This window comes from Candidatus Magnetaquiglobus chichijimensis, from assembly GCF_045865675.1.
Classification (GTDB): domain Bacteria; phylum Pseudomonadota; class Magnetococcia; order Magnetococcales; family Magnetaquicoccaceae; genus Magnetaquiglobus; species Magnetaquiglobus chichijimensis.
In genome coordinates this window covers 1,204,165-1,319,507 of the sequence record NZ_BAAFGK010000004.1, presented here as the reverse complement: position 1 = coordinate 1,319,507, position 115,343 = coordinate 1,204,165, and the positions used below count along the sequence as shown (strand labels likewise).

84 protein-coding genes, 1 tRNA gene and 1 pseudogene (2 of these 86 only partly in view) are annotated in these 115,343 nt (G+C 61.5%); 43 read left to right on the top strand and 43 right to left on the bottom strand.

The annotated features are described in order from the left end of the window. Both ACOY6C_RS09930 and ACOY6C_RS09925 read right to left on the bottom strand, forming a co-directional pair. Positions 1–574 carry the 5' end (the start) of an ATP-binding protein gene (locus ACOY6C_RS09930; RefSeq protein WP_420905315.1) on the bottom strand. Its footprint begins 2,105 nt before the window's first position, so 574 of the gene's 2,679 nt are visible here — the first part of the coding sequence; its start codon is at positions 572–574; its stop codon lies beyond the left edge, outside the window. Further along, positions 574–1,428, bottom strand: a complete 855-nt coding sequence (locus ACOY6C_RS09925) for a phosphate/phosphite/phosphonate ABC transporter substrate-binding protein (RefSeq protein WP_420905314.1) — start codon at positions 1,426–1,428, stop codon at positions 574–576. The genes ACOY6C_RS09930 and ACOY6C_RS09925 overlap by 1 nt, the downstream gene beginning before the upstream one ends. Positions 1,429–1,656: 228 nt before the next feature. On the opposite strand from ACOY6C_RS09925, the gene ACOY6C_RS09920 reads away from it, so the two are divergent. Further along, the gene (locus tag ACOY6C_RS09920) at positions 1,657–1,872 is read left to right on the top strand and encodes a hypothetical protein (protein ID WP_420905313.1); all 216 of its coding nucleotides are present in this window, start codon (positions 1,657–1,659) and stop codon (positions 1,870–1,872) included. A gap of 238 nt (positions 1,873–2,110) precedes the next feature. Here the strand turns inward: ACOY6C_RS09920 and ACOY6C_RS09915 are convergent, their stop codons facing one another. After that, positions 2,111–3,016, bottom strand: a complete 906-nt coding sequence (locus ACOY6C_RS09915; protein WP_420905312.1) for a hypothetical protein — start codon at positions 3,014–3,016, stop codon at positions 2,111–2,113. A gap of 201 nt (positions 3,017–3,217) precedes the next feature. On the opposite strand from ACOY6C_RS09915, the gene ACOY6C_RS09910 reads away from it, so the two are divergent. The 4 genes from ACOY6C_RS09910 (at position 3,218) to ACOY6C_RS09895 (ending at position 9,058) form a co-directional block, all read left to right on the top strand. Continuing rightward, positions 3,218–5,137, top strand: coding sequence for an HD domain-containing protein (locus ACOY6C_RS09910; RefSeq protein WP_420905311.1), 1,920 nt, complete (start codon positions 3,218–3,220; stop codon positions 5,135–5,137). A 23-nt stretch (positions 5,138–5,160) separates the two neighbouring features. Continuing rightward, positions 5,161–5,562 carry a response regulator gene (locus ACOY6C_RS09905; protein WP_420905310.1) on the top strand — a complete coding sequence of 134 codons (402 nt, stop codon included), beginning with the start codon at positions 5,161–5,163 and terminating at the stop codon, positions 5,560–5,562. A 147-nt stretch (positions 5,563–5,709) separates the two neighbouring features. Further along, positions 5,710–7,962: a response regulator gene (locus ACOY6C_RS09900; RefSeq protein ID WP_420905309.1), complete on the top strand. Its 2,253-nt coding sequence runs from the start codon at positions 5,710–5,712 to the stop codon at positions 7,960–7,962. Then, positions 7,952–9,058 carry a hybrid sensor histidine kinase/response regulator gene (locus ACOY6C_RS09895; RefSeq protein WP_420905308.1) on the top strand — a complete coding sequence of 369 codons (1,107 nt, stop codon included), beginning with the start codon at positions 7,952–7,954 and terminating at the stop codon, positions 9,056–9,058. Before ACOY6C_RS09900 ends, ACOY6C_RS09895 begins: the two co-directional genes overlap by 11 nt. Positions 9,059–9,241: 183 nt before the next feature. Here the strand turns inward: ACOY6C_RS09895 and ACOY6C_RS09890 are convergent, their stop codons facing one another. Together ACOY6C_RS09890 and ACOY6C_RS09885 are read right to left on the bottom strand one after the other, a co-directional pair. After that, positions 9,242–10,066, bottom strand: coding sequence for a L,D-transpeptidase family protein (locus ACOY6C_RS09890; RefSeq protein ID WP_420905307.1), 825 nt, complete (start codon positions 10,064–10,066; stop codon positions 9,242–9,244). A gap of 248 nt (positions 10,067–10,314) precedes the next feature. Continuing rightward, positions 10,315–10,797 (bottom strand): hypothetical protein, encoded by a 483-nt coding sequence (locus tag ACOY6C_RS09885; protein ID WP_420905306.1) that lies wholly within the window; start codon positions 10,795–10,797, stop codon positions 10,315–10,317. A 281-nt stretch (positions 10,798–11,078) separates the two neighbouring features. Between ACOY6C_RS09885 and ACOY6C_RS09880 the strand changes: the two genes are divergently transcribed. Continuing rightward, positions 11,079–11,396, top strand: a complete 318-nt coding sequence (locus ACOY6C_RS09880) for a copper-binding protein (RefSeq protein WP_420905305.1) — start codon at positions 11,079–11,081, stop codon at positions 11,394–11,396. 219 nt (positions 11,397–11,615) lie between these two features. On the opposite strand, the gene ACOY6C_RS09875 is transcribed toward ACOY6C_RS09880, so the two are convergent. From ACOY6C_RS09875 to ACOY6C_RS09850, 6 genes are all read right to left on the bottom strand, one after another. After that, a complete protein-coding gene (locus tag ACOY6C_RS09875; RefSeq protein WP_420905304.1) occupies positions 11,616–12,509 on the bottom strand; it encodes an SEL1-like repeat protein in 894 nt (297 codons plus the stop codon). Further along, on the bottom strand, positions 12,506–13,261 hold the full coding sequence (locus ACOY6C_RS09870) for an MBL fold metallo-hydrolase (RefSeq protein ID WP_420905303.1): 756 nt from the start codon (positions 13,259–13,261) through the stop codon (positions 12,506–12,508). The genes ACOY6C_RS09875 and ACOY6C_RS09870 overlap by 4 nt, the downstream gene beginning before the upstream one ends. 15 nt (positions 13,262–13,276) lie before the next feature. Next, positions 13,277–14,257, bottom strand: a complete 981-nt coding sequence (locus ACOY6C_RS09865) for an acetoin utilization protein AcuC (protein WP_420905302.1) — start codon at positions 14,255–14,257, stop codon at positions 13,277–13,279. Positions 14,258–14,304: 47 nt separating this feature from the next. Next, positions 14,305–15,075 (bottom strand): rhodoquinone biosynthesis methyltransferase RquA, encoded by a 771-nt coding sequence (gene rquA / locus ACOY6C_RS09860; protein ID WP_420905301.1) that lies wholly within the window; start codon positions 15,073–15,075, stop codon positions 14,305–14,307. Between the two features lie 128 nt (positions 15,076–15,203). Continuing rightward, positions 15,204–16,901, bottom strand: coding sequence for a hypothetical protein (locus tag ACOY6C_RS09855; protein WP_420905300.1), 1,698 nt, complete (start codon positions 16,899–16,901; stop codon positions 15,204–15,206). Then, positions 16,873–17,616 carry an ABC transporter ATP-binding protein gene (locus ACOY6C_RS09850; RefSeq protein ID WP_420905299.1) on the bottom strand — a complete coding sequence of 248 codons (744 nt, stop codon included), beginning with the start codon at positions 17,614–17,616 and terminating at the stop codon, positions 16,873–16,875. The genes ACOY6C_RS09855 and ACOY6C_RS09850 overlap by 29 nt, the downstream gene beginning before the upstream one ends. Before the next feature lie 241 nt (positions 17,617–17,857). On the opposite strand from ACOY6C_RS09850, the gene ACOY6C_RS09845 reads away from it, so the two are divergent. From ACOY6C_RS09845 to ACOY6C_RS09835, 3 genes are all read left to right on the top strand, one after another. Further along, positions 17,858–18,319 (top strand): FKBP-type peptidyl-prolyl cis-trans isomerase, encoded by a 462-nt coding sequence (locus ACOY6C_RS09845; protein WP_420905298.1) that lies wholly within the window; start codon positions 17,858–17,860, stop codon positions 18,317–18,319. Between the two features lie 275 nt (positions 18,320–18,594). Beyond that, positions 18,595–19,218 carry a molybdenum cofactor guanylyltransferase MobA gene (gene mobA, locus ACOY6C_RS09840; protein WP_420905297.1) on the top strand — a complete coding sequence of 208 codons (624 nt, stop codon included), beginning with the start codon at positions 18,595–18,597 and terminating at the stop codon, positions 19,216–19,218. Between the two features lie 20 nt (positions 19,219–19,238). Continuing rightward, positions 19,239–23,033, top strand: a complete 3,795-nt coding sequence (locus tag ACOY6C_RS09835) for a PAS domain S-box protein (RefSeq protein WP_420905296.1) — start codon at positions 19,239–19,241, stop codon at positions 23,031–23,033. Between the two features lie 202 nt (positions 23,034–23,235). Here ACOY6C_RS09835 and ACOY6C_RS09830 read toward each other — a convergent pair whose 3' ends face one another. From ACOY6C_RS09830 to ACOY6C_RS09785, 10 genes are all read right to left on the bottom strand, one after another. Then, positions 23,236–23,403, bottom strand: coding sequence for a hypothetical protein (locus tag ACOY6C_RS09830; RefSeq protein ID WP_420905295.1), 168 nt, complete (start codon positions 23,401–23,403; stop codon positions 23,236–23,238). Positions 23,404–23,536: 133 nt separating this feature from the next. Then, positions 23,537–25,414: a GNAT family N-acetyltransferase gene (locus tag ACOY6C_RS09825; protein ID WP_420905294.1), complete on the bottom strand. Its 1,878-nt coding sequence runs from the start codon at positions 25,412–25,414 to the stop codon at positions 23,537–23,539. Beyond that, on the bottom strand, positions 25,411–27,534 hold the full coding sequence (locus ACOY6C_RS09820; RefSeq protein ID WP_420905293.1) for an acetate--CoA ligase family protein: 2,124 nt from the start codon (positions 27,532–27,534) through the stop codon (positions 25,411–25,413). Before ACOY6C_RS09820 ends, ACOY6C_RS09825 begins: the two co-directional genes overlap by 4 nt. A gap of 119 nt (positions 27,535–27,653) precedes the next feature. Then, positions 27,654–28,541, bottom strand: a complete 888-nt coding sequence (locus tag ACOY6C_RS09815) for a CoB--CoM heterodisulfide reductase iron-sulfur subunit B family protein (RefSeq protein WP_420905292.1) — start codon at positions 28,539–28,541, stop codon at positions 27,654–27,656. A gap of 27 nt (positions 28,542–28,568) precedes the next feature. After that, positions 28,569–29,552: a succinate dehydrogenase/fumarate reductase iron-sulfur subunit gene (locus ACOY6C_RS09810; protein ID WP_420905291.1), complete on the bottom strand. Its 984-nt coding sequence runs from the start codon at positions 29,550–29,552 to the stop codon at positions 28,569–28,571. A 36-nt stretch (positions 29,553–29,588) separates the two neighbouring features. Beyond that, positions 29,589–31,280 carry an FAD-binding protein gene (locus ACOY6C_RS09805; protein ID WP_420905290.1) on the bottom strand — a complete coding sequence of 564 codons (1,692 nt, stop codon included), beginning with the start codon at positions 31,278–31,280 and terminating at the stop codon, positions 29,589–29,591. A gap of 87 nt (positions 31,281–31,367) precedes the next feature. Further along, a complete protein-coding gene (locus tag ACOY6C_RS09800) occupies positions 31,368–32,231 on the bottom strand; it encodes a thiamine pyrophosphate-dependent enzyme (RefSeq protein WP_420905289.1) in 864 nt (287 codons plus the stop codon). A 535-nt stretch (positions 32,232–32,766) separates the two neighbouring features. Continuing rightward, on the bottom strand, positions 32,767–34,545 hold the full coding sequence (locus ACOY6C_RS09795; RefSeq protein ID WP_420905288.1) for a 2-oxoacid:acceptor oxidoreductase subunit alpha: 1,779 nt from the start codon (positions 34,543–34,545) through the stop codon (positions 32,767–32,769). A 49-nt stretch (positions 34,546–34,594) separates the two neighbouring features. Beyond that, positions 34,595–35,656 carry an NAD(P)/FAD-dependent oxidoreductase gene (locus ACOY6C_RS09790; RefSeq protein ID WP_420905287.1) on the bottom strand — a complete coding sequence of 354 codons (1,062 nt, stop codon included), beginning with the start codon at positions 35,654–35,656 and terminating at the stop codon, positions 34,595–34,597. A 4-nt stretch (positions 35,657–35,660) separates the two neighbouring features. After that, positions 35,661–37,472 (bottom strand): FAD-dependent oxidoreductase, encoded by a 1,812-nt coding sequence (locus tag ACOY6C_RS09785; RefSeq protein WP_420905286.1) that lies wholly within the window; start codon positions 37,470–37,472, stop codon positions 35,661–35,663. Positions 37,473–38,071: 599 nt separating this feature from the next. Here ACOY6C_RS09785 and zapE point away from each other — a divergent pair. From zapE to ACOY6C_RS09710, 15 genes are all read left to right on the top strand, one after another. Continuing rightward, positions 38,072–39,097 carry a cell division protein ZapE gene (gene zapE, locus ACOY6C_RS09780; RefSeq protein WP_420905285.1) on the top strand — a complete coding sequence of 342 codons (1,026 nt, stop codon included), beginning with the start codon at positions 38,072–38,074 and terminating at the stop codon, positions 39,095–39,097. 148 nt (positions 39,098–39,245) lie between these two features. Beyond that, positions 39,246–40,544 (top strand): citrate synthase, encoded by a 1,299-nt coding sequence (gltA, locus tag ACOY6C_RS09775; RefSeq protein ID WP_420905284.1) that lies wholly within the window; start codon positions 39,246–39,248, stop codon positions 40,542–40,544. 381 nt (positions 40,545–40,925) lie between these two features. Further along, positions 40,926–41,387, top strand: coding sequence for a DUF3592 domain-containing protein (locus ACOY6C_RS09770; RefSeq protein ID WP_420905283.1), 462 nt, complete (start codon positions 40,926–40,928; stop codon positions 41,385–41,387). A 685-nt stretch (positions 41,388–42,072) separates the two neighbouring features. Continuing rightward, positions 42,073–44,013: an acetate--CoA ligase gene (gene acs / locus ACOY6C_RS09765; protein WP_420905282.1), complete on the top strand. Its 1,941-nt coding sequence runs from the start codon at positions 42,073–42,075 to the stop codon at positions 44,011–44,013. Between the two features lie 220 nt (positions 44,014–44,233). Further along, entirely contained in the window at positions 44,234–44,554 is a 321-nt protein-coding gene (locus ACOY6C_RS09760; protein ID WP_420905281.1) for a DUF485 domain-containing protein, read from the top strand. Continuing rightward, complete coding sequence (locus ACOY6C_RS09755) at positions 44,551–46,245, top strand: cation acetate symporter (RefSeq protein ID WP_420905280.1); 1,695 nt, start codon at positions 44,551–44,553, stop codon at positions 46,243–46,245. The genes ACOY6C_RS09760 and ACOY6C_RS09755 overlap by 4 nt, the downstream gene beginning before the upstream one ends. 284 nt (positions 46,246–46,529) lie before the next feature. Further along, positions 46,530–48,023 carry a putative nucleotidyltransferase substrate binding domain-containing protein gene (locus ACOY6C_RS09750; protein ID WP_420905279.1) on the top strand — a complete coding sequence of 498 codons (1,494 nt, stop codon included), beginning with the start codon at positions 46,530–46,532 and terminating at the stop codon, positions 48,021–48,023. 20 nt (positions 48,024–48,043) lie between these two features. Then, positions 48,044–48,421, top strand: coding sequence for a response regulator transcription factor (locus ACOY6C_RS09745; protein WP_420905278.1), 378 nt, complete (start codon positions 48,044–48,046; stop codon positions 48,419–48,421). A 6-nt stretch (positions 48,422–48,427) separates the two neighbouring features. Then, positions 48,428–50,551 carry an exonuclease domain-containing protein gene (locus ACOY6C_RS09740; protein ID WP_420905277.1) on the top strand — a complete coding sequence of 708 codons (2,124 nt, stop codon included), beginning with the start codon at positions 48,428–48,430 and terminating at the stop codon, positions 50,549–50,551. 1 nt (position 50,552) lies between these two features. Continuing rightward, positions 50,553–50,762 carry a hypothetical protein gene (locus ACOY6C_RS09735; protein ID WP_420905276.1) on the top strand — a complete coding sequence of 70 codons (210 nt, stop codon included), beginning with the start codon at positions 50,553–50,555 and terminating at the stop codon, positions 50,760–50,762. A gap of 30 nt (positions 50,763–50,792) precedes the next feature. Next, positions 50,793–53,504 (top strand): ATP-binding protein, encoded by a 2,712-nt coding sequence (locus tag ACOY6C_RS09730; protein ID WP_420905275.1) that lies wholly within the window; start codon positions 50,793–50,795, stop codon positions 53,502–53,504. Between the two features lie 179 nt (positions 53,505–53,683). Continuing rightward, complete coding sequence (locus ACOY6C_RS09725) at positions 53,684–54,130, top strand: bacteriohemerythrin (RefSeq protein WP_420905274.1); 447 nt, start codon at positions 53,684–53,686, stop codon at positions 54,128–54,130. Between the two features lie 380 nt (positions 54,131–54,510). Then, entirely contained in the window at positions 54,511–56,190 is a 1,680-nt protein-coding gene (locus tag ACOY6C_RS09720) for a GAF domain-containing protein (RefSeq protein WP_420905273.1), read from the top strand. Beyond that, positions 56,187–58,292 (top strand): PAS domain-containing protein, encoded by a 2,106-nt coding sequence (locus ACOY6C_RS09715; RefSeq protein WP_420905272.1) that lies wholly within the window; start codon positions 56,187–56,189, stop codon positions 58,290–58,292. Before ACOY6C_RS09720 ends, ACOY6C_RS09715 begins: the two co-directional genes overlap by 4 nt. Beyond that, positions 58,289–62,719 (top strand): PAS domain S-box protein, encoded by a 4,431-nt coding sequence (locus tag ACOY6C_RS09710; RefSeq protein ID WP_420905271.1) that lies wholly within the window; start codon positions 58,289–58,291, stop codon positions 62,717–62,719. The genes ACOY6C_RS09715 and ACOY6C_RS09710 overlap by 4 nt, the downstream gene beginning before the upstream one ends. A gap of 62 nt (positions 62,720–62,781) precedes the next feature. Here the strand turns inward: ACOY6C_RS09710 and ACOY6C_RS09705 are convergent, their stop codons facing one another. Both ACOY6C_RS09705 and ACOY6C_RS09700 read right to left on the bottom strand, forming a co-directional pair. Next, a complete protein-coding gene (locus tag ACOY6C_RS09705) occupies positions 62,782–64,320 on the bottom strand; it encodes a HAMP domain-containing sensor histidine kinase (RefSeq protein WP_420905270.1) in 1,539 nt (512 codons plus the stop codon). Next, positions 64,317–65,042, bottom strand: coding sequence for a response regulator (locus ACOY6C_RS09700; RefSeq protein ID WP_420905269.1), 726 nt, complete (start codon positions 65,040–65,042; stop codon positions 64,317–64,319). The genes ACOY6C_RS09705 and ACOY6C_RS09700 overlap by 4 nt, the downstream gene beginning before the upstream one ends. Positions 65,043–65,411: 369 nt before the next feature. Between ACOY6C_RS09700 and ACOY6C_RS09695 the strand changes: the two genes are divergently transcribed. Both ACOY6C_RS09695 and ACOY6C_RS09690 read left to right on the top strand, forming a co-directional pair. Further along, on the top strand, positions 65,412–66,008 hold the full coding sequence (locus ACOY6C_RS09695) for a Spy/CpxP family protein refolding chaperone (protein ID WP_420905268.1): 597 nt from the start codon (positions 65,412–65,414) through the stop codon (positions 66,006–66,008). A 132-nt stretch (positions 66,009–66,140) separates the two neighbouring features. After that, positions 66,141–66,473: a heavy-metal-associated domain-containing protein gene (locus ACOY6C_RS09690; RefSeq protein WP_420905267.1), complete on the top strand. Its 333-nt coding sequence runs from the start codon at positions 66,141–66,143 to the stop codon at positions 66,471–66,473. Between the two features lie 47 nt (positions 66,474–66,520). Here ACOY6C_RS09690 and ACOY6C_RS09685 read toward each other — a convergent pair whose 3' ends face one another. Then, positions 66,521–67,318, bottom strand: a complete 798-nt coding sequence (locus ACOY6C_RS09685; RefSeq protein WP_420905266.1) for a hypothetical protein — start codon at positions 67,316–67,318, stop codon at positions 66,521–66,523. 8 nt (positions 67,319–67,326) lie between these two features. Continuing rightward, positions 67,327–68,205, bottom strand: coding sequence for a hypothetical protein (locus ACOY6C_RS09680; protein WP_420905265.1), 879 nt, complete (start codon positions 68,203–68,205; stop codon positions 67,327–67,329). An 859-nt stretch (positions 68,206–69,064) separates the two neighbouring features. Here ACOY6C_RS09680 and ACOY6C_RS09675 point away from each other — a divergent pair. Further along, positions 69,065–70,210 carry a glycosyltransferase gene (locus ACOY6C_RS09675; protein ID WP_420905264.1) on the top strand — a complete coding sequence of 382 codons (1,146 nt, stop codon included), beginning with the start codon at positions 69,065–69,067 and terminating at the stop codon, positions 70,208–70,210. A 46-nt stretch (positions 70,211–70,256) separates the two neighbouring features. Here ACOY6C_RS09675 and ACOY6C_RS09670 read toward each other — a convergent pair whose 3' ends face one another. Continuing rightward, positions 70,257–73,784 carry a PAS domain S-box protein gene (locus ACOY6C_RS09670; protein ID WP_420905263.1) on the bottom strand — a complete coding sequence of 1,176 codons (3,528 nt, stop codon included), beginning with the start codon at positions 73,782–73,784 and terminating at the stop codon, positions 70,257–70,259. Positions 73,785–74,368: 584 nt separating this feature from the next. Between ACOY6C_RS09670 and ACOY6C_RS09665 the strand changes: the two genes are divergently transcribed. The 4 genes from ACOY6C_RS09665 to ACOY6C_RS09650 all read left to right on the top strand — a co-directional run bounded on the left by ACOY6C_RS09665 (position 74,369) and on the right by ACOY6C_RS09650 (position 78,719). Continuing rightward, positions 74,369–75,337: a UDP-glucose 4-epimerase family protein gene (locus tag ACOY6C_RS09665; protein WP_420905262.1), complete on the top strand. Its 969-nt coding sequence runs from the start codon at positions 74,369–74,371 to the stop codon at positions 75,335–75,337. Then, positions 75,334–75,894, top strand: a complete 561-nt coding sequence (locus ACOY6C_RS09660) for a sugar transferase (protein WP_420905261.1) — start codon at positions 75,334–75,336, stop codon at positions 75,892–75,894. The genes ACOY6C_RS09665 and ACOY6C_RS09660 overlap by 4 nt, the downstream gene beginning before the upstream one ends. A 10-nt stretch (positions 75,895–75,904) precedes the next feature. Next, on the top strand, positions 75,905–77,842 hold the full coding sequence (locus tag ACOY6C_RS09655; protein ID WP_420905260.1) for a polysaccharide biosynthesis protein: 1,938 nt from the start codon (positions 75,905–75,907) through the stop codon (positions 77,840–77,842). Between the two features lie 85 nt (positions 77,843–77,927). Then, positions 77,928–78,719, top strand: a complete 792-nt coding sequence (locus ACOY6C_RS09650; protein ID WP_420905259.1) for a competence/damage-inducible protein A — start codon at positions 77,928–77,930, stop codon at positions 78,717–78,719. 98 nt (positions 78,720–78,817) lie between these two features. On the opposite strand, the gene ACOY6C_RS09645 is transcribed toward ACOY6C_RS09650, so the two are convergent. The 8 genes from ACOY6C_RS09645 to ACOY6C_RS09610 form a co-directional block, all read right to left on the bottom strand. Further along, a complete protein-coding gene (locus tag ACOY6C_RS09645; RefSeq protein WP_420905258.1) occupies positions 78,818–80,254 on the bottom strand; it encodes a sigma-54-dependent transcriptional regulator in 1,437 nt (478 codons plus the stop codon). A 2-nt stretch (positions 80,255–80,256) separates the two neighbouring features. Beyond that, the gene (locus tag ACOY6C_RS09640) at positions 80,257–82,341 is read right to left on the bottom strand and encodes a sensor histidine kinase (protein ID WP_420905257.1); all 2,085 of its coding nucleotides are present in this window, start codon (positions 82,339–82,341) and stop codon (positions 80,257–80,259) included. A 255-nt stretch (positions 82,342–82,596) separates the two neighbouring features. After that, complete coding sequence (locus ACOY6C_RS09635; RefSeq protein ID WP_420905256.1) at positions 82,597–83,640, bottom strand: inorganic phosphate transporter; 1,044 nt, start codon at positions 83,638–83,640, stop codon at positions 82,597–82,599. A gap of 116 nt (positions 83,641–83,756) precedes the next feature. Further along, complete coding sequence (locus ACOY6C_RS09630) at positions 83,757–84,452, bottom strand: DUF47 domain-containing protein (RefSeq protein ID WP_420905255.1); 696 nt, start codon at positions 84,450–84,452, stop codon at positions 83,757–83,759. Positions 84,453–84,662: 210 nt separating this feature from the next. Next, a complete protein-coding gene (locus ACOY6C_RS09625; protein WP_420905254.1) occupies positions 84,663–86,924 on the bottom strand; it encodes a SulP family inorganic anion transporter in 2,262 nt (753 codons plus the stop codon). 104 nt (positions 86,925–87,028) lie between these two features. After that, a complete protein-coding gene (locus ACOY6C_RS09620; protein WP_420905253.1) occupies positions 87,029–87,373 on the bottom strand; it encodes an SEL1-like repeat protein in 345 nt (114 codons plus the stop codon). Positions 87,374–87,475: 102 nt separating this feature from the next. Beyond that, positions 87,476–88,522: an inorganic phosphate transporter gene (locus ACOY6C_RS09615; protein ID WP_420905252.1), complete on the bottom strand. Its 1,047-nt coding sequence runs from the start codon at positions 88,520–88,522 to the stop codon at positions 87,476–87,478. Positions 88,523–88,550: 28 nt separating this feature from the next. Then, a complete protein-coding gene (locus ACOY6C_RS09610) occupies positions 88,551–89,216 on the bottom strand; it encodes a hypothetical protein (RefSeq protein ID WP_420905251.1) in 666 nt (221 codons plus the stop codon). Positions 89,217–89,851: 635 nt separating this feature from the next. On the opposite strand from ACOY6C_RS09610, the pseudogene ACOY6C_RS09605 reads away from it, so the two are divergent. Both ACOY6C_RS09605 and ACOY6C_RS09600 read left to right on the top strand, forming a co-directional pair. Beyond that, positions 89,852–90,307, top strand: a pseudogene (locus tag ACOY6C_RS09605) (IS66 family transposase); the annotation flags it as partial. Continuing rightward, positions 90,290–90,421, top strand: coding sequence for a transposase domain-containing protein (locus ACOY6C_RS09600; protein WP_420906114.1), 132 nt, complete (start codon positions 90,290–90,292; stop codon positions 90,419–90,421). The pseudogene ACOY6C_RS09605 and the gene ACOY6C_RS09600, both read left to right, overlap by 18 nt. Positions 90,422–90,522: 101 nt before the next feature. Here the strand turns inward: ACOY6C_RS09600 and ACOY6C_RS09595 are convergent, their stop codons facing one another. From ACOY6C_RS09595 to ACOY6C_RS09580, 4 genes are all read right to left on the bottom strand, one after another. Beyond that, entirely contained in the window at positions 90,523–95,175 is a 4,653-nt protein-coding gene (locus tag ACOY6C_RS09595; RefSeq protein ID WP_420905250.1) for a hypothetical protein, read from the bottom strand. Between the two features lie 236 nt (positions 95,176–95,411). Then, positions 95,412–95,831, bottom strand: coding sequence for a CCDC90 family protein (locus ACOY6C_RS09590; RefSeq protein ID WP_420905249.1), 420 nt, complete (start codon positions 95,829–95,831; stop codon positions 95,412–95,414). 387 nt (positions 95,832–96,218) lie between these two features. Continuing rightward, positions 96,219–96,293 (bottom strand) — tRNA-Val (locus ACOY6C_RS09585). 218 nt (positions 96,294–96,511) lie between these two features. Beyond that, complete coding sequence (locus ACOY6C_RS09580) at positions 96,512–97,678, bottom strand: response regulator (RefSeq protein WP_420905248.1); 1,167 nt, start codon at positions 97,676–97,678, stop codon at positions 96,512–96,514. Between the two features lie 460 nt (positions 97,679–98,138). Here ACOY6C_RS09580 and ACOY6C_RS09575 point away from each other — a divergent pair, with 460 nt between their 5' ends. After that, positions 98,139–100,097: a TolC family protein gene (locus tag ACOY6C_RS09575; RefSeq protein WP_420905247.1), complete on the top strand. Its 1,959-nt coding sequence runs from the start codon at positions 98,139–98,141 to the stop codon at positions 100,095–100,097. Positions 100,098–100,150: 53 nt separating this feature from the next. On the opposite strand, the gene ACOY6C_RS09570 is transcribed toward ACOY6C_RS09575, so the two are convergent. From ACOY6C_RS09570 to ACOY6C_RS09555, 4 genes are read right to left on the bottom strand one after another with little or no spacing between them, the layout of a single operon-like run. Further along, positions 100,151–101,098, bottom strand: a complete 948-nt coding sequence (locus ACOY6C_RS09570) for an electron transfer flavoprotein subunit alpha/FixB family protein (protein ID WP_420905246.1) — start codon at positions 101,096–101,098, stop codon at positions 100,151–100,153. Next, positions 101,086–101,847 (bottom strand): electron transfer flavoprotein subunit beta/FixA family protein, encoded by a 762-nt coding sequence (locus ACOY6C_RS09565; RefSeq protein ID WP_420905245.1) that lies wholly within the window; start codon positions 101,845–101,847, stop codon positions 101,086–101,088. The genes ACOY6C_RS09570 and ACOY6C_RS09565 overlap by 13 nt, the downstream gene beginning before the upstream one ends. Positions 101,848–101,863: 16 nt before the next feature. Then, complete coding sequence (locus ACOY6C_RS09560; RefSeq protein WP_420905244.1) at positions 101,864–102,553, bottom strand: thiol:disulfide interchange protein DsbA/DsbL; 690 nt, start codon at positions 102,551–102,553, stop codon at positions 101,864–101,866. Beyond that, a complete protein-coding gene (locus tag ACOY6C_RS09555) occupies positions 102,553–102,972 on the bottom strand; it encodes an OsmC family protein (RefSeq protein WP_420906113.1) in 420 nt (139 codons plus the stop codon). The genes ACOY6C_RS09560 and ACOY6C_RS09555 overlap by 1 nt, the downstream gene beginning before the upstream one ends. A gap of 236 nt (positions 102,973–103,208) precedes the next feature. Here ACOY6C_RS09555 and ACOY6C_RS09550 point away from each other — a divergent pair, with 236 nt between their 5' ends. Then, the gene (locus tag ACOY6C_RS09550) at positions 103,209–104,303 is read left to right on the top strand and encodes a DHH family phosphoesterase (protein WP_420905243.1); all 1,095 of its coding nucleotides are present in this window, start codon (positions 103,209–103,211) and stop codon (positions 104,301–104,303) included. Beyond that, positions 104,303–105,244: a lipoyl synthase gene (lipA, locus tag ACOY6C_RS09545; protein ID WP_420905242.1), complete on the top strand. Its 942-nt coding sequence runs from the start codon at positions 104,303–104,305 to the stop codon at positions 105,242–105,244. Before ACOY6C_RS09550 ends, lipA begins: the two co-directional genes overlap by 1 nt. Positions 105,245–105,313: 69 nt before the next feature. Here lipA and ACOY6C_RS09540 read toward each other — a convergent pair whose 3' ends face one another. Continuing rightward, on the bottom strand, positions 105,314–108,025 hold the full coding sequence (locus ACOY6C_RS09540; RefSeq protein WP_420905241.1) for a [protein-PII] uridylyltransferase: 2,712 nt from the start codon (positions 108,023–108,025) through the stop codon (positions 105,314–105,316). A gap of 136 nt (positions 108,026–108,161) precedes the next feature. On the opposite strand from ACOY6C_RS09540, the gene ACOY6C_RS09535 reads away from it, so the two are divergent. From ACOY6C_RS09535 to ACOY6C_RS09505, 7 genes are all read left to right on the top strand, one after another. Then, positions 108,162–109,196, top strand: coding sequence for a rod shape-determining protein (locus ACOY6C_RS09535; RefSeq protein ID WP_420905240.1), 1,035 nt, complete (start codon positions 108,162–108,164; stop codon positions 109,194–109,196). 32 nt (positions 109,197–109,228) lie between these two features. Continuing rightward, positions 109,229–110,089 carry a rod shape-determining protein MreC gene (gene mreC / locus ACOY6C_RS09530; protein WP_420905239.1) on the top strand — a complete coding sequence of 287 codons (861 nt, stop codon included), beginning with the start codon at positions 109,229–109,231 and terminating at the stop codon, positions 110,087–110,089. 37 nt (positions 110,090–110,126) lie between these two features. After that, positions 110,127–110,633: a rod shape-determining protein MreD gene (gene mreD / locus ACOY6C_RS09525; RefSeq protein WP_420905238.1), complete on the top strand. Its 507-nt coding sequence runs from the start codon at positions 110,127–110,129 to the stop codon at positions 110,631–110,633. Beyond that, complete coding sequence (gene mrdA, locus ACOY6C_RS09520; protein ID WP_420905237.1) at positions 110,620–112,431, top strand: penicillin-binding protein 2; 1,812 nt, start codon at positions 110,620–110,622, stop codon at positions 112,429–112,431. The genes mreD and mrdA overlap by 14 nt, the downstream gene beginning before the upstream one ends. Before the next feature lie 37 nt (positions 112,432–112,468). Next, a complete protein-coding gene (gene rodA / locus ACOY6C_RS09515; protein WP_420905236.1) occupies positions 112,469–113,626 on the top strand; it encodes a rod shape-determining protein RodA in 1,158 nt (385 codons plus the stop codon). 140 nt (positions 113,627–113,766) lie between these two features. Next, positions 113,767–114,729 carry a UDP-3-O-(3-hydroxymyristoyl)glucosamine N-acyltransferase gene (locus tag ACOY6C_RS09510; protein ID WP_420905235.1) on the top strand — a complete coding sequence of 321 codons (963 nt, stop codon included), beginning with the start codon at positions 113,767–113,769 and terminating at the stop codon, positions 114,727–114,729. Beyond that, on the top strand, positions 114,726–115,343 hold the 5' portion of the coding sequence (locus tag ACOY6C_RS09505) for a TIGR04282 family arsenosugar biosynthesis glycosyltransferase (RefSeq protein ID WP_420905234.1). It continues 117 nt past the right edge of the window; the window shows 618 of its 735 coding nt (coding positions 1–618); the start codon lies at positions 114,726–114,728; its stop codon lies beyond the right edge, outside the window. The genes ACOY6C_RS09510 and ACOY6C_RS09505 overlap by 4 nt, the downstream gene beginning before the upstream one ends.

The following is a 115,343-nucleotide window of genomic DNA, read 5'->3' as shown; positions in this document are numbered from 1 at the left end:
TCGGGTGGGTAAACCGGGCGGAGAGTACGTAGGCGAGCAGCAGGCCGATCAGCACGCAGAGGCTCGCCACCAGGAGTTGCGAGCGCAGATGGGCCGCGAGTCGCTGGTGCAGCTCCTCCAGGGAGATCCCCAGGGCCAGCCATCCCAAGGGTTTGTTCGACTCCAGGGCGAGCACGCCGCCGATCCACAGGGTATCGGCATCGATGTGGACCGCGAGTCGATCCGAGAGCAGCAGGTTTTTCAGGAACGGATCCTTGGGGGGCAGGCCGAAGGAGCGGTTCTCCGGCGTGCCATCGACCAGGATCGATCCGGAAGGGTCCAGGAGCATGGTCTGCGCCACGTCGCGATGTTTGCGCATGGCGGACAGATGGTGACGCAAGGCCTGAAGGTCGAGGCGGTAGAGCGGATCGAGAAGGGATTCGGAGAGGGTGGCGAACAGTTGCCGGGCCTCGATGCGATGGCGCTCAAGCATCTGGTCGCGATGTTCGAGGATCGACAGGGAGGTCAGGGCCGCCGAGACCAGCAGGATGATCAGGGCGGTGAATCCGAGCAGTTTGAAGCGGATCCCGGACATCAGGGGATACCGAGGATCGAGAGGACCGCGGGACGGATCTGTTCCAACTGATGCAGGGTTTCCTCTGGAAGGGGATCGAAGCGGGTGGTGTTCTCGAAGGCTTTCAAGAGCGACTTCCCCGTCGGAGTCTGATCCATGCCGATCAGGGCGTCGATCAGGGCGTCGCGGGTTTCCGAAGCGAGTCCGGGCCGGAAATTGACCACATGGCGTGGCAGCGAGGGGGTTTGATGGATCACCCGCAGCCGCTCCTGTTCGGAAGGGGGACGGGAGAGCAGTTCATCCCAGGCAATGGCGCCGGCGGCGATCTTGCCGAAGAGCACCCAGACGATGGTGTTTTCGTTGGCGTTGGTGAACTGATAGCCGACCTGTCCGGGTTGGGTCTGGGCCTTGAGTCGGGAGGCGGGCACCATGTCGAGTCCGGATTCGGACAGGGCGATGCGCGGCAGCAGATAACCACTGGTTGAGTTGGGATCCTTGAAGCCGATGATCTCCCCCTCCAGATCGGTCAAGGATTGGATTTTGCTCTCGTTGCGCACGAAGATCAGGGATTCGTATTCCGGAATGTCGTGCTTCCAGCGTCGCAGGACCATCTCCGCGCCGCTCAGGCGGTTTACCCCCAGCGAGGAGAGGGGGCTGTCGATGTAGATGTCCACCTCGCCCAATCTGATCATCTCCGCCATGTGCCGGATGTCGCGGGCCACGATCACCCGTCCTTCGTCGAGACGGGGATAGCCGATGCGAGTTGCCAGGTATTGGGCGACCGGGGTGTATTGACGAATCTCCTTGACCGGTGTATTGCTGATGGTGCCGATGGTCAACGAGGCGGCCAGGACGGGGTGGGTCAGGGTCGTCATCAACCAGACCAGGATCCCCAGGACTGGGAGAACCTGCCTGGATGACAGGCCATGCATGCGGATGGGTTGGGAAATTTTATGCGTTCGTGGTGATGGGGTGAGGAGACAAACAGCCGGCTTGGCATGGCATGATGCATGCGTATCCTGGCCCCGTCGTATCATCCACTCTGTAAAGACCGTCAAAAGGGGTGTCTCCCTGGATGCCGGTCCCTTGGAATCGAGTGCTCAATGGACCGTTTTGCTCGTCTGTTCACATTGCAGTTCCAACTGGGAGAGCCGGCCAACCGGAATTCCCTCCCGATCCGGGAAGAGCAGTGGCGCGTCATCGATCGCACCATCGTCCTGTTCGGTCCTCCCGCCATCGTCAATCACACCTGGTCCCCAGGGATGATGGACCTGTTGTTCAACGGGGAGGAGGAGATCTGCGAGGCGTTGCTGGATTGATGCCAGCCGCTTCCGATCGGTTTCCGGTGTCATGCGCTCCTGGCTGGATGGAGACTTTGCGGTTTGTCTGATCAAATCGTGATGCACTCTCCTGTCCGCTCCAACAGGCCGGGATTCAGGCCGGGACGGATGCCACGCACTGGTCGCGCCTGAACGCGGATAACCTGGTTTGTGCGTTGCCCGTGCGCCACGCCTGGGCGGGGACACGGGCAAGGGTACGGAGCCCCCGGAACCGGGATTACCAGCCGGGCATCGGCATGCCGCCCGCCTTCGGGTCACAGGTCACGCCCTGATAGTGCCGTTCCAGTCCGCGATAGTAATCCTGGCAATTTTGACGCATGTAACCCGATTTCGGACACTGGTTCAACCCGTCCTCCACCATGCGCTTGCCCCAGGCGAGCCGTTCCAGACAGGCGCGGCGCCACTGTCCGGCGGGTGAATTGTCTGGAGGGATGGTGGATTTGGCCTGGGTGGCAGGGGCTGGAGCCGCGCTGGGAGCCGGAGCCGCCACGGGAGCCTGAGCCGCCACGGGAGCCTGAGTCGCCACGGGAGCTGGAGCCGCGACGGGCATTGGGGGCGTTGCCGCCTGAGCCGCCACGGGCATTGGGGGCGTTGCCGCCGGAGCCGCGACGGGCATTGGGGGCGTTGCCGCCGGAGCCGCGACGGGCATTGGGGGCGTTGCCGCCTGAGCCGCCACGGGCATTGGGGGCGTTGCCGCCGGAGCCGCGACGGGCATTGGGGGCGTTGCCGCCGGAGCCGCGCTGGGGACGATTTCTTGTTTCTGGCTCATGGCCGTCACCTCATGTCCGCTCGGTTCTTCGACCGGTGCCACGGTGAGGGAGGGATGCTGCGCGGGAGTCGGGGAGGTCGGAGCCGAAACGGCGGGAGTCGGGGAGGTCGGAGCCGGCGTGGGCGAGGGTTTGGCGGGCGCCGGTGTCTGGACTGGCGGTTTGGCCTGGCCATCGGACACGGGCTTTTCCGCGAGGGTGGCCTGGAGACGGTTCTGGAGCGCGGCGAGGCGCGCCTTGCCGTCAGGCAGCATGGGCGAAAAGTGGTTGAACAGGAAGAAGAAACCGATACCGAAGCCTATACCCAGGACAAACGGCGTGAATGTGCGGAAGATCCATTTGATAAATCTGAACAATGTTCTTCTCCTCGAATGGCAGGCCGATGATGGGTATCACTTTGGACACAGCATAACGGATCCATCCGGATGCTTCAATGATATGCAAGCTAAAAAAAATATATCAAACTCCCTTTGCCGCGGTGCGAGAAAGAAATATTGTAGACTGACCCGATCCGGGAGACTCACGGCTGGACAAGCGCACAGGGAACCATTTGCCCCATGGATCTCGCCAATCAGATTCAGGAAATGCTCGATCTTTCGCGGCTGCATCTCGGGATGGATGCGACCGCCAAGGTCTCCGAGGCCGTGGACATGGCCTGTCGGTTTCATCAGGGACAGGTGCGCAAGCTGGATCGCGCCCCTTATGTCACCCATTGCATCCAGGTGGCCAAGAGCTGTCTGGAGTGGGGGCTGACCGATACCCAGGGGGTATGCGCCGCGCTGCTGCACGACGCCCTCGAGGATGCCCCGCCGGCCATGGAGGCCGAACGACACATCCGCGCCTTCGACCCGGTGATTCTCAACCTGGTCGAGGCCCTCTCCAAGATCCGCAATCTCCAGACCGGCAGCGGGGATCTCCCCGCCACCTACCGGCGCATCCTCATAGCCGCCTCCCAGGATCTGCGCGTCCTGCTGGTCAAGACCTTCGACGTGCTCCACAACTCCTCCTCCTTGGAGGTGCATGGGGTCACCAAGGCCAAGAACAAGGCCAGCCTGGCCCTGATCTACGTCGGCGTGACCCGCCGTCTGGGGATCATGGAGCTGGCCGACTCCCTGATCGAACTGACCCTGCCGCATCTGATGCCGGTCCAGTACCGTCGCGCTGAAAAAACTTTGGAGGATTTGCGCGCCCGAGGCGCGGCAAGCATGCAGAAGCTCGCCCAGAACCTCGACGTGGTGGTGGGGACCGGTCTGGCCGAGGGGTTCGTGATCGAGCCGAAACGGATTTCCGATTTCTTTTATCTCACCGAAAAACCCGGCACCGGACGCCTGCTCCTGATCGGCTGGCCGGTTTTCCGGGTCCGGATGCTGGTCGAGGACGACGATACCGCCTGGCGCGTGCTGGGCAAGATGCATTCGCTTTTCGGTCCACTCCCGCGTCATGTGCGCGACTATCTCAACGCCCCCCGCGTTAACGGCTTCAAGGCCCTGACCACGCGCATCATTTGGGATGGCCATCCGCTCAACATCCACGTCGTGCGCAAGTGCGACGAAAAACCCAATCGCCTCGGCGTGCTCGCCAAGTGGGGCAGCAGCGGACCGGATCCGTCCCGCTACATGCGTCTGCTGGCCACCCTCGGGGATAGCGATCTGCGTATGTCCGAGGTGCATGCCCACGTATTGCCGGACATGCTCGATGTCTATACCCCCAAGGGGGATCGCTTCACGTTTCCGGTCGATTCGGTGGTGGTGGATTTCGCCTACATGGTTCATACCGAACTCGGCGAACGGTGCATCGGCGCCAAGATCAACGGCATCCCCCGGCCACCGGAATACCCCATGTCCGATGGCGACGTGGTGCGCATCCTCACCGCCAAGAACGCCAAGCCGCAACGCGCCTGGCTCGAACACGTCAAGACCGCCCGTGCCCGCACCCTCATCAAACAGGCCCTGAAAAATCAGGAGGCCACGGTGCGTGGCATCAACCGCAATTTGGTCAGCGGCACCTTCCAGCTCACCTCCCTGACCGGCAAGGATATCCTCTGGTCCACCTGCTGTCTGGCCGTGCCCGGCATGCCGATCGTGGGCCGGCTCTCCGAGGATGGTCGCTGGATCGTCCATTCCGCCGACTGCATCAAGATCCAGGGTGTCCAGTGGGAAAAGGGTCAGTGGGCCGTGCAGCCCGGCTCCGAGGCGCTGGTCATCACCTTCACCGTGCGACATCGCGCCGGCGCCTTGCTGGAGGTGCTGGAACTCCTGGCCAAGATGGGCATCAACGGTCAGACCATCCAGGGCAAGGGGCGGACCGCCGACATCTATGTGATCAGCATGGAGATGGATGGCAAGAAACCGGTGGTGTTGGGCAAGGTGCTCCACGAACTGCTGCGCGTCGATGCCGTTCAAGAGATCTTGAGCTATGGTTGGCGTCAACCGTATGATACCGGTTCATCCCACCCTTCCACGCGCTCCGACGATTGAACCTTCAGCGGATGAAAGACGACATGAAGATCTTGATTGCCGATGACGAGGCGCACAACCGCCTGTTGATGGAAAAGATCCTCTCTCCGTACGGACATTGCGATCTGGTGGTCAACGGCAAGGAGGCCATTGAGGCCTGCGAGATGGCTCTGCTCGATGGCGATCCTTACGATCTGGTCTGTCTGGACATCATGATGCCGGAGATGGATGGTCAGGAGGCGCTGCGGAGCATCCGCGAGCTGGAGCGGGCACGGAATTCCGAGGATGGCGAGGAGATGGTCATCTTCATGGTGAGCGCGTTGAACACCGAGGAGCAGGTGGTGCAGGCCTTTTTCCGTGGCGGCTGCACCGACTATCTGGGCAAGCCGGTGACCCGCGACAAGGTGCTCGAAAAAATGCGCCAGTACAACCTGATCGACGAATGATCCTCGCTCTGGAGCGACCGAAAGGCGGTGGTCACGGTCGGAGGGCGTTCCGGGCGCGCAAACCGCACGTCGCCGTTCCTGGATCGGGGGACGCCGTGCTCTCCGGGGCCTTCCGTGCCCGAAAAATTCGCTGGTCATCGATAATCCATGGAAAAACCCCGTCTGCTTATCGTTGATGACGTGCTCACCAACGTCAAGGTGCTCGCCGAGACCTTGCGTGGCGAATACACGGTGTCGGTGGCCAGCACGGGACGGCGCGCGCTGGAGCTGGCCGGTCAGGAGCCTCGTCCGGAGTTGATCCTTCTGGATGTGATGATGCCGGAGATGGACGGCTACGAGGTGTGCGTGCGCCTCAAGTCTCAGCCCGCCACCCGCGACATTCCGGTGATCTTCGTTTCCGCCAAGATGGATGCCGCCGACGAGGCGCGGGGGTTCTCCCTGGGCGCGGTGGATTACATCGTCAAGCCGTTCAGCAAGAGCGTGGTCCTGGCGCGGGTGCGCAGTCAGCTCGATTTCAAACGGCATCAGGATTCGATGCTCGGCATGATGGCCGATCTGCAACGGGCCAGGGATGCCGCCGAGGCGGCCAATCGCGCCAAGAGCGACTTTTTGGCCAACATGAGCCATGAGATCCGCACCCCGATGAACTCCATCATCGGCATGACCGAGCTGGTGCTCGAAACCGAGGAGGATCCCACCCGGCGCAAATATCTGAGCACGGCCTTGACCTCGGCCCGCGGCCTGTTGCGGCTGATCAACAACATTCTGGATCTCTCCAAGGTGGAGAGTGGTCAGTTGCACCTGGAGTCCGTGGTGTTCGATCTGCGCCAGGTGGTCGAGGAGTCGCTGGAGTCCATCGCCATTCTGGCGCGGGCCAAGTCCTTGGAGTTGACCTGGCAGGTGGATCCGACCCTGCCGAACTGTCACATCGGCGATCCCACCCGGTTGCGCCAGGTGTTGATGAATTTATTGGGCAACTCCGTGAAATTCACCGACCTGGGCCGGATCGGGATCCAGGTCGATGGGGTGTCCGACGGGGTACGGTTCGCGGTGCGGGATTCGGGCATCGGCATCCCGGAGGAGCGGCAGGCGCGCATCTTCGACCGTTTCACCCAGGGGGATCCCTCGGCGACGCGCAAGTATGGGGGAACCGGACTCGGCACCACCATCGCCAAGGAGATCGTCGATCGGATGGGTGGGCGGATCTGGGTGGAGAGCACGCCCGGAGAGGGGAGCTGTTTTTATTTCGTGTTGCCGATCGAGCGCGCTCCTGGCGTGCCGTGGTGTCGGGAGCGACGTTCGGGGCGGCGTCGTGGACCCCACAAGGTGCCGATGCGGGTGCCGCTGAACGTGCTGCTGGTCGAGGACGTGGAGGCCAACCGCATCCTGGCCATCACCCGACTCGAACAGCGCGGTCACCGGGTCACCGTGGCCCATGACGGCGTGGAGGCCCTGGAGGCCCATGCCGGTCACCGCTTCGATCTGATCCTGATGGATCTGCAAATGCCGCGCATGGACGGTTTGACCGCCACCCGCGCCATCCGGGCACGGGAGGAGGAGGCCGGAATGGCCGAACATCTGCCGATCATCGCCCTGACCGCCCATTCGATGGTCGAGGATCGCGATGCCTGCCTGGCCGTGGGCATGGACGAATACGTCTCCAAGCCCATCGATTTCTCCCGGCTGTTCGAGGTGATGGCGAGCCTCTTTCCCGCCAGCCCCACCTCGGTCGCGGATCTGTCGGTCTCGGACCGCGAAACCATGCTCAAGGCCTCCGGTCTGCCGGAGTTGATCGGGGTGGATCTGATGGCCGGTCTGGGCATCTGGCGGGATGCGACCAAGTACCGGCGCGCCCTGCTCGGTTTCGTCGGGCGGCATGCCGGGGATGGGGCGCGCATCCGTCAGGCGGTGGAACGGGGCGATCACCGGCTGGCCGAGGTGCTGACCCATGCCTTGAAGGGGGCGGCGGGCTCGTTGGCCGCCACCGAACTCGAGGAGGCGACCCTGGCCCTCGATGGGGGATTGCGTACCGGCGCCCGCCATCTGGATGCTCTGGTGTCTGGTGTCGAGGGGACTTTGGCCAGGGTGGTGGTCGGGTGTCGCGCCCTGACCGAATCGGGCCAGGGGGCGGACGAGGGGGTGGAAACCACGCTGGAACCCGGTCCTGCGGATGCCGGACGGGTGGAGATGTTGCGTCGCATTGATGCGGCGCTGGATCGTGGCGATGCGTTGCGGGCCGAGGGGTTCATGCCTGTTCTGATGGCCTGGCTGGGGGGGAGCCGTTTTGAGGATGTGGCGCGCGCGGTGGCCGTTCAGGTGGAGGAGATTGATTGCGTTCGGGCGCGGGAGATTCTGCTGGGCCTGATGCACGATTTGGGAATCGGAGAGCATGGAGACTGAAAAGAGTCGCTTCAAGATTTTGGTCGTGGATGATGAACCGACCAATCTCAAACTGTTGCGCGAGGTGTTGCGTCACGAGCATGATCTGATTTTCGCGCGTAACGCCGCCGAGATGTTGCGTTTTGTCGAGGACGGTCCGGATCTGATCCTGCTGGACATCATGATGCCGGACATGGATGGCTATACCGCCTGCGCCCGCTTGAAGGATAATCCGGCGACACGGGAGATTCCGGTGATCTTCGTGACCGCCCGCGGCGAGATCGAAGACGAAGTGCGCGGCCTGGAGGTCGGCGCGGTCGATTATTTGACCAAGCCGATCCAGGGCGGGATCGTGCGGGCGCGGGTGCGGATCCATCTTCAGTTGCGCGAGGCCCGGCGGATCATCGAACGGCAGAACGAGGAGTTGCGCACCGCAGCCCGGTTGCGGGATGATGTGGATCACATCATCCGTCACGACCTGAAGGCTCCGTTGAACGCGATCATTGGCATGCCCGGCGCGTTGATCGCTGACTGGGGTTTGACCGGGGAGCGGGCGGCAGCCTTGCAGGTGATCGAGGATGCGGGTTTTCGCATGCTCGAGATGATCAACCGCTCGTTGGATCTCTACAAGATGGAGCGTGGCTGTTACGAACTCAAGGCGCAGCCGGTGGATCTGGTGCGGGTGCTGCGGCGGATTCTGTCGGAGATGCATCGGTTGATGCTCGCCAAGGGGGTGGGGGTGCGGATCGTCTCCCAGGGGCGGGCGTTGGCGGGCGGGGATTTGTTTCTGGTGGCCGGCGAGGAGTTGTTGTGCCACTCCATGTTCGCCAACCTGATCAAGAACGGTCTGGAGGCTTCGCCCAGGGATGCGGTTCTGGAGGTGGGGATGGAGCGGGAGGGCGGGGAGGCGGTGATTCGGGTGTGCAATGCCGGCGCCGTGCCCGAGGAGATCCGTGAGCGTTTCTTCGAGAAGTTCGTCACCTCCGGCAAGCGTCAGGGGGTGGGTCTGGGCACCTATTCGGCCCGACTGATCGCCACCACCCTGGGGGGCTCGCTGTTTCTGGACACCTCCCGCGCGGGCGAAACCACCCTCGAGATCCGTCTGCCGGCGGGGTGAGGAGGATGCGGAGGAGAACGGAGAGGATCTTTCCAGGGATTTCCAGGGTGAGGGTCGCCCATCGCGACGCTCCTGGTTGACTTGGAGAGCTGGTTGTCCTCTCTGCCGTGAAACGTTCAGCATGGAGGCCGGATCGGCGCGCGTGCGGGCCAGCCTCGAGCTGGACGCTCCGTGGAGAGGGGATCACTCCCGGAAGCCGGCGAGGGAGTCCTGGAGCCGGGCGTAGAGTTCGCGGGTCCAGGGGATGTGATCCTGGGCGCGAATCTCCTTGTCTCGACGCAGATCATACGGGGCGACGATCACCTGGACGTTCTCCATGCCGGCCCAGGCGGTGAGCACGAACAGCTCTTCGATGGCCCGGTCCCCAAGGGCGATGCAGCCCACCGATTCGCTATCCCCGTGAATGAAGATATCTCCGCCGAGCTGTCCTCGGCGCTCCAGATCGGCCATGGCGCGATCGAAGGCGTTCGGATAGTCGAGTTTCATCGACAGATGATAGGCGCTGTTGGGATTCAGGAAGGTGATCCGATAGACCCCTTCCGGGATCTGCTTGTCCCCCTGGCGTCGCTTGGGCCCCAGATCCCCGCTGAAGGCGGTGAAGGGGTAGCGTTTGATGAGCTTCATCGGTCCATCCCCGTCCGCGCCCCACAGTTCCAGACGCCGCTCCTTCTTGAAACCCAGCAGGGCCAGGCGCGAGGAGGGGTAGGGGAGTCCGGCCAGCTTGAAATCCCGCATCAACCGCGTGCGCACCGATTCGTCGTAGCGCTCCACCACCTGTTGCACCTTGGGGGGATTTTTGTCCAGGGCCAGCTCCCGGCTCATGGCGCGTCGGGCGTTGCGGGTCTCCACGGGCAGATTCTCGTCGCGCTCGAAGGTGACGTCGTAGTATTGGCCCCCGCTCCACTTGGACTGGCCGAGATTGACGCACCCGGAGAGACCCAGGGCGAGGGCGAGCAGCAGAGGGATGGCGTGGTTGGGTTTCAAGATTCGTTGGATGGGCATGGTCATGTTGGGTACGCTCCATTCGTGGAGAAAGGGGCGCATCGTCAATCGATGGCCCGGCTCAGACGAATGGGAGCATTAAAGCAATAAACATACCATTTATTGGTATGAGTTTGAAAAATGAATGGCATCGGGTGCGCGGGGAGCAGGGAACGCGCCCTTCGTTCCCAGGCGCGTTCTTTGCTCCCCGCGTTCTTTGCTCCCCGCGTTCTTCGCTCCGCGTCGAGCATCCCTGTTCTCCGTCGCGCCGGAGGTTAATGGGGCAGGGGTTTCCAGCCTGGATGGTCGAAATGACGACCATAGAGATCCAGGGCGCGCACGATGATCGCCGCTCCCGAGGATTGACCCTGTTTGGCCTCGAGAACCTCGCTGCCGTGCAGGATTTCCATGAGGATCCGATGCAGTTGCAGATCCGCCTCGGGCTTGAGCTTGCAGTTGCGGGTGATATGATTCAGATGCGCGCGCATCTTCTTGGCCAGGGTGGTGTAATTCTTGGCCGTGTAGGTGCCGGCGTGGATGCGTGGCAAGGCATCGCGCATTTCGCGCTGAATCACCTCCATTCCCTTGCGCAACGGCGCGTCGGTCGGCCAGGGCTTGCCGTTGTTGAGCGAGACGCCGGCCTCGTTTTTCTGATTGGCCTGATGTTCGCCGTGATCGACCGCCGTCCAGCCGGGCACGGCGATGGTCAGGAGAAACAGGGCCAGTATGGTGCGGGTCAACCTGTGTTCGCGCGACATGTTTGCATGAACCTCGTCTGTTGCGGATGTGGCTCCATCGAGGACAAGAATCCCTTAACATGGAACCATAGAGGATATCCGCAATCCATGCAATCGACGATAAACGCTTCAGGCCAGCCAAAGCGATTTTATATCCCCTGATGTTTTCTTTAATCGATTCCTGCGCGGGAGGGTGGCCGATTCCGAGTGCTCGATGGGGTGATCGCATGGTTTGCCAGAGAGACCAGGATCGGGTATCATCTGAACCATTCCCATTTCGATCCACTGCAAGGAGATTGACGATGAAGAGAGTCGCGCGGGGCTGGATGGCCCTGTTGTTCGGGGTGAGTCTGTCGGGATTTGGAGCGGCGTGGGCGGCGCAACCGGCGGGTGAGGTGAGCGGCGAGGGTCGCCTGAACAAGGTCGATGCCGCCAAACGGGTGGTGAACATCGATCACGGTCCGATCGAGGCCCTGAAATGGCCAGCCATGACCATGGACTTCCAGGTGCTGCCGAACGTGGATCTCAAGGCGCTCAAAACCGGCAAGCCGGTCAAATTCACCCTCAAGCAGCAGCCGGACAAGAGCTACGGCATCCACGGCATCACGCAGACCCCATAGCCTGCGCCATCTTGATAAAGCGTCCTGTTTCGCGGGGCTTGTTGTGCAAGATGCGGGATAACTTGCCATGAGGGGATCTCACACCCCGGCTTGATGGACCTCCCTTCGGGAATTCCATCAAGCCGTGGACCTTTGATCCTCCATCCCCTGCAACCGTGGGATCCTGAAGCGTGACGATTTTTCAACGGTAAAAACGACACATTCCAGACCGGGTGCGGTTCAGAACTCCGAACTTCCCTTGGGCCTCCAGGTGTGCGCCAGCTCCTGGGCGCGGGTCAGTTCCTGGGGTGACATGATTCTGGCGAGCGAATCCCGTTCCCGCGTGGCCTGCTCGTCCCCCTGGGCCGCGGCCAGGTTCAACCATTTGTGCGCCTCCACGCTGTCCTGGCCCACCCCGTGCCCGTAGCGGAACAGCATGCCGAGATGGAACTGGGCGGCCACGAACCCTTGTTCCGCAGCCTGGCGGAACCACTTCTCCGCTTCCAGATAGTCCTGCCGCACGCCGTTGCCGTTTTTGTGCAACACGCCGAGATTGTTCTTGCCCACGGCACTGCCGGCCTCGGCGGCGCGTTGATACCAGCGCATCGCCTCCTCGACCGAACGGGACACCCCCTGTCCGCTCTCGTAAAGCACGCCCAGATTGTTCTGCGCGTCGATATCCCCCTGTTCCGCCGCCTTGCGATACCACTTGGCCGCCTCGGCGAAATCCTGAGGCACCCCCTGTCCCTTTTTGTAGATCAACGCCAGCGCGTGCTGGGACTTGACCATCCCGTGTTCGGCGGCATCGCGCAACCACTGCTCGGCCAGACGCGGTTCCGAGGCGAGGGCCTGCCCCTGTTCGTACATCAGCCCCAGGTTCTGGCGGGCGATCAGATTGCCCTGTTCGGCGGCCTTGCGAAACCATTGGGCCGCCTCGCGCACATCTCTGGGCACCCCCTGGCCCTCGTAGTACATCAGGCCCAGATTGTTCTGCGCCTCGGCGTTCCCCCTGGTGGCGGCCTGGAGATAGCGTTCCCGCAAGGTGTCCGGATCCTCGCAGCGGGCCACGACCGGCCAGAACAGCAGCGCGCCGGCCCACACAAGGGTCGAAAGGGTGCGGTTGGTTGTTTTCATGGGGCGATCTCCACGCTCAGGCGATCCTCGGCCAGTCCCAACTCTCCCGAGAACTGGGCGCGACACTGATCCAGAAACAGGGAATCCGGTCCGTCGATGGGATAGAAATGGGTCAATAGCAGCCGTCGGACCCTGGCCATGGCCGCCAGCCTGCCGCACAGTCCGGGGGTGAGATGACCCTCCACCTTGTCGTCGTCCAGGGTGGAGCACTCCAGGAGCGCCAGATCGGCTCCGGTCAGAAAACCCGCCAGCCCGTCATCCCAATCGGTATCCCCGGAGAAGACGATGGCGCGGCCCTGATGCTCGAAACGGTAGGCGCGGCTGGCGAAACGGTCGGAGTGCGGCGTGGGGTGACTCAGGATGGTCAGACCGTTCATGTTCCAGGCCAGGGGGGCATCCTGGACCAGAAACGGGAATCGGGTCGGGGGCGCGGCCACCGGCGCGATGATGCGGTTGAAGAAATCGGTGAAACCCGGCGGACCGTGCAGGGTGAAGGGTTTCTCCCGCGTCAGGCCGGGCAGGCGCATGGCGTGGACCATCGGGGTCAAATCGCCGATGTGGTCGGCATGCACATGGGTGATGAAGGCCCCGTCCAGATCGCGGAAGCTCGCGCCGATCCGTTCGAGTTGCAACAGGGTGCCGCTGCCGCAATCGATCAGGTATTGGCGGTCGTCCACGCCGAGCCAATAGGCCGGGGAGCCGCGTCGCAGCGAAGGGACACCGGTACCGCTGCCGAGAACGATGACCTTCATGGCGAGATCTTTGGGCTAGAAGATGTGGCCGTAGGGGGTATGCACCAGGGCGCGTACCACGGCGCACCAGCCCTTGCCGATGTTGATCGGATTGTACCCGCCACCGCCCACCGCCAGCATCCGGCCATGGCCGAGATCCTCGGCCAGACGCACCAGGCGGGAGGCGACCTGTCCGTGCAGGTTGGGGGAGAGACGCAGATGGGCCAGGGGATCCCCGGCGATGGAGTCCGCGCCGCACTGGAGGATCACGAACTCCGGACGCCCCTCTTCCAGGAAGCGGAGCGCCTGGGTCCAGCGCTGCATGAAGTGGACATCGCCGGAGCCGGGAGGCATGGGGATGTTGAGTTTGGTGTTTTCCGCCTCGCCCTTGCCGATCTCGGAGGCCTCGCCGGTGCCGGGATAGAGGTAGCGGCCATCCTCGTGGAAATCCAGGAAACGGACATGCGGATCGGATTCGAAGGCGTAGAACACCCCGTCGCCGTGATGGGCGTCGATATCGACGTAGGCGACGCGCTGAATGTCGTACTCCTCGCGCAGGGTGTGGATCACCACGCCGATGTCGTTGAAGACGCAGAACCCTCCCGCCTGTTCGCGGCGGGCATGGTGGAGTCCGGCGATCGGCACGAAGGCCCGACTGCATGCGCCGGCCATGATCTGACGCATGGCGTCGAGGGCGGAACCCACCACATACGAGGAGGCTTCATAGACCCCCGGAAAGGCCGGGGTGTCGCCGTAATCCAGATATCCCTCGCCGGTTTCGGACTGGCGTTGCACCCGTTCGACATACTCCGGGGTGTGGAAACGGGTCAACTCCTCGACCGTGGCCGGGAAGGGGTGGGCCACCTCCACCTGACGATCCAGTCCCTGAATTTGGGCTTCGTCCCAGAAGGCCTGCATTCGATGGGTGCCGAAGGGGTGTTCATCCGGAAAACCGTATGCGGCGATCTCGGGACCGATGGTGACGCGGACGATCTGGCGGGGCGCGTAGTCGGACATGGCGGAACATCCCTTCGGGATTGATGCAATGGGTCGATCCGGTTGACTCAACGGGTGATCACGACCTTCTGGTAGAGTCCGCCGAAAAAGGTTTCTTTATGGAGCGACGCGGGCGTCAGACCTTCGGGCAGCCAGGCGGTGATCTCCTGGTTCCAGGTATCCAGGGCGAACGGTTCCAGGGTCTTCAAGATGGGAATCATGATGTACCGGAACGGATTGGTCCAGGCCGGACGATGATAATCGACAAAAATCACCCGTCCACCTGGTTTGACCACCCGCAGGGCCTCGGCGATGGTCTGTTCGCGGATGCCGGCGGGTTGTTCGTGGAGCAGGAAAAAGAGCAGAACCTGATCGAACTGCCCCTCCTCGAAGGAGAGTCGGGTGGAGTCCTGATGGTGCAGGCAGACGTTGGGGCGTCGTCCCAGTTTGGATTGGAGATTTTTCAGTTGCACCGGGGCGATGTCGATGACGTGCAGTCGTGCTCCGGGGGCCAGCCGGTCGGCGAGCCTGGGGGTGAGATTGCCGTAGACGCAGGCGACTTGCAGGATTTCGCCGGAGATCGGGATGCCCATTTCCGCCAGGGCGGCGTCGCGCAGACGGGAAAAGTTTCCCCACAGAATGGCGTTGACCAGCCATTGCCGTTCGAAAAAGCGTACCCCGGAGGGGTGGATGTAGGCCCACCAGTAGGTTTGCTGCAGATAATCCGGAATGGCCAGATCGGGGGAGATGATCGAGGTGGAGCGTTGGGGCGAAGCGGCACGGCTGTCCATTCGGGGAATGGAGGCGCATGGTGCCACCATGGCCGGGGATTTTTTCATGGGTGTTCCATTGAGTTGGAGAGAACAACGACTGGCACCGTGAGGGAGAGGTTAACCAGCAGTTCAGGTTCTTGTCAATGCAACGTGCCGACCGGATTGGAGCGGAAATGGTGGGTATTTATGGTAATTCATTGTTTCTTAATATAAAGTCGATACAGTCCAAAGTGCTGTTTTTCGGCTTCGAAGTCAACGATCCGTTCCAGATCGTACCGTTGGCGCACCAGGTGGCAGTAGCGGTTCTGGGTGGGTTCCGGAACCTGGCACCAGAAATTGTCGTGGAAATAGATCCCGCCCCGATGTCGGGCAAAGAGAATCCGGTTGACGTAATCGGGTTGGTGATCGATCAGGAAGAGCTGTCCGGCCTGTTTGCCCCAGATCTGAAACAGGTTGGGGTTGTGGGTGAGGACGAAGGCGTCGTCCGGGAGTCGGTTGGCCATCTGGCGGGCGAAGGCCACGTCGGCGCGGGCGGCGCTCGCCTCGAAGGTGGTGGCGCGGGCGTGGGGCAGAAAGGGGAGATGGGCGGCGACGAGCAGGGTGACGAGCAGGGTGGTGGCGGTGGTTGGGTCGATGGCGAACCGTTGACGGAGTTGTTCGAGGCCCCATTCGGCCCCGAAGCCGGCCAGCAGCGCCAGCGGCAGGGCGGAGAGCAGGGAGAAGCGGATGTCGGCGCCGTAGCCGTAGCTGCCGGCGTAGAAGAAGAGGAACACCCCCCAGAACAACAGGAACCAGACGAGCAGCAGCAGGCGGTGCCGGGTCGGGATTCGCGTGGCGAACAGGCCGGTCAGGGCCAGCAGCGTGACCGGCAGAGGGAAGAGTCGGTTGTCCAGGTAGTGGAGGCCGTTGCCGGTCAGGTTGGACAGGAAGTTCTGGAAGCCAAGCGTCTGTCCGGAGCTTCCCCACGGGTGGTTGCGGAACAGATCGAGATGGAGGGCGTGGGGCAGGGTGAGGAGCGCGAGCAGGAGAAGGGCGAGCAGGAAGGCGCGCGGTTGTCGGGCGATGGGGCGCCCGAGGGGAATCAGGAGCAGGGGGACGAGCAGCAGGGATTCGGGTCGGAAGGTGATGGCCAGGGCGGTCGCGGCGGTGACCAGGAGCCAGGTGGTGGGGGCTGGTCTGGCGCGGGTGATCAGGGCGGCGCCCGCGGCCAGCGCCACGAACAGGGCGGCGGCGGGTTCGGCGGCGGTGGTGTTGAACCAGTGGAGATTCTGGGGATTGAGGATCACCACCAGGCCGGCGGCCAGACCGGCGCGCCAGCTCCCGCCCAGGGCCAGGATCAGCAGCAGCGCACCCGCGGCCATGCCGCCGAGGAGCGTGTTGTTGAGATGAAAGGCGGCCCGCTCCGATACGCCGACCAGCCGGAAGAGCAGGCTGGTCAGAAACGGGTAGCCGTTGGGTTGCTTGTTGTACTCCGGATGGTCGCAGCGGAACAGGCCATGTTCCGTGCCGCCGGCGTTGCAGAGTTGCGCCCGGTCGAGCAGGGCCAGATTCTGGCCGATGTTCAGATAGATGGTCTCGTCGTAGAAGATCCGATGGGTCTGCGGGGCGATGGTGGCGGTGGCCAGGGTGCCGCCGATGAACAGCAGTGGGAGAAGCAGCGGGGTCCGGCCCGGCAGACGGGTGCGGATGGGACCGACGAGGGATCGGACGACCAGAATCGATCCGATGGCCAGCAGCAGCGCCGTGGCGGCGAGGAAAGAGCCGTTCCAGCGCATCAGCCAGTCGATCCGTTCCGACTCCGGCCAGCCGCGCAGAAAGACGAACAGCGCGACCACGCCAGGCAGTCCGGTCAGCCAGAGCGCGTCAAGGGGGTGCGGGCGAAGCTTGGGCATGGTCGAGGGCGTTCAAATAGGCCGTTTCCAGGTCGAGACCGCCGAACCGTTCCAGACAGGCGCGCGGCGTGCCGGTGAAGAGGGTGGTTCCGCCGTGCAGAATGGCCAGGGCATCGCACAACTTTTCGACATCGGCCAGTTGATGGGTGGTGAAGAACAGGGTCACGCCTTGCACGCGGGCGGCGCGCCAGTGGGATTCAAGCAAGGCGCGTGCCTTGGGATCGATCCCGGAGAAGGGTTCGTCAAGAATCCAGAGCGGTTTGCGGCTCATCAGAATGGTCGCCAGGCCCAGCTTTTGGGTCATCCCCTTGGACAGGGCGCGGATGGGCGTGCCGAGAATGGCCGGGTCCAGGGCGAGTCCCTCCAGGGTGGCGCGCGTCGAGGCGGGGTCATCCGGGGCGCCGTGCAGCCGCTTGAACCAGCTTAAAAACTCCCCGACCCGCAAGGCATCGGGTGGCGAGAACCGTTCCGGCAGATAGGCGACGCTCCGGCGCGCCGCTGGCAGACGGCTCGATACCCCGTGAAGGCGGATCTCTCCGGCATCCGGGGGGTCCAGATCGAGGATCGCCTTGATCAGGGTGCTTTTGCCCGCGCCGTTGCCACCGATCAGGGCGAAGATTTTCCCTTCCGGCACGGCCAGGGTGAGACCATCCAGCACCGGGGTGGCCGAAAACCGCTTGCGGACCGCGTGGATGTCGATGGCGTGGCTGGTCACGGGGGCGACGGTTTCGTCAGGGGGTGGAGAAGGGGACGCTGGGTATCTTCCGTCATGATCCTCCTGGGGGGCAAGCAAAATCGTGCGTGTTCCCACTGGTCTCGGACCGATCCGTCATTTATGATTATCAACACAATACAAGCAGGATCAGACGGGTTGACCGTAACGGCGTCCGTCGAACCTTTCGTGCTGTTCCACCGCCAGTCAGGACGGCCTCAACGGGCCGCAAGGAGAACGGATCATGGCAAATGCGCTGGGTAAGATCGGAACCATGTTGAAGAACATGCTGCTCGGGCGCAAGCGTGTGGCCCATCACATGCAAGCCGGAGAGCGCTATCGGCTCGAGAACGGCAAACGACCGGGGGTCACCACCACCAAGGGAGGGCTGCAATGGGAGGTGCTCCGCGAGGGGAGTGGCGCCAGGCCGGGCTTTTCTGGTCGCGTCACGGTCCATTATCGCGGTTCGCTGGTCAACGGCGTGGAGTTCGACAGCTCTTACGGACGTGGACAACCGTTTACCACCGGTCTGCTCGATGTGATCTCCGGTTGGCGCGAGGGGTTGCAACTGATGAGCGAAGGGAGCGTCTACCGTTTCGTGATCCCGCCGGAACAGGCCTATGGCGGCACCGGCGCCGGTCTGTTGATCGCTGGCGGCTCGACGCTGATCTTCGAGGTTGAGTTGATCAAGGTGGAACAGGCGTAACCTCCGTCGCTTCCGGCAACGCGGCCAGTTCCAGAGCCAAAGCCTGTTTTTTCATCGCCTGTTCCTTCGGTGCGGGGTGAATGGACCGGACTTTCCGGGTCGTGGACTCTGGAACAAAAATTGCTTTCCATGAAGACAAGGGCCGGGTGGATCCGCTTGGTGGCGTTTTTTGTCATGGCCCCTGCCTTGAGGCAGGGCGCAAGCGTTCACCTGGTTACTTGTTTCAACACTCTTTTATCGAAGTTCGGACGCGTGTCCAAAGGGGAGGAACTCGCATGGAAGGGATCTTGGGCGTGGTGCTGGCCGGCGGACTGTCCAAACGCATGGGCGGGCAGGAGAAAGCTTTCTTGCCGTTCGGTGGACAGACCCTGCTGCAACGCACGCTGGTACGTCTGGAACCGCAGGTCGATACCCTGTGCATCAGCGCCAATGGCGATCCGGCCCGTTTCGCCGCCCTGGGTCTGACGGTGATCGGCGACTCCCGTCCGAATCATTCCGGTCCCATGGCCGGCATCGAGTCGGTGTTTCTGTCCAGCGACGCCTCCTGGGTGCTCTCGGTGCCGGTGGATCTCCCGTTCCTGCCTCTCGATTTGGCCCAACGCCTGAGCGAGGCCGCTTCGATCGGCGGTGCCAGACCGGTCATGGCCACCTCCCTGGGAAGGGTTCATCCGGTGGTCTGCCTCTGGCCACGCACCGCCCTGCCTGCCATACGCGCCGCCCTCGACGCCGATGAACGCCGTCTTCTCGACTGGTTCGCCACCCATGCCCACCATCAGGTGGACTTCTCCCCCGCGGACCCGAACGCCCAACCCGATCCGTTCCTCAACCTCAACGACCCGGTGGCGTTGGAGAGGGCCGAGCGGTGGCTCGTTCCATTGGCCCGCGGAGAGGCGGGGTGACCCGAGATCCGAAAAATCGGATGTCGTTCCGGCTCGTCCTTCTGGTGACCGTCTTGACCCTGATCGGCGTGTTCGGCATCCGCTGGCAGCAGACGAGTCAGAACGAACAGCGCACGGAAGAGATCGTCGCGGGGATCGAAGGGTCGCTCTCCAGCTCCATGGAGCGACAGACCGAGATCCTGCATGTCGCCACGCTGGGCATTCAACGGATCGATTCGATCAAAAGCGCCTATCTGGCCCGGAATCGCGCCGATCTCCTGCGCCTGAGCGCGCCGATCTTCGCCGAGTTGCACGTGGGTTCCGGCATCACCCATTTCTATTTCCATACCCCGGATCGCATCAGCTTCCTGCGGGTCCACACCCCCGATCACCACGGGGACCGCATCGACCGCGCCCTGTTCAAGCGGGTGGTCGAGAGCGGACAAGCCGCCTCGGGTCTCGAGGTCGGTCCGATGGGGACCCTGGCCATGCGGCTGATCTCCCCCTGGCGGGATGAGGGGGGGGTGATCGGTTATCTGGAGCTGGGCATGGATATCGATCCGTCGCTGGAGGTGGTGCGTGGCGCCTTTCCGGTGACCTTGCATCTGTTCATGGCCAAAATGGATCCGCCGCGCAACGCCGATGCCGATCAGAACGTCGATCTCTTCTCGAAGGAGTGGCGGAACTACTCCGAAAAGCTGCTGCTCCATCACAACTCCCCACCCCCTGCGGAGTGGCTGCTCCGGCTGGAATCGCAGTTCCTCATCCCCGGCAAGCGCGTTTGGTTTGAGATCTCCCCCAACAACGACCATTTCAACCTCGCCCGCCTGCCGTTGCGCAACATCGATGGCGAGGAGGTCTCCTTTCTGCTGGTGGTGTGGGAGATCACCGACGCCATGCATCGCACCCAAAGGTTGATCTTTGCCGGGATTCTGGCAGGGGTGCTGGGTGCGCTTCTGTTGCTGCGGATGTTCGGGAGACTGGTGGCCCGACTGGAAGCGAAACTGCGCCTGGCCGGACAACGCGAGGAGCTGCTCGGTCACATGCTGGATGGTTCGGTCCATTCGATTCTGTTGTTCGCATGGCCGGATCTGACCATTCGCCAGGCCAATCAGGGCGCCATCGACTCTTTGGGATATGACAGCGAGACGCTCCAGAGGATGCGGATCACCGAACTGGTGGACGATGACGACCAGGAACTTCTGGCCGGTCGCCTCGCACCACTTCGCGAAGGGCGCGCGGAGCAGATCGGCCTTGAATTGCATCTCCGTGGCCGAACGGGCGAAAAAATTCCGGTGGACCTGCATCTGCAACGCTTTGCGATCGGAACCAACGATCTGGGCGTGGCGATGATCCAGGAGATCGCCGCACGCAAAAGGCTCGAAGCGGAACGGATGCGCTTCCAGCAGGATCTTCTGGTGGCCAACGCCGAGTTGCTCGATCATGAGACCAGCCTGCGCATGATCTTCGAACATGCCCTGGAAGGGATCGTCACCATCGATGCCAAGGGGATCGTGGTGGATGTCAATCCGGCGGCAGAGGCGATGTTCGGCTTTACCCGCGTGCAGTTCCTCGGCCACGATATCGCGGAACTGATCATTCCCCCGGATCTGCGCCCCCTGCATCGCGCCGCGTTGCAACGGTTGGAAAAAGTCTCGGACGAGGAGTTCCAGGTCCGAAAGAAGGTCGAACTGCTGGGATTGCGCGCCGATGGTCGTCTGCTCGACCTGGAGTTGGGCATGAGCGCCATCCATCTCAAGGGGCGGCGCCACTTCACGGCGATCATGCACGACATCACCGAACGCAAACAGCTGTTGCGCTCCCTGCGCGAGACCCTGGACGTGGCCGAATCGGTGCATCGCATGAAAAGCGAATTCCTGGCCAACATGAGCCATGAAATCCGTACCCCCATGAATGCCATCATCGGCATGACCGATCTGTTGCTCAACACCCGTGCCGAAGCGGAGGAGCAGCGTCGCCATCTGGAGACCATCCAGCAATCCTCGGAGTCCCTGCTGGAGTTGATCAACGGCATTCTGGACCTCTCCAAGATCGATGCCGGCATGATCGCCCTGGAACGGATCTCCTTCGATCTCTCCGGCCAGTTGGAGAAGGCGGTCGAGACCCTGGCCGTCCGCGCCCATCGCAAGGAACTGGAACTCTACTGCGCCATCGACGACGATGTGCCGCCAACCCTGGTCGGCGATCCTCTGCGCTTGCGCCAGGTGGTGCTGCACCTGTTGAGCAACGCCATCAAGTTCACCGAGTGCGGCGAGGTGGTTCTGCGGGTCGCCCTGGCGCACGGGTTCGAGGAGCGCCGCGCCGACGCGGTGATGCTGCGCTTTTCGGTGCAGGATACCGGCGAAGGGATCCCCCTGGATAAACAGGCGGTGATTTTTGAGCGGTTCATCCAGCTGGATGGATCCACGACCCGCCGGCATGGCGGTACCGGCCTGGGACTGGCGATCTGCAAACCGTTGATCTCCCTGATGGATGGCGAAATCGGCCTGGAGAGCGCTCCAGGCGTGGGGAGTGTCTTTCATTTCACCGCCCGGTTTGGGGTCACGCAACGGTATCGTCCCGGCGGGGAGGATGCGGAGGCCGATGAACGACGCCCTGCGGAGAACCTGGGCACGCTGCTTGCCGCCACGCGGGTGATCCTGGCGGATCGACGCGAGACCGGACGGTCGATCGTCGGCGAGTTGTTGCGCGCCGCCGGGGCTACGGTCGAGGTGGTCGAATCGAGCAGTGCCCTGCGGGTCCGACTGGCGGAACGCACCGCGGAAGAGCCGGCCATCGATCTGGTGGTGCTCGACCACGGGGTGTTGCAGGGGGATGCGGTGGATCTGGATGAGTTGGATCGCTATGCCTCGGAGGGGGGCAAGGTGGTGCTGCTCGTGCCCACGACGTTGCGTCAGCAGGATCTCTCCTTTCTTGACTGGTTGCAAGGCGTCACCACCCTGCGCAAGCCGGTCTGGAAGTTCCGTCTGCTCAAGGCGGTGCGCACCGCGCTCGGTCGGGAGAGTCAACCCGTCGCCGAACAGATCGACCCCCAGGGGCGGGAGGAGACGTCCGGCATCACCCTCGAGATCCTGCTGGTCGAGGATCAGGAGGCGAGCGGCAAAGTGGCCGAATTGCTCCTGGAACAGGCCGGTCACGCGGTGAGTCGCGCCCATCGGGCCGCCGAGGCGTTGGAACGGTTGCGCGTGGAGAAGTTCGATCTGTTGCTGATGGATCTGGAGTTGCCGGAGATGGATGGCCTGGAGGCAGCCAGACGGATCCGTGCCTCGGGCGTCGCGGAGGAGGGGATGAATGGTCGGGTGCCGATCATCGCGGTGACCGCCCATGCCAGCGTTGAAGAGAAGAAATGCTGTCTGGAGGTCGGCATGGATGGCTATCTGGCCAAGCCGTATCGCGAATCCGAGTTGTTGGGGGTGATCGAACGGGTGATCAAGCGGCGTAAGATTTTCAAGTGTCGCCCGGAGCCGAAAAATGCCGGCGCGGTGTTGCGACACACGGAGATGACGGATGCGGAGTTTCTGGCCAAGGGGAGTTTTCTCGTTGCGCAGGTTCCGCCTTACCTGGAGGAGTTGCGGCGCGCGGTTCGGGGTCGCAACGGGGCCGGAATCGTGCGTCCGTTGCAGTGGTTGGGAGATGCGGCGCGGGAGGTCGGCGCCTGGAAGGTGCCGATTCAGGGAATGCGGCTGCGGGGTGGCGTGGAGCAGAACCGCTGGGAGGAGGCGGCTGAGTCGTTGGTGAAGCTCGAGGGGTTGTGCGCCGAGGTGCTGACCGCGATCGCGGAGAAGCTCACCACCATGCGGGACGGCGAGGGGTGATCCCTTGTGCCCTGGCCGGTCCGTTTTCCGCGCCATGCGGGACGGCGAGGGGTGATCCCTTCTTTTGCCCTGTCCGGCCCCGTTTTCCGCGCCATGCGGGACGGCGAGGGGTGATCCCTTGTGCCCTGGCCGGTCCGTTTTCCGTCGGTTTGGGAGATAGGATCCGATTCCCCTGTTCCCTGGAAGTCGCTGGACCGCACGGTCACCGTGCCTTCGGAGTCATCACGCCGCGAAGCTCTCCTCCAGGGGGCCGGCATCCATCAATCGGAGGCTCCAGGTCGCGGGTGATGCGGGACAACTCCTTGTCGAGGAACTCGAAACCCTGTCGCCAATCGATGCCGTCATGCGCTTCCGGCAGGAAGAAGGCCATGAAATCCTGGAAATAAGGAACCAGGATCTCCTTTCATGGGGTATCGAACTCATCCGATGGTTGTTGTGGGTCGTTCTGTTCCGGCATGAACGTCGAGGTCACTCTTTCAGGGGAGGATGCGCCGTGCGAACCATCAGAAGTCGATGTCGAAATGCACCGTGTCGCCATCCACCCGGGTGTGGACCGAAAAGCCGCACTTCTCCAGCACAGCCTGCATCGGACGGTTGTCCATGAGGGTCTCGGCGGTCAGGCCCGAAAGACCGGCGTTGCGGGCCATGTTGGCCAGATGGCGCATCATGAAGGTGCCGATCCCTTGACCCTGCCATTCGTCGCGTACCAGGAAGGCCACCTCGGCCCGGTTGGCGCCCCCCCCCTCGACGTTGTAGCCGCCAATCGAGACCACCCATTCGTCCTTGCCGTCGGTGATCACCCCCACCACCACCACGTCGCGGCGCTGGTCGATGAAGGTGAAGTTCTTGATGCGGTTGAAGGGGAACCGTTTGACGTGGCTCATGAAACGACGATACACCGTCCCCTCGGAGAGGGAATAGAGCATCTTCTTGATCGGCTTCCAGTCCGTGGGGCGCGAGGAGCGGAAGGTGATCAGTTGGCCGTTCTCCAGCAGCATCGAGGTGCGCAGTTCGCGTCCGCCGACCCATGTCTGCCCATCCACGTCGCCGATCTCCGGGCGCACGAAGCCCAGTTTCACCGCCCGTTTCAACAGCCGGGCGCGATGATCCGGATGGGCGATGCCGATCAGGGCTATGGCCCGCTCCTGGATCGTCTTGCCGAACAGATAGGCCACGCCGAATTCGCTGACCACATAGTGGACCACGCCGCGATTCAGCGCCACGCCGGCCCCAGGGGTGAGTTGATCGACGATGCGCGACACCCGTCCCTTGCGGGCCGTGGCGGGCAGCACGATGATGGAACGTCCCTCCACGGCGTTCGAGGCGCCGGTGTTGAAATCGAGAATGCCGCCGATGCCCGAGTAAAAGTGGGTGCCCAGGGAGTCCACGCACACCTGTCCGGTCAGATCGACCTGGAGTGCGCCGTTGATGGCCACCATGCGTTGTTGCCGGGCGATGTTGCGCACGTCGTTGACGTACTCGGTGCGTCGGAACGAGAAGATCGGCGCGTCATGCACCGCGTCGTAGAGCTTGCGGCTTCCCAGGGCGAAGCTGGTGACGATCTGACCATGGTCGCCGTCGCCTTCCGGCGCGAGAATCGCCCCGGCGGCGATCAGTTCGAGCACCGTGTCGCTGATCATCTCGGTGTGGATGCACAGGTTTTTCTTGCCGGTCAGATAGCGTATCGCCAGCTGCGGGGAGCGCCCCAGACCCATTTGAATGGTGGCGCCATCCGGGACCAGGGCGGCGATCTGCGGACCGATGCGTTCCAACGCCTCGTCCGGGGCCGGGAGGTGCATTTCGGGCAGGGGATCCTCGGCGGGAATCAGCAGGTCGAGATCCCAGACCGACAGGTTCGAATCCCCATGGGTGCGCGGCATGGCGGTGTTGACCTGGGCGAGCACCAGGGAGGCGTTTTCCGTGGCGCAGCGCACCACGTCCACGGCAACCCCCAGATTGACCTCCCCTTCCAGATCCGGCGGGGTCACCTGGATCATGGCGACGTCGATCGGCAGTTGGTTGCTGGAGAAAAGCCGGGGAATGTCCGACATCAGGATCGGGGTATGGTCCGCCAGACCGGCTCCCACCATCGGGCGCACATTGTCCGCGACGAAAAAGGTGTTGATGGTGAAGGTGTCGGAGAGTTCTTTTACGGCCAGGGGGAACTCTCCGGCCACGAACACCAGGATCACCTCGATGTCCGCCAGACGGGACCGTTCCTGGATCAGGGCGCGCACCAGGGTGCGCGGCACTCCGGCTCCGGTGGCCAGAAACACCCGTTGTCCCGGTTTGATGTGGCGTACCGCCTCCTGGGCGCTGGTGATCATTTTGGCGTAGCGGCTGGTCCACTGGGGATCCGGGGTGTGGGAGGGGTGTTTCATGGGGTGGCTCTCCCGGATTGAAGGCGCATTTCGCACTCCGTGGCTACGGGCGGCAGACCGGCGCGCCGGATGATCAGGGGATTGATCTCCACCCGTTCGATCTCCGGGAAGTCCGTGACCAGCAGACTGATCCGTTGCAACACCTCGGCCACTCCCTGCAACTCCGAATCGTTCATCTCCGCGCAGATCGCGTGGATCTTCTGTTGCCGACAGCCGGCACGCAGCATGGCGATCGCCTCTTCGGAGGTGACCGGAGCCAGTTGGCAGATCATCTCGTCGGGCGGGGTGTTTTCGCCGCCGACGTGCAGAATCGGTCCGAACTGCCGGTCTCTCACCATCCCCAGGGCGGCATGCCGACCGTGGGCGAGATTCTTCTCCACGAACACCCCCTCCAGCCGCCCCTCGGGGACGCGCCGGGCAAAACGGAGGGTCAACAGGTCGAATCCATCCCGCAACGCCCGCGGATCGGGCAGATCGACGTGACGGGTCTCCATGTCGGAGGCCAGATGCAGCTCCGGCGAGAGCAGATGCAATGTCACCGGATAGCCGATCCGCTCCGCGCTCTCCAGCGCCTCGTCGATGGTGGTGGCGCTCTCTCCCTCGGGGATGACGATGCCATAGGCCTGGAGAATCTCCTTGGCGGTCATCTCCGGCAGTCGTGCCTGACCCAGCAGGTGATGCCGCTGAATCAGACGGCGCACCCGCGTGCGGTTGACCGGGAACTGACCCAGAATGCGCGGTCCGCGTCCGCGCCAGCGGGCATACTGATCCAGGGCCGCCAACGCCAGAACCGCCCGTTCCGGGGTTGGATAGCAAGGGGCGTGCAGGGAGTCCATCTCTTCCATGCCGGCTCGGGCATGCGTTCCGCCCATGAACACGGTCACCAGCGGTTTGCGGGTCGGACCGTCGGTGAGCAGCGCCCGCACGATCTCCACCGGTCGGGTGAGGGGCTGTGGGGTGATGATCGAGACTGTGGCGCCGATCTTTTCATCCGCTTCGATCGCCTTGAGCGTGGCCTGATAGTGGCGTGGCAGGGCCATGCCGGAGAGATCCAGCGGTCCGCGCAGATTGGCGCCACGGGGGATCTGGCCTTTCAGGGGAGCGGCCAGTGCCGGATCGAGACTCACCGAGGTCAGGCCGTGGCCGGCCAGGAGATCGGCGGTCAGAAGGCCCGGCCCCAGGCCGTTGGAGAGCACCGCCACCCGTCCGGAACGGGGCAGGGGGAGGTGGTTGAGCGCCATCAGGATGTCCAGCCATCCCTGAAAATCGTGGGCCTGGATGACGCCGGTGCGATCGCAGGCCGCGGCGAAGATCGACGGCGCATCCGGCAGGGACTCCTCGCCCGGTTCGCTGCCATCCGCCTGACTGGCGCGCCATTCGCTGCTGCCGCCCAGCAGCAGCACCACCGGCTTGCCGCGCGAGGCCTCGGTGGCGGCGCGCAGAAAGGTGGCCCCGTCGGTGAGCCGCTCCAGGTGGCAGGCGATCACCGATGTTTCGGAGTCGTGGGCCAGATAGGTCATGCATTCGGCCATGCTCACCCCGGCTTCGTTGCCCGGACTGAGCATTTTGGCGATGCCGAGGTGGCGGGCCGCCATCCAGTCCAGGGCCGCGGCGCCGATGGCTCCGGATTGGGTCAGAAGCGAGATCCCACCCGGCGGCGGATAGGCGACGCTCAACGAGCCGTTCAGTCCGAGATGGCGATGGATCACCCCGAGGGAGTTCGGGCCCAACAGGGGTACCTCCCGGTCGCGGCAGAGCTTGGTCAGGGCATCCTCGCGTTGCGCTCCTTCGGCATCCATGTCGCGGAAACCGTCCGAGATCACCACCAGCGACTGACAGCCGCGCGACAGAACGATCCGAGCCGCGTCCAGGGTCGCCTCGGCGGGCAGGGCCAACAGCGCCAGATCAATGCCACGGGGTAAATCCGCCACGCGGGTGGTCACCGGACGCCCGAGAATCTCCCCACCGTTGGGGTTGACCACATGAACCGGACCGGTGAACCCTCCGGAGAGGGCGTTTTTCAAGAGGGCGTGACCGAGTTTTTCCGCGTCGCGCGAGGCGCCGACGATCACCAGGGAGCGGGGGGAGAGAAGATGATTGAAAAGCGAGTGGTAACTCACGGGGGTATCGGACTCCAGCGGCATGCTTGACGGTCAGGTGGCGGGTTTTCCTGGACCGTTCTCGCGGCATTCATGACGGTCAAGAGCAGGGAGGCTCTTGACCGTCATGAATGAAAGAATCATGCCAGACCGACCTTGGAGAGCACGGGAACGGGATCGACATGCAGACGGGAGATGCCGAGCTTGCTTTTGGAGAGGCCCATGGCCAAGCCGAGCAGTTGCGCGAAGTTCATCTCCGGCAGATCGATGGTGCGTTGCACGGTCTTGGCCGCCAGTTCCTGGGATGACCCCATGATCATGTCGCAAAGCGTGCAGGGGGTGATCATGATCTGGGCACCTGCATCCTTGGCGCTCAGACAGTTCTTGGCGGCCATGGCATGCACTTCGTTCTTGTCGGAGAGCATGACATGGAAGCCGCAGCAGCGATCCTTGCCGCTGTAGTTGACCGGCACGCCGCCCATGATGGCGATCAGCCGATCCAGATGGGGGGTATCCTCGTTGGCGGCGTGGGCGAAGATCTCCTCCGGGCGCACCGAGTGGCAGCCCAGGAATGAGGCGATGCGCATCCCCTTGAGCGGACGGGTGATCTTGGAGCGCAGCAGGTTGGAATCCACCTGTTCGGTGATCACCCACAGCAGATGGCGCACCTGGACCTTGCCCTGATAGGGACGGACCCCGCCCTCGGCGAGCACGGCGTTGATCTTTTCCAGCAGTTCCGGCTCGTTCTGCAAGCGGTAGTTGGCCTGGGAGATGGTTTGCAGGCAGGTGTTGCAGATGGTCACCAGGTCGCGGCCCATGGCCTCGGCCTCGGAGAGGATGCGCGCGGCCACCGCCATGGCGAAGGCCGGCTTGGTCTCGCGCAGGCTGACCGCGCCGCAGCACGAGGCGCGCGGCATGTCGTGCAGGCGGATGCCCAGCTCTTGACACACGGCGCGGGCGGCCCAATCGGCCTCGCGCTGGATCTGTTTGGCCGCGCAACCGGGATAGTATGCGAATTCCAAGGACATGATGAGTCTCCTATTGTCGTCTGATGATCATTCCGGCACGGCCTGCTTGGCCTTGGTCTCCACGTCCACCGGGGTGCGCTCCAGGGAGGCGTAGATTTTCCGCAGCTCCTCGACCCCTTGAATCGAATGGGGGAACGGGGAGGGGATCTTGCCCTTCTTGGCCAGATGCAGGGCCATGGCGGTCTCCTTCATGGAGCCGAGGATGCCCAGGGTACGCATCATCAGGGTGAATTCGTTGAGTTGCCCGGTCTTGACGATATCCTCGTGGAAGGCCAGGGCATGCTTGGCCGCCGCCGAGTCGCCGTACCCCTTGCCGAGCCCGCGGGTGCGCAGCTTGACGATGGCCTCCATCGGGGCCACCTCCTTGGGGCAGACATCCACGCACATGGTGCAGCGGGTACAGCTCCAGATGCCGTTCGGCTCGGAGAGCGCCTGCAACCGTTCGGTCTTCTTGCCCTCGCGGGGATCCGAGACGAATCGGAACGCCTTGGCCAGGGCGGCGGGGCCGATGTAGGCCGGATTGACCTCGGCCATGGTGCATTCGGAGTAGCAGCAGGCGCACATGATGCACTGGGTGACGTGGTTCACCTGGTCATAGGCGGTGCTGGTGACCTTGCCGGCCTTCTCCGGTCCCTCTTGCAGGTACGGCTTGATGCCGTGCACGCGGGCGAAGAAGGGACGGATGTCGATGGCCAGATCCCGGAGGATCGGCTGGTTTTTCTGCGGGGCGATTTCGACCACGCCATCCTTGGCGACGGCGCCGACATGCGTCTTGCAGGCAAGCCGGGTCCGTCCGGAGATCGAGATCGCACACGATCCGCAGATGGCGGACCGGCAGGATTGACGGAAAGTGAGACTGCCATCCTGTTGCCCCTTGATCACCTCGAGCAGGGTCAGGATGGTGGTGTTGGGTTCCGCCTCAACCGAATACTCCTGCCAGTGGGACTGAACCGCGCCCACCTGGCCAGGCATGTTGCGCTGAATGCGGAAGATGTAGACTTGTGCGCTCATGCTGCCTCCCTCTTATGCCCTTGGCGGGGCTGGATATCAATAGGTTCTCTCCTTTGGGGCATATTCGGGATTGCCCACCGTGCGCACTGCCTCGAAATCGAGACGAATGGTCTGGCCGGCTTCGTCCCAGAAGGCGAGGGTGTGCTTGCGCCAGTTGGCGTCGTCGCGGTTGGGGAAGTCGATGCGGAAGTGGGCTCCACGCGACTCTTCGCGGGCCAGGGCGCCTTTGACGATGCATTCGCCCAGGTCCAGCAGATTGCGCAGTTCGATGGCGCGCAACAGATCAACGTTGAAGATCGGCGACTTGTCGTCCAGGTGGATGCGCTCGTAATCCTGACGCCAGCCCGCGAACTTGCCGGCCAGCGTCGCGATGCCGTTCACCTCGCGATAGACGCCACACCAGGCGTTCATCGATTCGGCCATTTCGTGATGCAGCGCGGCGGGACGCACCCCCCGGTCCGGTCGGGACTTGAGTTCGCGCACCCGCTCCTCGACCTCGCCCAGGGCGTCGGCGGGGAAGTCGTGCAGCCTGGCGGTCTTGACGTACTTGCTGGCATGGGCGCCGGTGATCTTGCCGAAGACGATGGTGTCCAGAAGCGAGTTGCCACCCAGGCGGTTGGCGCCATGCACCGACACGCAGGCTGCCTCGCCGGCGGCGAAGAGTCCCGGCACCGGGGCCGCGCCGTATTTGTCGGTGCGGATGCCGCCCATGGAGTAGTGGACCGTGGGACGCACCGGGATCGGCGCGTCGATGGGATCCACCCCTTCCAGATCCATGGCCAGGATGCGGATCTGCGGCAGACGATCGATGATCTTGTCGCGACCCAGATGGCGCAGATCCAGAAAGATCGCGCCGTTTTCGCCGCGTCCCTCGAGGATTTCGGTCTGTTCGGCGCGCGACACCACGTCGCGGGAGGCCAGTTCCCACTTCTTGGGGGCATAGCGGCCCATGAACCGCTCGCCTTCGGCATTGATCAGATAGCCACCCTCGCCGCGCGCCCCTTCGGTGACCAGAATGCCCGAAGTGCGCAAGCCGGTGGGATGAAACTGCACGAACTCCATGTCTGCCAGCGGCGCGCCGGCCCGCATGGCGTAGGCCATGCCGTCACCGGTGTTGGTGGTGGCGTTCGTCGAGGAGAGGAACACCCGTCCATAGCCACCCGTGGCGAGCAACACCGCTTTTCCGCGCAGGGTGAAGAGTTCGCCGGTCTTGATGTCGTAGACCACCAGCCCTGCCACATGGCCGTCGGCGGAGAGCACCAGCTTGAAGACGTGGCACTCCTCGTAGACGTGGGTGCCGGAGTGGACCAGCCGCTCCCACAGGGTGTGCAGCAGCACCTGACCGGTCCGGTCGGCGGCGTAGCAGGTCCGGTCGAAGCTGGCTCCGCCGAAGGGACGCTGGGCGATGTCGCCGTTGTCGTTGCGCGAGAACGGGGTGCCCATCTGATCCATCTCGTGGATGATGATCGGCGCCTCCTCGCACATCAGATCGATGGCATCCTCGTCGCCGATGAAGTCCGACCCTTTCACGGTGTCGTAGGCATGCACCCGCCAGTCGTCGTTCGGGTTGATTGCGGCGTTGATGCCACCCTGGGCCGCGCAGGAGTGGCTGCGCAACGGATGGACCTTGGTCACCACCGCGACATCGATCCCGGCCTTGACCCCCTCCAGGGCGGCGCGCATTCCGGACAGCCCGGCACCAACGATGATCAGATCGTGGCTCTTCATATTCTCTCCCCAGTTATGTATGGACAACCATTCACTTGGTACGAATGGCGCGGAGCGGGATCATCCGGCGATCCGTCCGCCTGGATATCAGCCGTTGCCACCCGCCTTGGCGATCACCTGCTCGAAGGTGTCGTTCAGGGTGGGACGGAACTGCTGATAGAGCAGCCCCATGACCGGATTCTCCTGGTTTTGGGCCAGACGCATGGCGGCCATCAGATCGCCCGGATCGTGATCCTCGGGCATGTCGCGAACCTGCATGCCGAGATTGACGTAGGTCTTGCTGGTCTTGTCGAAGGTGACGCAGGGGCTCAGGATGTGCAGATAGGAAAAACCCCGGTGGGCGATCGCCTGGGTGATCATCTCCCGCAGATGGTCCGGATGACCGGCATAGGCCTGTCCGACCCAGCTGGCGCCATACGAGAGCAGCATCATGAGCGGATTCAGCGGACGCTCGGGATTCTCGAACGGAGAGGTGGAGGTTTTGAGTCCCACCGCCGAGGTCGGCGAGGTCTGGCCCTTGGTCAGACCGTAGATGCCGTTGTCGAACAACAGGTAGGTGATGTCCACGTTGCGCTTGGCCGCGTGGGAGATGTGACCGCCGCCAATGGCGAACCCGTCGCCGTCGCCGCCGACGCCGACCACGGTCAGGCGGTCGTTGGCGGTCTTGATTCCGGTGGCCACCGGCAGCACGCGACCATGGAGGGTGTGGAAACCGTAGAGGTTGACGAAGAACGGAAACCGCGAGGAGCAGCCGATCCCCGAAACCACCACCGCGTTGTCGCGGGGGATGCCCATTTCGTTGCAGGCGTGGGTCAATCCCTCGACGATGGCGAAGTAACCGCAGCCGGGACACCAGGTGGGCAGGGATTTGGAACGATACTCCAGACGTCCGCTCTCCTGGACCTCGCGCAGCTTGGCATCGACGAACACCGGCATCACGGGAATGGACATGTCACGTTCTCCAGACGTTTTATATTTCTTGAGAGGCTGTTTGGTGGTTCCATCCATGGAATCACCAAACGCGCACGGCTCGAAAAGGTTTCGTTCCGTGCTTGAACTGAATTGCATGATGGGGGGAGATCTCCCTCACCCCCGTACCATGGCCCCCCTTTCGGGAGTTCCACGGTAAATTGCCATGCAATTTGACGGGCCATCCCAGGCCCGTATCGGTGGTTTGGCGATTGCCAAGCCGCCTTTGAGATTTGTTGGGTGGTTCCATCCATGAAAACCACCCAACGGGTCCGGTCGAATGGATTCTTCCGGACTTTCCTTGAAAATTTTCCGATCCGGGTGGGCCATCCCTGGCCCGCGTCGGCTGCATGGCTTGCGCCAGACAGATTCAATGGCTACGAATGGTGGGCCATCCCTGGCCCGCTGGGCTGGCTGGATGGAACCAGGCAGTCTCCCACAGCGCATGGGTGGGGGGATCCCACACCATGCATCCGAAACAACGCGTCAGGCGCGTTCTTTCGGAATTGGATCGAAATCAAACCGCGCCGGCCAACCGTTTGATCTCGTTCACGATCAACTCCACCGGCATCGGCGAGCAGGGGACACGGGCCAGGCGCACCACCGGACGTCCGAGGGTGCCTTGCACCAGATGGGCGAACTGACCCTCGTAGTTGACCTCCGGCACCAGCACCACGTCGCAGTCGTCCATGAACGCGGAGACCGCCTTGACCGGGAAGGGGGAGAGCATCACCACCTTCAGGGCCGCGCAGGAGATCCCCTGTTCCTGGGCCATGAACATCGCCTCCAGACATTCGCCGAAGGTCGATCCCCAGGCCATCATCCCCACCTTCACCTTGCCGGAGGCGCCAAACCGCTTGGTCACGGCGAAATCCGGGTGCTCGAGGGCGGCCTGGAGCTTGTCGTGCCGCTTGCGACTCATCGCCCCGTGCATCTCTTCGCTGTCGTTGGGACGACCCAGTTCGTTGTGCTCGAGACCGGTGATCACATGCATGCAGTTGGCATCACCCGGCACCGCGCGGGGACTCACCCCGTCCGTGGTCAGGGCGTAGCGTTGATAGGCCTCGCCCTGTTCCAGGCGGCGCAACGGCTTGTTGGCGTTCAACACGAACGGCGGTCCTGAGGCGGCCAGGGTGACGGTTTCGTAGCGGTTGGAGAGGTAGAGATCCAACAGCACGATCACCGGGGTTTGGTAGCGCTCGGCCATCTCGAAGGCCTTGCCCGCGCAGCGATAACACCCCTCCACGTTGGTGGGGGCGATGACGATGCGTTGCGAATCCCCCGGACTGCCGTAGATGGCGGCGTTCAGATCCGACTGCTCGGTTTTGGTCGGCATGCCGGTCGAGGGGCCGCCGCGCTGCGACACGAAGACCACGCACGGGGTTTCGGTGATGGTCGCCAGACCCAGCATCTCCGCCATCAAGGCCAGACCTGGCCCGGAGGTCGCGGTGGCCGAACGGGATCCGGCATAGCCGGCGCCGATGGTGGCGGCCATGGCCGAGATTTCGTCCTCGGTCTGGAGCAGGCGACGTCCCTTTTTGGGCAGTTCGGTGGCCAGACGCTCCATGATGGTGGTGGCCGGCGTGATCGGATAGCCGAAAAAGGTTGACAGTTCCGCGTCCATGCACCCTTGCACCACGGCGGCGTTGCCTGAAAGCATGATCACCTTGCCGTTGGAGGCGGGCTTGTCGATCGGGCTCACGAAGGCGTCGTCGAGCTTGAAGGTGGAGACCCCGGCATCGTAACCGGCCTGGAACCCGGCCAGGTTGCGACCGACCACGGTGGGGCCCTGTTTGCCGAACTTCTTCTCGATGATCTTCTGAAAACTGGTCGGAGCCAGTCCCAGCAGTCCGGCCAGGATCCCCAACACCACCAGGTTGCGGGATCGGGCCCCGCCGGTGGCCTTCTGGGCCAGTTCGCGGATCGGAAATCCATACGGGATCTGACCGGGCAGCACATGGCCACTCATATGCTCACCCTCGCCGCACGGGGTGAGGGGCTGCGACTCGAAGATCAGACCGCCGAAATCCCGGACCTCGCCGGCATGCGGAATGGCGTGGCTGTCGTCGAGGGAAATGAGGATGTCCGACTGCTGCTTGAGCGAATAGGACTGCTCGGTGGTGATGCGCACGCGGGCGATGCACTTGCCGAAACCTCGGATCTCCGGGGGATAGACATCGAAACTGATGACCCGGTATCCGGCGGCGGCCACAGCATTGCGCAGAATGTCGCCGGCGGCGATGGTGCCGTCGCCCGCCGAGCCGCAGATGGCGATTTGGATGTCGGTGGCGTTCATGACCGTGCTCCCTTGGGGGCTTTGCTGGACGCTTTCATGGGCCGCGCGCTCAATCGCAGGACCAGAAGGGTGAGTCGATGTGACCTTGCGCGTCACGCCCGAGCGTCTCTTCCTGGGTGGTGGCGAATTGTTCATGGCCCCCCGTCATATTGATCGCGGCGACCGCGCCCATGGCGCGGACATTCTTGTAACCATAATAGAACCGGTAGGCGTGGTCCTCCTCGGACCAGATCTGGCAGACGTCCCCGGCGGCATAGATGTTCGGATCGCTGGTGAGGAGCGCGGTGTTGACCAGCAGGCCGCGCTCGATGTCGGTCCCGGACTTGAGCATGAACTCCACGACCGGGGTCAGTCCGTAGAACGGCATCACCACGTCGCCATGGACGCTGTTGCCCTGACGAAACACCACCCGTCGCGCCGGCAGACCCGGCATGCCCGGTTCCACCTTCACCACGCCCCCCTCGGCCTCGCCGTCGATGATCTCCAGTCCCATTTTCTCCAGGGAGACCAGGGCTTCGGCACGCTCTCCGGCGGTGATCTTGTGAGGCCAGAAGGTGGTTTCGTGGGTGATCAGGATCACCCGGCACTCGACGGACAACAGGGTGCGCGCCAGATCCAGACCGATCATGTCGCCGCCCAGCATCACCACGGTTCCCTTTTCCGGCAGGGCCTTGCGGGTGGCCAGGGCCGCCTCGTAGGTGCCGAAGTGGTGGAACATCCCACGGCAATCCACCAGTTCCTCCGGCAGATGGCCGCGTCCGCCGGTGGCGACCAGCAGGCAGTCGTAGGGGAGCGATTCGTTGTGGGCCAGTTTCACCAGCCGGCGCCGGGCGTCCACCGAGACCACCCGGCAGTCGCGCAATACCTGGATGCGGCGCTGGGTGTAGTGTTCCGGCGGATGGGTGAGGAATTCGCGCCAGCTCTTGTGCCCCTGAAACAGTTGCGGCAGCAGGTAGCGGTTGTAGAAGAGCAGACGGCTGTTGGTGACGATGGTTACCTGCCCCTCGGGATCGCGGTCGCGGAGCAGTTCGGCAGCCTGGATGCCGGCCACGCCGTTGCCGATGATGACGTAGCGGCGCGGAGCCGAGGCGGTAGAGAGCGGAGCGTTCATGGCATCATCCATCCACGGTGACGAAATGGTTGCGGGTTATGGAGATGCAGGACACGGGGCAGACCTTGAAACAGGCTCCGCACCGGATGCATTCGTTGTTGTCGATCCAGATGGCGGCGACGCGCTGCCATTCGCGGGTCTCTTGCAACGCGCCGTGGGTGCCGTCCGGACGGATCTCCACGTCCCGCACCAGCTTGATGCAGTTGCGCGGCGCCACTTCGATGCAGGCGCGGCAGTAGATGCAGCGATCGACGTTGATCTCATAGCGCAGATCGCAGAGATAGCAGCGTTTGGCCTCTTCCAGGGCCAGATCCTGGGTATAGCCGCATTCCACCTCGCGAACCAGTTGCTGGCGCTCGGGCAGGGGGATGGTCGGCATGTGCTGGCGCGGGATGAAATCGTGGGCCGGTTCGCGCAACGGGGCCGGAACCGGTTCCATGCTGACCACGCGGCGACGTTTGCGACCTACCAGCCAGGTGTCGAGCCGGTCGGCGATCTGGCGGGCATGGCCGATCGCCTCGATGGCGGTCGAGGCTCCGCGAACATAGTCGCCGGCGGCGAACAGACCTTGTACCGAGGTCATGCCATTCTCGGCCACCCGCACGTTGCCCCAGCGATCCAGTTCCACGCGCATGTCCAGAAAGTCGTTCACCGTCTTTTGGCCAATGGCGATGATCAAGGTGTCGCAGTTCTCGACGAACTCCGATCCCTCGATCGGGGTGGCCAGACGGCGACCGTTCTCGCGCCACCCGCCCAGGCGGTTCTGGATGAACTCCACCCCGATCAGGCGACCGTTCTCGTCGGTGCGCAGGGCCACAGGGGTGCGCAGACCCTTGATGCGGATCCCCTCGCGCTTGGTCTCGAACAGCTCCTCGCTGGTGACCGGGATGTACTCCTCGCTGGTGCGCAGGTGGATGGTGACCTCCTGTCCGCCGAGGCGCTTGGCCACGCGAGCGCAGTCGAGGGCCGTGAATCCCGCGCCCACCACCGCCACCCGGCGTCCGACCCGCTTGTTCTGGCCGCGATGCAGCTCCATCAGAAAGTCCAGGCCGTACTCGACATCCTGGCAGTGACGGGAGAGATCCTCTCCGTCCGGGATGCCGCGCAGAGGCAACAGGACCGGGGCCATGCAGCCTGTGGCCAGGAGAACGGCGTCGAAATCGGCCAGGAGGGTGGAGACGCGGGTCGCTCCCTTGCCGGAGCCGACGGTGACGCCGGATTTGAGTTGCACGCCGACGCGCAGGGCATTGTGCAGTTCGATGTCGAGCATGGTGCGCGGCAGGCGGAACTCCGGAATCCCGTAGCGCAGCATGCCGCCGGGCCGCTCCTCGCGCTCGAGGATGGTGACGTCGTGGCCGAGCAGGGCCAGATCGTGGGCCGCCGCGATGCCTGCCGGACCCGCGCCCACCACCGCCACCCGTTTGCCGGTCGGGGCGTAGAGTCGTTCGGTGATGCGGTGTCCGACATCTTTCATGTCGGCGGCGGAGCGCTTGAGATTGCAGATGCCGACCGGATCGCCGTTGCCGGACCAGCCGTGGCGGCAGGCCGACTCGCAAGGGCGCGAGCAAATCCGTCCCAGCACGCCAGGCAGGACGTTGGCCTCGCGATTGATCTCGTAGGCCAGACCATGCTTGCCTTCGGCGATGGCGCGGATGTAGGCCGGAACGTTGGTGCCTGCCGGACAGGCGCTTTGACAGGGGATGTTCTGTTTGACCCAGCCGGCATCACGGGGATCATCAGAATAGTGAATGACTCCACCTTGTGACGAGCCTTGGGAGGAATCGGTCTTTTGAGGACTAACGTGTTCGCCGCGCATGGTCAGCATCCAGGAACGAGAGACGAGGAGAGCGTTATCCGGCCTGCCGGACGAAGTGGGAGCCTAGCAGGGCGGGGAAAACAAAGTCAAGCGGAACTATGATGCGCCGCAAAAAATTTTTTTCTGTTCAGGGCGATCCGGGGACAGAAGGTTGAATCCCTTCCCGGCAGTCGCGTCAATAGAATGCAGAGGGTTTGGCAATAGTGCAAGAAAAATTTCGTTGCGACGCAATAAACTCCTTCAAATCGTTTATGGAGTCGTGTATCATCCATTTCTGACCGAGTGGATGGTTGCAGGGGGTGGCGTGATTCTACAACAAGCCAATATCAGGCCTTACTAATATTCGCTTTTATTGATATTAGACTCTCCTGATATAGATTCGGTTTCGATAATAGGATGGCAAGGGCAGGTTTTTAGATAAATAGAACTTATCAACCATTAAATATATTTTTCCTACTTTTAGTGTTATTTTTTTTCGCTCCTGGAGGAGGTTTTCCGTGACCGGGCATTCGCGAGCGTTATTCCCCTGGGAGGAGCCATGGCCGGAACAACCGGTCCAGAACGCGCCCTCCGGACCCGGCGGGTCTTGGCGTCGGGCCGTGGAACAAGGGACGATTCAGCGTGATCCTGTTCAGGAAGCGGTGCTGCCCTTGTTGGATCGTGTGGCCGAGGGGGTGCGTCGTCCGGTCCATCGCACCCTGTGGCGCGGGGTCGAGGTGTGGCGTGGCGTGGAGGGCGATCTTCCGGACGTGCGCGGGGTCTATCTGCATGGGGATGTGGGTCGCGGCAAATCCCTCTTGATGCAGTGGTTGTTCGACAGCGTGCCGATCGCCGAGAAACGGCGCGTCCATTTCCACCCCTTCATGGAAGAGCTGCACCATCGCCTGCACCACGCCAAGCCGCCGGGCGGCGTGGATCTGGTGCTGCATGTGGCCAGCCAGCTCTCCGGCGAGGCGCGTCTGCTCTGCTTCGACGAGTTCTACATCACCACCATCGCCGATGGGGTGTTGCTGGGTCGCCTTCTCTCCGCGTTGCACCACTGCGGGGTCACCCTGTGCGCCACCTCCAACTGGGCGCCGGACTACCTGTTTCAGGACGGCTTCAACCGTGCGAGCGTGTTGCCGTTCATCGATCGGCTCAAAAGCCGCATCCATGTCTGCGAGTTGGGCTCCGGCGTCGATTGGCGTCGCCGCGTCGCCGGGGCGCACAATGCCACCACGCTGGGCGCCGAGGAGCTGTTCACCCATCTGAGCGGTCATCACCCCGCCCCGACCAGCATCGAGTTGCGTCATGTGCGTGTCGCGGCCCAGGGAATCGAGAACGGCGTTTTCTGGTTCGGCTTCGAGGCGCTCTGCAACACCGCCCTCGGACGGGCTGAATACATGAATCTTTGCACCAGGGCGAAGACCGTGATCATCTCCGGAGTGCCCGAGCTGTCTCCGGACGATGCCGATGCCGCCATGCGCTTCGTGGTGCTGGTGGATCTGTTGTATGAACATCGCATCCCCTTGCGGGTGCGCGGACCTGTCGCGTTGGACGAAGCCTGTCCCGAGGGTCCGGCGGCTTTTGCCTGGCGACGGTCGGTGTCGCGCGTACACGAGTTGAGTCGTCTGGGAGAGGTTTGATCGCAAGATCCAGAGGGTGTGTTCTTTCGTTTCTGCCGTGAAACTCCCGTCAGGGAGGGGCGCGGTCGGGGGGTGAGGGGGTCCTCCCTCCATTCAATCCAGTTTGCACGGTTATTTGTATATAAAGCCCCACGTCAAGGAGAGATGAATGTCCAAGGATACCGTCACCATTCGCGACAACCGCAACAACCGCGAAGTCGAATTCCCGATTCTGCATGGAAGCGAGGGGCCCGCCGTCTTCGATATCACCCATCTCTACAGGGATCTGGGACTGTTCACCCTGGATCCGGGTTTCCGCTCCACCGCCTCGTGCAAAAGCGACATCACCTTCATCGATGGCGAGGAGGGGATTTTGTTGTATCGCGGCTATCCGGTGGAGCAACTGGTGGACCGTTGCGATCACCTGGAGGTCTGCTATCTGCTGCTGAACGGCGAGTTGCCCACCGATGCGGAGAACAAGGAGTTCCGCCGCATCGTCACCAACCACACCATGATGCACGAACAGCTCGCACAGATGTATCGGGGGTTCCGGCGCGATGCCCATCCCATGGCGATTCTCGTTGGGGTGGTGGGCGCTCTTTCGGCCTTCTATCACGACTCCATCGACATTCGCGATCCCCGTCACCGTCTGGTTTCGGCCTTCCGGATCATCGCCAAGATGCCGACCATCGCGGCGGCGGCCTACAAGTACTACATGGGCCAGCCGTTCATGTACCCGAAGAATGAGCTGACCTACGCCGAGAACTTCCTGCACATGATGTTCGCCACGCCGTGCGGGGAGTACAAGGTCTCCCCGGTCATGGCGCGCGCCATGGATCAGATCATGATCCTGCATGCCGACCACGAGCAGAACGCCTCGACCTCCACGGTGCGTCTGGCCGGTTCCTCCCAGGCCAACCCGTTCGCCGCCATCTCGGCGGGCGTGGGTTCGTTGTGGGGGCCGGCTCATGGCGGGGCCAACGAGGCGGTGCTCAAGATGTTGCGCGAGATCGGCAGTGTCGAGCGCATCCCCGAGTTCATCAAACGGGCCAAGGATCCCAACGATCCGTTCCGTTTGATGGGATTTGGCCATCGGGTCTACAAGAACTTCGATCCCCGCGCCCAGATTCTGCGCAAGACCGCCAAGGAGATTCTGGATGCGATGGGGTATGTTTATGATCCGTTGTTCCACATTGCCCTGGAACTCGAAAAGATCGCCCTCGAGGACGAGTATTTCGTGCGCAAGAAGCTCTATCCGAACGTGGACTTCTACTCCGGGGTGATTCTTTCGGCCATGGGGATCCCCACCAATATGTTCACGGTAATTTTCGCGGTGTCGCGAAGCATCGGCTGGATCGCCCAGTGGAACGAAATGATCGGTTCGGACGAGGGGATCGGTCGGCCCAGACAGCTCTATACCGGCCATGCGCGCCGGGATGTGCCGCCTTCGGGTCTGAAAGAGGATTGAGTCGCCAGGAGCGCGCCCGCTTGGGGTTTCCCCAAGGGCTTCTGAAAGCGGATTGAGTCGCCAAGGGAACACCCGTTAGGGGGGGGGTCCCTTGGTTGGGGCGGGGTGAGGGGGACTCCCCCCTGTCATGCGGTCAGCAGGTTCTTCGGGATCCCGGAGGGTGGTGAAACGTGTCGTTTGTTGGATGAAACGGAGTGTACCATGTTCATGACGGCTTTTCGCGGCATGGGTCCGGTCGATTGGCGATCTCTGGTGCGCGTGGGCGACGAGCACGCGTACCAGGATGCGTCGCCTCCTGGAGACTCCTTCCAAAAGCGCGCTCCCCGCGTTTTACCACCCCACCGGGATGATCAACGGTCTCGTCCTCACCAGACCGCACGCATGGTTTTTCTTCTGGTTGGCGTGCTCTTCATTCTCGCGGGCGCCGAACCCTGGTGGCAGGCGTACAAGGCAAGATCCTGGCCGGTCGTGGAGGGCAAGGTGGTGCAGTCGCGTCACCTTGCCCCCTCGGACGGCCCGCGAACGTTCTGGGGGGCTTGGCTGCATCGAACCCGCGTGGAATATGTGTATGTTTTCGACAAGCGTCTCTGGCGCTCCGGGCGGGTCGAATTCGGCGTTGGCGATCAGACGTTCGTGGCAGGTGATTTCGCCGACCGGATCGTGCGTCGCTATCCGGTGGATAAGCCTCTTCAGGTTCGGGTCGATCCGGCTCTTCCGCAAGAGTCGGTTCTGGAGACCACCCCTTCCGCGGGTGGCAGTCTGATTTTTTTGATGGTCGGCGTGATCTGTCTGGCCGTGCGTTATTTTCTTGGAATCAAGGGAGAGTCGTCAGTCGATACGTGATCGTTGGCCCGTATCAACCATGGAGGGGGGAACTCGATGGACAAGTGCAAACCGGTCATCCCGGAATCCGTTTCGAACACCCCCGTGCCACGGACTTCTCGTGGCGCGGGTGAAGGTCATTCTCGCCATGCTCATCACCGCCGACGCCGTGTGTCGGGTCGCGTGATGCTCTCCCGCATTCCCTTCCCATCCAGAGTCCATGCTGGTTCACAAGGATTGACGACGAGCCCGTTCCCTTCGGAGCGGCGCACGCGATCTCCTTTGAAATGATTTGGAATTTTCTTTTCAGGATCCTGTTAAGGAAAATTTAATATTTCTGTCTGCAAGCGATCTCCCGGAGGGGGTTTTATTGCAGCGCAACAGGGATTTTTCGAAGCATGGAAAGGAGTGATCGCGAATTAACTTTGACAAAATCTTGATCTTCCCTTATGTATAGCTTCCCGTGAGGGCGGGATACTCGTTTTGTAAACCGAACGAGGAAAATTCAAGGCGGTTCGCGTGGGAAGGCCTAGAATTCCCGGGGGACACAAAGGGTTTGATGCTGCATTGCACCATAATTGGAGCGAGAATTATGCTGCATTGCACCATGATCATCTTTCCATGATGGTACTGCCGGTTGTAAATCGAGGAATATCACTTCCAACAATGTCACCCGAGCAAAGCACGTTTCCAAGGAGTCCATGGTATGAGCAGTGACAAGATCTATTCCGTACCCCCTCAGGTTGCCTCCAAAGCATGGATCAATCGTGAGCAATACGATGCCATGTACGCCCGTTCCGTTCAGGATCCAGAAGGGTTCTGGGCCGAGCAGGCCGAGAAGACGATCCACTGGTTCAAGAAGTGGGATACGGTTCTCGACTACGATTTCAACAAGGCGCACATCCGCTGGTTCGAGGGGGCGCAGGTCAACGTCTCCTACAACTGTCTGGATCGCCATCTGGAGACCCGTGGCGATCAGACCGCGATCATCTGGGAAGGGGATGACCCGAACAACTCCAAAAGGATCACCTACCGTCAGCTGCATGAAGAGGTGTGTCGCTTCTCCAACGCCATGAAGGCGCGTGGCATCAAGAAGGGCGATCGCGTCTGCATCTACATGCCGATGATCCCCGAGGCGGCGGTGGCCATGCTGGCCTGCACCCGCATCGGCGCGGTTCACTCGGTGGTGTTCGGCGGTTTTTCGCCGGAGTCGTTGAAGGATCGCATCCAGGATGCCCAGAGCTGTGCGGTGATCACCGCCGACGAAGGTGTGCGCGGCGCCAAGAAGATCCCGTTGCGCGTCAACGTGGACGAGGCGATCAAGGTCTGCCCCTCCGTGCATACCGTCTTCACCGTGCGCCTGACCGGCACCCCGATGCCGATGGATCCGGCCCGTGACGTCTGGTATCACGATGTCGTGGCCGCCGCTTCTGCGGATTGCCCCGCCGAGCCGATGGATGCCGAGGATCCGCTCTTCATCCTCTACACCTCCGGCTCCACCGGCAAGCCCAAGGGCGTGCTGCACACCACCGGCGGCTACATCCTCTATGCCTCGATCACCCATCGCTATGTCTTCGACTATCACGACGGCGATGTCTACTGGTGCACCGCCGACGTGGGCTGGATCACCGGTCACAGCTACATCGTTTATGGTCCGCTCGCCAACGGCGCCACCACCCTGATCTTCGAAGGGATCCCCACCTATCCGGACGCCTCGCGTTTCTGGCAGGTGATCGACAAGCACCAGGTCAACATCTTCTACACCGCCCCGACCGCGTTGCGTTCGCTGATGGCTCAGGGCGACGATCTGGTCAAAAAGACCAGTCGCGCCTCGCTGCGTCTGCTCGGTTCGGTGGGCGAGCCGATCAATCCGGAAGCCTGGGAGTGGTATTATCATGTGGTGGGCGAGGGGCGCTGCCCGATCGTCGATACCTGGTGGCAGACCGAGACCGGCGGCATCATGATCACGCCGCTGCCGGGCGCCATCGCCACCAAGCCGGGTTCGGCCACCCTGCCGTTCTTTGGCATCCAGCCTGAGATCGTGGATGAGAAGGGCGTTCTGCAAGAGGGTCCGACCGCCGGCATCCTGACCATCGCCCATCCCTGGCCGGGCATGATGCGCACCGTCTACGGCGACCATCAGCGCTTCTTCAACACCTACTTCGCCGCCTATCCGGGCCGCTATTTCCCCGGCGACGGCTGCCGTCGCGACGAGGATGGCTACCACTGGATCACCGGACGCGTGGATGACATCATCATCGTCTCCGGTCACAACCTCGGCACCGCCGAGATCGAGTCCGCCCTCGTGCTGCACGAGAAGGTGGCCGAGGCCGCGGTGGTTGGTTATCCCCATGCGATCAAGGGTCAGGGCATCTATGCCTTCGTCACCCTGATGGTGGGCGAGACCCCGACCGATGCCCTGAAGAAGGAGTTGGGCGCGTTGGTGCGCAAGGAGATCGGTCCGATCGCCCACATCGACGTGCTCCAGTGGGCTCCCGGCCTGCCCAAGACCCGTTCCGGCAAGATCATGCGCCGCATCCTGCGCAAGATCGCCGCCAACGAGTTGGAAAACATGGGTGACACCACCACCCTGGCCGATCCGAGCGTGGTTCAGAAGCTCATCGACGAACGCATTCCGACCAATTGATCGGTTGCCTGAAGATCACCGGTCGGTCGGCTGGCGACCGACCGGTATCTGCCCATCGGGTGGCGCGAACCCGGTATGCGTCGGTGGAGGCGCCGTTTGGGCTTCCTTCATCGACGTTCCCAGATTAAACAGGCTAAGCTTTTGGCGCGGGAACCGCACCACGCACGCGGATAACGAGGGGAGCCTTGAGCAGGTCAATCACTCGAACAGGAGACTGCCCATGAGTACAGATGCTGAACGACAGCTCATCCAAAGAATTCATACCAATCCCAAGTATCAGGAGTTGAAGGCCAAGCGTTCCAAGTTCTCGTGGACCTTGAGCATCATGATGTTCTTCATCTACTACGCCTTCATCATGATCGTGGCCTTCGCACCGAAATTCCTCGGCACGAAGATCATGGCTGGAAGCGTCATTTCGATCGGCATTCCGATCGGAGTGGGGGTCATCGTCTCGGCTTTCGTGTTGACCGGCATCTATGTGGCCCGGGCCAACACCGAGTTCGATGAACTGAATCGTCAGATCAAGGAGGAGACGAAATGAAGCAATTGACGGCTCTCGCATCCGGCCTAGTCGCCGGATCCTGGACCTCGCTCCTCTGGGCTGCCGACGCGCCCAAGCCGGCGGGCAACCTGAACATCACCGCCATCATCATGTTCTTCATCTTCGTGGCCGTGACCCTGGGCATCACCTACTGGGCCGCCGCGCGCACCAAATCCACGAAGGACTTCTACGCCGCCGGTGGCGGCATCACCGGTTTCCAGAACGGTCTGGCCATCGCCGGCGACTACATGTCGGCAGCCTCGTTCCTGGGAATCTCCTCCATGGTGTTCGCCAAGGGCTACGACGGACTCATCTACTCGGTGGGTTGGCTGGTGGGTTGGCCCATCATCCTGTTCCTGATGGCCGAGCAGCTGCGTAACCTGGGCCGCTACACCTTCGCGGACATCGTTTCCTTCCGTCTGTCTCAGGTGCCGGTGCGCACCATGTCCGCCCTGGGCACGATCTGCACCGTCATTCTCTACCTCATCGCGCAGATGGTGGGCGCGGGTCAGCTGATCCGTACCCTCTTCGGTCTTCCGTATGAGTTCGCGGTGGTGGTCGTTGGCGTGTTGATGATCCTTTATGTGGCCTTCGGCGGCATGATCGCCACCACCTGGGTGCAGATCATCAAGGCCGTGCTGCTGCTCTCCGGCGCCACCTTCATCGCCCTGGGCGCCCTGAATCACGCGGGCTTCAACCTGGAGTACTTCTTAAGCACCGCCCAGGAGGGTATCAAGGCGAGCATTCTGGCCGACCACAAGAAGATCGTGGCGACAGGACAGGATCTCTTCGCCCCAGGCGCATTGATCACCGATCCACTCTCGGCCATCTCCCTGGGTCTGGCCCTGATGTTCGGTACCGCGGGTCTGCCCCACATCCTGATGCGCTTCTTCACCGTTTCCAACGCCAAGGAGGCCCGCAAGTCGGTCTTCTACGCCACCGGCTTCATCGGTTACTTCTACATCCTCACCTTCATCATCGGCTTCGGCGCGGTGCTGCTGGTGGCCCCGGAAGCCCGTTACATCGACGCGGTGAAGGGAACCCTGATGGGCGGCAACAACATGGCGGCCATCCATCTGGCCCATGCCACCGGTGGTGACCTGTTCCTGGGCTTCATCTCCGCCGTGGCCTTCGCCACCATCCTCGCGGTGGTGTCGGGTCTGACCCTGGCGGGCGCTTCTGCGGTTTCTCACGACATCTACGCCAGCGCCATGAAAAAGGGCAACGTGGATGAGCGGACCGAGATGCGCATCTCCAAGATCGCCGCTCTGGTGATCGGCGTCATCGCCATCTACCTGGGGATCCAGTTCGAGAAGCAGAACGTGGCCTTCATGGTGGGTCTGGCCTTCGCCATCGCCGCCTCGGCCAACTTCCCGATCCTGATCCTGTCGGTCTACTGGAAAAACCTCACCACCCGTGGCGCCGTCCTCGGTGGTGCGATGGGGTTGATCTCCACCATCACCATGGTGGTGCTCTCCAAGACCGTCTGGGTGGATGTGTTCGGCAACAAGGAGGCTTTGTTCCCGTACAAGGATCCGGCCATCTTCTCGATGTCCCTGGCGTTCCTGGGATGCTGGATCGGTTCCAAGCTCGACAACAGCGCCCAGGCGCAGCTTGAGCGGTCCCGTTACGATGCCCAGAACGTGCGCTGCGAAACCGGCATCGGCGCCTCCGGAGCTTCCGCTCACTGATGCCTGAAAAAATCCGATCCGGGAGCGGTTCCGTTCCCGGACCGGAAGCGCAGGTTGAAATGTTGTTTCCGGTCACTGATGCCTGAGAAAATCCGATCCGGGAGCGGTTCCGTTCCCGGACCGGAAGCGCAGGTTGAAATGTTGTTTCCGCCGACCCCCTGCATGCAGGGGGTCGGCCATTTGTCAGGCCAGAGGGCGTGTTGACATGTGATGGCAACGCGTCTTCGGACAAGGCATGACGCGCGTGGTTCGGCTCTGTGCGGTCGCAGGCGGGCGGCGCGCGGGTGTCGAATCGCCGTATCAAGGCCACGGATGCCACAAGTCAACAGCCCCTGAAGAGATGCATCGTGGACTCCGAAAACACCGAGAACTCCGACTCCCCACTGCTCACCTCGCGCATTCGCGATTTGCATCTGACCAAACCGGTCATTCTGGATGCGACCGCCACGATTCGCGATGCCGCCGCCAAGATGCGCGCGCGTCGCATCGACGCGATCCTGGTTCGCGACGAGACCCGTCACGGGGTTTTGACCAGCGCCGACATCCGCGACGCTCTGGCCCTTTCCGAACTGCCCGTGGACTCCCCCATCGGACCGATCTCCACCTGGAAGCTGGTGATGGCATCGCCGGACGAGTTGCTTTTCAAGGCCCTCCTGACCATGACCAAGCGCGGCATCAGTCGCGTGGTGATCGGCTCGGGCGCCCATGTGGTCGGGATCCTGGGTTTGACTGAACTCCTCTCCTTTCTCACCAACCACGCCTCCCTCACCATTCAGCGTATTCTGCGGGCCACGACGCTCGCCGAGTTGGCCGATGCCACCAGCCATCAGCCGATGATGGTCGAGTCACTGGTCACCAAAGGGCTCAAGGCGCGTCACATCGGTCGCCTGGTGCGCGAACTGGATCGTCAGGTCTATGAGAAGGCTGCCCATCTGCTGGCCCCGCCGGAGCTTCTGGATCATGTTTGTCTGCTGGTGATGGGGAGTGAGGGACGCGGGGAGCAGATCACCAAGAGCGATCAGGACAATGCCATGATCGCCGACGAGAGTTGCCCCACCGAGGCGTATGAAGCCTTTGCCCATGCTTTCACCGCGGCCATGGCTCAGTTGGGATATCCCCCCTGTCCGGGTAACGTGATGATGACCAACCCGCAATGGTGCGGACGGGTCGCGGACTATGAACGGTTGATTTTATCCTGGATTCGCCAGCCATCCCCATCCAACCTGATGCAGTTGGCGATTTTTTTCGATGCCCGTCCCATGGCGGGACGAAACATCCTGTTCCAGCGCGCGCGGGATTTCATGCTGGAGAATCTGCCGAGCGACCCGAGTTTTTACGCCCATTTCGCCAAGCCGATCCTGACATTCGATACCCCTCTGGGATTTTTGAATCGGTTCATCGTGGAAAAGGGGAACAAACAGGGGCAGATCGATCTCAAAAGAGGAGGCGTGTTTCCGATCGTTCACGGGGTGCGCAGTCTGGCCCTCGAGCATCGCATCAAGGATCCCAACACGATCCATCGCATCCGCGGTCTGGCGCGGCGCGGGGTGCTCGAGAGCACCTTTTGCACGGATCTGATCGATGCGTTCGATTTTCTGAGCGCCTTGCGGGTGCGGGTGAAGCTGGATCCGCATCTGAAACATGGGGCAGAGGGTGATTATTTGCTAATCGAGAATCTCGGCAGACTCGAAAAGGAGTATCTGCGAGATTCCCTGGTGGTGGTGGATGGGTTCAAGGATTTGATGATTCACCATTTCAGATTGAGGCAGTTGCAATAGAGTCGGTGGGGGAGCCGGGAATGGCGATTGAGATTTTGATTGTGGATGATGCGCCGAATATCGTTTTGTCCTTGGAGTTTTTGATGAAGAAAGAGGGCTTTTCGGTGCGTTCGGTGGGGGATGGAGACTCCGCGCTTCTGGCTGTGGAGGAGAAAAGACCGGATCTGGTGTTGTTGGACGTGATGATGCCCAAGAAGAACGGCTACGAGGTGTGCGAGGCGTTGCGCGCCGATCCGCGTTGTCAGGGGGTGAAGATCATCATGCTGACCGCCAAGGGACGCGAGGTGGAGCAGGAAAAGGGGTTGGCCCTGGGTGCGGACGACTATGTGACCAAGCCCTTCGCCACCCGTGAACTGGTGCTCAAGGTACGTGCCATGCTGGGATTGTCCAACGATTGATGGAACATGAATATTCGTAGTCGTTTTTGGGGGATATTGGGGATCTTTCTGCTGTTGGCCTTGGGGGGGCTGGGCGGAATCGTCTGGGAGGCGTCGCGGAGCATGCCCGAGGTGGATGCCGCCACGTATGCGTGGTTGCAGAGCCAGTTGGTTTATCTGCTGTTGCTGGTGTTTGTGATTTTCGGGGTGTTGGCGCAGATCTGGGGCTGGCTGGATGGCGCGGTGTTCAAGCCGATGATCCAGGTGACCCGTGATGTGGGGATCATCGCCGGGGCGGATCCGGCCCGCGAGATCCAATTGCGTCCCGATCACCTGTTGGGAGAGTTGCCCGACGCGGTCCGACAGGTGGGGACCGCGCTGCTTTCCGCCCGGCGGCAGGTGGGCGAGGCGTTGGCCAATCAGGTCGAGGGGCTGGAACGGCTGGAAAAGGTGATCAAGCACCTGAACGTGGGGCTGATCGTCATCAACGCCGATGCCGGGATCGTGCTCTACAATCTGGCCGCCCAGAATCTCTTCCGCACCCGCCAGGATGCCCTGGGGTTGGGTCGCTCCCTGTACGAACTGTGCGCCCGCATGCCTCTGGAGACCACCATGGAGTTCCTCAACCGCTGTCACGCCTCTCCCGAGGGGTGCGCGGACAAGGGGGATGCCCGTTTTTTTTGCGCGGCCCTCCACGAGGATGTGATGCTCGATTGCGCCATGAGCCTCTTTCCCTGTCAACGGGCGGACCAGAACTACTATCTGATCACCTTCGAGGAGGCGACCCGGCGCGTCTCCGGTCTGCGCCGCAGCGACCGGCTGATCCGTCATACCCTGGAGAACATTCGCGGTCCGGTGGCCAACCTGCGCGCTGCCGCCGAGACCCTCATGGATCACGACGACATGGATCACCAGGAGCGCGAGAAGTTCGTCAAGGTGATGCATGACGAGGTGGCGGAGCTTTCGGTGCGACTGGATGCCATCGCCACCGAGGCCGATACCCTGGCCGCCGAACACTGGGTGTTGAACGATGTGTTGACCTCGGATCTGATCGAGGCGTTGAACCGACGCATGGAACGGCATCACGGCATGTCGGTGCGCGCCGTGGGTGAGGCGTTGTGGATCCAGGCCGATGCCCCGGCACTGCTGTTGGCCCTGGAGAGCATGCTCGCCAAGATCCGGTTTCACGCCGGGCCGGTGGAGATCGAAATCGAGGCGTTGATGGGCAATCATCGGATCTATCTGGATCTGATCTGGCCCGGCTCGGCGATCTCGGCGCGCATCGTCGAGTCGTGGCATGCCGAGAAGCTCGAGGATGGTGGCGCGGTGATGCGTCTGGAGGAGATCCTGGAGCGGCACGGTTGCGAAATCTGGAGTCAGGCGCACCGCCGTCCGGGGCATGCCATGCTGCGTTTGCCGGTGGCCCCCTCGGCGCGACAGTGGCAGTTCCATGTGGTGGAGATCTCCGAGCGTCCGGAGTTCTACGATTTTTCGTTGATGAACAGTTTCAGCTCCCTGGGCACCCGTCTGGCCATGCCGCTGGCCAATCTGAGCTATGTGGTGTTCGACACCGAAACCACCGGCTTGCAACCCTCGAAGGGGGATGAGATCATCTCCATGGCCGGAGTGCGCATCGTCAATGGCCGGGTGTTGTACGGTGAGCGGTTCGAGCGTCTGGTGAATCCCGGTCGTCCGATCCCCGCCGAATCGACCCGCGTACACGGCATCACCGATGCCGATGTGCAGGACAAGCCGACCATCACCGAGGTGCTGCCGCAGTTCAAGGCTTTTGTCGGCGATGCGGTTCTGGTGGCCCACAACGCCGCCTTCGACATGCGTTTCCTGCAACTCAAGGAGGAGAGTTGCAAGTTGCGGTTCGACAACCCGGTTCTCGATACTCTGTTGTTGTCGGTCTACCTGCACGACGAGGTGACCGATCACACCCTGGATGCCATCGCGGACCGGTTGGGGGTGGATGTGCAGATCCATCTGCGCCATACCGCCATGGGCGATGCGATGGTCACGGCGGATGTGTTTCTGAAACTGTTGGTGATGCTCAAGGCCAAGGGGGTTTCCTCGTTGGGTCTGGCCATGCAGGCCTCGGACAGCATGGTGCGGATCCGTCGTCAGCAGGCGGAGGCCAACTACTGACATGCCGATGATGAAACGTCGCAGGGAGCGTCTGGTGGTGTTGGCCGTGCTTGGGGTGCTGGCGATCAACTATCCGTTGATCGCCCTGTTCAGCCAGGAACGGATGGTCCTGGGCGTGCCGATGTTGTGGTTTTATCTATTCATTTTCTGGTTAGGTTTCGTCGTGTCGATCGCCCTGATCATGCGGCGACTGCCCGGCGACAAGGGCTGAGCGATGTCCTGGCAGTGGATCGTTCCCCTGATGTCGATCTCTTATCTGGGGCTGTTGTTCGCCGTGGCCTACCACGCCGACCGCCAGGCGGCGCGCGGTCGATCCCTGGTCAACAACCCCACCATTTACACCCTCTCCATCGCGGTCTATTGCACCTCCTGGACCTACTACGGCAGCGTCGGGCGCGCGGCGGAGACCGGCATCGGTTTTCTGCCGATCTTTCTGGGGCCCACCATCATGGCCGCCCTCTGGTGGCTTCTGCTCACCAAAATCATCGCCATCTCCAAGGCCAACCACATCACCTCCATCGCCGACTTCATCGCCTCGCGCTTTGGCAAGAGTCCGGTTCTGGGCGGCATGGTGACTCTGTTCGTGGTGATCGGCGTTCTGCCCTACATCGCCTTGCAGCTCAAGGCCGTGACCGTCAGCCTGGATGTGCTCGTCCATCATTTGGACGATTTTCAGGACATGCGGGGTTCCACCGGGGCCGGGTGGGGCGATACGGCGCTTTACGTGGCCATGATTCTGGCCTTGTTCTCGATTCTGTTCGGCACGCGCCATCTCGATGCCAGCGAACGCCACGAGGGGATGGTGACCGCCATCGCCTTCGAATCGATCGTCAAGTTGGGGGCCTTTCTGTTCGTCGGGCTGTTCGTCACCTTCGGTTTGTTCGACGGCTTTGGCGACCTGTTCCGCAAGGCCATGGCCGATCCGTCGCTCAAGCGTTTGATGACCTTCGATGCCATGCCCGGTGGATTTGCCGCCTGGTTCTCGATGACCCTGATCGCGATGATGGCGGTGATGTTTCTGCCCCGGCAGTTCCAGGTGCTGGTGGTCGAGAACGTCAATCCGGTCCATATCCGTCAGGCCTCCTGGCTGTTTCCGCTTTATTTGTTGGCCTTCAACCTCTTCGTGCTCCCCATCGCCCTGGCCGGACGGCTGTTTTTTTCCGGCGGGGGGATGGATCCGGACACCTTCGTCCTGATCCTGCCGATCCAGGGCAACCAGGTGTGGCTGGCGTTGTTCGTCTATCTGGGCGGGCTTTCGGCGGCCACCAGCATGGTGATCGTCGAGGTGATCGCCATGTCCACGATGGTCAGCAACGACCTGGTGCTTCCCCTGCTGCTCCGTTTCCGCGCCGCCTTTCGTGAGGATCTCTCCGGAATCATCCTCACCATTCGGCGCGGCATCATCATCGCCCTGATGCTGCTCGGCTATCTCTATTTCCGTCTGATCGGCGAATCCCATACCCTGGTGAGCATCGGCATCATCTCCTTTGCCGCCGTGGCCCAGTTCGCCCCGGCCATCCTGATCGGCATCTACTGGCAGGGGGTGAGCCGGCGCGCGGCCATGGGCGGGCTGATGGCCGGCTTCATCGTCTGGTTCCACACCCTGCTGTTCGCCTCGTTCGCCAAGTCGGGCTGGATCGCCGCGAGCTTCCTCACCCACGGTCCCTGGGGGATCGCCTGGCTCAAACCCCAGGCACTCTTTGGCCTGCCCCTCTTCGATCCCCTGACCCACTCGGTCTTCTGGAGCCTTCTGGCCAACATCGGCACCCTGGTGTTGATCTCGTTGTTCGACCGTCAGACCGCCGTGGAGCAGATCCAGGCACTCAACTTCGTGAACGTCTTCGAAAAGGGGGCGCGCGGCGGCAACGAGTATCTGTGGAGCGGTTTCGTGTCTGTGGCGGAACTCAAGAAACTGCTCTCCCGTTTCATCGGTCCGGCCCAGGCGGAACTCGATTTCGCCAATTACATGCAACACCGTCTGCTCAAGCTCGAGGAGCATGCCCAGGCGCCGGCCCATCTGGTGGCCTTCGCGGAGAAACGGCTCACCGGCGCCATCGGTTCGGCCTCGGCGCGGGTGATGGTCTCCTCGGTGGTGACCGGCGAGGAGTTGGATCTGCATGGGGTGATGCGCATTCTGGATGAGACCAGCCAGGTGATCGAGTACAGTCAGCGGCTGGAACTCAAGTCCCGTCAGCTGGAGGCGGCCACCCGGCAGTTGCAGGAGGTCAACGAACGGTTGCAGGAGCTGGACCGTCTCAAGGACGAGTTCATCTCCACGGTCAGCCACGAACTGCGCACCCCCTTGACCTCGATCCGCGCCTTTTCGGAGATCCTGAGGGACAACGAGGAGATGGATCTCGGGGACCGGCGGCGTTTCACCGAGATCATCATCAAGGAGGCGGAGCGGTTGACCCGTCTGGTCAACCAGATCCTGGACCTGGCCAAGATCGAATCGGGCAAGATGGAGTGGCATCTGGAACGGGTGGATCTGGTGGAGATCGCCCAAGACGCCATCGACGCCACCCATCAGCTCTTTGAGAACAAATCGGTGCGCTTGAAATTTCATGCGCCTCTCTATCCGGTGATGCTGAAAGCGGATCGGGACAAGATCATCCAGGTGGTGATCAACCTGCTTTCCAACGCGGTCAAGTTCTGCGAGGCGTCGGTCGGTGCGGTCGAGGTCCATCTGCGTCAGGTGCCCGAGGGGGTCGGCATCGAGGTGGTGGATAATGGACCCGGCATCCCGAAGGAGGATCTGGAGAAGGTGTTCGAGAAGTTCCACCAGGTCGATCAGGCGCGCGACGAAACCATGGATGTTCCCCTGGGGACCGGTTTGGGATTGACCATCTGCCAGAGGATCATCGAGCGGCATCGGGGGCGGATCTGGGTGGAGAGCGAGTTGGGGCAGGGGGCGACCTTCAAGTTCCTGGTGCCCCTGGATCCGGGGGAGTAAGCGGCATTCCGGCCCGCGTGCCGGGGGTTCCGGTCAAGAAGACGCCAGGACCATGGGGTGACGGGTGCGCCCATCAGCCAGTTTGTAATCGGATATCACTTGTATTGACAGGGCAAGTGAGTACAATAGCGTCCATGAAGGGATGCGCGCTTCACTCATTGAAGAACAGAGGAGATCCAATGTCTGCGGAGTTGATACAACCGATTGCCTGGAGACCCGATTTTACCACCGGGGTGGGGATCATCGACGATCAACACCGGGTTCTGATCAAAATGCTCAACGAAGCGTCTACCCGACTCACCGATCAGAGCAGCCTCGAGGAGTTGGCCAAGATTGTTCAGGGGTTGATCAACTACGCCGATTACCACTTCAAGACCGAGGAGCGGTTCATCGTCGAACAGGGGTACGAGCGGCTGCGTCCCGTGGATGCCGAGGCCCATCTCGCCCAGCATCGCGATTTTGTCAGCAAGGTTCTGGCCGTGCGCGAGCAGATCCATCAGGGCCAGCGCGTGCCCAAGGATGTGTTGGTTTCGTTCCTTTCCGAGTGGTTGACCCACCACATCCTGCATACCGACAAGGCGCTGGGCGCCTTCCTTTTGGATCAGAAACAGCGGGCGGCCCAGTGATGCGTTCCGGTTATCCACGACCGAAAAGCGACTGATCGGGCGCTTTTCGGCTGGTGGCGTTTCCGTCATGTTCCCGTGGGACTCCCGTCAGGGAGGTCCACGGTACGGGGGGTGAGGGGGTTCTCCCCCCATCATGCAAGTTCCCGTGGGACTCCCGTCAGGGAGGTCCACGGTACGGGGGGTGAGGGGGTTCTCCCCCCATCATGCAAGTTCCCGTGGGACTCCCGTCAGGGAGGTCCACGGTACGGGGGGTGAGGGGGTTCTCCCCCCATCATGCAAGTTCCCGTGGGACTCCCGTCAGGGAGGTCCACGGTACGGGGGGTGAGGGGGTTCTCCCCCCATCATGCAAGTTAGTCCTTGGATGGCCAGCGGAGTGGAGGATGCATTTCGGCCTGCGTGAAAAGATGATGCTCTATCTGGTCGGGGGGGTGATCCTGATCGGTGGCGTCACGCTCACCATGGTGCGTTCCATGCAGGAGCACATCCAGCTGGAACTGACCCGCTATTCGGTGGAACGCTACGTGATGTTGCACCGGGAGAAGACCCTCGGAGGCATCCAGGGGGATCTGATGCTGGCGCTCAAGCTGGCCGATTCGGAGGCGGTGCGGCGTTGGGTGCGCGATCCAGCCAATGGGGCGGCAACCGGCCCGGCCATGCGTGAGTTGGGCAGTTTTTTGTCGCTTTTTACCAGTCACGAGATGTTCGTGGCTTCCAAGCCGACCGGACAGTTCTTTTTCGTCGATACCCAAGCCATTCGGGACTCACGTCAATCCCCCATCAAGCCGACCCAGATCCTTGGCGCGGATAACCAGGACGATGCCTGGTTCTTCAAGACCCTCGAGGATACGGCCCCGTATAATTTCAACGTCGATCACAACAACAAACTCAACGTCACCAAGCTGTGGATCAACGTGGTGATGAAAGAGGGGCAAGAGCCGGTCGGGGTGGTGGGAACCGGCATCGACATCACGAAATTCATCGAATCCTTTGTCAAGAGTCGCGAGGAGGGGGTGACCGGGATGTTCGTCAACGAGGCTGGCGCCATCCAGGGGCATGCCGACCCTTCGTTGATCGCCCAGAATGCTCCCATCAACTCGGAACAGGCCACATCGACCATCTGGAAGCTGTTGGCCAACGAACAGGAGGCGGAACGGCTCAAGTCGTTGATGACGCGGGTCAAGGGTGGTGGCCAGGGCGAGTTGTTGCAGTTGACTCTGAGTGGCGTGCCACGTGTGGTGGCCGTGGCCTACATCCCCCCGCTGAAATGGTTCACGGTGGCCGCCTTCGATCGTACCAGCGTGGTCGGCAGCCGCGATTTTCTCACCGTGCTGGCGGTCATGCTGATGGCCATGGTGGTGTCGAGCCTGATGGTCTACGTGGTCGGCAACCGTTTGGTGGTCGAGCCGTTGCGTATGTTGGTTGACGGCACGCGTCGGGTTGCGGAAGGGGCGTTCGACCTGCATCTGCCCGAGGAGCGCAAGGACGAAATCGGCGAAGTGATGGTGGCCTTCAGTCGCATGGCCAGGCAGATCTCGGAGTCCCGTCGTCTGGTGCAGACCAACGTCGCGACCATCACCGCCGCGTTGCAGCGCGCGACCGGTTACTGGGAGCTGTCCCGGATCTTTTTTACCCATGTGGCGCCCCTCCTGGATGTCGGGGTGGGAGGGTTCTATCGGGTGGATCCGTTGCGTCGGGTGCTGGTGGCCTGCGGAGGCCATGCCCGTTCCGGCTCGGATGCCGTACCGGATGAGATCCCCTTCGGGAGCGGCCTGGTGGGTCAGTGCGCCAGCGAACAACGCATGATTCGCATCGAGAACCCGCCGGAAGGGTATCTCAAGATCGGTTCGGTGCTCGGCGCGTCGCCGCCACGGGTGTTGATGCTGGTGCCGATCATGCACGCCGGAACCCTGCTCGGGGTGATCGAGATCGGCTCGTTTCGGGAGTTCCGCGACGAGGAGATCACCCTGCTCGAGGGGATTTTGACCGTGGTGGCGATGTGCATGGAGATCATCGAACGCAACGAGCGCATGGGATGCATCGCCCTGGAGGCGACGCGATGAATCGTTTCACCGCCTGGGTGGCGACCCATCCGCGCTGGTCCTGGTCCTGGATTCTGCTGATGAGTTTTGGGATCGCCTGGAGCGCGGGCGAACATCTGCGCGCCATGCAGGAGCGTGAGCGGATCGCGCTGTTGGAACTGCACGCGGAACGGACCGCCGTGGAGATGCTGGCCCTGACCATGAACGGCAATCTGATGGGCTCGGTGGCCATGTTGGGTCTGGTCGAACCGCAGGTCAAGCGCGACGCACGTCTGGAGAGCAGGCCCAACGATCCCGATTTCATCAGCATGCTCGAGAGCGTCGGTCGTTCCCACGGGGCCGAGGGTGTGTTCGTGGTGGGCACCAACGGCGTGGTGCGCAGCAGTTGGGATGACTCCAACAAGCCCTCCACCGGCATCGATGTCCGTTTCCGGCCCTATTTCAAGATGGCGTTGCAGGGCAAGCAATCGATCTACGCGGCCATCAGCCTGGCCACCGGACGGCGTGCGATCTATTTCGCCTCGCCGGTCTTCGGCACGCAGAACGTCGCCGCCGAGAAGATCGGCGCCATGGTGGCCCGCTCGGATCCCCAGTCGATCGACAAGCTGTTGTCCAAACAGTCGGATGTCACGCTGTTGTTGTCGCCGCAGGGGGTGGTGTTTTCCAGCAACCATCCGGAGTGGATCTCCTGGCTGGATCATCCTCCCACCCCGGAGCGTCTCAAGGCGATCCGCGACTTGAAGCAGTTCGGGGCTCTGTTCGAGAATCGTCAGCCGGATGTGTTGCCCCTGCGGCCCGAACCGGGCTTCATCGAGTACGAGGGGAACCGGCATGCGGTGGCCAGCGCCAAGGTGCCCTGGAACGACCCGTCCGGGGACTGGCGCCTGGTGCTGGTGGAAAACCTGGAACGCAGCGCGCCCATCGAGGGGCGTCTGGGGAGGATGATCGCCAGTGGTCTGGGCGCGTTGGTGATGCTGTGGATGATTTTCAAGGTGTTGCGCGGCCATCACGCCCAGGGGGTGGCCGGGTCGAAATTGCAGATCTACGCGGCCCGCCAGGAGCACAGCGCGCGGCATAAGTCCCGTCTGGCCCAGATGTCGGTGCGCATGCAGCAGGCCAAGGGGATCCAGGAGCTGACACGGATCTTTTTGTCCGAGGCGCATGCGCTTCTGGGGGTGTATCGGGGGGTGATCTACGTGCGCAACCGACCGGGGAGCGACACGTTGCGGCTGGAAGGCGCTTTCGGGGTGGATCGGGAGGTGCCGCGCCTGCTTCTGGAGGGGGATGGTCTGCTGGGTCAATGCGCGCATGAGGGGCGCCCGGTGATCCTGACTCCCCCCGAGGGGTATTGGGGCAAGATTCGCTCCGGTTTGGGCGAAACCACGCCCGACTCCCTGGCCATCCTGCCGATCCGTCTGGGGGACGTGGTGCTGGGCGTGGTGGAGCTGGCCACCCTCGGAGCGGACGAGGAGCAGTCCGCCGCCATGCGCGACGAAATGGTAGCCATGCTCGCCCTGAACCTGGAGATCCAGCGCCGCAACCGCGATGCCGAAGAGATTCTGGCCGCCACCGCCGAGGCCGAACGCACCAAGGCCGGTCAGTTGGTGTTTCAGCAGGCCCTCCTCGACACCATTCCCTATCCGCTCTTCTACAAGGGGGTGGATACCCGCTTCATGGGCTTCAATCGCGCTTACGAGGATGCCTTCGGGGTGAAGCGCGCGCAACTGATCGGCAAGCGGGTGGGGGATCTGGAGTACCTTCCCGAGGCGGATCGCAACGCCTATCAGGCCGAGGATGAATCGGTGATCGCCACGGGCACGACGGTGCGGCGCGAGGTATCCATGCCGTATGCCGACGGCCAAATCCACGACACCATCTATTATGCCTCGGGATTCCGTCTTCCGGATGGTTCGTCGGGCGGCATGGTCGGCACCTTCATCGACATCAGCGAGCTGCGGAACGCAGAGCGCAAACTGATGCACATGTCGGATCGCGGATTCAACCTGTTGGCCAAAAGATACGAGGAGCAGACGCGCACCCTGCGCGACGAGGTGAACGAACTGGCGCTGGCGCTGGGTCGCCCTCCCCCGTATGGTCCCGATGACGCGGAGATCGCCCCATGAAGTCGCTCCTCACGTTTCTGGAGAGGCGTCAGCTCCGCGTGAAGTTGTTGATCGGTTTCGCGGGCTTTCTGGGCGTCACCGTGGGACCGATTCTGTTCTACCTGTGGCATTTGGGTCAATTGCACGGGGAGTTGCCGTTTTTGCTGCTGGCAGGTGGCATCGGCGTCGGCGTGCTGATGGCCCTTGTGATGGGCGGTTCGGTGCGCCGTCCCATCGAACAACTGCGCGACAGCGTGGAGAATTTGGCCTCGGGCCAGCTCGACATCGTGGTGCCAAGTACCGATTTTCCAAACGAAATCGGTGATCTGGCCCGCTCCATCGCCGTGTTGCAGTCCGGCGCCATTGAAATGGAGGCGCAACGCTGGATCAAGGTCCATCAGGCCACCATCTCCACGGCGTTGCAGGAGGCGGTGGACTTCGCCGATCTGGCGCGACGCTTCCTGTCCGGCGTGGCCCCCTTGCTCCAGGTGGGGCAGGGGGCGATGTACCTGCTGGAGGGGGAGCGGTTGCGCCTGTTTGGCGGCTACGCCTTCCGGGAACGCAAGGGGTTCCATGCCATCTTCGAATTGGGCGAGGGGCTGGTCGGTCAGTGCGCCCTGGAGAAGACCCCGATCGTCATCACCCGTCCCCACCCCGACTACCTGCGCATCGGCTCTTCGGTCGGCGAGGCGATTCCCCGGGCGATCATCGTGCTGCCGGTGATCCGCAACGATCAGTTGCTGGCTGTGGTGGAGCTGGCCTCCTTCAAGATGTTCGACGCCCGGGAACAGACGCTGCTCGATGGTCTGATGCCGATGCTGGCCATGAGCATCGAGATCCTGGACCGCAACCTGCGTACCCGTCAGTTGCTCGAGGAGACGCGCCAGCAGGCGAGCACGATGGAGGTTCAGGCGGCCCAGCTCTCCGCGCAAACGGTCGAACTGGAGGAGCGGCGCAACGCGCTCCAGGCCACCGAAGAGTGGTATCGGGGCATCATCGAATCGGCTCCGGACGGGATGCTGGTGGCGGATCGGGACGGGGTGATCATCCTGGCCAATCCACGCATTCATGCCATGTTCGGACATGCCGACGGCGAACTGGTGGGCAGACGCTTCGAATCCCTCTTTCCCGAGGATTCGCGCGAGGAGAACATCGCCCAATGGGAGGTGTTCATCACCTCCGGACACGCCAGAGAGCGCGAATCGGAGGGCGAGGCGCTTTACGGGTTGCGCAAGGATGGCCTGGTCTTCCCCTTGGAGATCTCCCTGTCCCGGCTGCCGGCCCTGGGCGGACGCGGGATCTGCGTCTGCGCGTCGATGCGCGACATCACCCAGCGCAAGGCCGCCGAGGCGGCGCTGCGCGACAGCGAAGCCTACAACAAGATGCTGTTCCAGGAGTCGGCGCGTCCGATCGTGATCCACGATCCGGCGGGCCCCGGGTTCATCGACTGCAACCCGGCGGCGGTGCGGATGTACGGGTACGCCAGCCGCGAGGAGTTGTTGGGCAAGACCCCCCTGGATGTCTCCGCCCCGACCCAGTACGACGGCTCTGACAGCCGTGCCGCCATGGCGCGTATCGACATGCTGGCCCTGCATCAGGGTCCGCAATCCTTCGAATGGCGCCATCGTCGTCCGAATGGGGAGATCTGGGATGCCCAGGTCCATTTGATGATGTTCCATTTCGGTGGGCGCGAGCTGTTGCAGTTCACCCTCGACGACATCACCGAAAAGAAACGGGCCGGGGAGGAGATCGAGCGGCAACGGGCCACGCTGGGGGCGCTGATCGACTCGATTCCGGATCTGATCTCCTACAAGGATCCGGAAGGGATCTATCTTGGCTGCAATTTCGCTTTTGCCGAGCGGATCGCCAAGCCGGTGGAGGAGATCATCGGGCGCAGCGATTACGACATCTTCCCGCCGGAAGATGCCTACGAGATCCGCCAGGGCGATCACGAGATGATGGAGTCCCTGAAACGTCATGCCGAGGAGGAGTGGGTCACCTATCCGGACGGGCGTCGGGTGCTGCTCGACACGGTGCGGGCGCCGTTCTACGACGGCAAGGGGCGTCTGTTGGGACTGCTCGGGATCGGGCGGGACATCACCGAACGCAAGGCGGTGGAGCAGGCGATGGCCGAGGCGCGTCGCGCCGCCGAGGAGGCCACCAAGGCCAAGAGCGACTTTCTGGCCAACATGAGCCATGAAATCCGCACCCCGATGAATGCCATCATCGGCATGTCGCATCTGGCGCTTCAGACCGAACTCAACCAGAAACAACGCAACTACATCGAAAAGGTTCACCGTTCGGCGGAAAACCTGCTCGGGATCATCAACGACATTCTCGACTTCTCGAAGATCGAGGCCGGCAAGATGACCATGGAGCGGATCGACTTCCGCTTCGAGGATGTGATGGACCACTTGGCCAATCTGGTGGGGATCAAGGCCGAGCACAAGGGGTTGGAGTTGTTGTTCGACACCAGGCCGGACGTGCCGATGGGGCTGATCGGCGATCCGTTGCGGTTGGGACAGGTTCTGGTCAATCTGGGCAACAACGCGGTCAAGTTCACCGATCGCGGCGAGATCGTCATCGGCGTGGAGCGGGTCGCCGAGGTCGGGCAGAGTGTCGAGTTGCACTTCTGGGTCAAGGACTCCGGCATCGGCATGACCCCGGAGCAGTTGGGCAAGATGTTCCAGTCGTTCAGTCAGGCCGACTCTTCGACCACCCGCAAGTATGGTGGCACCGGTCTGGGTCTGGCGATCTCCAAGAACCTGGTCGAGCTGATGGATGGTCGCATCTGGGTGGAGAGCGAGCTTGGCAAGGGGTCGGTGTTTCATTTCCATGCCCGGTTCGGCTTGCAGAGCGAGGCGATGCCGCGACGCATGTTCCGGGCCGACGAGTTGGCCGGTCTGCGGCTGTTGGTGGTGGACGACAACGCGGCGGCCCGCGAGATCTTTGCCGACATGGCCAGTCATCTCGGATTCCATGTCGATGTGGTGCCCGATGGTCAGAACGCCTTGACGTGCATTTCGGAGAAGGATCGGGCCGGTTCTTCGTATGATCTGGTGCTGATGGATTGGAAGATGCCGGTCATGGATGGGGTGGAGTGCATGCGGCGCATCCGCGATGAGGCGTTCGTGCACACCCCGGCCATGATCATGGTGACTGCCTTCGGTCGCGAGGAGGCGCTCAACGAGGCGCAGCGTCAGGGGGTGGGGTTGCGTCATGTGGTCACCAAGCCGGTGACCCCTTCGGTGTTGTTGGAGAGCATCGGCGAAGCCCTTGGACGCGGGGTGGCGCGGGAGGGAGGCGAACGACCGGATCCGGCGGGCGAGGCCAAGGCGAAGTTGCGGGGCGCGCGGGTGTTGCTGGTCGAGGACAACGACATGAACCAGGAACTGGCCACGGAGCTTTTGGGCGAGGCCGGTTTTGAGGTGGTGGTGGCCAACAATGGTCGCGAGGCCTTGGATCGTCTGGAGGCGGGTGACCGTTTCGACGGGGTGTTGATGGATTGTCAGATGCCGGTGATGGACGGCTACACGGCGACACGGGCGATTCGCGAGAATCCGGCCTGGGCCAGGCTGCCGGTGATCGCCATGACCGCCAACGCCATGGCCGGGGATCGGGAGAAGGTGATCGCTGCGGGGATGAACGATCACATCCCCAAGCCGCTGGATGTGGTGGATATGTTCGTCACCCTGGCCAAGTGGATCGTGCCGGCGGTGAGGGGCGGCGGGTCGGTGGTGGAAGCCGGGGGTGGCGTGGCGGAACCGTCTGGCGTCATTTCCGGAGATGCGCCGTCGGGAACGGTCGCGCCGGGGTGCGCTGTCGGGGATGGGATCCCGCGCGGGATCCCGGATCTGGATGTGGAGACCGGCTTGAAGCGGATGTTGGGCAAGAAGGGGTTGTACCTGTCGATATTGCGCAAGTATCTCGCCGGTCAGAGGGATGCCCCGGCACGGATTCGCGCCGCGCTCGTCGCCGGGGATCGTGCCACCGCCGAGCGCGAGGCGCATACCCTGAAGGGCACCTCCGGGAACATCGGCGCCAACCTGGTTCAGGCCGGAGCCGCGCGGATGGAAGCGGCCATCAAGGAGGGGGGGCGGGAGGAGGCGGAGATCCTGGAGTTGCTGGTTTCGGTCGAGGCGCATCTGGGGATGTTGATTCAGGCTTTGGAGGCGGCCTTGCCGGCGGATGTGGAGGCGGCGGTTGTTCCGGTCGAGAGGCCGGCCTTGGATCTGGAGGCGTTGCGGGTCGCGTCTGGCGCGTTGGCCGGTTTCCTGGCGGATGACAACTCCGAGGCCTCGGATGTCTGGCATGATCGGTTGGATCTTTTCAAGCAGGCCATGCCGGAGCAGTGGCGACAGGTCGGTCAGGCGATCGAGGGGTTTGATTTCGAGGGGGCGTTGGAGATTCTGCGTGCGGCGTTGCGGCCTCATGGGGTGACGGTGTGAGTTGAAGCGCCGGGGTCCGGTCCGGACACTGGACCCCGGTGCCCGCGACAGTCGGTTCTTGGCTATCCTTTGGCCTCGTCTCCCCTGGGGATGGTGACAATCACCTCCAACCCCCCATCCGGACGGTTGCGCAGGGTAAGATTCCCGCCATGCGCGCGCACGATGTTGCGGGCGATCGGCAGTCCAAGTCCCGTGCCTCCGGTATCGCGGTTGCGGGAGTTCTCCAAACGGGTGAAGGGCTCGAACACCCGTTCCCAATCCGCCTCCGGAATGCCGGGTCCGGAGTCCGCGATCGAGATGCGCAACCGATCCCCCAACAGGTCGGCACGCATGCGCGCCTTTTGACCATAGTGGACCGCATTGTCCACCAGATTCACCAGACACCGCTTCAAACTCTTGGGCATGACCGGAAACGGCGGAAGATTCTCCGCGTGGATCTCTACCGTGTGTCCAAGCTCCTCGAAGGTCTCGCCTATTCCCTCCAGAAGCGCGGTGATGTCCACCCGCGCCACCGGCTCCATGCCCTCCATGCCGCGTGCATACTCCAGGGCCGAGCTGGTCATCCGCTCCATGTCGGTGAGGTTGCGCAATAGATCTTCCCGCAACGGCGACTCCTCGAGCCGCTCGACCCGCAACCGCATGCGGGTGAGCGGGGTCTTGAGATCGTGGGAGACCGCGGCCAGCAGATGGGTGCGCTCGTTGACATAGCGCTTCAACCGCTCCTGCATGGCGTTGAAGGCCGAGGCGGCATGCCTGACCTCACGCGGACCGGTGAGGGGAAGCGGCGCGTGGTTGAGATCCTGACCCAGCGCACGGGCGGCATCGGCCATCAGCAGCAAGGGTCGGGTCGCCAGTCGCATCGCGGCCAATGACAACATCCCCACCAACACGAACAGCAGCAGCAACGACCATCCCATCCACTCCGGCCATTCGAACACCTCGCCGGGGAGGTGGCTGTGGAACTCCACCCAATCCCCTCCGACCAGCTGCGTGCGCACCAGGAACGACACTCCAAGCGGCATCAGGGGTTGCATCATGCGCATGTGTCGCCAGTAATGGGGCGGATGGCGCATGCCGGGGGGCGGGATGGCCTGGGGAGGAAGCTGGGAGGGGGCGCCGGGCGCACTGGCTTGGGAGCCGGAGGGTATGCCGGGTGGGGTGTTGGTCGGGTTGCCGGAGGTGGAGGGGCCGGGGGTGATGCGGGTCTGTCCCTCCTCGGGGCTGTTGAGCACCACGATGCGCAACGGGCGTTTGGGACCGAGATAGCGGCGCAACAGCTCGACCAGACGTTCGGCGCGCGGGTCGTTGGCCCCCTCTTCCAGCTCCTGGGATGGGGGGCGGGGCGGCAGAAAGCGCACCGAGTGCAAAGGGCTTTCCCAGAGGGCGGCCACGCGGCGGCGTTCGCTGGGTGGAAGGGTGTCGAGCAGATGGACGATGGCCACGAACTCCTGAGCGGTGCGCATGCCGCCGAAGGAGGAGAGAGCCCGGCTGCGGTCGTGCAGATGAAGCACCGCGCCCGAGGCCAGGGCGAGAAACACGCCGGTCAGAAGAATCGTCACGATCCGTCCGGAGAGGGAGTTGGGAAATGGATTGAGTCTCATGGGGCGATCTCGGCGGTCAGCATGTACCCCTTGCCCCAGACGGTCTTGATGAGGGTGGGATTTTTGGGATCCTCGCGGAGTCGTTTGCGCAGCCGGCTCACCTGGACGTCCATGCCGCGGTCGAACACCGTGGCCTCGCGGGCGTGACAGAGTTCGGTCAACCGGTCCCGGTCCAGGGATTCGTTGGGATGCTGGAGAAAGACCTGCAACAGGATCATCTCCCCCTTGGTCAGATCAACGATCACCCCATCCGGAGAGAGCAGATGGCGCGCCTTGACCTTGAGGGTCCACCCTCCGAAGCGGATTTCGTCGCGATCGGGGGGTGGCGGGATGCGACCGGTGGCGCGGGAACGACGCAGCACGCTGCGGATGCGCGCCAACAGTTCGCGGGGGCTGAACGGCTTGGCGAGATAGTCATCCGCGCCCATCTCCAGCCCCAGGATGCGATCCATTTCGTCGCCGCGCGCGGTGAGCATGATGATGGCGATGTCGCGGGTCGGTTCTTCGACGCTCAACCGCTTGCAGAGCATCAGTCCGTCCTCGCCGGGGAGCATCAGGTCCATGAGGATGAGATCCGGGGTCCAGGTTTTGAGGATCTCCCACATCACGAGGCCGTTTTCCGCCTCGCGCGTCTCCAGGCCGTTCTCTTCCAGGTATTCACGGGTCAGGGTGCGGGTTTCGTGGTCATCTTCGACGATCAGAATGCGGTCGGATTGGGGCATGGTTTTGGCTTCCGGTGTTGTTGACCTTGGAACGCCCGAAGGGGGTACAAGGTCGGGATTCTCCTCCCATCGTGTCAGTTGCCCTTGAAACGCCCAAAGGGCGGTGCAAGGTCGGGGGGTGAGGGGGGCTCTCCCCAATCATGTCAATCTGTAACAAAAGTATGACACTTTGGATCAAGTGTGACAGGAATTGTCGATAAATGCCAAGATTGTGGAAAAAGGGTGACGAAGCGTGGGTGATGCTTACGGAAATTTTACAATAAAGCAGTTTATTTTCAACGTTTTTTGAACTATCTTGCCATCATCGTCAAGCTTTGAACCGATTTGTTGGACAGGTTTCGTACTCATCGATACAAGGAGAATCCCACCATGAACACGCGATTGATCAAAAAAATTCTGCCGTTGGCCGTGACCGTGGCGTTGTATGCCGGTAGCGTTCTGGCCGAGGAGAAGGCCAATACCCCTGCCGCCCCTGCCGCCCCTGCCGCGACCGAGCAGGCGATGCAACCAGGCATGTGGCCGGGTGGCATGGGTGGACCGTGGGGTGGACCGGGCATGCGTGGTGGACCGTGGGGTGGTCCTCATCGGGGTGGACCGGGTTGGGGTGGTGGCGGTCCGGGGATGGAGATGAACGGTCCGTGGGGCGAGCCGGTGGAGTCGCTGACCGCCCGTCTGGCCTCCGTCAAGCAGCAGTTGGGGATCACCGCCGCCCAGGAGGAGAACTGGAACGCCTACACCAAGGCCCTGACCGAGCAGAACGAAGCGCGGAGCAGCATGCGCAAGCAGATGGCCACCAATCCGCCGCGCGATCCCATGGAGATGGAATCGCGCCGCATCGCCGGCATGGAGAGCATGCTCACGCACAAGAAGGCGGTGTTGCAGGGCTACAAGGATCTGATCGCCAAGCTCGACGATCGCCAGAAGGCGTTGATCGGCCCGGCCCAGGTTCCGCCCTGCGCGCAGTGAGCCGTACTCAGGCTGGGGCTCGGCTCCAGATTTGAAAGGTGAGATCCGGGGCGCTCCATGACGGGGCTCCCCGGATCGAAGACGGGTGGATGGGTCCCCACGTCAGGCGGATTGGAACGGTTGGGGGTGGTCATGGCACCATTCGGAACATGCGAGGTGACCCATGCGCTCAAGATCGCGGGGATGGTTTGTGCGGCCTGCGCCGAGATCATCACCGAGGGTCTGACCGCCCTGCAAGGGGTGCGGCGGGTGGATGCCGACTGGCGCCGCAGTCGGGTCATCGTCACCTATGATTTAACGCAGGTGCGGCTCGAAGCCCTCGAGAAGTTGTTGACCGAGATCGGGTTTCCGCCCGATCCCGGTCTGCCGCACCGTTTGCGGCGCGACTGGTGGCGCTTTGCCGATCAGAACACCCTGGACCATTGCACCCACCGGAGCCCCTGTTGCAGCAAGCCCCCCCGGTGACCATAAAAACATGGCCACCTTGGGGCGTTCAACAGCGGTGCAGGGGGTCAGCTTCGGACATGACCGTGGGGGTCGATGTTCAAGTGACCACCTTGAGTTGCTGAACGCGTGACTCCCTTTGCGTCTCTGACATGAAAAGCCTGTTCTCTTTCGTGGTTGACGTCATAGTGGAAACCCTCCGGTAACTGGAAAGAGTATTTCCATCGGTGAAAGTCCGGTGCATCGCCGTGCCGAGCACCATTCGGGTCAAAGAGTAGCTTTGTGGTATCTTTCCAGCCTCGGCCTCCGTGGACCATGGTGTGTTGATAAGTTGTTGTGAATATTTTTATCTTTCTGTTAGCATCATGTAAGTTGTTGAAATCCCCATAAGTATCACAAATTTCCCACAGATTTTGACATTTGCATTGACTGTTAAAAATATCTTTTGGTAGTAATAGGGGGTGGTAAATATCATCTGGTTTGATATTGTTTCTCCAGTACTCTTCTTCTTGGATTATTTCTGATAATCTGTTTATGAGTTCTTGGTCTGGATGATAGATTAGGGGTAAATGTTTTCCTTCAAACCAGCGAAAGCGAAAGAAAGGTTTGATGAATTGTCTTGCTATCTCGTTAGAGTTTCCTTCTGCGTTTCTGATTCCGACTATATGGCTGTCTGTTGATTCTGAGGCTGTTTTGCAGGCCAATTTCACAACTTTTTCTGAGAATAATAATTTCTTCTCGTCAATATAGGCGAATTTGATATTCCAGCCCAAGGGTAGGGGATGGCTGGTCTGGAATTTTTGCAACGCTGCTTTGACGCGAACGACAAGGGAGTGCGAAAGTCCAGCGAGGATCAGTACCGGCATGGCTGAACCTAATGCGAATAATTGTTGAATAGTCTTGAAACAATATCCATAGGAATTAAAATTCGAGCCAAATCATCTGATGTCAGTCTGGCCATGGCTTCCAGAAAGGCGGGAGATAACTGGGTATGATGCTCGGTGATTTTGTCTTGTCGTTCGGAGTTTGAAAGGTGAGGATTGGGAAGCCACCAGGCTGGTTGCCAATTCACACCCATACGATTGGCCCAGGCGCGAATGCGTTGTTGCAAGATACGAACCCGGTACCAATGCCACTGCTCTTGCAAGTCCAGTTGTCTGAGCTTGCTTCCAAATTTCCGAAGTGCCATGAGATCGTTGGAGTGCAGGGTCGCACGTAGCTCATTCGCTACGTCGCGATACTGATACTGATCGCAGAAATCATTTCGATCCTGACAACTTTGTGTAATGGTTACCGGAGGTACAGCTATTCGGTCATCATCCGTGTTTGTTTCGGATGGAGACTCACTTGATTGTTCGAAGCGATCCTGTGATTTCAGGTAGTGAAAACCATGCTCGGTTATGGTGGTGAAGGCCCAAAACAGATCCTGTCTTAAAGCAGCCTGATCGTGTCTTTTGGTGTTGGTTGTTTCAACCAAAAGATGGTTTTTTTCGGCTGGGGCTACAAGGAAGTCCTGACCAAGCCGGATTCTTGTCGCAATCATCCCTTTTGCTTCGAAATGGTTCAGAAAATCCCGGAATCTTGTTGGGGGGGCAAAGGGTTCAGGAGGAAAGTCTAAATTATATTGTTTTGCATTGTGATGGATGATATCTCTGAGGCGAGCGCCAGGGACGGCTTCACCGGTTTTTTCTACAGCTTGTTCAATGGATTCACGGACTATTTTCTCCCATATCTCTTCGTTAGCTAATTCCATAATAAACATAACTCCTATATAATGACAAAAAAAAGGAGGCTGTCTCAATTTAAGCCTCCTTTTGTTCGTGTGGGCTTATCTGGCCCATTTTGAACGTATTGGAAAATATGAATAAGCAACGCTACTCCCACAATCCAGAACGGGCATGCCGTGGAGATTCTCTAGGGGGTTGTGAGAGGGGAACCCTCCTAGCCTGCTCCACTACCGATTCCGGGTGCCTTCCGCCCCATACGCGCGTCGGAACGCATTGTGCGCATATTTCGAAATTGTGAATACTGTATCAGATATACGACGGAATGCCAAGAAAAAATTGTAAGGTTGTTCAGGATGTCAGGGTGTGTTGACATGGGAAGGCAGCGAGCCTTCAGACAAGGCGCGACGACTCGATCCGCGCCATACACGGTCGTATGTGAGCAGCCAAGAGGCGTCGCAACGCCGTATCAAGGCCGCTGACGCAACAGGTCAACACGCCCTGGCGCGATCTTTAAAAAAGTGTTTTTTGCGGTTTTTGCGAAAGATTTTTATTTTAAAAACGCGCAAAAAGATGAACGGAAAAGTCCCAAGAACCCCGCCGAGCCTGAATAGCTGCCATGGACCTCCCTTCGGGAGGTCCATGGCATGGGGGTGAGGGGGCTCCCCCCATCATGCAATGACTTGCTGGGCAAATCGTTGCCCTCCAACAGCCTCCGACAAAAAAATGTACGGGACACAAGGTGATCGGTTGTGTATGATTCGGCTCTGAAAGTCAATCACGACATCCGATCCGGCGCGTGTTGGTCACAACAATCCTCACACCTTGGAAAAATCCTCTGATTGTCTGCCTGACGGGGATCGGCTCCACAAACAGGTAGGGTTTCCCATGAGAATTGCCATCATCATCACCGGCCTTGGAATCGGCGGTGCTGAGATCATGCTGTACAAGTTGCTCGAGCGCATGGATCGTCAGAGGTTTCAGTGTCACGTCTTCTCCCTGACGCAACCAGGAGAGATCGGGCAGCGCATTCAAGCCCTCGGAATCCCTGTCGAATCTTTGGATCTGTCCCGAAGCGTATTCAAGCTGGGCGCGGTCTTTACGTTGGTGCGAAGGTTGAAAACGCTCCAGATCGATCTGGTCAATACCTGGATGTATCATGCGGATCTGATTGGCGGTCTGGCCGCGCGTGCCGCCGGAGTTCGCCAGGTGATCTGGGGAATTCGGACCGCCGATTTCGTCCGCAGTAAGGAAAAACGGGCGACGCGCTTCATCGTTCGCATCAATGCACGGCTTTCGCATTGGGTGCCGGTTGGTATCATCAGTTGTTCGGAAGCGGCCAGGGAGGTTCATGACAGGCTTGGTTATCGTTTGGAAAAAATCACGGTGATTCCAAACGGGTTCGATGTGGCGCGGTTCGTTCCGGACGCGTCGGCACGCATCTCCGTTCGCCAGGAGTTGCATGTGGATGAGGATACGCCGCTGGTCGGGATTGTTGGTCGTCATACCCCCCAAAAGAATCATGTCGGTTTTTTCGAGGCCGCCGAACGGTTGCGGCGTAGGCATCCCCGGGTACGCTTCGTGGTGGTTGGACGGGGGTTCGCGCCTCTTCGGGAGAAGCTGGCTGGCGCCATGCATGACACCGGTCTTGATGCTGCGATCCACTGGCTGGGACAGCGTGAGGATATGCCACGCTTGATGGCGTCGCTGGATCTGTTGGCTTCGTCGTCGGATGGAGAAGGGTTTCCGAACGTCCTGGGAGAGGCCATGGCTTGCGGCGTTCCGTGCGTGGTCACGGATGTCGGCGATTCGGCGTTCATTGTCGGCCAGACGGGTCGTGTGGTTCCCGTGGGGGATATGGCTGGATTGGCCGCCGCCATGGGGGATCTGCTGAGTCTGTCAACTTCCGACAGGCTCGCCCTTGGCAGACAAGCCCGCATCCGGGTTCGTGAACATTTCGAGATTGGCGGTGTCGTCCGGAGGTATGAGGCGTATTTTCTTGCGCATCATCCCGGATCCGGCAGTCGCGGGTGATGGGATGGCCTGATGAAGATCGGACGCGGATGGTGGAGCCTGCGCCTCATTCAAGCTCCATGGGCAGATCGCTGGCAATCTGGTTGAGTACCTCCAGAAGCCGCTTCTTGGCGATCGGCTTGGTCAGATAGAGATTCAAACCCGCATCCTTGCTGCGTTGAATGTTCTCTTCCATGGCATGCGCCGACAAGGCCACGATGATCACCGGGCGCAACCCTGTCTCCTGTTCCCAGGCGCGAATCTGCCGCGTGGCCGAATAGCCATCCAGGTTGGGCATCTGGATGTCCATCAAAACGAGATCGAAGCTCTGCTCCTTGATGCGCCGCACCGCCTCCACCCCGTCGTAGACCATCTCCAGTTCATGGGGGGTCTTCATGAGATAGGTGGCGATCAAGATCCGGTTCTCCTCCACATCCTCGGCCAGCAGAATCCGCAATCCTCGCCCGGTGGCATGCGGCATGACCGTCTGACTCGATGTTTCGACCGGCGCGATCGTCGCGAAGCGCGCCGGCAGGGAGAAGGCGAACAGGCTCCCTTCGTCCAGACGGCTTTCGACCCAGATCCGTCCTCCCATCAACTCCACCAGACGTTTGCAGATCGCCAGACCCAGACCCGTGCCGCCGTAACGACGACTGATCCCGGCATCCGCCTGGGTGAACTGATCGAAGATGAGTCCTGCCTGCTCGTTGGCGATGCCGATGCCGGTATCGCGTACCTCGAAACGCAATCGGTTCCTCTCCGGGTTGTCCCAGCCGAGCCGGAGGGCGATCCCTCCCTTGTGGGTGAACTTGATGGCATTGCCCAACAGATTGAGCAGAATCTGCCGTACCCGACCATCGTCGCCCAGGATGGCCGCCGGCAGATCCGCGTTCAGCTCCGCGTGCAGTTCGAGCCCTTTCTCCTCGGCGACGATCTGCATCAGCCGTACGGTTTCGATCACCACCGATGCAGGGTCGAAGGGCTCTTCGGCCAGCGACAGCCGACCGGCCTCGATGCGTGAAAAGTCGAGTACGTCGTTGATGACGTTCAACAGCGCCTTGCCGGATTGATGCATGGTCTTGGCGAAGTGGCGCTGATTGGGGGTCAGATCGGTTTCGAGCAGCGTTTCGGCCAGGCCCAGCACCACATTCATGGGGGTGCGGATTTCATGGCTCATGTTGGCCAGGAAATCGCTTTTGGCCCGTGCGGCCATCTCCGCCTGATCCTTGGCCAACACCAGATCGATCTCCAGCCTCTTGCGCTCCGAGATGTCCAGTCCCATCCCCAGCAGCAGAGGCTCCCCCTCGAACTCCACCCGATGTCCCACGAAATAAAAGGGTCGGCTGCTTCCGTTTTTGTGCAGGATGGCCGCCTCGACATTGGCCGAGCCGTTCGAAAAAACCAGCGCCATGCGCTCGGCGATCAACTCCCGGTCCGTTCCCTGGAAAAAATCCAGCGCCAACGCCTCGCCCATCGCCACGTCATTCAATCCGACCGCCTCTTCGAACGCCTTGTTCCACATGCGGAAGCGTCCCTGGGCGGTGATCAGATAGAAAACGCCGGGCAAGGCGTTGACGAGGCGCAGAATGAAATCCCGCTCCACCCGCAGCGCCTGTTCAGCCTCCACGCGTATGGTCACGTTGCGGGAGACGCTGTGAATGCATTGTACCGCGCCCTGTTCGTTCAGAAGTGGCTTGACCAGGGTTTCCAGCCAGACGTATTCCCCCTCCCGGGTGCGGACACGGTAGATCAGTTCATCTTCCTTTCGATCCTCGGCCACCTTGCGGTAGGAAGGGTCGAACAGACGGGTGATATCCTCGGGATGGATGAACTCGGACGGTTTGCGCCCCAGCAGATCTTCCGGACGGAAACCCAGCATGCTGGTGACGGAGGGGGAGACGTAGGTCCAGGTCGAATCCGGAGCATGCACGCTGATGATGTCCACCAGGTTTTCGGAGATCAGTCGGTAACGGGCCTCGCTCTCCCGCAGCGCCAGGTTGCGTTCTTCGATGAGCCGTTCGTGGATGTTCTGACGGCGTTGATGCAGGAGCAGTCCAAGAACGGAGAGTGTGACGATCATGCTGAACAGGCTGATCTGGAAGATGGCGTCCTCGCGCCAGAGGGTGAGAATTTCCGGCAGGAGGCGACTGGTGATCACCACCGGCGATTTGTCCAGGGGCAGGCTGGCCGACTGCACGGTGCGGAAAGCCACCATGCGCTCCTCGTTCACGGAGGGGGAGTAACCGCTCTGGAGGGTTTCGATCTGACCGCTTTCGACATGGCGGCTGAAAAAGGTGCCGGGCAGACGCAGATTTTTGCCGACCAGTTCAGGACGCGACGGCTCGGTGAGATAATGAATGCCGTCCCCATGCACAACGCTGCTCAACATGTCCGGCGCATAGATCACCGAACTGAGCAGCGTGCGGAAATATTCTGGATCCAGGGCCGCGTTCATCACGCCGAAGAAACGGCCATCCGGTTCCGTCACCGGCAGGGAGAGCACCATGGCCCAGTCATCCATGCGGGTGATGAAGGGTTGGGAGATTTGGAGTACGCTGGGATCGTTGCTTTGGCGGGCGGTGTGGAAATAGGCGCGTCGGCTGTAATCGCCACCGATGAGTTCAGCGCGGTTGGTGGCACGGATCACCCCATTCACATCTTGCAGGAAAAGGGTGCGCACGCCGGGCATGGCATCGCACAACACGCCGAATTGACGCGACAGCTCTTCGGTCCATTGGGGGTGCGCGCGCAGGGTGGTCAGCGAGTCGCGGACCGTGCGCATGACCTGGTAGGCCGATTCGAGTTGACGCAGCAGATTGCTGTCGATGACGCGAACCTGAGTGAGGAGACGGTCCTGCTCTTGTTTGACCACCCGATCGTGTTGATGCAGGAGCATGAAGGCGAGCAGGCAGCCCAATCCGAGCAGGGGTTGCAGCAGGGCCACCCACTGGGCGAGGTGGGGATTGCGCATCTGTTGGATGAAATCATGCCTGGAGATGGCCAGGAGGATGGCTCCCAGCAACGAGAGGGCGAGGGCGGTTTGCGGGGCCATGCGGGTGAGCTGGAACCAGCCGTAAACGCTGTCCAGATTCAGGGGGTAGCCGACGAATGCGGCCATGCCCATGATCAGGACCAGCAGACCGAGGATCCACACCAGCACGCCCCGGAATGGATTCCGCAGGGCTTGCAGGAGCATGGCCAGGCCCGCGAGGGTGAACGCGAGGGCGCTGTTGGGCGCCATGCGACCTGGATGGGAGGTGTGCAGGGTGTGGAAGGAGGGATCCAGGAAGAGTCGGTCGATGCCGAGGTCAAGGTGCAGGAGGTATTGGATCAGGGAGAGACCGCCGAGGAGCAGAACGGGCAGGGTGGCGAGCGCGGCGAAGGCGTGGCGATCGCGAAAGAGGGCCAGGAGCGCGATGCCGCTTGCCAGGAGGGCTAGGCCGGAGTTGTATTGCACGGCCACGAACTCCGGGCCCATGCTGATGAGGGGCAACAGGCGCAGATGCCAACCGATGAGGACTGTCAGGCCGAGCAGGGTGATTGCAAGTGAGGAAAACAGCAGAAGGCGCTTGCTCATGCCAGGGAAAGGGGGCATTGTCTCTACCTTTAATTATCGATGATACACGCGAATGATGCGTTATATTTTTAGTGGAACTCCCGAAAGTCCCTAGTCATTTTTGTTGCGTTTACCGTGGAAATCCCGAAGGGAGAGCCACGGTACGGGGGTGAGGGGGACTCCCCCCATCAGGCAAGTTCGCAAGAGCGAGGGGTCCGATAGGGGCAGAGGTATGCTTTCAGGCGCAACGATTGCCGTCCATGCCTGGATTCGGCATGGGGGCGGCCCGGTTCCGCGTGATCGTTCGGTCAATCCCCCTTCATCCATCTTACGCCACCTTCTCCTTCTGGGGAAGTCCTGCTTCCGTGCCAATCCGGGCCTTGATACCGCCGAGGCTCGTGGGAATTGCGGTGCGATACGTCTGAATTGATTCGCGCACACTTCCAAGAAGCGATAGAATCCCGCCAAAAGGTTTTTCGACCGGATGGTCGAGGGGTGTTCCTGGGTTGGATGCAACATCGTTATCCCTGGAGGCGTGTCGGGTCGGACGCTTCCGGATCCGCTGGGTTGACTTCGAGATGCCGTGCGTTCGTGTTCGATTTTGCGGCCAAGGAGGTAAGAGATTGACCACGCTTGTGACAGGTGCCAATGGTTTCATGGGCAACGCCCTCTGTCGGCGGTTCCTGGCCGATGGAGCGCGGGTGCGCGGCGTGGTGCATCGACGGCGCGAGGCCATCCCGGATGGTCTGGAAACCGTGGTCGTGGGAGATCTCGGTCCCGACACCGACTGGCGCGACGCCCTGAAGGGGACGGAGACGGTGATTCATCTGGCGGCCCGGGTCCATCAGGCGGACGATGCGTCGCGCGCGGCATGGGACGACTGCCATGCGGCCAATACGCTCGGAACGCTTCGTCTGGCTCGACAGGCGGTCGAAGCGGGGGTGAAACGGTTCGTGTTCTTGAGCACCATCAAGGTCCATGGCGAAGAGACTCCGAACAGACCGGACCATCCGGGCTGGAACGAGTCCGATCCCCCGGCCCCGCAAGGAGGGTATGCCGTGTCGAAATGGCTGGCGGAGCAGGCTTTGACCAGGTTGGCTGACGAGAGTGGCCTCGAGGTGGTGGTGATGCGCCCGCCCCTGGTTTACGGAGCAGGTGTCAAGGCCAATTTCCTGCGGTTGATGCAGGCCGTGGATCGGGGCGTGCCGTTGCCCCTCGGAGCGGTACACAATCGACGCAGCCTGGTGTATTCTGGCAATCTTGCCGAGGCCATCCTCCTCGCATCGCGTCATCCGGCGGCGGCAGGGAAGTGCTATCTGGTCAGCGACGGCGAGCCGGTCTCGACCCCGGAGTTGATCCGTTCGCTGGCCCGTGAGTTCCGGCGTCCGGCACGCCTGCTGCCCGTTCCCCCGGACTGGATCGCGTGGTTGGGCGGGCTTTTCGCCCGCAAAGAGGCGGTAAACCGATTGTTGGGGTCGCTCGTCGTGGACGATGCGGTCATCCGACGCGAACTGGCGTGGCGTCCATCCCGCTCCTTGCAGGAGGGGCTGAGCGCCACCGTGAACTGGTATCGTCAACGGAGTGCCTCTTGAAACGCGCTTTCGATATCCTGATGGCCCTTTTGGCCGGTCTGTTGCTTCTGGTGCCGATGGGGCTGACAGCCCTGGCGGTGCGGTTCACCTCGCCGGGCCCGATCTTGCATATGAGTCGCAGGATTGGTCGGGACAATCGGGAATTTTTCATGCCCAAGTTCCGTACCATGCGGGTGGATACCCCGGATGTGGCCACCCACCTGCTCACCGATCCGAAGATCTGGCTCACCCCGATAGGCTCCTGGCTACGCAAAAGCAGCCTGGATGAACTGCCGCAACTCTGGAGCATCCTGCGCGGCGATATGAGCTTTGTGGGGCCGCGACCGGCGCTGCACAACCAACAGGACCTCATCGCCTTGCGTACCGGGGCGGGGGTGCATCGTCTGGTGCCCGGTCTGACCGGTTGGGCCCAGGTGAATGGTCGGGATGAACGCTCCATCCCGGACAAGGTGAAACTGGACGTGGAATATCTGCACCGGCGCTCGTTTTTTTTCGATCTCTGGATCCTGTGGCTGACCGTGGCCAGAGTGCTGCAACGCGAGGGAATCGCACATTGATGGAACCTTCATGGCCCTCTCTTCGTTGATTCTCGACATGCCCCGCACCGTGAAACGGCTGATCGTGCTGACCGTGGATTCGGGGTTGTGCGCGCTGACCGTTTGGCTGGCGTTCTATCTGCGCCTCGGAGAGACGGTCACGCTCTTTTCCGGCGGTCCGTGGAAACCGGAATGGGCGGTCCTGATCTCCATCGCCCTGGCCCTGCCGATCTTCATCTCGGAAGGGCTTTACAGAATGATCTTCCGGTATTCGAGCGTTCTGTCACTTAAGATCATCTTCCGCGCCAACATCTATTATGCCGTACTCTTTGTTTCGGTGATCATGGTTGTCGGAATTCCTGGGATTCCGCGCACTATTGGTATCATTCAGCCTATTCTGCTGCTTCTGACCCTTGGTTTGACCAGGGTCGTGGCCCATTACTGGCTAAGCGGAGGGTATCAGCAAAAACTCAAATTATACGATCAGCCCAACGTCTTGATTTACGGTGCCGGAAGCGCAGGTTGTCAGTTGGCGGAGGCCATCGCCAACAGCCGGAAAATGCATGTGATGGGTTTTCTGGATGACGATACGCAACTGCATGGTCAGATCATGAGCGGCCTGCCGGTGTTCGATCCGGGTACCCTGCCGGAGTTGATCCACACGAAGCGGATTCGCACCATTCTGTTGGCGCTGCCGGCGCTCTCCCGCAGCCGGCGTCACGCGATCCTGAATCGGCTTGCCGAGATTGCGGTGGCGGTGCGCACCCTGCCGGATGTGACCGAATGGGCGCATGGACCGATTGGTGTTGCCGATTTGCGAGATCTGGCGATCGAGGATCTTCTGGATCGGGAACCCATGGCTCCTGACCTGGAGTTGCTGGGCCGAGGCATCGCCGGGAGAACGGTTCTCGTGACCGGTGCGGGAGGCTCGATCGGACGGGAGTTGTGTCGTCAGATTCTCTCGGCGGCTCCAGCCGTGCTGCTGTTGGTGGAGCTCAACGAATTCGCCCTGTATGAGATCCATCAGGAGTTGCTGGCCAGACAGGTCAGAGGGGCGGTGCGTTTGGTGCCGCTGCTTGCCTCGGTACGGGATGAGCGCCGCATGCGGGAGATCCTGGCCGATTGGCGTCCGGTCACGGTTTATCATGCGGCGGCCTACAAGCATGTCCCCCTCGTGGAGGCCAATCCCGCCGAGGGGATCCGAAACAATCTCTGGGGAACGCTTGCGGTGGCGCGTGCCGCTGCGGAATATGGGGTGAGCGCTTTTGTTCTGATCAGCACCGACAAGGCGGTACGGCCCACCAACGTCATGGGGGCCAGCAAACGACTGGCGGAGATGGTGTTGCAGGGACTGGCGGCCAACGGCTCTTCCACCTGTTATTCGATCGTGCGTTTCGGCAACGTGCTCGGATCCTCCGGCTCGGTGGTTCCCAGCTTTCTCCAACAGATCCGCACGGGCGGTCCGCTGACCTTGACCCATCCCGAAATGATCCGGTATTTCATGACGATCCCGGAAGCGGCGCAACTGGTGATGCAGGCCGGGGCAATGGCCACGGGTGGGGACGTGTTTGTGCTGGATATGGGGGAACCGGTCAAGATCATGCATTTGGCGCGCCGCATGATCCAACTGAGCGGCCTTTCCGTTCGGGACGCATCCAATCCGAACGGGGATATCGAGATTCGCATCACCGGCCTCAGACCCGGTGAAAAGCTCTACGAAGAGCTTCTGATCGGCGATGATCCCCAGGGAACCGAACATCCGCGAATCATGAAAGCTCACGAACCCTTTCCAGCCTGGTCCGAGTTGTTGTCCAGATTGGAGAGACTGGAAAAGGTGCTGGAGACTCGGGACGAGGCGTCGCTCAAGCGCCTGCTGTGTGAACTGGTGCCGGGTTACAGGCCAGGGAGCGCGATCCGGGTGGAGGAGAACGCCATCGAAGAGCTTCCGCCCGATCATGAGAAAGTGTGATACGGCATGGGGATGAAAAATTTGGGATGCGGGAGGGCTGGACAGGAGGGCGTTGGCGTGGATTGGCGGCGAAGGGGTCCGGAGCATGCGGATCTTTCGAACAGAGGAGGCGGGACGGATGGACGAAGAGACGGCGTATTGTCCGGGCCTGATGGTGATCGGGGACGAGATTCTTTCTGGCCGGCGTGCGGATGCGCATCTGCCGCACGTCATTGGCCGCTTGCGGGAGCGCGGTTTGACCCTGGCATGGGCGCGGTTCGTCGGCGATGACGCGGAAGCGTTGATCGGACAGTTCACCCAGACCCTGGCCGAGGGGAGACCGGTTCTCTGTTTCGGCGGCATCGGCAGCACCCCGGACGATCGTACCCGTCAGGCTCTGGCGCGGGCTGCGGGTGTGGCGTTGGATCGTCATCCCGATGCGGTGCGGGAGATCGAATCCCGCTTTGGTGCGCAGGCCTGGCCGATCCGGGTTCTGATGGCCGATTGGCCTCAAGGCAGTACCATGGTGCCGAATCCGGTCAATCGGATTCCGGGCTTTCATTTTCGGGGTCACTTCGCGCTGCCGGGTTTTCCGGAGTTGGCGTGGCCGATGCTCGAATGGGTGCTCGAACACCATTTTCCGCCCTGCCGTCCGCCAGAGATCCTGCGCTGTTTGCGGATCGAGGGGGTGGCCGAAAGTCTGGTTGTGTTGCCCATGCGGCGTGTGGCGGAGCGTTTTCCGCAGGTACGCCTTGCCAGCCTTCCCAGACTGGGGTCGGATGCGCACATCCTGCTGTCGGTACGGGGACGTGGCGTTATCGTGGAAAGTGCTTTCGAGTCGCTGTGCGCCGAACTGACCGGCGCGGGAATGGCGTGGAGGAGCTGCCCGGACGGTTGAAGGGGGGGTGCGTGGTCGCTCCCGACTCCCGGATCCGGCGGCGTTGCGTTATGACGCGCGGCAGGGCGTTGCGTCACGACTCGCGGCGGGGCGTTGCGTCATGACTCGCGGCGGCGGGTGGAGAGGCGGTAGTTGAGGGTTTGGCGGCTGATGCCGAGCAGTGTGGCCGCGATGCCCTGATTGTTCCCGCCGCGACGCATGGCCTCCTGAATCAGAAAATCTTCCGCATCCTTCAATGTCGGGAACCGGCCCGGTATCTCCAGGCAGCTCCCGCCCTCGCCATCCCCCTCGTCCAGATTCTCGCGCGGCGTGCGTTGCGTGGCCAGGATCACCTCCTTGAAACTCTCCATGGAGAGGATCGCGCCAAACCGATGCTTGGCCACGGCATTGAAGATCAAGGCGCGCAATTCGCGAACGTTTCCAGGGAAATGATAGACCGACAACAGCGTGTACAACTCCTCCGGCACGCGCAACCCCGGTTTGTCCATGGCCGCGCTGGCCTCCTGGAGAAAGAAATCGATCAACAACGGCAGATCATCGGCGCGCTTGCGCAGTGGCGGAATTTCGAGGGGGTGGCTCGAAAGCCGGAAGAAAAGATCCTGCCGGAAACTCCCCTTGGTCATCAGTTGTTGCAGGTTGCGGTTCGTGGCCGCCACGATGCGCGCGCGGCTCAATTTGGGAATGTCCGAACCAAGGGGATAGTAGGTGCCATCCTGCAACAACCTCAGCAGCTTCACCTGCGAGGCCGGGGTCAGGTCGCCGATCTCGTCGAGAAACAGCGTCCCCTCCGAGGATTGGGTGATCAACCCCTCGCGATCCTTTTCCGCCCCCGAGAAGGCCCCTTTCATGTGACCGAACAGGGTATCGGAAAAGAGGGTGTCGTCCAGACCCGCCACGTTCACGGTCACCAGACGTCCGGCGCGTCGGCTCAGGCGGTGGATCGCCTCGGCGATCATCTCCTTGCCCACGCCGGTCTCACCGGTGATCAGGGCCGGCTCCGGGGATTCGGCGATCGCCTCGATGTATTGGAACACCGAGATCATCTTGCCATGCCGGGTGAGAATCCCGGCGAATGCTTCGGGATGTTTGAGTTTCTGGTTGAGCAGGGTGTGACGCAGCACGCCGATGTGACGCCGCAGGGCGCACACCTCCAGGGCGTGGCGCACCGAGGAGACCAGTCGGCTCTCCTCGACCGGCTTGATCAGGTAGTCGAAGGCCCCTTCCTTCATGCAGGCGATGGCGGTTTCGACATCCTGGGAGGCGGTCATCACCACCACCGGCACCGACGGGTGCTCGCGCACCAGACGGGTGAGCAGTTGCTGACCCGGCAGGTGGGGCATGATCAGATCGATGATGATCATGGCTGGAGGGGTGGCGGCGACGAACGTCAGGGCCTCTCGCGGATCTTCGAGCGTGGCCACCGGCGCGATACCGTGAGCTTCGAGCAGATAGCGCGTCGCGAGCAGTTCGTCCGCCTCGTCGTCCACGAACAGCACCAGCGGCGGTTGTGCGGTTTGCGTTTGGAGTGGATTCATCATCATTCCAGCCGTGTGTGGTTGACCGGCAGCGTCACCTGAATGGTGGTGCCCTGGCCAGGCCGGGAGGTTGTTTCGATCGTCCCCTTGTGGCGTTGCACGATCTCCCAGACAATGGCCAGCCCCATGCCGAGTCCTCCCTGTTCCCCCTTGGTGGTGAAAAACGGCGTGAACATGTTTGCGAGCGTCTCGTCCGTCATGCCGCTTCCCTCATCCGTCACCCGAATGGTGATCCATTGTCGGTCCTCGGACACCTGGCCGTCAAGTGTGACCCGTGCCGACCGGTTGGGAAGGGACTCCAGGGCGTTGAGAACCAGATTGATGAACACCTGCTCCAGTTTCAGTGGATTTCCCTGTAAATCAGGAAGATCATCCGGAAGTTCGACGATGAAGTGGTCGGTGTGCTTGCGGATGGGGTGTTGCATGATCGACAGCACGTTGCGGATCACCTTGTGGAGTTCCACCTTGAACAGCCGGCCATCGGGAATGGGCTTGGCCATGTGTTTCAAGTTCTGGACGATGCCGGTGATCCGTTTGGCATTGCCCAGGATGCTCTCCATGAGTCGCGGCAGCATCTCATTTGCCTGATCGACCGGCACGCCTCCCACGGCGAAATCGCCGTGTTCGAGACGATATTGACGCAACACCGCCGCCAGGTCCGGCCAGGCGCGGATCAGGGTGGCGATGTTGAACTGGATGGTGTTGTTGGGATTGTTGATTTCGTGGGCCATGCCGGCGGCGAGAATGCCCAGCGAGGCCAGACGGGCGTGGCGCAGCGCCTGCTCTTCCTGGGCATGCTTTTCGGTGATGTCGGAGCTTAGAATCATCACCTCCGCGATCCCCCCATCCACGCGGATCGGCACGAAACGGACCTCCCGCCACTGGGTGTCGGAACAGGGATACTGAAAGTGATCCATCTCTCCGGTGGCGTGGACCTTGCGCAGCGCCTGGGCATGCCAGTCGCGCAGTTCGGTTTGTTCCGGGGAGAACAGCTCTTTCATGTGGTGCAGATCGGGGTGGTTCGAGAGCAGCACCGTGCCGTTCCGGTCCACGCTCATGATGGTGTCCGGAGATTGGTTGAACAGAATCTTGAGCTTCTGGATCGATTGTCTGAGTTCCAGGTTCAGCCGGTTTTTCTCTTCCAGATTGCTTTCGACATGGATCAGAAAGACCACCAGGATCGTGGTGATGATCAGACCCACGGCCAGCATCAACCAAGGCGTTCGCGGGAACTCCTCGCCGCTCAACAGGCGGCTGGCCGGGGTGGTGATGATGGTCCAGCGTCGGTCCGCGACCACGATCTCCTGTTTGACCAGATGCGGTTGGCGGGTCAGCCAGGCCCGCCAGTTGTAATCGCCCACCGGATCATGCGGTCTGGTATCCAGACGGCTGAAGTAGGATTCGATGAAACGTTTTCGTCCCTGGTCGTCGGTCTCCAGGATCAGGATCTGCACCCCACGCGGCTCCAGCAGACGAATCGCGTGTTGGACGATGAACTCCAGATCGAAAACGCCCAGCAGAAAATGGTGATTCTCGATCGGTTGGTTCGATGCGGATGGATCGTCGCCTGCGATGGGCATCAGAACCAGCAGTGCCCCACCGAGTTCGTTGTCGTGATCCGGAAAGGCGTGATCGATGGTGGTCGCCACCGTGCGGCGTCGTTCGACCGCGCTGACCATGAGGGAATGGATTCGTTCGTCGGCACGAAAATCGTGTCCGGCGGGAAACGGCGAAGTGCTGCGGTGGTCGCGGGGCATGGGGATCTGGTGGCTTTGGGGGAGGATCCAGACCAGATCGTGCAGCGCCCGCTGTTGTTCGGAGAAGGGTTTGACCAGTTCCGGAAAATCAGTGGGCGCGTGTTCGTGGACATTCATCAGCTTGCCCAGAAGCTCCACGGACTGAATCGCCTCCTCCAGTCCGCGCTGCACGGCCTGAACCCGGTCATGGGAGAGCCATTGGAACTCCAGTCGCGAGTGGTGATCGAGTTGCGTTCGAAGGGTGTCGAAGGCCAGAAGGGAGAGCGCGGTGCCGAGAATGGCGATTCCGAACACAATCCGATGATGGATGATCCATTTGAAGAGATTCATGGTTGGCATGACACGCGGTGCGCGGTCCATTTGACAGGCGTGATGATTCGAGGGGCGGATTGGCTTTGGATCGGGATGGCCCGGCGATTGGAAAACGGTATGGGTCGAAGCTGGAGACTGGGATATCGTGGCGGCATCGCCAGCGAAATACAAGAGTAGGGCCTGGCCTGTCGAAAGTCAATATCTTCGATGGGTTGGTGGGGGTGGGCGGGGCGCGACGGCGCCTCCGCCCACTTTGTCGAACGACGGTCTGGATCAATAGGCGATGGTGGCAAAGATCCAGTAGGTGAGGGCCGAAACCGCGCCGGAGCCCGGAATGGTGATCACCCAGGTGCTGACGATCTCGGAGGCCTTGGCCCAGCGGACCGCCTTGGGTTTTTCCGAGGTGCCCACGCCCATGATCGCGGAGCTGGCGATGTGGGTGGTGGAGACCGGCGCGCCCCACAGGGCAGCCCCGAAGATCAGCGAGCCGGCGGTGAGTTGCGCGGCGAAGGCGTGTTGCGGACGCACCTTGTAGATGCCGAAGCCGATGGTGCGCACGATGCGCCAGCCGCCGGACATGATGCCCATGGTGATGCAGATGGCGCAGGCAAGGATTACCCAGGTGGGCACCTCGAATGTGGGCAGGGAACCGCCCAGAACCAGGCAGAGGGTGATGATGCCCATGCTCTTCTGGGCGTCGTTGGAGCCGTGGGAGAAGGCCAGGCTGGCCGCGCTGATATACTGGAAGCGCTTGAGCCAGGTGTTCACCTTGGGGGTGAAGGGGGTCAGGATGAAGCCGATGATGTTGTTGAAGATATACCCGATCACGAACCCGAGGATCGGGGAGAGGATCAACGACAGAAACACCTTGGTGACGCCGGTGAACTTGCCATGCTCGGCCAGTTCCTTGAATCCCCAGAGCACATGATCGGTCCCGGCGGCCACGATCACCGCACCGGCCAGACCACCCACCAGAGCATGGGAGGAGGATGAGGGGAGTCCTACCCACCAGGTCAGAAGGTTCCAGAAGATCGCTCCGAACAGTCCCCAGAGCAGCACGACGATCGAGATGTTGGGAGGCAGATCGTTCAGGGTGATGAATTTGCCGATGGTGTTGGCCACGGCGGTTCCGGCCAGAAAGGGCCCGAGCATCTCGAAGACAGCCACCACGATCACCGACTGGATCGGTGTCATGGCACGCGATGCGATGATGCTGCCGACAATGTTGGAGGCATCGTGAAAGCCGTTGGTGTAGTCGAAGATGAGGACCACGATGATGGTCGTCCACATCAGATTGTGAATGAGACTGGTGTCCATATGACTCCGGGTTGGTTCCCTGGTTGGATGCGCTTCGATACTTGAAGGGTCATGGAGAGCCTGGCCGGGCCTCAAAGCCCTGGCGCGGCACGAGGCTCAGGTCTCGCCGTGAAAGGTCAAGCGACCTGGACCACGATGTCATGCAGCACCTCGCCCGCATCCCCCATGTCGATGGCCGCGTCGAAGATCTGGCGATAGACCTCGCGACGCTTGAAGATGTCCATCACATACATCATGGCCATGGCCTCGGCGCCATCCTGCTTCTCTTTCATCATCTGGACGTATTTGTCCCCCTCGAAGAGTTTGGCGAGGGCGGCGCGGAAGCTCTTTTCGATCTTCTTCTTGGCCTTTCCGACCAACTCGGCGTCTTTGTCGGAGTCCGCCGGAGAGATGGCGAGCTTCTTGTAGCCGGCGCTCAGGGTCTCCACCGCGTTGCGCAGGATGGCGATCATTTCGGTGATGAACGGATCGGTCTTGATGCCCAGGGTATCCATCTCGGAGACGATGTTGTGGGCATGGCTGATCACGCAGTCCACGGTCACGTAGGCGCGGTAGATGTCTTCGCGATCCATCGGGGTGGCAAAGGCGTTCTTCAAGACATCCAGGTTGCGATGGCGCAGGGTGTCGGCATCCTGCTCGAGTTTCAGGATCATGTCGGCACGGGATTTGTTGCCGGTTTGCACATAATCTTCCAGCAGGGCGGCGGTCTGGTTGGCCAGTTCGCACTGCTCTAAAATCAGGCCGTAGAAGTTCGGCATGCGGGGAAAGACGCGGTTGGTGAGTTTGGAAAAAGTGGTGCTGGATCCGCCCATGATGATGTCTCCTTGGTTTGTGATGATTGTTTGGGGGTGATTTGATATTAACGGTTGATTGTTTATGATAAAAATTATCATCAAAGCCTGATAGCATGAAAGAAGGCGCGCGCCTTCGCACACGTTTCCAGGCCTGTCCCACATCCCGAAACCCGCCCCGACGGCGGCTGCTACCGCCGGGGCGGATCCCATGACCCTCGGGACCAGAGATCAGTCGTAGAGCATGCGCAATTTGTTGTCCGCGTTGCGCAGCCGCACGGTCAGGGTGCGGGTGAGCGCGGTGAGAATGTTGATCGCCAACCGCTTGTGCCGCTCGGCCAGCATCATGAAATTCTCCCGTGACAACACGTAAAGCTCCACGTCTTCGACCACCAGGGCCTCGTTGCCGCGCGGCTTGCCATCCAGGAACGACAATCCGCCGAAGAAATCCCCCCGTCCGATCGTGGAGAGGTGATGCAACCGGTTGTCGCTCAGATAGGACTGCACGTTCACGCACCCCTTGCGCACGAAGTAGATCTCGTTGCCGGCCTGTCCGAACTTGTAGATCAGTCCTCCGGCCTTGACCGTGCGTTCGGTGATGCAGGTGCGCAGATCTTCGAGGGTATCGTCGGCGTGACTCTTGAAGACTTCGATCTCGCCGAGGGACAGAGGGGGTTGATCGCCATTGCCGCTATGGCCGTCGGTGGCCAGAATGGCATTTTCGACCCATTCGATGGCCGATTCGACGCCGGAGAAGATCAGCGCGTTCGGATCGGTGGTGATGCCGGTCTGGTCGAGGAACTCGCGCAGGTTTTTGCCGTTGGGCAGGGCGGAACGCACATCGCTGAAGATCAGGGTGGCATTGCGTTCGCGCAGGCTCTCCTGGATAACGTGCAGGGTATGGGCTGCGGTGACATCCATGGAGGTGACGCGCCGGAGGTCCAGGATCAGATAATCGGCCTTCTTCAGATCCGGTTCCAGGGTGGAGTAGAACTGATAGGTGGTGCCGAAGAAGAGGCTTCCCTGGAGTTCGTAGACCACCGCCCGTTCGCCGGTCTGGTCGAGCACCATGGTTTCCTCCTCGGAGCGGACGCGGCGCGAGGGGAATTCGTGGATCGAATAGCGGTTGCGCACCACGGCTCCACCCACCTGTTCGCGCACGAACAGCAGGATCGACAACAGCACCCCAACCGCCGAGGCGGCGATCAGACTGACGGTCAACGCCACCATCACCACGGCGGCCACCACCGCGAAATCGAAGACCGTATCCTTGGCCTTGAGGAACAGCAGCGGCTCCTTGTCGATCATGCGCACGCCGACCACGATCAGGATGCCGGCCAGCGAGGCCACCGGGATCCAGGAGATGAAGGAGTTGAGCAGCAGAGCCGCGACCAGTGCCGCGATCCCTTCGACGATGCCGGAGATGCGGGTTTGCGCGCCGCTCACCATGTTGACCAGGGTGGAGCCCATCTGTCCGGCTCCGGCCACGCCGCCCACCGCCGAGGAGAACATGTTGGCCACCCCCTGGGCGACCAGTTCCCGGTTGGAGTCGTGGCGGCTGCGGGTCATCTGATCGAGCACCACGCAGGTTTTCAAGGTGTCGATGGAGAGCAGGGCGGCCAGGGTGAGGGCGCTTCCGAACAGCTTGGCCAGCTCGCTCAGACGCAAGTCACCGATCTCGCTCCAGCGGTTCATGATCGAGTCGAGAAACCCTCCGCCGACCGATCCCAGGGAGCCGATCACCAGTTTGTTGTTTTCCAGCACCAACAGGTCCGAATCAAAGGCCGCGGCACCGAAATAGACCAGCAAACCAGCCAGAATGCCCATGATGGTACCGGGTATCGCCTTGGTCAGCTTTGGGCCGAAGGCCATCACCAGGGCGGTGGTGGCCCCCACGGCCAGGGCGCGATGATCCCAACTGGTCGGGGTGAGGATGGTTTTCCACCAGGAGAGTCCGGAGGAGACGCCGAAGAATTTCGGAATCTGACTGCCGATGATGGTGATCCCGACGCCGGTGAGGTAACCGCTGACCACGGTATACGGAATGTATTTGATCAGATTGCCCACCTTGAGCATGCCGATCATCACCTGGAACGCTCCGGTGAGGATCGACATCACGGTCACCATGAGCACCACGGTGAGTGGGGAGGTGTTTTGTTGCACCAGAGTCAGGGCGAACGCCGACAACAGGGCGGCAGCCGGTGCGCATGGCGCGGTGATGAGGCGGTCGGTGCCGCCCAGGGTCGAGGCGACGATCCCCAGGGCGAAGGTGCCGATGATGCCGGCCAGGGCGCCAAAGGGGATGAAATCCGGTCCGATCACCCCGAAGATGGTGACGCCGAAGGCCACTGCCGAAGGCAGCGCGACCATCATGGAGGTCACCCCTCCCCAGACATCGCCGGGGATCTGCCACCCTTTGAAGCGGGTGAGGGGGTTGTGGATGAGAGGCAGCAGGGAGGTTTGCATTTTTTCGGTCATGATTTGTGTATTCATGGTTTCGATCTATGCGTGATGTCCTGAAAAACAGACGTGAATGGCGAAAAATAAGCTCGGAATCAGGGGCCGGGGTCGTCCATTCGAACGACCCCGGTGGACGCTCAGGCGGCGGCCATCAACTCGGTGGCGCGCAGCGAGGCGCTGGCGACCTGTTCGGAGGTGAGGCGCTGTTTGAGCAGGTTGTGTTCGACACGAGCGATTTCGTCCCCTTGGGCGGTGGCCCGCTCCAGCCAGGCCAGCGCGCCGATCGGATCGGCGGCGCGTCCCAGACCGTCGCGCAGCATGATCGCCAGGTTGATCTGGGCCTGGGGGTCATCCTGACGGGCGAGGCTCTCGAAGGCGGTGAAGGCCTGTGCGTAGTCCTGACGTTCGAAGCTGCGCACCGCGTTGGTGAACTGCTCATCCTGCTGGTCAAGGAACAGGTCGATGATCGGGGTGAATTTCATGGTGATCTCCTTCTTTCGTTTTATTGAGTCACAAACCCGGGTCGGAATGGCCTCGGGCCACGGTTCGCGCCACGGAGTGTCTCCGGCGCGTGGAAAAGCGGGTTAAATCGGCCTGCACAGGTTGAGAACATGGGTAACCAGAAACATCACGACAAAGGTGACGCAGGCCGCGAACAGCGGGACCAGCAGCATGCCAGCGGCGGTGCGCAACCAGAAACGCCAGTCGATGAAACGGAGACCGTGGATCGAGGTGATGCCGGCCACAGCCCCGGCCATGGTCTGCTCGAGCGAGAGAGGCACCAGGGAAATGGCCGGCAACCCGGTGGCCGCGAGCAGGGATGCCACGGATTCCGAGGCGAAGAGCAGCAGGGTGAGCCCGGATGAAAAGGTGGCGACCGCCATGCCGAGCGGTGAGAGGGGGATTGGAGCCGCCGGTGGCGCGTCGCGATCGGCGCGGGCGTGGATCAGACCTGCGGCCATGGCGATCCCGCCGAGCAGGGGCAGAGCCTGAATCCCGAGTCCCAGGGTGTCGAAGGGGGTGCTCCAGGTCGTGGAGCCGACCGCCAGGAAGGGACCGGTGACCGCGGCCAGGTTGTTGGCGCCCAGGGCATAGGCGGTGAACAGGGAGGCCAGCAGGAGCGCCTGACGGGTCAGAGCGTCGCGGGTGAGCAGATGGATCCGGCGACGCGCCAGCCAGGACAGGCCGGTTTGGTAGAGACCGCGACCCAGCAGTGCGGCCACGAACGGCGCGACGAGCCAGCCTGCCAGGATCGGCGCGAAGCGGATCGGTTGGCTCGGGAGTGCGTCGTGGAGCAGACAGCCGATCAGCGCGCCCACCAGGGTCTGGACCACCGGAAGCCGATGGCCCTGGATCCAGGCCAGGGAGTGGAGCATCACCGTGATTCCGGTGGCGATCATGGCCGCGCAGGAGGCGTGCAGTTGGCCGGACATGGCCAGTGTGCGACCGACGCCGGCTCCGTTCAAGGTGGCGCCGAGGAGCACGAACAGTGCGCAGGCGATTGCCGCGTGACGGTAAGGGAGAACGCGGTTGATCTGGATGGCGCCGCACGCATGGGTGGATTCGCGTCCACCCAGCAACCAGCCGAGCGGCATCCCCCCGATGAGAAACAGAAAGAACGGCGTATCCATGGAAGCCTCCGTCGGCCCGTCGTTTTGCTCAGGCCGCCCGTTTGATGGCATGCACGGCCAGGGCGTCGCACACCTGTTCGCCCAACAGGGCCAGATGCCAGATCCGGTCGATGAAGGTCCGTTGATGAATTTTCTGCTCGAGTCCCCGATCCGCGTTGAAGATGGTGGATTTCAGGCGCATGGCGATCTTGTGGGCCTCTTCGTGGTGGAGTTTGGCCATGTGGATGTGATCGCGCTCGGAGCCCGGATCGCGGAACAACGAACGGGCGGCCATGACGCAGGATTCGACGCTCAGGGCGACCTGTTCGCCGAGCAGTTTGATATCCTTGTGGAGTTCCAGGGCGAAACCCGGATTTTCGATGGCAAAGTGCTGGAGATGTTCGCCGAATTGCTGGATCAGGTTGCCTTGCGCATGGAGCAGGCCCACCATGTCGGCGCGCAGGTCCGGGATCAGGATCCACTCCTGGAGTTCCGCCTCGATGTGGCGTTTGAGATTCTCCGCCCTGGACTGAATGCCGCCGATCTCTTTGACCTTTTGTTGGAACACGGCGGCATGATTGCCGCCGGCCTCCAGAAAGTAGGTGATGCCGGCGCGAAAATGGATGTTGGACTCGGACAACATGTCGAGAAACTCGTCAAGGCGGTTCTCGAGAGCCTTGATGCGTCCAAAAAGGGCGTGAGACGTGGCTGGCATGGCAATCCGATCCGAATGAAATGCGCCGAAATGATCTGGAGATGCCCCCGGTGGGGAGCGACACTGCATGCCAAATGATTTTCCATGAATCGTGCCACGCGGGCGGTTTGTAAATAATGGTTTGATTTCAAATATATGGAATGTGTCTGTGCGCGAATTACCGGGAAACACGGGTGCAAGATTTTTTTCTGGACAACCGGATTTGAATGGTTAACGTGTTGTTTGTTAATATGAAAAACCATGTGCTGAATTGAATGTCTTGACAGGGGAACGGGTGCGCTTGTCGGTGTTGATCGGTAAGCGCTCAAACCACCCCATGGTTCCCATATTGTTCACGCTCCCTCAAACGCGTGCTCTTCGTTCAACGAGCACGAGCAGGAGGGAGTCATGGTGCAAGCGGATGTTGGTGTCGAACTGACGGGGGCGGCAGGAGTATTGGCTTGGGTTTGGGCTTGGGCTTGGGCTTGGGCATGTGCATGCCTGCTCCAAGGCGGGCGGGTCAATGAAGGGGTATGCCGCAGCTCACGGGCTGGAGGTGAAGGGGTTCTGCCACTGGAAGCGGTGGCTGGGGGAGTCCTGTTCGATTACGACAAGAGCCGCTCCGGACAGGTGCCCGGGGTCTCGGCTTCAAGGGTTGGTTGCAGACCGATGGCTACGATGGCTGTCTGGCCGTGGTATCGCAACCGGATGTGGAGCATCTGGCCTGCTGGTCGCATGCCCGACGGAAATTTATCGAGGCGGGCAAGGTGGGCGGCAAAACGGCCAAAGCCGACGTCGCCGTAGTCTGAACAGCCAAGTTGTATGGCATCGAGAAGAGACTCAGGGAAGCTTGCGCATCACCGGAACAACGCCTGCGGACCCGTCAGAAAGAGGTGCCGCCGATCCTGACGAAACTTGAGACCTGGATGTTGGATCTGCTCCCCAAGGTGCCGCCCTCCTCGGCCTTGGGGCGCGCTCTGGGTTATCTGCACGGCCAATTCTGGTACGCTACATTGAGGATGGTCGCCTTGGAGATCGATAACAACAGCGCGGAAAACGCCATCCGTCCCTTCGTGGTGGGCCGGAAGAACTGGCTGTTTTGCGACTCGATCGCGGGTGCCAAGGCTTCGGCCAACCTCTACAGCCTCATCGAAACCGCCAAGGCCAACGGCCTGGAACCCTTCACCTGGCTGCACCACACCCTGGAACGCATCCCAACATCGTAAACCGCTGACGACTACGACGCCCTCCTGTCCTGGAACCTGAACCCGGACATGACCCGAAAAGTCAAGCACGGGGATGATGGGGTTGTTTGAGCGCTTACACATCAGTCAATTACCTTCCCCCACGGTCCAATTCCATTGACAATCTTTCGATCCAAAAAATGGCTATCCAACCCCTCTTCTTGTTTATGAATTTTTGATTCTAATTTGCTCTTATTCAAGTTAAAGTGATTCATTCTCCTTTGGAAAGAAGGATTCGCACTATAGAATGATTCTTCTTCAGAAAACATCCACTGATAGGCACGTCGGTCGGCAGTCTCCAGAAATAGCACCCAGGCTGCGTAGGCTTCCTCGTCTGATCCTGCTTGCCAATAGACATTCCACCAATGTCTGGAACAATATTCATTATGTTTCCACGTTGCTATTTTCCTCTGCCTGGAGGTGTGCAGGTCTACAGCCTGCCCATCGGGCCAGGCTCCCGGAACTGGTAAGGTGTTGCCTGGTGAGAAGCCAGTCAGTTTACCAGCTCGCTGTGTGCGCCAAACGACTTCGGAATTCAGGTCATCGGTGATTATGCGATTTAGCCAATCCTGTTCACCATGAATGCTGGCCACGATGGCCAGTTCGAACAATCCTTGATCTGAGTTTATCTGAGTGAGGCTGAGTAGTTCATTTCGTAGTGGCTCAGGTACATTGGGTGAACGAAAAAGCATATGAATCATCTCATCGATTTTAGCTATTCCTAAATAGCGTGTTGCTAACGTCTTCCTTAGCGCATGCCACAAAATCGCACCCTGTTCTGGAGAAAAAGACAACAGTGCCTCGCAAAGTGCCAAGTAAAATCCTTCAGAAAAACTTGCACGACGCCTGAAGTCAAAGGTAACCGTAGCTGCACCTTCCATCCATTGCTCAATCGTAGATGGAACATGTTCAATGATTGGCTTAAAATCTGATGCATCGAGATTACGAAGGTAGAGGCTTGCACCTGACGCTTGCGCGGACTTGATGCGACTCACGGCTGTATCGAAGGCTCGCTTTCGGATTTCAAGTTGCTTCTCTGGGTCCAAAGCGGTACGCAATTTGGTATATAAATCAACGTCATAATCCGGTCTCACCGTAATTGTGTAACAGGAGGGATCGGCCTTGCGTTTTTCGATCTTAATGGAAATGTCGGATCCCAAATCGGGTGCCTCTGTTTTAGGACTAAACAAAATCGCACTGAAGATGTCAGCCGCGAGTTGCGCATCGCCTGCCGATTCTCCTCTCTGCACGATTGCCTTCAACAGAAGCCATGGTGCGATTAATGAGATATTTTGCTCAAATGGAAGGCTGGAGGTATATGCGATTAGGGCAAGCGATCCATAATGGTTGCACAATACGTCTTCATGGGGCTCCCATTTCCAACCGGTATCCATAAGCAAACGACCGAAGCGATGTGAATCAGCAGTATTGAGCATCTTGAAAATGACGTTCCGGGCAGAGAGCTCCTTATCCATCGCGAGTGTTGCCAGCCATTGCCAAGTATCTTCGTCTAACTCGTGTGCAGACTCTGAGAGCAAGCAGACCAAACCGGAGATTTGTTTTTTATCCCTGTTGACATAGCAATGAACAAGCCTGCTGGTGTCCTCAGGGGATAGGGGCTTCAAAAGGTAAGCGATATCGTTAAAGATATATTTAAGCTCAGCATTGACAATTTTCTGTATTTGATCCAATGCTTCCAGCGCCTGGATTTCGAGCATGAGAAAATGATTTGCAACATAAGCTTCATTGTTTTCATCGGTTTCTCGAAAATTCGTTCTAAGAGTACATGCCGCCTTGGCACATTCATCGTTTGCGAGCAGGAGATGCGTAGTAGCGCAACGTGCACTGGCTTGGCGTTGTCCGGCGCTTCTCATTGAAAAACCAATCAGCTTTTTGCGAATGAGACTGGCTAGCAAATCTGGTGCACAACGGGCGAGTACGGGTACGAGAGTTTCGAAGGCATGATCCTCATGCGTATTTGACAGACAGGTATCCAGGGATGACACGTCGAAGGCGGTCGCAGCCTCGCGGAGTTCCGTGCAAAAATCGGATGGAGGGATAAAAGTCGGGTCGAAAAAAAAGTGCTCGGTTCGGTTAATTCTTCTGTGAATCGTCAGAGATTTATCATTCAAAACCTGTTCTGCGTGGCGTCGCTCCAGAGTGAACCAACTCTGGGCTGGATTTGACAAATAGTCTCGTTCGTAAGAAAATTGTTGATCGAGTGAAGGATTTATATCCTCTGCAGCGGTTTCGTTTGCCTCGTTTCCCGATAACCATAACATCAACGCTGCCACGCGATGGGATAGTTCGACGTGCACGCCGATTTCTGGAATCAATGCAACAACTTCATCTGCTCTCGCCCGTAGCATCTCTGCGGTTGCATCGAAGTCAACGTCGTTGAGCAGACAGAGCCATTCGAGGCCATCCCAAAATTCTTCGAGTCGCCGGATTGCCTTATGCAATGCGGCGGCTTCGAAGACAGCCTGTGCTGGCACAAGAGGAAACCCCTCGAGCAAGGATGGAATGGTTGTGGTTGCAGTGTTGCGACGATTCTCCACAAACACCAACGGCTGACCGAGCACAATGCTTTTTCTGTCTTCATCAAACCCAATCCGCATCAAAAAACGTTGCGCGCGGGCCTGATCCGAATTCGCGTCTCTTGGATCCACATCTCGAGAGACGACACGTAACCAATCGGTCGCCCGATCTACGATCTTTGCAAGAATGGTTGTGTTTGTGCGGGGAACAGCGCGCAAAGCATTTACTGCCATAAATCGGGCCAACTCGTGCGTTCCGGCATCAATCCGTTCAATGACATCCAGCAAGGCATCGCAAAGTGGGATCGCAATTCGAGTCAGTTCGCTGCGGTGCCCATCAGGAATGTTTTGCGAACGCAGCCACTCACAAACAAGGCCGGAAAGGATAACAGGAGCGGTACTCTCCTGTTCAATCTGAATCGAGACTGCTGCCCTGAGAATCTCCGCTTTTTCATCCAACCCACCGATAGGATCAAACCATGCAGAAAGACAACGATCAACTGCTTCGTAATCGGTAAGATTCTGGTCGATCAGATCGACAAGCAGGGCGCAGGCCAATGCGTGGGCGACGAGAGTTGACGTGAGTTCGAACTGTCCCTTAGACGTGGGATTGGTGAATTGTTTTGCATCAATAATCTCACTCAAGCGACGGGAGATGTCGTCTGGCGTCAAGTCACCCCGGTTGACTGTGGCAATGAGTTCACGTGAATCATATCGACGCATGCTATTTTTATGTCGCTTCGCCACCTGCAAAAGCCAACCATGCCACTCCTCCTCGCTGAACGAATTGCCGTTCGCTCGGATACCGAAGGAATCCCGGCCATACTCCCACAGCAACCGATGTACGGTAACTTGACCCGCATCCACGAATCGATCGCGAAAACGAACAACCAGGTTGAAAAGGCGTGGTGTTCGTGCCAAAGCGATCAGGTCATCATGCAAGTCGTTTCGGGTGAGTCCTTCGACTTGAAGTCGCTGATCAAGTTCACCCCCTGGCGCATCGTCATAGATATCAACTGGGATTTCTATCGATGATTCTACCAGCCCATGAAGTGATGATAGTTTTTCTATAAAATACAATTTGCGGGTGGTCAAAATGAGTCTGACATGGCCAGAGAACGGTTCGTCCTGGAAAATGGAGATGAGTCGGGACCACGGCACAGACGGTTCTTGGTTCATTCCGTCAAAAAGAAGGGTAAGTATGGGCCCCTCGTCAAGGGGCCGCTTCAACAGTCGATCAAAACGCATCTGCCAGTGTTTGGGGTCTCGTACCTCGGTTAGTTCGTAGAGGTGCTTACCAATAAATTCTTTTATGATAACGTGTGAACTATTTATCATACCCGCAACCGCACTCGCTGGAACAACCAGGACAATGGGCAATTCTCCTTGCCGATCGTTCAACCAATCGAGTACTGCCCAAGTCTTTCCAACCCCCTCCCAACCGGTTACGACTGCTGGCGCATCAATCGCAGACCGATCAGCCCACCATGCTGATAAATCCTTGAAACTTCGCTGTCGGCGGATGGTGCCATGGTGGTTTCCACCAGAAGCGTTTTGGCCAAACACTGCCATGGATGTTCTGGGGTTGTTCCAGATGGTGGTCAATCGCTCAAGGGACTGAGTGCGCAGTTTCTCAAAGCCAAGATTCCAGCTTTCAAGGTCGCGTTTTAGCGACACAAGGGCTGCAGATCCGTCTGGCACCAAGTCGCTCGCTAGCTTCTCAGCTTCTTCCGAAACCATTGTTCTGAGAACGTTTGGAGATGAAGTGCAGAGAGCCGCAAGAGCCGGAAACCCGGCTGGCTTCCAATCAATCACGACGATTGGAAGTCCGAGTTCATCACTCTTCCTTTGCAGATCTTGTTCGAGTTGCTCGGGCACGTTGCGGGTTGCTGCCAGAAACCATGCCTCAATGGCAGGATCTCTGAATTTGGCGTGATCGACTTCACCCAACAATTCGCGGCCGCTAAGGTGGTTTTTGTCCTCGTACCGTTTGGTTTCGATACGAAATCGCCGCTCCTGGCGACCAGACGGACCAGCATCTCCACCGTGCTGAAAGCCGGACTTCGCAATTGCAATTGAGACCCCCAGAAGTTTGCTGAGCAACGCCGCTGTCAAATTCTCAAAGTCTCCAGGCGTGACCTCTTTCTGCAAGATTTCTTTCAATCTATTGAGACGGGATTCAGTAGTCGTGTAGACCATTCCATTAGACTCCTACCAGAAAGAGACCATCTATGCGTTACGTATCCGGCTAATAAGTATTGATTGTGTTAAACGTTTATTAAAGTAATCTTATTGCATAAGACCACGCCAGTTCTGCTTGGGTGATCTCACCCCCTCAGGTACGCTTCCGCCGGAAGAGTCGAAATTCGTATTCACCTCTGCCGTATATGAGTTGCAAGGAGTTTTTCACCCTGAAAGATGTTTCGCCACCCACATCACCGCGCCGGGAGTGGGGCGGGAAGGCGTATTTCCTGGCCAGGGGGGGCAACGTACTGAACCGGGAGTGGCCATACCCGCATGAGTCCGAACAGCACGCCGATTCCACCGATGATCATGGCGCCTGTCTTGATCACCATGCGGAGTTCAAGTTCCTTGAGGTCGCGTTTCAGATCGACCTTGCTGGTTTCGATATCCCGTTGCAGATCGGCTTTCACCATGGCCAACTCCCTGCGCAAGGCGTTGTCATCCTCTGCCAAATCCCTTTGAAGCATGGCGACATCCTGTTTGGTGGCAAGACGATCTTCCACTAAAGCAACGAGAGCTTCGGCCTGTATGGCGGCCTGGGCTTCATCCACCCCGGCATCCCGAAGTTTGCGGACATAGGCATAGGTGTCGAAGGCAATGGCGGTGCTCATGGCTTCATCTCCTGGCAGGATAGGGATTCCTGAATACTCTATCCGATCCGGTCCAATTCCGTCCACCATGAATCCTTGTTTCCTGGCCAGGGACGGTGGACACCGCCAAGGGGAGGAATGAGGTCGGGAGCAGTCCCGGTTTTTGTTGTGACTGCCGATCATTCGGAAACGTGGAGGCATTCATTCTGGAAGGGGAGGGGCTGGCCATGGTTTTGGATAGGTCGGTGTTTCGATAAACGCTCCGATTTTTTCCAGATGATGGCTGTTGGATTGCTGAAACAAAAACGGCCACCCGAAAGGTGGCCGTAACTTGCATGATGGGGGGATAACACTCTCACCCCCTTGCCATGGATCTCCCTGGCGGGAGTTCCACGGTAACTGTTTGATTGGTGGGCGGCACAGGGATTGAACCTGTGACCCCTGCCGTGTGAAGGCAGTGCTCTCCCGCTGAGCTAGCCGCCCGCATGCGGTTGGGAGTGGGAGTCGAGAGAAAGCCGACTCGTCTCCATCCGTGCAGAACCCGAATGATAGGCGGGTTCGGGCATGCGTGTCAATGGTAATTTTGTGGCTTTCATGCAAACCCGGACGATCGGGTTGGTCTGGCGATCCGGTTCCAATCCCGCATCCGGACGATCGGGTTGGCCTGGCGATCCGGTTCCTGGAACGCCGAAGGGATGGGGTCAGCCTGCTCCCGAGGGGGCGGTGAGCCGGTCCAGTTGCGCCTTTTTGTGCGCCATGTCCGAATCGGAGTCGGCATACGTGGCCGCGATGGAACGAAACTGTTCCTGCAATGCCAGGAACGCATCCAGGGCATCCGGATCGAAATGGGTACCGCGCCCCTCGATCATGATCCCCACCGCCTTTTCGTGCGGCATTCCTTCCTTGTAGACCCGACGGCTGATCAACGCATCGTAGACATCCGCGATCGCCATCAGGCGCGCCGACCAGGGAATGGCATCCCCGGCCAGACCGCGCGGATAACCGGAGCCGTCCCACTTCTCCTGATGGCCATAGGCGATCTCCTTGGCCATGGAGAGAAACTCCACGCTCATCCCCAGTTGCTGCTCGGCGTGTTCGATGGCGTCGCGTCCCAGGGTGGTATGGGACTTCATGATCTCGAATTCGTCCGGCGTGAAACGACCCGGCTTGAGAAGGATGCGATCCGGAATGCCCACCTTGCCGATGTCGTGCAGGGGGGCGGATTTGAACAGCAGCTTGATGGAGTTGTCGTTCAGGATCGATGCGAAGCGTGGATGACCGCGCAGATGTTCGGCCAGGGCCTTGACGTAATATTGGGTGCGACGGATGTGATTGCCGGTATCCGAATCGCGGGTTTCCGCCAGGGATGCCATGGCCAGGATGGTCACATCCTGAATCGCCGTCACCTCGCGGGTCCGCTTGACCACCTCCTGCTCGAGAAAGTCGTTCTGATTGCGCAGAAAGTCCGCCGACGCCTTGAGCGCCAGATGGTTTCTCACCCGTACCATGACGATCGGGGGGCTGACCGGCTTGGTCAGATAGTCCACCGCGCCCAGTTCCAACCCTTTGCGTTCGTCTTCGACCTCGGCCTTGGCGGTCAGAAAGATCACCGGAATGTCGCGGGTGGTCGGATCCTCTTTCAACTGCCGGCACACCTCGTAGCCATCCATGCCGGGCATCATGATGTCCAGAAGGATCAGATCCGGCGGGTTCTCCGATTTGGCGATCCGCAGGGCCCGTTCTCCGTTGTTGGCCACCTTGACCTTGTAATGGTCCTTCAACAGGCCGCTCATCAAGGAAAGGTTGTCCGGGGTGTCGTCCACCACCAGTACCGTGGCCCGTTCCAGCAATTGAGATTCGGCGTTCATCGTACCAGGAGATCCTCGTTCAGACTGGCGATCCGGCGCGCGCGGATGGTCCGGTTTCAGGGAAACATGAAAAAACCACAATGATTGTAGCTATTTCGATACGATTTGTCAATCTCTGCCCGCCTGGGATATCCATCCGGAGGGCGGTTTGGCAAACCATGCGTCTCCGGGTGGCGTGTCTGGGGTGATTTCCTGAGTGATCGTGTCAAGAGCCTAAACCACTCCAGGTGGAAGTGCAAATGCCTGCATCGGTTTTTCGTTCGCGCCAGTCGCCTGGGAAGTGGCCGGTCTCACGGGGCGTCGGGTCGGTGGCGTTCCGGTGGCGGAGGCCTTCTGTCGGGAAATACCGCTCAGGTTGCCAGATCAATCGGACGATATGCCCTCAACGGAGGCGTGTCATGCGGCGGCGGTTGTGTCGTCTGCTTTCGGAAACGGAGATCATCGTCAAGGATTGGATGCCATGTCGGATCGGTCTGTATATCCTGGGAATCTGGAACGGTTCGTGACCGGAACCGTGCTGTTTCTGCTGCTCTGGTTGCCGGCGGGCTTCGCGCGGGCCGATGTGGCGGCCTTCTGGCGCGCGGTCGATACCGCCCAGGCGCGCAATCCCCAGATCCAGCGCTCCGAGGCCCTGCTGCGCGCCGCGCGGGAGTCCAATCCCAAGAGTCTGGCGCGCCTGCTGCCCCAGGTCAATGTCCGCGCCGTGGACGTGCTGCGCGAAGGGACCCACTACAAGAGTCTGGGCACCTCCCAGCACGCCGATCCGCGCACCGTGGCGCTCACCGTGGATCAGAGAATCGTCAACGCCCCCTCCTGGCTGGGTTACTCCCAGAGCGATCATCGCATCGAAGGGGCCTTTGCCGACCTGATGGCCATGCGCCAGGATATCGCCCTGCGGGTGGCCACGGTCAGCGCCAACTGGCTCGAAGCCAAGGGGGTTTACGATCTGGCGCGTCAATACATCAAGATCACCCAGCATCACCTCGATGAGAACACCCTGCGCATGAACGCCGGGGAATCGACTGAAACCGATGTGCAACAGGCCGCCTCCCGCGCCCATCAGGCCAAGGCCAATCTTCAGGACGCCATCAACACCCTGGAGAAGGAGACCGCCTTTTTCCGCGAGGTGGTGGGCGCCAATCCGGATCCGGATCTGGCTCTGCCCGATTTGACCTGGGAGGAGCCGAAGGATCTGGATGCCCATGTGTGGAAGTGGATCGAGGACCGTCCCGAGATCTGGGCTGCCCGCGCCCGTCTGCAAGAGAGCGCCACGAGCGAGAAGATCGAACGTTCCGCCCATCTGCCGACCGTCGATTTCAACTACACGGTCAGCCATACCTGGGACGCGGAGTTGGGCGGCTCCACGGGACGCTCGGTCAAGGAGGACGAGCGGGCCCATTCGGTCAGTCTGGTGATGAACGTGCCGATCTTCAACGGTCTGGAGACCGTGAGCCGGACCCGTGAGGCCCAGGCGCTCAAGGAGGCCGCCATGAGCGAACTCGACCGGCTGCGCACCCTGGCCCGTCGCGAGATGGAGGAGGCCCGTTTCGATCTCAAGAACAACAAGGCGGCCATCGCCTCCCTGGAGCAGGCCCTGTCATTCAGCGAAAAGGCCGCCGCCGGTCTGGTGGAGAGCTTTCACGCCGGCACCCGAACCCTGACAGATGTGCTCGACTCCCAATTCGAGGTCCACACCCTGCGCACCAATCTGGTCCGGCACCGCTATCAGGCCCAGTTGGCCGTGGCGCGGCTGTGGAAGGCCTTGGGACGCAGTTTGCAGGCGACCACCCCCTCCCGCGACGGAAGCCATGTCGAATCGGTGCGTGCCACCGAAAGCGGACGCGACGAGATGATCCGCATGGCCCACGAGCAGATGCTGGCCGATCTGGGGGAGCGCGCGTCGGGTGAGGTGGAGGAGGGGGTGGCCCTGCTGCTGGAGGAGTTGGCCGCCGACCGGGCCGCGCCTGCGGTCACCCACGGTCACCAGGCGCGTCCCCTGGCCGAGCTGCACGATCCCAAGCCCACCCGCGAGACGCCGCGCATGGTCGGGGTGTTCATGGTCGCCAACAAACCGGACGGAGCGCTGGCCAAGGGGTTGCCACCCCTGGATGACTCCGGGGCGTACATGGTGCATGTGGGTACCTTCGGCGATGCGGAGTCGTTGGAAAAACGGATTCAGGCGCTCAAGAAGTCGGGCATTCCCAGTTGGTCGGAGCGGGTTCTCTCACCGGACGATCGGGAGATGGTTCGTCTTCTGGTGGGGCCGTTCGATACCCACGGTCAACTTCGCGAGGCGATGACCCTGGTCAACCGGCGCATCGGCGCGCAGGTGGGATGGGTGCCGGTGTTGCATCGGGGGCGGGAGAGCGATGCGGTGGCCAGGGAGTTCTCCGACGCGCTCGAGAGGTTGATCGAGTAACGCGGGACGGAGGTTGTGCCCGCCACGCCCGGATCCGGTGAGCGACGCTTTCCTTACGCCTGCAACGCCCGGATCAAGGCCGGCACCGCTTCGCGGGCGTCGGCGACCAGCGACAGATCGGCCACGCTGGAGAGCGGGGCGCCGGGGTCGGTATTGATCGACACGATGCACCCTGCGGCCTTGATGCCGGCCAGATGCTGCACCGCGCCGGAGATCCCCAGGCCGATGTAGAGTTCCGGCGCGATCACATGGCCGGTCTGGCCGATCTGGCGGTCTGCCGGGGCCAGACCGGCATCCACGGCTCCCCGACTGGCCCCGACCGCCCCGCCGAGCGCGGCGGCCAGCGCTTCCACCGGTTGAAAATCCCGCCCCTTCTCCAAACCGGCCCCCCCGGCCACCACGATGCGCGCTCCGGTCAGCTCCGGCTGTCCCGGCGGGCGTTGAATCGTCGTGACGCCGAGGGAACGGGAGAGTCCCGAACCCGCCAGCGCCCCGACGGCACGGACCGGCGCGGGTGTTGTCCCGGTGGCGACCGGGGCGAAGGCCCACGGTTGCACGGTCAGCAGTTTCAAGGCGGATCGGGAACGGATTCGCGCCAGCGCCGCGCCGGCGTGGGTGGGGCGGATGAAGGTGTGGTCCGGGCCGATTCCGACCACCCCGGTGAGCGGGGTGATGCCCAGAAGACCGCCGACGCGCGGGATGATCTCGGCGCCGAACGGGGAGGCGGCGGCCAGGATGGCGGTATGTTCGGCATGGCGGGCTGTCAGCCATTCGGCCAGCGCTTCGGGTTCCGGCGGTTGATCGGGCGCGGCGGGGGCGAGACGGAGCAGTTGGGACACCCCGTCGAGGGTGGCGAGGCGCTGGCAGCGCGGACCCTCTTCGGCATCGATCACCAGCAGCGCGACCGGACCCGGCAACCCTCTGGCCGCACCGACCAGGCGGGCGACGCGGTTCTCTTCGGCGTCACCGGGAAGCGGATCGACGAGAATCAGGACGGACATGGCATCCAACCGCCGGCCTTGAGACGTTCGGCCAGCCCGGCGACATCGTTCACGCGCACCCCCGGCGGACGCGATTTGGGAGGGAGCCATTCAAGCCATTCGAGATCGCTGGTCAGCGCCACGCCGAGGGATTCCGGGTCGAGGCGTTCCACCGGTTTGGCGCGGGCGCGCATGATGGCGGGCAGACTGGCGTAACGGGGGGTGTTGAGGCGCGGGTCCACGCTGAGCACGGCGGGCAGAGCGGCCTGGCGGGTTTCCCGACCGTGGTCGAGATCGCGGGAGAGGGTGATGGATGTCCCATCCACCGCATCGATGGCCGAGACGAAGGCAATCTGGCTCCAGCCGAGCAGGCCGGCGGTCATCAGGCCCACCACCCCCTGATCCCGATCCACCGCCTGGCGACCGGTGATGAGGAGCGAGGCGCCCTCTTTCCGGGTCGCGGCGGCGAGCAATCGGGCCACGGGCAGGGGATCGAGATCGTCCGGCGCCGCGATGCGCATCGCCCGATCCACGCCCAGGGCCAGGGTGGTCTTGAGGCTCCCGTCCCAGCTTTCCGGACCGATGGCCACGGCGATCACCGTGGAGGCGGCGCCTTGCTCCTTGAGTCGCAGCGCCGCCTCCAGGCCGTTTTCGTCCACGGGGTTGATCACCAGTCGGGCGTCCGACGGTTCGAGTCCCCGGCCATCCGCGCGGATCCGCACCGGCACCAGCGGATCCGCGAGGGGTTTGATCGCCACCAGGACGATCATGTTTCCGGCTCCCGCGTCAGGGGGTTTTGGGCGTGGTGGCGGCGGGGGGCCCTTCTGGAGCCTTGGCGGCCAGGGCTTCCACGATCTGGAAGAATTTTTGGTAATCGCCCTGATCGTGCTTGCCGGGAATCACCTTGTAGCGACCATTGACCACCACCGTGGGGGTGCCGGAGATGCCGAAGGCCTGCGCGAGGGCCTGTCCCTGGGCGATCTTGCCGCCGACCCCGAAGGAACTCATGTGGCTCTGGAAAGCGGCGGATTCGAATTTCATCCCCTCGGCGATAAAGGCCAGTTCCTGTGGGGAGTCGATGTTCACCTGATCCACGAAGTGGGCGTTGAACAGGGCGTGTTTCATCTCCGCCTCGCGGTCGAAGAACTGCGCGGCGTGAAAGGCGCGCACCGGCGCGTCCGACTGGTTGGCAAAGGCGATCGGCAGGCTCTTGATCGTGTAGCGATCCCTGACCTGTGCGCTCCACTTTTCCATGTGCGGATGGAGATAGAAGCAGTGCGGACATTTGAAATTGAACACCTCGACCACCTCGGGCTTGGAGCCGGAGACCGGCACGGGCGGATTGACGGGTTCGAAGTGTACGCCGGGTTTGGGCTCGAACGGTTCGTCGGCCTGGAGTGTCCCCAGGGATAACAGCAGGGTCGCGGCCATCAGGAAAGCGCGTCGCGTCGCGGGCATGCTGGACGACATGGACATCAGGGCTGCTCCACGATCTCGAAGGAGGTGCGGATGGTGGCGGTTTTGGCCAGCATGGCGGCTGCCGAACAATATTTTTCCTCGGAGAGCTGAATGGCCCGTTCCACCGCCTTGGAGGGGATATCCTTGCCGGTGACGGTGAAGTGCATGGTGATGGCGAGGTAGACCTTGGGATCCTCTTCGGCCCGTTCGCCCTGGATGGCCACCTGGCAGTCGTTGACGGCGTGACGTCCCTTGCGCAGGATGGAGAGCACGTCGATGCTGGCGCAGCCGCCGAGACCGATCAGGAACAGCTCCATGGGACGTACCCCCATATTGCGCCCTCCCACCTCGGGACTGCCATCCATGACCACGGTATGGCCGGATCCGGACTCACCCAGCAGTTGGATGCCCTCGATGTATTTGACGCGCGCCGTGATTTTCCCCATGGGGGTTCTCCTCTCAAGACCGATGAAACGATGATACGGATGAAATCCGAGTACGAAACAGAGTGCAACCTGGACGGCTTTTTGGCAAGATGTCATCATCGAATCGACGATGCAAGGATTTCGTCATGTTTCCTTAGGAACTCCCGCGAGGGAGGTCCGGAATCGGGGGATGAGGAGTCTCCCCCCCATCGGGCACGTTCCGTCCAGATGCCGAGCGAGGCAAGAAAATGGAAGAATTGACCGCAAAAAGCAAGGCCATGCAACTCGAGGCGATGTTGGCCCATCGCGAAGGAGAGCGTCATGCCGTGGTGTTGCAGGATTTTCCGGATCCGGACGCCATTGCGTGCGGGTTCGCCTATCACCTGTTGGCCGAGGAGCGGGGCATTCAGTCCGAATTGATCTACGGTGGTCGCATCAGCCATCAGGAGAACATCGCGCTGATCAACCTGCTGGAGATTCGGCTCACCGAATGGGGCGCGGAAGAGATCGCCCCGGGCTATTTCCAGGGGGCGGTTTTTGTGGACAATCAGGGGACGACCAGCAATCTGGTCGATCGACTGGATGAGGCGGGCGTACCGGTTTTGGCGGTGGTCGATCATCACGATCTTCAGCACCGGTTGAGCGCGCCGATCTTCACCGACATCCGCCCGGTGGGGGCCTGCGCGACGATCTTTACCCACTATATGGCCGAGGGGTTGCTGCCGCTGCGCACCTCCAAGCCGGAGCATCGCCGCCTGGCCACGGCGCTGATGCACGGCATCATCAGCGAGACCGGTTCGATGATCCGCGCCCAACCTTCGGATTTCACCGCCGCCGCCTTTCTGCAACCCTTCTGCGACATCGATCTGCTGATGGATATTCTCCATCAACGTCGCAACCACAAGGTGATGGAGGTGATCCGTCTGGCGTTGGCCAACCGGGTGATCAAGGCGGGGTTGTGTCTTTCGGGTGTCGGTTATCTGCGCGGCGAGGATCGGGATGCCATTCCGCAGGCCGCCGATTTTCTGCTGACCGAGGATACGGTGCAGACCGTGGTGGTCTACGGGATCGTCACCATGGCCGATGGCTCGGAGAGCATTCACGGTTCGTTGCGCACCAGTCGCAACAGTCTGAGTCCGGATGCCTTCTTGAAGGAGGTTCTGGGTCGCACCGAACAGGGGATCTTCTACGGCGGCGGCAAGGCCGGAGCGGGTGGATTCGAGATCCCGTTGGGCTTCTTGTCGGGCAACGACAACGAGGAGTTGGCCCAGCTCAAGTGGAACGCCTTTGACGGCAAGATTCGCAAGAAATTCTTCAAAAAGATCGGTATGGAGGAGGCGTAGTGATCTCTTGTGACGTGTCGGACCCGGAGGCGCGTGTCTCGGGGGTGAGTCCGGAGCCTTCCGGCGGGGGTGCGATCCCGGCGCGGGGCAAACCCCGCTGGCTCAAAGTGCTGGCCCCCGGCTCCGAGGGGTATCGGCGCATGCGCGCCCTGACCGGGACGTTGCGTCTGGAGACGGTCTGTCAGTCGGCGCGCTGTCCCAACATCGGCGATTGCTGGCAGGCCGGATCCGCCGCCTTCATGATTCTTGGCGTCCTCTGTACCCGCTCCTGCGGCTTCTGCGATGTCAAGACCGGGCGTCCCGCGCCTCCGGATCCGGATGAACCCCGGCGTCTGGCCGAGGCGGTGACCGCGCTCGCCTTGCGCCATGCGGTGATCACCTCGGTGACCCGCGATGACCTGGAGGACGGCGGGGCTGGCCAGTTCGTCGCTTGCGTGGAGGCGATCCGCGCCCGCTCTCCCGGCACCACGGTGGAGTTGCTGATCCCCGATTTTCGTGGCGCGCCGATCCCCCTGGAGGCGGTTTTGAACGCCTGTCCCGAGGTGTTGAACCACAATGTCGAGACCGTGCCGCGTCTCTATCCGCGCGTGCGTCCGGCGGCCAGCTACGCCGGATCGCTGCAACTCCTGGCCCGCGCCGCCAGCCATGCCGGAGCGGGACGGGTCAAGTCCGGGATCATGCTCGGTCTGGGCGAGGAGGAGGCCGAGATCGAGGCGGTGCTGGTCGATCTGCGTCGCGTGGGGGTGGATCTCTTGACCATCGGCCAGTATCTGGCCCCGAGCCGCGATCATCTGCCCGTGGTGCGTTATTGGGAGCCCGAAGTGTTCGAGGGGTGGCGGAAACGGGCGCTGGAGATGGGGTTTGCCGCGGTGGAGAGCCACCCCCTGGCCCGCTCCTCCATGCATGCCGAGCGGTTGTTGGGCATCAACGATCACGATTAAACAACGTGCCGGAGCAGACGCCTGGCTGATCGGCGGCGGTCGGGGGGCGGGGAGGGGTTCTCCCCCCCATCATGACAGTGACGGCTGCTCGAGCTTGTCCACCGCCGCGCGCAGCATTTTTTCAACGGTCGCCAAACGGCGCGGATCGAGTTTCAGTCCGAACATGTCGCGCAGATAGAACACATCCACCACCCGTTCGCCGTAGGTGGCGATCTTGGCGGCGCGGATCTGCACCCCCTGGTTCTGCAACACCCGGGTGATGGCGAACAACAGGCCGGGACGGTCCAGGGAGGTGATCTCCACCACCGTGAAGGTGTCCAGGGAGTCGTCCACCTCCATGGAGAAGGAGATGTCGAACGGTTTGCGCCGGAAGCCCGCCGGGGGATTGGCCAACAGTGCGCTGGGGCGGAGTTTTCCTTCCAGCACCCGCGTCAGGGTGGATTCGATTCTCTCCAGCCGCTCCGGGGTTTCGATCGGCTCGCCGTTCTGGGTCTGGATCACGAAGGTGTCCAGGGCCATGCCATCCTTGGTGGTGGTGATGTCGGCGGAAAGAATGTTGGCCCCCGAGGCCGACAGGCTCCCGGAAATGCGCGCCATCAGACCCGGATGGTCCGGGGTGTAGACCAGCATGCGCGTGGCGTTGATCTTCGGCACCTGCTTGAAGACGATCACCAGCGGTTGCTCATCGACCTCCTTGAGCGCCACGAAGTGTTCGGCGAGCATATCCGGGGCGTAGTGGGTGAAGTAGTCGGGATAGAAGCGGTCCAGATGGCGCCGCACCCGTTCCGGATCGTGCTCCTTGGCCAGGATTTCGAAGGTGGCGCTTTTGAGCAGTTCCGCGCGCCGCGCGATCTCTTCGGGGGTGAAGATGATCCCCTTGTCCAGGGTGTCCAGGCTGCGTTCGTAGAGTTGACGCAACAGGTTTCCCTTCCACTGGTTCCAGACTCCGGGCCCCACGGCGCGGATGTCGGCCACGGTCAACAGCACCAACAAATTCAGTTTGCGCACCGTGCCGATCTGCTTGGCGAACGAGGCCAGGGTCTCCGGATCGTTGAGATCGCGGCGGAAGGCGGTGCGCGAGAAGATCAGATGGTTCTCCACCAGCCAGGCGATCATCTCGATGTCGTTGGCGGGGAGTTCCATCCGTTCGCAGATCTTGCAGGCGATCTCCGCGCCTCGGATGTGGTGGTTCGGACCCAGCCCCTTGGCGATGTCGTGGAACATGACCGCCAGATAGAGCAGGGCCGGATTGTTGAGTTTTTGCATCAGTTGCGTGGCGATCGGCAGTTCGTGGGAGAACTTGCCCGAGCTGATGTGACGCAACGACTCCACCGCCAGGATGGTATGCTCGTCCACGGTGAAGACGTGATACATGTCGTGCTGGGTCTGTCCGATGATGCGCCCGAACTCCGGGATGTAGCGTCCCAGGACGCCGGCATCGTTCATGCGCCGCAACACCCAGGCCACCGCGCGTTTGCCGTTGAGCATGGAGAGGAAGATCGCCGTGACCTTGGGGTCGGCGCGGAAAGTCCGGTTGATCAGCGAGAGATTCTGGGTGACCAGCCGCATGGTGTCCGGGTGGATGGAGAGCAGATTGCGTTGCGCCACCTCGAACAGACGCATGATGCGGATCGGCTTTTCCTGGAGCGCATCCGGCGAGGTGAGACTCAGCTTGCCGCCGATCATCTCGAAGGCGTCCTCCAGGTGACGGCGGTCCCAGTCGAGCACCTCGCGATGTTCGTCCTGATACTTGCGCAGAAAGATCCAGGAGAGATGGCCCACCCGGCGCGCCACCCGGTAATAGCGCCGCATGAACCGCTCCACCGCCAGCATGCCCGGCTGGTCCTGATAACCGAACTCCTGGGCGATGGCCACCTGGTGGGCAAAGGTGAGGCGATCGTCCCGGCGTCCGGCGCGGTAGTGCAGGGCGTTGCGCACCCGACGCAGAAAGGCGCGACACCGTTTGAAGTTTTCGAACTCCTCTTCGGTGATGATCCCCATGGGGATCAACTCCTGGATGCGGGTCACCTGATAGCGGTATTTGGAGATCCAGGCAAAGGTGTGCAGATCGCGCAGGCCACCGGGATTTTCCTTGATGTTGGGTTCCAGATAGTATAGCGATGCCCCGAACCGTTCGTGACGCTTGCTCTGTTCCAAAAGCTTGGCACGCAGGAAACTCAACGGATCGTTAAGCAGGGCGTTGTTGAACAGGGTGGTGCGGTAGTGGGTGAAAAGCTTATGATCTCCCGCGAGAAATCGTGAATCGAGCATGGAGGTCAGAATCTGTAATTCTTGGCGCGCCTGTTGCAGACACTCCTCAACCGTACGCACCGCATGTCCGACATCCATGCCGATGTCCCAGAGGATGTAGAGCATCTTTTCCACCAGGGCCGGTTGCGTGGCGTGTTCGTCCGGAACGATGAACAACAGGTCGATGTCGGAAAAGGGGGCCAGTTCGCGCCGTCCGTAGCCGCCGGTGGCTGCCAGGCAGAACGGTTCCGGACTGGTGTCGTTGGCCACCGTCAGGGCGTGGATGCGTTGCAGGATGGCATCCGCCAGGAAGGTATGGCCCTGGACGATGTACTGTCCGGTGGCGCCGGCCAGATGGTGTTGATGGAGCAGATCGCGTCCCGATTTCATGGCGGTGCGCAACAGCGGCAGAATCGCCGCCCGCTGGTCGTCCGTCAGGGGGGAGTGGCCATCGTGGATGGCGTTGATCTGCTGATCCAGGGCCGCGAGGTCCAGGATCTCCTCTTTTTCGAAATGTGGCGTCGTGGTCATGGGAAGTGCCTTGCTGGGGTGACAATCACCGGGTTGCACCGTTAGGATGTGGCGGTTGCGATGTCGGGTCAATGGCTGATGGTTCTATCGGGTCCGCATCGTGAGGCGGATTGAATTTTTGCTATGGGTAGCTTCGATGTTTGGTAAACTGAAAGGACTGTTCTCCACCGACATGGCCATCGATCTGGGCACGGCCAATACCTTGGTTTACGTGCGTGGACGAGGGGTGGTGCTCTCCGAACCCTCGGTGGTGGCGATCCACGAAAGTTCCCGCGGGGTGCGCAAGGTGCTGGCCGTGGGCAATGAGGCCAAACGGATGCTCGGACGCACGCCCGACAGCATCGTGGCCATCCGTCCGATGCGCGACGGGGTGATCGCCGATTTCACCGTCACCGAGGCGATGCTCAAGCACTTCATCCGCAAGGTGCACAAGCGCCGCCTGTTCTATTCGCCGCGCATCATCGTCTGCGTGCCGGTCGGGGCCACGCCGGTGGAACGACGCGCCATCCGCGAATCCGCGGAGAGCGCCGGCGCCCGCGACGTCTATCTGATCAACGAACCCATGGCTGCGGCCATCGGCGCCGGCCTGCCGGTCACCGAGGCGAGCGGTTCGATGGTGATCGACGTGGGCGGCGGCACCACCGAGGTGGCGATCATCTCGTTGGGCGGCATCGTCTATTCCCGATCGATCCGCGTGGGCGGCGACAAGATGGACGAGGCGATCATCGCCCATGTGCGGCGCAAATATTCGCTGTTGATCGGCGAGGGAACCGCCGAGATTATCAAAATTCAAGTGGGATCCGCTTTTCCCCTGGAAAAACGGTTGGAAGTTGAGGTAAAAGGACGTGACCTGATCCATGGGGTGCCGAGGCATCAGGTGATCTCCGATCCTGAAATCCTCGAAGCCCTGGCCGAACCCATCAACGCCATCGTCGATGGCGTGCGCGTGGCCCTGGAACGTACCCCGCCGGAGTTGGCCGGGGATATCGTCGATCGTGGCATCGTCCTGACCGGCGGTGGCGCGCTTCTGCGGGGATTGGATCAGTTGTTGGCCGAGGAGACCGGTCTGCCGGTTTTCATCGCCGATGACCCGCTCTCCTGCGTGGTCATGGGATCCGGAAGGGCGTTGGAAGAGCTGGATAGCATGTCCGACATCCTGATGGATCGATAATAAGTCTTATCTCCATCCGACCAGGACGTGGCATGACGGCACTGCTGGGCATCTTTCGCGAATTTCGACATGCCATTTCGGTCTTCCTCACGCTGGTGGTCGCCCTCTTCCTGCTGCTGATGGCCAGAGGAACCGTGGGAGACCGCCATGGCATGCACGAGAGTGTGCTGCAACTGGCCGGCACCGCCCAGTCCTTCCTCACCCGTCCGGTCTCCACCATCGAGGGGTTCCAGGCCCGTCTTTCGGAACTCGCCCGCCTTGACCGCGAAAATCGTCAATACAAAGCCGAGTTGGAACGCCTGCGTCCCCTGGGCGTGCGCCTCGATGAGCTGGAAAAGGAGAACCACCGGCTCAAGTCCCTGTTGCAGATGCGTCCGGATCCCGATTTCCAACCCTTGGCCGTGCGCGTGGTCGGGGACTCCTCCTCGGCCTTCGCCCGCTCCTTCATCGTCAACGCCGGACGTCAGGACGGGGTGATCGTCAACGCGCCGGTCACCGTTCCCTCGGGCCTGGTCGGTCGCGTGGTGCGCGCCTCGGCCAACGCCTCCCTGGTTCTCTCCATGCTCGATCTGAACTCACGGGTTCCGATCCTGATCCAGCGTTCGCGGGTCAAGGCGGTCTGCGCCGGCCAGAATGATACCCAGATGACCCTGGAGTACCTGCCCAAGGACGCCGATGTGGTGGTCGGGGATGTGGTGGTCACCTCCGGCACCGGCGGAATTTTCCCGAAAGGGTTGGTGGTCGGCAAGGTGGTCTCCCTGGAACCGGGGGACGAGGGATTGTTCCGCGAGGCCATGGTGCAACCCACGGTCGATTTCGGTCGCATCGAGGAGGCCCACCTGCTCCTGCCTCGCGCCGTCAAGCCAACGGCGGACAACAAACCGCTTCCTTAACACACCGCCCCCCTGATTCGAGGTCCATCCCCGTGCCATGATGGTCTCCCTGCTCATCTCCGGGCTTCCGGCCATGACCATCTTCATGGCGGCGGTGCTCCAGGAGATGGCCCTGCCGTTCCATGCCTGGTCGGTCCTGCGTCCGGATCTGGTGCTGATCTGTCTGTTCTACTGGCGCCTGTACCGCACGGATCGCTGCGGCCCGATCCTGGCCCTGCTGGCCGGGTTGCTGGTCGATGTGATCTCCGGCGCGCCTTTGGGATTGAACGCCATCTCCAACATTCTGCTGATCCTTGTCATCGGTCGTCTGGGACGCCTGATCCGCTCCATCGATTTCACCTACCTGATCTTCGTGGTGCCGATCTTCGTGCTGCTCGCCGAGGGGATCCAACTCGGTCTGGCCATGCTCAAATGGGGCATGGCGGTCCGCTGGCAACTGCTGATGGGACGTCCCGTGGCCACCATGCTGCTCGCGCCTCTGGTGATCCATCTCCTGGTGATGATCCACCGCACATGGCTGGAGGAAGCGCATGCTCGACGATGACCGGGAACAGTTTCGCGGCGATGCGCGGCGGCGTCTGTTGCTGGTGGGCGGCGGGCTGGGCCTGGGCTTTTTTATGCTGGGGGCGCGGCTGTTCCATCTCCAGGTGATGCGCGGCGGCGAATACCGCACCTTGGCCGAGGACAACCGCATCAGCCTCAAGCCGATCTCCGCGCAACGGGGGCGGATCTTCGATCGAGAAAACCGCCTGCTGGTCGAAAACAGCCCCGATTACGAGGTGGTGGTGATCCCGGAGCTTTCCGGTTCGCTGCGCATGCTGCTCAAACGGCTGAGCCGGTACATCGAACTGTCCGAGGAGGAGATCAAGCACCTGTTGCAGATGGCCCGAAAACAGCGCTCGTTTCTGCCGTTGCGGGTCAAGTCCCATCTGACCTGGGAGCAGGTGGGCAGCATCGAGGTGCGCATCCACGAATTTCCCGGCGTCGATCTTCAGAGCCAGTCGGTGCGCTCCTATCCGTTCGATGCCCTGGCCTGTCACATCCTCGGCTATCTCGGCGAGCCGAGCGAAAACGATCGCAAGCGGTTTCCGCGCATCAGCTTTCGGTCCGGGGATCTGATCGGCAAGAGCGGGGTGGAGCAGCGGTTCGAAGAGGTGCTGCGCGGACGCGAGGGGGTGTTGGAGATGGAGGTCAACGCCGTGGGTCGCCATGTGCGCGAACTGCATCGCAATCCGCCGGAGTCGGGCGAGGATCTGCAACTCACCCTCGACATGGATCTGCAACGGGAGGCCCAGGAGGCGCTGGGCGGGGAGATGGGCGCGGTGGTGGCCATGGATCCGAACAACGGCGAGATCCTGGCCATGGTCAGCACCCCCACCTTCGATCCCAACCAGTTCATCCGCGGCTTCACTCACGCCCAGTGGCAGGAGGTGATGAACGATCCGAATCGGCCCTTGATCAACAAGGCCCTGCAGGGTCACTATCCGCCCGGCTCGACCTTCAAGATCGTCACCGCCATGGCCGGTCTGGTCTCCGGCAAGCTCGATCCGCGCGAAACGGTCCCTTGCAACGGTTATCTGGTCAAGGAGGAGCAGCGATTCTACTGCTGGCGGCGGCATGGCCATGGCAACGTGGCGTTGCAACAGGCCTTTACCCAATCCTGCGATGTCTATTTCTACAAGCTGGCCGAACGGCTCGGCATCGATGTCATCGAGCGTCAGGCCCGCAAGATGGGACTGGGTGGCCTGACCGGCATCGATCTGGAAGGGGAACGCCCTGGCCTGATCCCGTCGCGTACCTGGAAACGGAAGGTGTTCAAAACCTCCTGGTTTCCGGGTGAAACGTATATCACCGGCATTGGTCAGGGGTATGTGTTGACCACCCCGTTGCAACTGGCGGTGATGGTGTCGTGCATGGGCAATGGCGGAACGGTGTATCGTCCCCTGCTGCGCAAGCTTCAGCCCGGACAGGAGCCCGAGGTGGTGACGCGCAACTATTTTTCCGCCAGCCACATGGAGATCATGCGGCAGTGTCTGGAGGGGGTGGTTCACGATCCCAACGGCACCGCCTACAAGACCAGGCTGGAGGGGATCCGGGTGGGCGGCAAGACCGGCACCTCCCAGGTGGCCCGCCACAAACGGGAAAAGAGCGGTCAGATCATCAAGACCACCAACGAGAAGTTGCAGGATCACGCCCTGTATGTCTGTCTGGCTCCGGTCGATCGTCCGCGCATCGTGGTGGTGGTGATCGTCGAACATGGCGGCCATGGCGGCGCCACGGCGGCGCCGGTGGCCAAACGGGTGCTGGAACGGTATTTCTCCAAATACGGAGGCGGGACATGATCGAGGTCGGCAAACCGTTGCCCGACGGGGGCGGGAGATGATCGAGGCCGGCAAACCATTGCTCGACGGGGGGGGTGGCGCGATCTCCCTGGGATGGACGGATCGGTTGCGCCGTTTTCCCTGGAGTCTGTTGCTCCTGTTGCTGCTCACCATCTGTCTGGGATTCGGCGTGCTCTTCTCCGCGGTGGGCGGTGAACACAACCAGTGGCTGTTCTGGCGTCAGGTGATCCAGTCCGGACTCGGGTTGGGCATCATGCTGTTCGTGGCCATCGTGGCCGGAGATCGTCTTTACAAACGGTTCGCCTATCTGTTTTACAGCGGCAGCCTGATGCTGCTGGCCGTGACCATGGTCGCGGGCAGCGTCGGCATGGGGGCGAGACGCTGGCTGGAGGTGGGCTTTTTCCGACTCCAGACCTCGGAGTTGATGAAGGTGGCCCTGATCCTGGCCCTGGCGCGCTATTTTCAGGATCACGCCAAGAACGGATCCTTGGGCTGGCGGGATCTCGGCGTGCCGTTTCTGATGATCATCCTGCCGGTGGTGTTCATCATCAAGCAGCCCGATCTCGGCACCGCCGTGCTGCTGGCCGGGGTTGGGTTCGCGATGATCGTGGTGGCCGGCATCTCCTGGAAGGTGATGCTCACCCTGGTGCTGCTGTTCGGCGCCTCCATGCCCCTGGCCTGGAATGGCTTGCATGCCTATCAGAAACAGCGGATCATCACCCTGTTCTCTCCGGAACGCGATCCGCTGGGATCCGGTTATCACATCATCCAGTCCAAGATCGCGGTCGGATCGGGCGGGGTGACCGGCAAGGGGTTCATGGCCGGCAGTCAGAGCCAGCTCGATTTCCTGCCGGAACGGCACACCGACTTCATTTTCTCGGTGCTGGCCGAGGAGTGGGGATTCGTGGGCGGGGTGACGCTGCTGGTGATGTACATTCTGATCATCCTGCGCGCCCTGCTGATCACCGAAATGGCCAACGACCGGTTCGGCCTGCTCACCGTGGTGGGCGCGACCATGCTCTTCGCCATCCAGGTGCTGGTGAATGTCGGCATGGTGGTGGGGTTGTTGCCGGTGGTGGGGGTCCCCTTGCCGCTGATCAGTTACGGCGGCAGCTCCATGGTGACCCTGATGATCGCCATGGGGCTTCTGGCCCATGTAAGCCTCTATTCTCGTCAGCATGGGCGGTCGGTGTAGGGCGTTGCGGACAGAGTGCGTCAGCGGCCTTCGCTCAGGGCATGACGTTGTTGAGCGAGGATGAGATGTTGAACGAAATCCGTACACGACGGGGAAAACGGGTTTGAGTCTGTGCATGATCGGTGGGGAGCGATACGAACATGAAACTGCAAGATCTGGCCGAGCGTCTGGGACTGGAATGGCGGGGCGGCGATGTGGAGATCGGCGCGGTGGCGCCGGTGGAGAGCGCCGGGGCAGGGGATCTCACCTTTGTCACGGCGCGCAAATGGCTGGTCGAGGTGCGGGGGGCGGCGGCCCTGCTGGTGCCGCCGGATCTGGTCGATGAGGCGACCTCGGTGCCGGGTTTGCCGCTGATGATCTCTCCCGCGCCGGCTTTGGATGCCGGTCGGGCCGGCCTGCTCCTGGGGCAGGATGAGCTGCGTGTGTCCGGGGTACACCCCTCGGCGGTGATCGATCCCTCGGCGCGACTGGGCGCCGGGGTGGCGGTGGGACCGTTGGTGGTGATCGGGGCCGGGGTGGTGATCGGAGCCGACAGCGTGATTCACGCCGGCGCGGTGATCCACGATGGCTCCTTGATCGGCGCCCGCTGCGTGATCCACGCCAATGCCGTGATTGGCGGCGAGGGGTTCGGTTTCGAGTTCGTGGCCGGCGCGCATCGCAAGATCCCCCATCTGGGAATCGTGCGCATCGAGGATGATGTGGAGGTGGGGGCCTGCACCACCGTGGATCGCGCCCGTTTCGGCGAGACCCGTATCGGGGCTGGCACCAAGATCGACAATCTGGTCCAGATCGCCCACAACGTCCACATCGGGCGGGCCTGCGTGATCGTCAGTCAGGTGGGGATCGCCGGCTCCTGTCGCATCGAGGACGGGGTGGTGCTGGCCGGACAGGCCGGACTGGTCCCGCATGTGACGGTGGGGCGCGGCGCGCGGGTGGCTGCGGCCACCGGCGTGGCCGTGGATGTGCCCGCCGGGGCCACCTGGTCGGGTTGGTGGGGCGGACCGCATCGGGAGAATCTGGCCCAGATCAATGCGGTGCGCAAACTGCCGGAGTTCATGAAAACCGTGCGCGATTATATGAAGGGTCGCGCCTCAAGTCGTTGAACGTCTCTTCCAGGCCACGGAAGGCGCGTCTTTCGGTCAATCTTCTCGGTCGGCACCCGGAACCGGGTTTCTGCAAGACCCGCCTGATTCCCGCCCTGGGCCCCGAGGGGGCTGCCGAGGCCCATGCGGTTCTTTTGACGCATGTCGTTGGGACCGTGCGCCGCTGGTGCGCGGATTCCCCCTCGGAACGGCTGTTTCGTCTCTGGACCACCTCCCCGCTGTCTACACCTTTTCTTGACACCCTCGCCGATGACGGTCAGATGCGCGTTCAGCCCGAGGGGGATCTCGGGGTTCGTCTGGCGGCGATCTCCCAGGCCGGACTGGCCGAGGCGGAGGGCGTGCTGCTGGTTGGCGGGGATGCCGTCTCCCTGGACCCGGCCAGTTTCAATCACACGGAAACCCTTTTGTCAAGCCATGATGCGGTGCTGATTCCAGCCTTGGATGGTGGCTACGTGGCGCTGGCGCTGCGGCGTTTTCAGCCGGAGCTGTTTATGGCCATGCCGTGGGGCACGGAGCGGCTCGCGGAGAAGACACGCACGGTATTTCGACGCCTGGGATGGTCCTGGGGGGAGATCCCCGGTCATTGGGATGTGGACTTCCCAAGGGAGTGGGAA

Bases quoted from the DNA above. Each gene is read 5' to 3' on its own strand.
- ACOY6C_RS09925 (WP_420905314.1), bottom strand. From the start codon at position 1,428: ATGACGACCCTGACCCACCCCGTCCTGGCCGCCTCGTTGACCATCGGC.
- ACOY6C_RS09920 (WP_420905313.1), top strand. From the start codon at position 1,657: ATGGACCGTTTTGCTCGTCTGTTCACATTGCAGTTCCAACTGGGAGAG.
- ACOY6C_RS09910 (WP_420905311.1), top strand. From the start codon at position 3,218: ATGGATCTCGCCAATCAGATTCAGGAAATGCTCGATCTTTCGCGGCTG.
- ACOY6C_RS09905 (WP_420905310.1), top strand. From the start codon at position 5,161: ATGAAGATCTTGATTGCCGATGACGAGGCGCACAACCGCCTGTTGATG.
- ACOY6C_RS09900 (WP_420905309.1), top strand. From the start codon at position 5,710: ATGGAAAAACCCCGTCTGCTTATCGTTGATGACGTGCTCACCAACGTC.
- ACOY6C_RS09895 (WP_420905308.1), top strand. From the start codon at position 7,952: ATGGAGACTGAAAAGAGTCGCTTCAAGATTTTGGTCGTGGATGATGAA.
- ACOY6C_RS09890 (WP_420905307.1), bottom strand. From the start codon at position 10,066: ATGACCATGCCCATCCAACGAATCTTGAAACCCAACCACGCCATCCCT.
- ACOY6C_RS09885 (WP_420905306.1), bottom strand. From the start codon at position 10,797: ATGTCGCGCGAACACAGGTTGACCCGCACCATACTGGCCCTGTTTCTC.
- ACOY6C_RS09880 (WP_420905305.1), top strand. From the start codon at position 11,079: ATGAAGAGAGTCGCGCGGGGCTGGATGGCCCTGTTGTTCGGGGTGAGT.
- ACOY6C_RS09875 (WP_420905304.1), bottom strand. From the start codon at position 12,509: ATGAAAACAACCAACCGCACCCTTTCGACCCTTGTGTGGGCCGGCGCG.
- ACOY6C_RS09870 (WP_420905303.1), bottom strand. From the start codon at position 13,261: ATGAAGGTCATCGTTCTCGGCAGCGGTACCGGTGTCCCTTCGCTGCGA.
- ACOY6C_RS09865 (WP_420905302.1), bottom strand. From the start codon at position 14,257: ATGTCCGACTACGCGCCCCGCCAGATCGTCCGCGTCACCATCGGTCCC.
- rquA (WP_420905301.1), bottom strand. From the start codon at position 15,075: ATGAAAAAATCCCCGGCCATGGTGGCACCATGCGCCTCCATTCCCCGA.
- ACOY6C_RS09855 (WP_420905300.1), bottom strand. From the start codon at position 16,901: ATGCCCAAGCTTCGCCCGCACCCCCTTGACGCGCTCTGGCTGACCGGA.
- ACOY6C_RS09845 (WP_420905298.1), top strand. From the start codon at position 17,858: ATGGCAAATGCGCTGGGTAAGATCGGAACCATGTTGAAGAACATGCTG.
- mobA (WP_420905297.1), top strand. From the start codon at position 18,595: ATGGAAGGGATCTTGGGCGTGGTGCTGGCCGGCGGACTGTCCAAACGC.
- ACOY6C_RS09835 (WP_420905296.1), top strand. From the start codon at position 19,239: ATGTCGTTCCGGCTCGTCCTTCTGGTGACCGTCTTGACCCTGATCGGC.
- ACOY6C_RS09830 (WP_420905295.1), bottom strand. From the start codon at position 23,403: ATGGCCTTCTTCCTGCCGGAAGCGCATGACGGCATCGATTGGCGACAG.
- ACOY6C_RS09825 (WP_420905294.1), bottom strand. From the start codon at position 25,414: ATGAAACACCCCTCCCACACCCCGGATCCCCAGTGGACCAGCCGCTAC.
- ACOY6C_RS09815 (WP_420905292.1), bottom strand. From the start codon at position 28,541: ATGTCCTTGGAATTCGCATACTATCCCGGTTGCGCGGCCAAACAGATC.
- ACOY6C_RS09810 (WP_420905291.1), bottom strand. From the start codon at position 29,552: ATGAGCGCACAAGTCTACATCTTCCGCATTCAGCGCAACATGCCTGGC.
- ACOY6C_RS09805 (WP_420905290.1), bottom strand. From the start codon at position 31,280: ATGAAGAGCCACGATCTGATCATCGTTGGTGCCGGGCTGTCCGGAATG.
- ACOY6C_RS09800 (WP_420905289.1), bottom strand. From the start codon at position 32,231: ATGTCCATTCCCGTGATGCCGGTGTTCGTCGATGCCAAGCTGCGCGAG.
- ACOY6C_RS09795 (WP_420905288.1), bottom strand. From the start codon at position 34,545: ATGAACGCCACCGACATCCAAATCGCCATCTGCGGCTCGGCGGGCGAC.
- ACOY6C_RS09790 (WP_420905287.1), bottom strand. From the start codon at position 35,656: ATGAACGCTCCGCTCTCTACCGCCTCGGCTCCGCGCCGCTACGTCATC.
- ACOY6C_RS09785 (WP_420905286.1), bottom strand. From the start codon at position 37,472: ATGCGCGGCGAACACGTTAGTCCTCAAAAGACCGATTCCTCCCAAGGC.
- gltA (WP_420905284.1), top strand. From the start codon at position 39,246: ATGTCCAAGGATACCGTCACCATTCGCGACAACCGCAACAACCGCGAA.
- ACOY6C_RS09770 (WP_420905283.1), top strand. From the start codon at position 40,926: ATGGTTTTTCTTCTGGTTGGCGTGCTCTTCATTCTCGCGGGCGCCGAA.
- acs (WP_420905282.1), top strand. From the start codon at position 42,073: ATGAGCAGTGACAAGATCTATTCCGTACCCCCTCAGGTTGCCTCCAAA.
- ACOY6C_RS09760 (WP_420905281.1), top strand. From the start codon at position 44,234: ATGAGTACAGATGCTGAACGACAGCTCATCCAAAGAATTCATACCAAT.
- ACOY6C_RS09755 (WP_420905280.1), top strand. From the start codon at position 44,551: ATGAAGCAATTGACGGCTCTCGCATCCGGCCTAGTCGCCGGATCCTGG.
- ACOY6C_RS09745 (WP_420905278.1), top strand. From the start codon at position 48,044: ATGGCGATTGAGATTTTGATTGTGGATGATGCGCCGAATATCGTTTTG.
- ACOY6C_RS09740 (WP_420905277.1), top strand. From the start codon at position 48,428: ATGAATATTCGTAGTCGTTTTTGGGGGATATTGGGGATCTTTCTGCTG.
- ACOY6C_RS09735 (WP_420905276.1), top strand. From the start codon at position 50,553: ATGCCGATGATGAAACGTCGCAGGGAGCGTCTGGTGGTGTTGGCCGTG.
- ACOY6C_RS09730 (WP_420905275.1), top strand. From the start codon at position 50,793: ATGTCGATCTCTTATCTGGGGCTGTTGTTCGCCGTGGCCTACCACGCC.
- ACOY6C_RS09725 (WP_420905274.1), top strand. From the start codon at position 53,684: ATGTCTGCGGAGTTGATACAACCGATTGCCTGGAGACCCGATTTTACC.
- ACOY6C_RS09720 (WP_420905273.1), top strand. From the start codon at position 54,511: ATGCATTTCGGCCTGCGTGAAAAGATGATGCTCTATCTGGTCGGGGGG.
- ACOY6C_RS09715 (WP_420905272.1), top strand. From the start codon at position 56,187: ATGAATCGTTTCACCGCCTGGGTGGCGACCCATCCGCGCTGGTCCTGG.
- ACOY6C_RS09710 (WP_420905271.1), top strand. From the start codon at position 58,289: ATGAAGTCGCTCCTCACGTTTCTGGAGAGGCGTCAGCTCCGCGTGAAG.
- ACOY6C_RS09705 (WP_420905270.1), bottom strand. From the start codon at position 64,320: ATGAGACTCAATCCATTTCCCAACTCCCTCTCCGGACGGATCGTGACG.
- ACOY6C_RS09700 (WP_420905269.1), bottom strand. From the start codon at position 65,042: ATGCCCCAATCCGACCGCATTCTGATCGTCGAAGATGACCACGAAACC.
- ACOY6C_RS09695 (WP_420905268.1), top strand. From the start codon at position 65,412: ATGAACACGCGATTGATCAAAAAAATTCTGCCGTTGGCCGTGACCGTG.
- ACOY6C_RS09690 (WP_420905267.1), top strand. From the start codon at position 66,141: ATGGCACCATTCGGAACATGCGAGGTGACCCATGCGCTCAAGATCGCG.
- ACOY6C_RS09685 (WP_420905266.1), bottom strand. From the start codon at position 67,318: ATGCCGGTACTGATCCTCGCTGGACTTTCGCACTCCCTTGTCGTTCGC.
- ACOY6C_RS09680 (WP_420905265.1), bottom strand. From the start codon at position 68,205: ATGGAATTAGCTAACGAAGAGATATGGGAGAAAATAGTCCGTGAATCC.
- ACOY6C_RS09675 (WP_420905264.1), top strand. From the start codon at position 69,065: ATGAGAATTGCCATCATCATCACCGGCCTTGGAATCGGCGGTGCTGAG.
- ACOY6C_RS09670 (WP_420905263.1), bottom strand. From the start codon at position 73,784: ATGCCCCCTTTCCCTGGCATGAGCAAGCGCCTTCTGCTGTTTTCCTCA.
- ACOY6C_RS09655 (WP_420905260.1), top strand. From the start codon at position 75,905: ATGGCCCTCTCTTCGTTGATTCTCGACATGCCCCGCACCGTGAAACGG.
- ACOY6C_RS09650 (WP_420905259.1), top strand. From the start codon at position 77,928: ATGCGGATCTTTCGAACAGAGGAGGCGGGACGGATGGACGAAGAGACG.
- ACOY6C_RS09645 (WP_420905258.1), bottom strand. From the start codon at position 80,254: ATGAATCCACTCCAAACGCAAACCGCACAACCGCCGCTGGTGCTGTTC.
- ACOY6C_RS09640 (WP_420905257.1), bottom strand. From the start codon at position 82,341: ATGAATCTCTTCAAATGGATCATCCATCATCGGATTGTGTTCGGAATC.
- ACOY6C_RS09635 (WP_420905256.1), bottom strand. From the start codon at position 83,640: ATGGACACCAGTCTCATTCACAATCTGATGTGGACGACCATCATCGTG.
- ACOY6C_RS09630 (WP_420905255.1), bottom strand. From the start codon at position 84,452: ATGGGCGGATCCAGCACCACTTTTTCCAAACTCACCAACCGCGTCTTT.
- ACOY6C_RS09625 (WP_420905254.1), bottom strand. From the start codon at position 86,924: ATGAATACACAAATCATGACCGAAAAAATGCAAACCTCCCTGCTGCCT.
- ACOY6C_RS09620 (WP_420905253.1), bottom strand. From the start codon at position 87,373: ATGAAATTCACCCCGATCATCGACCTGTTCCTTGACCAGCAGGATGAG.
- ACOY6C_RS09615 (WP_420905252.1), bottom strand. From the start codon at position 88,522: ATGGATACGCCGTTCTTTCTGTTTCTCATCGGGGGGATGCCGCTCGGC.
- ACOY6C_RS09610 (WP_420905251.1), bottom strand. From the start codon at position 89,216: ATGCCAGCCACGTCTCACGCCCTTTTTGGACGCATCAAGGCTCTCGAG.
- ACOY6C_RS09595 (WP_420905250.1), bottom strand. From the start codon at position 95,175: ATGGTCTACACGACTACTGAATCCCGTCTCAATAGATTGAAAGAAATC.
- ACOY6C_RS09590 (WP_420905249.1), bottom strand. From the start codon at position 95,831: ATGAGCACCGCCATTGCCTTCGACACCTATGCCTATGTCCGCAAACTT.
- ACOY6C_RS09580 (WP_420905248.1), bottom strand. From the start codon at position 97,678: ATGAACGCCGAATCTCAATTGCTGGAACGGGCCACGGTACTGGTGGTG.
- ACOY6C_RS09575 (WP_420905247.1), top strand. From the start codon at position 98,139: ATGTCGGATCGGTCTGTATATCCTGGGAATCTGGAACGGTTCGTGACC.
- ACOY6C_RS09570 (WP_420905246.1), bottom strand. From the start codon at position 101,098: ATGTCCGTCCTGATTCTCGTCGATCCGCTTCCCGGTGACGCCGAAGAG.
- ACOY6C_RS09565 (WP_420905245.1), bottom strand. From the start codon at position 101,847: ATGATCGTCCTGGTGGCGATCAAACCCCTCGCGGATCCGCTGGTGCCG.
- ACOY6C_RS09560 (WP_420905244.1), bottom strand. From the start codon at position 102,553: ATGTCCATGTCGTCCAGCATGCCCGCGACGCGACGCGCTTTCCTGATG.
- ACOY6C_RS09550 (WP_420905243.1), top strand. From the start codon at position 103,209: ATGGAAGAATTGACCGCAAAAAGCAAGGCCATGCAACTCGAGGCGATG.
- ACOY6C_RS09540 (WP_420905241.1), bottom strand. From the start codon at position 108,025: ATGACCACGACGCCACATTTCGAAAAAGAGGAGATCCTGGACCTCGCG.
- ACOY6C_RS09535 (WP_420905240.1), top strand. From the start codon at position 108,162: ATGTTTGGTAAACTGAAAGGACTGTTCTCCACCGACATGGCCATCGAT.
- mreC (WP_420905239.1), top strand. From the start codon at position 109,229: ATGACGGCACTGCTGGGCATCTTTCGCGAATTTCGACATGCCATTTCG.
- mreD (WP_420905238.1), top strand. From the start codon at position 110,127: ATGATGGTCTCCCTGCTCATCTCCGGGCTTCCGGCCATGACCATCTTC.
- mrdA (WP_420905237.1), top strand. From the start codon at position 110,620: ATGCTCGACGATGACCGGGAACAGTTTCGCGGCGATGCGCGGCGGCGT.
- rodA (WP_420905236.1), top strand. From the start codon at position 112,469: ATGATCGAGGCCGGCAAACCATTGCTCGACGGGGGGGGTGGCGCGATC.
- ACOY6C_RS09510 (WP_420905235.1), top strand. From the start codon at position 113,767: ATGAAACTGCAAGATCTGGCCGAGCGTCTGGGACTGGAATGGCGGGGC.